We start from the raw sequence: 111,458 nt of genomic DNA on the forward strand, positions 1-111,458 counted from the left end.
TCCGCCGAACGCACCGCCCAGATCGCGCTGTCCCTGGTCCAGCTGGCCCCGCGGCTCGGCCTGAAGGCCGGAAGCGACGCCACCTGGTCCGTGACCGCGGTCCTGGAGGCGCTGCGGCGCGGAGAGCCCTACGACAACTGGCTGCTGGTCTTCGACAACGCCGACAGCCCCGAGGCCGTACGCCCCTACTTCCCTTCCGGAGGGCCGGGCAACATTCTCGTCACCTCGCGCAATCCGCAGTGGGCGAGCGTCGCCAAGCCGCTGGAGGTGGACGTCTTCCGGCGGGAGGAGAGCGTGGACCTGCTGCGCCGGCGCGGCCCCGACATCAGCGACGACGAGGCCGACCGCCTGGCCCAGGCCCTGGGCGACCTGCCGCTGGCCATCGAACAGGCCGCCGCCTGGCGGGCCGAGACCGGTATGCCGGCGGACGAATACCTGCGGCTGCTGGACGAGAAACAGATCGACCTGCTCGGTCTCGCCGCCCCCCTCGACTACCAACTCCCCGTCATCGCCGCCTGGAACGTCTCCCTGGACCAGCTGGAGACGAAGAACCCGGCGGCCATGCAGCTGTTGCAGCTGTGCGCCTTCTGCGCGCCCGAGTCCATTTCCCGCAACCTGTTCGCCGGACGCCGGGGCGCCACGATCACCCCGCAACTCGACGCGGTCCTGCAGGACCCGATCCGCCTCGGCCAGGCCATCCGGGAGATCGGCCGGTACTCGCTGGCCCGGTTCGACTTCCGCACCACCTCACTCCAGATGCACCGGCTGGTCCAGGCGGCGCTGATCTCCCGGATGACGGACGCCGAACAGCAGCGCATGCGGCACGGCACCCATCTGCTGCTCGCGGCCCACGACCCGACCGACCCGCACGACGTGAGCCACTGGCCGCGCTACAGCGAGCTGTACCCGCACCTGATCGTCTCCGAGGCCGTCCGGTCCACCGACCGGTGGGTGCGCACCCTGATCGTCAACGAGGTGCGGTACCTGTGCCGTTCGGGGAACTACGACGCCGCGCTGCAACTGGCCCGGTCCGCCTACGACTCTTGGCGGCAGGACGGCGGGGAGGACGACTCGCAGACCCTGGAGGTGTCCCGGTGGCTGGGCGTCGTGCTGTTCAGCATGGGCCGGTACGCCGAGACGGCAGCCGTCAACGACCGGGTGCTGGACGCCTACCGGCGCACGGTCGGCGAGGACCACGAGGACACCCTCGCCGCGCTGGGCAACGTGGCGATAGACCGGCGGGTCAAGGGGAACTTCACGTCCGCCCTGGAACTGTCGGAGGCGGTGCACCAGCGCTATGTGCGGCTGCTCGGCCCCGAGGACCCCGAGACCCTGCGGGCCGCCCACAACAGGGGCGTCAGTCTCCGTCTCACCGGGGACTTCGCGGGCGCGCGCGAGCTCGATGCCGCGACCTGGGACAGCAAGCAGCGCCTCTACGGCCAGGACCACGTGGTGAGCCTCGTGACGTGGCTGAGCCTCATCCTCGACATCCGTGAGCTGGGCGACTACCACACCGCGCTCGCCTATCAGCGGGAGCTGACCGAGCGGGCCCTGCGTCTGCTCGGTCCCGACAACCCGTTCACCCTGTCCAGCCACCGGCACCTGGCGGTGGCGCTGCGCAAGGCCGGCCTGCACGAGGAGGCGCGGGAGACGGCCGAGCGCGCCCAGTCCGCCCTGGTCCGCCGGTACGGCGAGAACAACCCGGGTTCCATGGCGTCGACGCTGGAACTGTCGATCGACCTGCGGCACTCGGGCGAGCTCACCACGGCGCGCGACCTCGGTGTGCGGATCCACCGGCAGTACGCCGAGGCCTACGGGCCCGCACATCCGCACACGTTGTCGGCCGAGGTCGACCTCGCCATCACGCACCGGATGCTCGGTGACGCCGACGCCGCGCGTGCCACCGACGAGCGGGTGCTGGCGAAGTTCCGCCAGGCCCTCGGGGAACGTCATCCGTCGTCCGTGGTGTGCGCGACCGATCTGGCCGGCGACCTGTACGCCCTGGGCGAGTACCCGGCGGCCCGGGAGCTGGACGGCGAGGCCCTCGCTCTGTCCACCGAGGTACTCGGAGCGGCCCACCCCTCCACTCTGGCCTGTGCCGCCAACCTCGCGCTGGACCTGGAGGCGTTGGGCGAGCGGGAGGAGGCGGAGCGACTGCACCGTGCGACGGCCGAGCGGCTCAGGCAGTCGCTCGGGGCGGATCACCCCGTCGTACGTCGGGCCGTGGCCGGGGAACACCGGGTGGACTGCGACATGGATCCGCTGCCGCTCTGAGCGCCGGGCGGGTTGGCGGCGCCGTCCCAGGCGCGGGCCAGCCAGTCGGCCAGCTCGACCGGCGGTACGGTCCTTCCGGACCGCCGGGCGATCGCACCGGAGACGGCGCGCAGCAGTTCCGGCCGTTCCCCCAGGGCCCGGTGCCCCACGCCCGCCGCGCGGTGGGAGCGGCCGGCGAGGAGCAGTGCGAGTCCGCCCCAGGAGACGGGCCGCACGGCGGTGGACGCCTCCCTGGCGTACAGGGCCTCGGCCTCCGCCAGATCGCCGCCCACGTAGGCCAGGTCGGCCGGGGTGGCGCCATGGAGGTGGGCTCCGGTCGGCGGGGCTCCGTCGCGGGCGGCGGCGAACGCGGAAGGATCTGCGATCTTCAGGCGGAGCAGATGCGCGACGACGTCCAGTCGGCGGCCCTCGGGGTCGGTGCGGACGGTTCCGCCGGCGTCCGTGGCGACGGCGCCCGGCGGTTCGGCGCCCCTCGTCCAGGAGTCCGCGGCCGCCCGCACCGTCTCCTCGTCCGGTACCACGTGGTGGGCGCGCCAGGCGGCCCGTTGGTGGGCGGCGGCCCGGTCCGCCATCCGGACGGCCGACTCGGGCAGCGCCTCGTCGTCCCAGGACCGGACGTCGGCCAGCAGGCCGCGCACGAGAGCCCGGCCGGTCGCGTTCAGGGCGGGAAGGGCGTCGAGCGCCTCCAGCACGGCACGGGACTGGCTCCGCGCCAGGGCGAACTCGAACCGGGCACGCCGGCCCGCGCTTCCCGTGTCGCGGGCGCAGCGCGTGCGCCAGAACGCGGCCACGCCGGAGAAGGCGAACGCCCCGTGCAGGACACCGATCAGCGGCCTCGGGTCGTCCCGCCAGGGCGCGTGGTAGAGGTCCGAGCAGTCATCGGTGAGCGGTGTCAGGTGCATCAGCCCGTTGAGCAGGGTGTGCCGGAACTCATGGACGAGGGTCACCGCGCACTCCACGGTGTCCTCGTGGCCGGGGCCGTCGGTCCCCGGCTCGGAGAGCATCACGCACCCGAACGCTTCCGACGCCGAGGCACTGTGGGTCCGGAACCGCTCGCCCGGCGGCATCGGCACCAGAGAGAGCAGGCCGGCGGAGAGCGCCCGCGCACGCTCGCGGTGGTCCTCGACCAGCAGCGCCCAGGCCCGGTCGAGCGCCTGCTGCCAGCGCCGCACCGCCGCCTCGTCCAGCCGGGCCGGCCTCGCCGTACCGGCGACGACGGGGTACAGGGCCAGGTCGTCGACGGTGAGAGCGAGAGCGAGGCCCCGGTGGCTGGTGGACAGTCGGCGCATGCCCCACCAGCCCGCGCCGTCCCTGGTGGCATCGGCCGGCACGTCCACCACGGGCCCACCGTCCAGCCGGACTCGCGCCGCACCGCCGTGCGCGCTGACCTCGGCCACACCCCACGGGTCGGGGGTGGCGAACCGCGCCTGGCCCAGGCAGGGCAGAAGTACGGCTCCCTCCCGGGCGGGTACCGGCATCCGGAAGTCGAGCCCGGCGAGGACGGCGCCGGCCGCGGCCAGGGCGTGCAGCTGCCCGATGTCGGACCACAGCGGGGCGTCGTCGGCCACCGAACCGCGCAGCCTGCGCAGCACATGCGCCGCCCAGAGCCCGGTCTGTGGGTCCATCAGCAGGCGACGTACCGCGTCCGGGTTGCGGCGTTGGGCCCGCGCGAGCAGCTCCCACGCCTCCCGTGCCGGCGCCAGCGCACCGACCGCCGCCGGCCGGGCGGCGACCTCGTCCACCAACAGGCGCAGCATCAGCAGGCGTCGGCTGTACTCGGCGTCGAGGAGGGCGTACGTCACCTGGTGGCGTTCACCGGTGGAACAGAGCAGCCGGAGCAGGTCGTCGTCGAGGCGGTGACGGCTCAGATGACTGCTCGTGGATTCGTGGTCCCGGACCGGACTGCGGTCAGCCTCCCTCACTGCCGCCCCGGGTGCTGAACTGCCGGTCGACGCTGTCGAGCAGCACGTCCATCGCGGGCCGCAGCGCCGCGTGGCTGACCTGGGGAAGGTCCTCCAGCGTCAGATGGGACAGACGGGGCAACCAGGAGTCGACGCTCGCGGACTCCGCCGCTTCACGGGGCTCGTACATGGGGCCCGATGCTACGTGGCCGACCGCCGGTATGTATAAGCGGCGTGACCGCGCATCAGGCCCCATGCCGGTCGCGCGGTCCGGCCGTCTCGACGATCAGCCGGTGCACCCGCTCGGCCTCGGGCCCCCCTCCCGCGCACAGGAGCACGGCCTCCGCCAACTCCCCGAGCGCTCCGAGCCGGCGCGCGCAGACGCGCAGGATGCTGATCGTGTCCAGGCGCGGTCGGCTGTGCCGTGGGATGGCCGCCCGGACGCCGATCCTGAGCAGCCCGAGGATCTCCTCCCGTCCCTGGGGTTCCACGAACTCCTCGACCGCCAGCAGGGCGTCCGTCAGGATGCGCAGGCGGTCCGGGGTGAGGTCGGTGAGCTGCTCGGGGCCGCCTGCGTCGGGGTGCCCGAGGGACAGGAGTTGGCCCTCGTCGCCGTCCCAGGTGCGTGACCACACGTAGGTGGGAGTCTGCTGCGGCAGGCCCGCGGCACGCAGGTGGGTGAAGCGGTCGCGCAGGCGGTCCATCACCGCGCCGGGGTCCGGTGGCCAGCCGGCGCTGTCGGTGAGTACGGCCAGTGCCTCACGGCTGAACAGGCCGGTGCGGGACGGGGTGAGGTTCGCGGCGGCCTCGCCGGGCCGTACGGCGAAGAGTACGGCCTGGTCGCGCGCGGTCAGCGGGCTCGCGGGGCCGTAGTCCTCGTGCGGGAGCAGGCGCCGCGTCCGCCACGGATCGCGCAGGCTCTGGCAGGCGTCGACGAGCCAGATCTGGCGGGGATGGCCCGGCGCGGAGCGGTAGTACGTCAGGAGTGCGTCGAAGTCCAGGTTGAGCGGGTCGTGCACGGTGGCGTCCGCGTAGAGGAGCCGGCGTCGCCCCTCGGCGTCCACCACACCATGGCCGCCCCACACGACCCACAGCAGATCGCTCGGCGCCGCCGTGACGGTTCGCAGCAGGGTGCGGTGCACGGTGGCGCGGTCGGCGTCAAGGACGGTGTACGGCAGGTCGTCCGCCTCGGGAGCGTTTTCTGGCAGCGCGGACAGCAGTGCGGTGATCCGCTCGGGCGGCACACCCCGGGCCATGAACCACCGCGCGAACCGCAGCGCGTCGGCGACGGGCCCGTCGAGATCCCATCCCGCTCCCGCCTCGTAGCGGTCGATGCCCACGACGACGACGGTCGTGCGGCGCGGGTCGGCCCGCGGAGCCGGCGAGTTCATACCCTCAGTGTGCCGCCCGAGCGGCTTCAGCGCGTCACCCTTGGCCCGCCACGAAGGACGCCATCCGGGTCAGGGCCGAGTTCCAGTTGATGGTGTGCTCGTTGGTCGACCAGGACTGGATGTCGTCGATGTAGCAGAACTGGCCGACGCAGCCCTGGAGTTTGCTCTGTGCGTAAGGGTCCTGGATGCTCGAGTTGGGGCCGCCGGCGAGCGTGCCGGCCGGCGGGTTCGGCTGGCTGGGGTCGAGCTGGTGGGCGTACCAACGGGCGTGCTGATTACGGGAGTTGACCTCGCCGTAGCCGGTCACGTACGAGATGTTCAGCGCGTTGCGGCCCAGCAGGTAGTCCATGCTCTGCAGCGCGCCGTCCCGGTACTTCGAGGCGCCCGTGATGTCGTACGCGGTGGCGATCACGACGGCGTTGTGCAGGATCTGGTGATTGGAGCCCCAGTCGTAGAGGTTGCCGGTCGGGGCGTAGGGCATGCCGTACGGCTGTGACTTCAGGGTGGCCAGATAGCCGTCCGCGCCCTTGATCACGGACTGGCGCACCTTGTCCCGGCCGGGCAGCCGGCTCGGCACGGTCGCCAGGTCCAGGCGGGCCGCCGCCGCCGTCCTGGCCCAGTCGTAGCCGAGGGCGCCGAAGATGTCCGCCGTGTGGACGGGCGAGTTGAGGACGTGGTCCGCGAACTCCTTCTCCCCCGTGCTGAGATACATCTCCGCCGCGGCCCAGTAGAACTCGTCGGTGACGTTGCTGTCGGCGTACGTGCCGCCGCCGACGCCGTCGCTCTCGGAGGCGTACCGGTCGGGGTGCGCGAGGGCCGCGGTCCAGGCTTTACGGGCGGCGGCCAGGGTCTTCGCCGCGAACTCCTTGTCGTACGGCTGGTACAGGCGCGCCGCCTGCGCGGCCGTCGCGGCCAGGTTGAGGGTCGCCGCGGTGGACGGCGGGTGCAGTTCGCGCTTTTGCGGGTCGTCGTGCGGCATCAGCGGCAGGCCGGTCCACTGCTCGTCGTGGATCTTGTGGTGTGCCATGCCGGCCAGCGGCTGCCCCGCGGGCACCTGCATCTTCAGCAGGAACTCCAGCTCCCAGCGGACCTCGTCCAGGATGTCCGGCACCTTGTTGCCGCTCTCCGGGATGGCGAGCGTGCCGTCGCCCAGCTTCTCCGGCTCGCCGGTACGGGCGAGCCGTTCGCGTTCGTACGTGCTCAGCAGCTCCCACACGGAGATGCCGCCGTTGACGACGTATTTGCCGTGGTCGCCGGCGTCGTACCAGCCCCCGGTGACATCAAGGGTGTAGTCGCACACGCCCGGCTGACAGGGCACGTTGCCGTCGCCCCGGTTGGGCGCGACGTCGACGTGTCCGGCGGGGCGGGCGTAGCCCGGGCGCAGATCGTCGCGGATCGCGATGCCGCTGCGCTGGGTGTAGTAGTACTTCACGGCGTCGAGCCGCAGCCGCTCGTAGGCGGCCGTGCCGATGTCGAACGGGCGGCTCGCCTCTCCGTCGACGACCAGCGTGAAGTCCTTGCCCTGCTTGCGGTAGGCGCCGAAATCCAGGGAGTGGACGTTCTGCGCGGAGGAGGTGTCGATGCCGCGCGGCACGGTCCAGCCCTGGGCGACGACGGCGCCGGAGGCGTTCTTCAGCTGCCAGGGCAGCTTCGCGGTGGCGTCGGTGACGAGGGTGGCGTTCTTCGGCCCGGCGGGCAGATAGGCGACCTGGTTGACCCGCACCCGGGGCCCGGTGTCGGGCTCGTACACCTCGGGCGGGACGCCGCCCAGGAGCGAGGCGTCGTCCATGCAGAAGCGCCACGCCTCCGCGCTGCCGCCGAGCTGGAAGGCGACCTGGCCCTGCGGGGTGTCGACGGGCGAGGTGAAGGTGTACGCGTAGGCGTTCCCGGAGACGCTCAGCTCGGGCGTCACCTCGAAGTAGGTGTCGTACGGCGCCGCCGACAGCCCGACGATCGCCCGTACGACGTGCCCCTCGGGCGAGCCGTTCGCGGTGAAGGAGAACCGGTACGACTCCCCCTTCACCAGGGCGATGTCGTTCTGGCCGACGGCGGCGTCCCAGGTGTTGGTGGTGCCGCCCGGGACGTTCGCGCAGAGCTGCCCGTCGGACAGGCCGGCGGTGACGTTACTGGTCGTCCACCACGGCTCGGTGGTGGTGTCGAAGGTGCCGTTCTTGAGCTGCTCGACCTCTTCGGCGCCGGCCGGTACAGCGGCCAGGCCTGTGGCCAGCAGGGCCGTCAGGGTCAGCAGGGCGGTTCTGCGTCGTTTCACGTCTGGGCTCCTCGGGGGGAGGTACGGGTGACGCTCGTGATGGGAGCGCTCCCAGATGCGGACGCAGCCATGCTTGTGGGCGACATGACGCTACGTCAACGGTCCGGACGGGCGGCTTTCGGCTGAGCCCGGCGTCCGGACCGTGACGTGGCTCAGGTGGCCGGTGCCTCCAGCTTGCTGATGCGTATGGCTCCTCGGGACTCCCCCGGGTGGGCGCTGGTCAACGTCAGTCGCAACCGGGAGCCGCGTACCGCGTCGAAGGTGATGACGGTCGGCGCGTCCGAGGCGGTGGCCCAGTCGACGGCCGCCCCCTCCACCGGCACATGGCGCCGGCCGTCCCACACCTCGGCCTCGACCGACACCGGCAGCGTGTGCGTCGCGTCCACCGTGAAGGAGACCTCCACCCGGTCGAAGGTCCGCGTCCGTCCGAAGTCCACGCAGACCCAGTCCTCGGGCCGGGCTCCGTCGAAGGCGGGCAGCAGGGCCGTGGCCGCTTTGAGGAAGCCGTTGGACCAGCCGGTGGCCGGGTCGCCGTCGAGCATGGCGGCCGGGAGGGTGTTCGGGCGGCCGGAGTAACTTGCGTCCGCGTGAGGGTGGTTGACGGGCGCCGGGTGGTCCGGCTCGAACGCCGTGGCCGGGGTGAGCGCGGCCGAACGGGCGGGAGTCGTGCGCACGGTGACGTTGCCGGCCCGCAGGCCTTCGGCCCGTGCGGTCACCTTCAAGGAGCCCGCCTTAGTACCGGACCGCACGATCGCCAGCGCCTTGCCGCGGAAGGCCGTCCGCGTACTGGCCTGGTAGCGCTCGGCGCTCTCCTCCCGGCCGTTGTCGAGCCCGGCGAGCGAGCCGCCCGTCACCTCGAAGGCGATCAGGTCCTCGGCGTCGGGCACCACCACACCCCGGGCGTCGACGACCTCGGCGGTCACGAAGAGAAGCGAACGGCCGTCGGCGGCGAGGGACTTGCGGTCGGCGGTGAGCCGTAGGGCCTTCGGCGCACCGGCCGTGCGCAGCACATCGGTGGCGACCGCCTTGCCGTCCCTGCGCGCCACCGCTTTCAACTCGCCCGGCCTGTACGGCACTTTCCAGGTCAGGTGGAGCTTGCCCGCGCTGCCGTTCGGGCTGGTGTAGCTGCCGGGGTAGGGGCCGTCCGTGAAGGTCTTGTCGTCGCCGGTCGCCTCGGTCGTCTCCAGGTAGGGCCGGCCGTCGACGGTCTTCTTGGTGTCGAACGTCCGTGTGCCGAGGGACTTTCCGTCGAGGAAGAGCTCGACGGTGTCGACGTTGGAGTACGCCCACACCTCGACCGTGTCGCCCTCCCGGTGGTTCCAGGTCATCGGCAGCAGGTGGACCATCGGCTCGTCGACCCACTGGCTGCGGAACAGGTGGTACATGTCCTTCGGGAAGCCGGCCGTGTCGACCGCGCCGAAGAAGGACGCCTTCACCGGGAAGACGTCGTACGGCGTGGGCTCGCCGATGTAGTCGATGCCGGACCACAGGAACTGCCCGGCGAACCACTTGCGGTCCCGGTCCTTCTTGTGCCCGTACTCGCCGCTCATGGTCCAGGAGGCGAGGTTGTTGTCGTACGACGAGGTCGCCCGCTTGCCCGGCGTGTGGTTCTCGCCGGTGTTGAGGCGCTCGGGCTCCTGGTAGACGCCGCGCGTGGACGTCTCGGAGGACGACTCGGACTCGAAGAGGAACAGGTGGGGATAGCGGGCGTGCAACGCGTCCACCGACTTGGCGGTGTTGTAGTTGAGGCCGAGGCCGTCGAGCTTGGCCAGGATCAGATCGCCCGGCGAGCCCGGGGCGGGCACGCTGCGGTGGCGGTGGGAGCCGATGACGACGGGGCGGGTGTCGTCGCAGGCCTTGATCGCGGCGATGAGCCGGTCGGCCATGGCGAGGCCGGAGGCCGAGGTGAACTCGGAGACCTCGTTGCCGATCGACCACACGAGGACGGCGGGCGAGTTGCGGGCCGCGAGCACCATCTCGGTGACGTCCTTGTCGGCCCACTCGTCGAAGAAGCGGCCGTAGTCGTAGCGCGTCTTGGGTGAACGCCAGCAGTCGAAGGCCTCCACCAGCATCACGATGCCCATCTCCTCGCAGACCTGGATCATCTCCGGCGAGGGCGGGTTGTGGGAGGTGCGGAAGGCGTTGACGCCCATCGACTTCATGATGGTCATCTGCCTGCGGATGGCGTCGATGCTGACGGCGGCGCCGAGGGCGCCCAGGTCGTGGTGGAGGTCGACGCCCTTGATCTTGGTGTAGGCGCCGTTGAGGTGGAAGCCCTCGTCCGGGTCGAATCGGAAGGTGCGGAAGCCGAACGTGGTGCGGTAGGTGTCGGTGACCTTGCCGCCGACGCGCAGTTCGGTCCTGAGGGTGTAGCGGTGGTGCGGGGTGTCGAAGTCCCACGACTGCGGTTCGGAAACGGTGAGTTCGTGGGTCTCGGTCGCCTTGTCGGTGACGGCGACGGTGGAGGACGTACGGGCCACGGTACGGCCCCCCGGATCGACGATCCGTGAGACGACCTCGATGTCCGCGCCGGTGCCGGAGGCGTTCACCACCGAGGTCCGCACCCGTACGACGCCCCGCTCGGCGGTGATCTCCGGTGTCGTGACGTCCGTGCCCCAGCGCTCCACGTGCACCGGCTCGGTGACCACGAGGCGGGCCTCGCGGTAGATGCCGCTGCCGGAGTACCAGCGGCTGCTGGGCAGGCGGTTCTGCACCTTGACCGCGAGCACGTTCTCGGTGCTGCCGTCGGTGTGCACGAGGTCGGTGAGGTCGAAGGCGAATCCGGTGTAGCCGTAGGGGTGGCGGCCGACCTCCTTGCCGTTGCAGTAGACGTACGAGTCCATGTAGACGCCGTCGAACTCCACCGATATCCGCTTGCCCGCGAGGCCGGGCGGCAGGGTGAAGGCGAGGCGGTACCAGCCGAGGCCGCCGGGGAAGAAGCCGGTGCCGCTGGTGGTGCCGTGCTCGGTGGTCGGGGCGAACTCGATGGACCAGTCGTGCGGCACCGCGACCTCGCGCCAGCCCGAGTCGTCGTGGCCGGGCTCGGCGGCGCCCGCGTACGCGCCGGTCGGGTCGGTGATCCCGCCGGGGTTCACCAGGGCGAAGCGCCAGCCGTCGCGCAGCGCGACCGTACGGCGGCCGGATCCGGCGCCGGCGGATGCGACGGCCTCGGCGGCCCGGGCCGTTGGGGTGGTCAGCAGCGCTCCGGCCACCGGGGCGGCGCCGGAGGCGAGGAGTAACGATCTTCGAGTGACTGCCATGGCGGCTCTCCCTCATCAGGGCGCAGAAGTACTCACAACTGATCGCGAACAAACAGATTCTGACGGGGTGGCACGCCGTACCGTCAAGGGTGCGCGCGGGACTGCCGGGGTGAGGGCTGACTGGACGCACTAGCCTGGAACGATGAACCCGGAGTATCCGTTCGACGACGCCGCGACAGCCCGCGCCGTCATCGACGACGACGGCACCCTCGTCGAGTGGAACGCCGGGGCCGAGCGACTGCTGGGCCACCGGGCAGCCGAGGTCGTGGGCCGCCCCGCCGTGGAGCTGCTGGCCGCTGCCGGGGAAGACGGATCCGCGGCGCCGGAGGGCGACCGCTGGGAGGGCACCGTCAGTCTGCGCCGGCGCGACGGCGGCGCGGTGTCCGTGTGGCTGCTCGCCCACCGAGTCCGGCCGAGGGACGACGGCCCCGCCCGCTGGCTCGTGGTCACGCCGCTCGAAGGGGAGGGCCCGCGTTCGCCCGACGATCCGCTGGACCGTCTCGGTCTCCTCGAGTCCCCCTGTGCCATCGCGATCTACGACGAGCGGCTTCGGCTGCGGCGAATCAACACCGTCATGTCGGAGATCCTCGGGCTCTCCGAGGATCAGGTACGCGGGCTGCGGGCGCCCGAACTGTCCGGCGGCCCGCAGAACACCGACGTCGAGCAGCACCTCCTGCGGGTGCTCACCACGGGCCGGAGCACCGACGTGCGGACATACGTGCCGGTCGGGGGCGACAGAACGAGCGTCTGGCTGGCCCGGATGGCCCCGGTCACCGACGGCGAGGGGCAGGTGCTCGGCGTGTCGGTCGCCGCGCACGACTTCACCGAGCAGTACCAGGCGCAGGAGCGGCTGCAGCTGGTGAACGAGGCCAGCGTCCGTATCGGCACCACTCTGGACGTCACCAGGACCGCCCAGGAGCTGGCGGACGTCTGTGTCCCCGCGCTCGCGGACTTCGTGAGCGTCGACCTGCTGGACCCGCCGGAGCACGGCGGCGACTCGCCCACAGGCCGGCTGACCGCCCCGATCGGCCTGCGCCGGACCGCCCACCGATCCGTCAATCCGGGCAACCCCGAAGCCGTGGCCGAGCTGGGACGTGTGGAGATGTATCCCACCCCCTCGCCCCAGGCCGACGCGTTGCTGGCGGCCCGCACCCTCGTGGCCTCGATGTCGGCCGGTGACCTCGCGAAGTGGCTCTCCTGGGACCCGGTACGCGCGGAGCGGATCAAGGAGCACGGCATCCACACGACGATGGCCGTGCCGATCCGGGCCCGCGGCACCACCCTCGGCGTCGCCGTGCTCACCCGGTTCGAGAACGCCGACCCCTTCACCCCCGACGACGTGCTGCTGGCCGAGGAGATCACGGCACGCGCGGCCGTCTGCATCGACAACGCCCGCCGCTACTCCCGCGAACGCGAGACCGCCCTCGCCCTGCAGCGCAGCCTGCTGCCCCGCTCCCTGCCGCGCACCGCGGCGCTCGAAGCGGCCTCCCGCTATCTGCCGGCGGCACGCTCGGGGGTGGGCGGCGACTGGTTCGATGTGATCCCGCTGTCCGGGATGCGGGTGGCGATGGTCGTCGGGGACGTCGTCGGCCATGGCGTCCAGGCGTCGGCCACCATGGGCCGGCTGCGCACCGCCGTGCGCACGCTGGCCGACATCGACCTCGCGCCCGACGAGCTGCTCACCCACCTCGACGACCTGGTCGTACGCCTCTCCGAGGAGGCGGGCACCGACGGCAGCCCCGGCGAGGTCGGCGCCACCTGTCTGTACTCGGTGTACGACCCGATCTCCCGGCGCTGCACGCTGGCCCGGGCCGGGCACCCCTCGCCCGTCATGGTGCCGCCGGACGGCGCGCCGGAGGAGATCGAGCTGCCCGCCGGGCCGCCGCTCGGGCTGGGCGGGCTGCCGTTCGAGTCCGCCGAGCTCGAACTGCGCGAGGGCACCGTGCTGTCCCTCTACACCGACGGGCTGATCGAGAGCCGCGAGCGAGACGTCGACGCCGGCCATGGCCTGCTCCGCGAGGCGCTGTCGGCCGCCTCCGGCTCGCTGGACGAGACCTGCGACCACGTCCTGCACGCCCTGCTCCCGCCGGGCGGCGCGGCCGACGACGTGGCCCTGCTGCTGGCCCGCACCCAGGGACTGCCCTCCTCCCAGGTCGCGACCTGGCACATCCCGGCCGACCCGGCGCTCGTCGCGCCGATCCGCAAGCAGGTCATGGAGCAGCTCGACCACTGGAATCTCAGCGAGGTGTCGTTCACGGCCGAGCTGGTGGTGAGCGAGCTGGTGACGAACGCCATCCGCTACGGCACCCCCGGCATCCGGCTGCGGCTGATCCACGACGCGGCCACGCTGATCTGCGAGGTGTCCGACACCAGCCACACGGCACCGCATCTGCGCCGCGCCAAGATCTTCGACGAGGGCGGCCGCGGGCTGCTGCTGGTCGCTCAGCTGACCCAGCGCTGGGGCAGCCGGCACACGACCGACGGCAAGACGATCTGGGCGGAGATCGGGCTCCTCGACGAGGAGTGAGTACCCGGCGCGAAAACGTTGAGTACTCGGCGGCAAAACGGGGATTCGTCACCAACATGGGACGTGCACGCGCATTCCACGCCTTACATCGAGCAACCCCTCTGGTGAGCGCCGTCACGCTGGTGGCGTTGCTGGCCGCCTGCGACAACGGCGCGGACTCATCGGGCGATGTCCGGACACCGGTCGGCACGAGCAGCCGTACGACCGAACCACCCGGCACGCCGGGTACCGGGAGCCCTCGGACCGAGCCGAGCCCGGCCGACTCCGGAAGCACCGCGACCGGGCCGGCCGCCTCCACCACCCGGTGCCACACCTCCGAGCTGCGCGCCGCCATCGGCCGCCCCAGCCCGGGGGCCGGACAGCGGAACTTCCCGATCGTGCTGACCAACACGGCCGACCGCACCTGCACGCTCCGTGGTTATCCGGGTGCCGCCTTCGTCGACGCGTCCGGCAAGCAGCTCGGCCCGGATCCGAAGCGCTCCCCCGACACGCCCACGACCATCACACTGGCCCCCGGCCGCAGCGCCTGGGCCGGGCTGTCCTTCGCCAGCCCCGAGATCAGCGGGGCCCGTACGGCCACGCCCGAAGGGCTGCTCGTGACGCCGCCGGACGAGCGGGACTCGCTCGAGGTGGCGTGGACGGCCGGTGAGGTGCCAGTGGCCGGAAACGAGTCCTCGGTCTTCCTGACCGTGGTCCAGCCCGGCACCGGCGGCTGATCCGTCCCGGCCGGGGTGCTCACAGGACTCTTACCGCAGCCTGTTTTCATGTGCGGGCACGTTTTCGATCACGTCTTGAAGGACCCGCTCTGAACGCCCCGCTCGCCGAAGTACTGTCCGTTGCCCTGCTCGTCGCCGTACTGCTCGGGGCCGTGGTGCGCCCCTTCGGCCTTCCGGAGGCCGCGGTCGCGGTACCTGCCGCGGGGGTGGCGATCACGACCGGGGTGATCTCTCCGGCGCATGCGTGGGCGGAGGTGGAGCGGCTCGGGCCGGTGGTCGGTTTCCTTGCCGCGGTGCTGGTCCTCGCCCACTTCTGCGATGTCGAAGGGCTCTTCCGGGCGTGCGGGGCATGGATGGCCCGCTGGTCGGCGGGGTCTCCCGGACGGCTGCTGACCGCGGTGTTCGCGCTCGGCTCGGCGATCACGGCCGTGCTCAGCCTGGACGCCACGGTGGTGCTGCTGACGCCGGTCGTGCTGGCCACCGCCGCTCGGGCGGGCGTCCGCGCCGCACCCCACGTCTACGCCTGCGCGCACCTGTCGAACACGGCCTCGCTGCTGCTGCCGGTGTCCAACCTGACGAACCTGCTGGCGTTCGAGGCGAGCGGGCTGAGCTTCACCCGGTTCGCGGCGTTGATGACGCTGCCCTGGCTGGCCGCGATCGGCGCCGAGTACCTGGTCTTCCGGCGCTGGTTCGCCGACGAGCTGAAGGCGCCGATCCATGCGCCCGACACCGGCAATGCGCCCGAGCTGCCGCTGTTCGCGCTGGTCACCGTGGGCTGCACGCTGGCCGGGTTCGTCGTTGCCTCGGCGGTGGGCGTCGAGCCGGCGTGGGTGGCGTTCGCGGGGGCGCTGGTGCTGGCCGGGCGGGCGATCGTACGGCGCCGGGCCTCCCCGCTGACGGTGGTGCGGGCCGCCTCACCGGCGTTCCTCGCGTTCGTGCTCGCGCTGGGCGTCGTCGTGCGCGCCGTGGTCGACCACGGGCTCGCCGACGCGCTGCGGCAGGTGCTGCCGGAGGGCTCGGGGCTGGCCGCGCTGCTCGGGATCGCGGCGCTGGCCGCCGTACTGGCGAACCTGATCAACAACCTGCCCGCCGTGCTGGTCCTGCTGCCGTTGACCGCCCCGGCCGGGCCCGGCGCGGTGCTCGCAGTGCTGCTCGGGGTGAACATCGGCCCGAACCTGACGTACGCCGGCTCGCTGGCCACGCTGCTGTGGCGGCGCATCGCGCAGCGGCACGGGCACGAGGTCGCCGTCGGTGAGTTCACCCGGCTCGGACTGCTCGCGGTGCCGGCCGCCCTTGTCCCGGCCGTGGTGGCGCTGTGGGCGTCGCTCCAGGTCGTCGGAGGCTGAGTGGCAGGAGACCGGCCGACCGGGCCGGGCGCCGCTCAGCGGCGGCCGCCACCGCCCTGGCCGTAACCTCCGTATCCGCCGTACCCCCCGCCGTATCCGCCGTATCCGCTCCCACCGGACCCGCCGTACTGGCCGTCCGACGAGCAGTAGGAGGGGTAGTAGGAGCAGTACGGGTCGGTCGGGTACGCGCTCGTGGGGGTCGGCTGCGCGGTCGACGGGGTCGCGGACGGCGTCGGGGTGGGCGTCGGGGCCTTCGACTGCTTGGGGGTGGGTGTCGGTGCGGGCTCGGGGCGCGTCGGCTGCGGAGTCCCTACGTCCTGACCCCAGTTGACCGCCTCCATCTGGAGCTCGGTCTTCGAGGTGTCGATCACCCAGTGCTGGGCGTCGCCCTCGTCGTCACGGGTCTTGAGGACCAGGGCTCCCGAGCCGTCCGTGGCGGCGGGACTGAGGGCCAGTTCCTGGTTGAAGCGCGGCACCAGGGTGCCCTGGAGGGTGAAGTCGTAGCGGACGTTCTTGGTTTCGGAATCAGAGGCCCCCGCGCACGGGGCCAGCCGGACCGAGTAGCCGAGGTGGGAGTCGAGGCAGAGGTCGGGGTTCGCGCCGCTGCGCAGCAGGCCGTCGGTCTCGTACGACCACTCCTGGCCCGGCTCCGAGGAGCAGGTGGCGAGCTCGGTCTCCGCGTTCTTGACGGCCTTCCCGCCCACGATGCCGACGCAGAGCCCGGATCCGATGTTGTAGAGCCGGCCCCGCAGATCGCCCTTCGCGGCCTCGGCGGCGCCCGCCCAGGACGGGTTGCCGGTGGCGGAGCCCGCGTTCGAGCCGGGCGCCTCGGAGGGGCGGTCGTCCGCGGTCGGAGTGGAGCCCTCGCCGGAACCGACGACGGACCAGACGACGAGCGGGAGGACCACCAGGGCACTGACGGTGGCGACGGCCGCGGTGAGGTTGCGGCGCCGGGCGGCACGGCGGGCGGCCTTGAGGGCCGCGCGGCCGGAGCAGCCGCGGGTACCGGGGGCGGTGGTGGCGCCGGTGGGTGGGGCGGTGCGGCGCGTGGCCCGGCGCGCCCGTCGGGGGCCCGTCTGCGCCGATGAGGCGGCCGCCTCGGCAGCGGAGGAGGGGCGGCCCGTGGGGGCGGGCGGCGCCCCTGGTGCGGGCGTGGGAGCCTCGGTCCCCGAGGCGAAGCTCTCTGCCGAGGGCGCGAGGCCCGCGTCCGCGGAGACAGCTGCGGCAGGGGCGAAGGCGCCGTCCTCGGAGAAGAAGGACTCGCCGGCGATCGCCGCCGTCGGCGCGGGCTGGGCCTCCGCCGGATTCTCGGCCCGGCTCGCTCTCGCTTCCAGATAGGCTCTCGCGCCCCAGCCGAGCACCGCCTCGGCCAGTGCGACGCCGAGCCCGGCGTTGAAGAAGTGCAGCTGGCCCGCGGTGTCGCTGCAGTGTCCGCAGCGGTCCAGGTGCTCGCGCAGGTCGGGGTCGACGTCGACGCCGCCGCGCCGGTAGGTCACGTCCAGCATCCGCAGGTAGCGTCGGCACTCCTGTTCCGGGGCGAGTTCGCGGTGGACCTGGAGGCACTCCTCGCGCAGCCGCTCGTGGGCCCGGCCGAGTTCGACACGGGCGTCCTCCTCGTCGAGGCCGAGCAGTCCGGCGGGTATCGCCAGCGGTTCGGCCTCGACCTCGCTGTGCCACAGCAGGCAGCGGGCGGACTGGGGCAGCCGCTGGAACGCCCCGGACAGCAGCCGGCGGTCGGCCGGGGGCAGCAGCCGGGCGGAGACGCGCTCCCCGCTGCCGGGCTCGGTGCGCAGCTCGGGGTGGAGCAGCTCGCGTCGGCGGTCGTCGTCCCATTCCGCCGCGACACGGCGCACGGTGACGAGCAGTTGGGGACGCCAGGCCGCCGTCGGCCCGGTCTGGCGCAGTATCTCGCCGAAGAGCCGGGTGAAGGCCGCGGTGGTGAGCATGCCGGCGGACCGGGCGTCCGCGGTGCACAGCCGTGCGTAGGCGAATCCTGCTTCCCAGTGCCGGTCGAGGAGTTCACCGACGGGGTGGAGGGCCGGTGTCGCCCCCGTCCACTTCTTCAGTTCGGCGCTCAGCTGAGCGTCGGTCACTTCGAAGAGGCGGGCGTCTTGAGGGGAATTCGACAGGCCTGCGTCATGCACGGCGGCATTCCTCCGGAGGGCATGCGGCTTTAAAGGTTCATACCAACGGGTATGCTCCGGGCGCGGCTCTTGTGAAGCATGGGGCGTGTGGGAGCGAGGCACACCTTTGCACAGGTCAACGACAGGGAACAAGTGATTCCAGTTTTTTGTGCATTGCGTACGCGGGGATCGGGATTTGACGATCGGTCAACACTCGATCGCGGCCATTACGGCCCATCAAGCGGGGCAATCGGAAATGGTATTCACTCAGCGATCTTCGGGAACCCGCGAAAACCATTGAACGGCCACGCACAGACGTTTTTGCCTGGTCATACGGACGTACGCGCCTTCACTCGGCCTTCACAAGTCATCCGCCAACCATTGGGCCCCTCGTCCGGTACGCGCCGGGCGGCAGCCCGTACCGTTCGCGGAACACCCGGTTGAAGTGAAACGGGCTCGCGAACCCGGAGGCGGCTGCCACGCGCTCCACGGACAGGCCGGTGCTCTCCAGCAGCCGGGCGGCGTGCCGCAGACGTGCCTCGCGCAGGGCACGCATCGGTGACTGTCCGAGTTGCCGGGTGAAGAGGTGGGCGAACCGGGAGGGCGACAGCGCGACCTGCTCGGCGAGCGAGCGCACCGTGTGCGGGGCACCCGGATCGGCGGCGATCAGCGCCTCGGCCCGGCGTACCCGGGCGTCGACGCCGGGGTGGGACGGGGACGTCCGCGCGGTGCCGGCGGTGAGCAGGACGACCTCTTCCAGTGAGCACAGGGCGAGTTCGCGGGCCGCGGTGCCGTGCGCCACCGCGACCGGCTCCTCCCCCGGCGCCAGGGCGGGCGGCGCGCCCGTCCCCGTCCAGCGGGCGTCGGCGAGCATCCGGCGGAAGGCCGCCTCGACGCGGCCGCGCACCGCGTCCGGCGTCGGCGTGACGACGTACATCCCCTCGCCGGTGTCGTACGGGCGCAGCCAGGACCGCCAGGAGGTGCGGGCCTGGCAGTGCACCCACCAGAACTCCCAGTGCTCGACGCCCGGTTCGACCCCGTAGCCGTGCGGAACGCCCGGCGCGAGCACCACCAGGTCCCCCGCCCCGGCCCGCGCCTCGACGCTCCCGTGCCGCAGTCGACCCCGTCCGCCGCCCGTCCAGGTGAACAGCCAGCTGTCCGCGCCGCTCGGCCGGTCGACGCCGTACCCCGGCGGCTGGTCGAAGTGCCCGACCACCACCAGGCCCGGCGGCGGGGCGGGATCGCCCACCGCAGCAGTCTCGGGCAATCCGTCAGCGCTCATGGTCATCCTCCTGGGGCGGGTATCGGCCTAGCGTGGCGGGGCGAGGACACCTGACCGAGGAGTGGAAGCATGACAGCCACGGACATCGGCGCCGACGGCGCATCCATCCTGCCCGAGACCGGGCTCCGCCAGTTCCACGACGACGGCTTCACGGTCGTACGCGGGCTGTTCGGGCACGACGAGATCGACCGGCTCTGCGACCGGTTCGCGGCGCTGCACGCGGCCGGGCCGGTGCCCGGGCACTTCGAGCCGCGCCCGTCGGACGGTGACCCGTTGCGCGTGTATCCGAGGGTGATGCAGCCGCACGAGATCGACGAGTCGTCGCTGCGGGTGCTCCTCGATGCTCGGCTGCGCGGTGTGCTGGAGGTGCTGCTCGGGGAGGAGGTGCTGGCCGCGCAGAGCATGTTCTACTTCAAGCCGCCGGGGGCCCGGGGTCAGGCGCTGCACCAGGACAACTTCTATCTGCGCGTCGAGCCGGGTACGTGTGTGGCGGCGTGGATCGCCTGCGATGTGATCGACCGGGACAACGGCAGCCTCGAAGTCGTCCCCGGCACCCACGCCATGGACCTGTTCTGCCCGGAGACGGCGGACGCCGACGTGTCCTTCGCGCGTGAGTACGTCCCGCCGCCGCCCGGTCTGGAGCCCGTACCCGTCGACATGGAGCCGGGAGACGTCCTCTTCTTCAACGGCAGCCTGGTGCACGGCTCGCAGCCCAACCGTACGGAGGATCGCTTTCGCCGGTCGTTCATCGGGCACTACGTGGGGCGTTCGGCCGAGCGGATCGGCGAGTACTACCGCACGCTGACGATGAGCGGCGACCGCGTCGCGCTGCCGCACAGCGAGGGCGCGGGGCCGTGCGGCACGGAGTTCACACCGCACGGGCCGCACTGAACACGACCGTCAGGATCAGTGGCCGATGATCGGATGCGGAGCATACGGCTGCTGGAGCTCCGCCAACTCCTTTTCGCTGAGCCGGAGTTCGACCGCGGCCGTCGCGTCCTCGATGTGGGACGGCTTGGCGGCGCCGATGATCGGGGCCGCCACCGTGTCCTGGTGCAGCAGCCAGGCGAGGGCGATCCGGGCTCGTGGGACGCCGCGTTCGTTCGCGACGCGGGTGACGGCCTCGGCCACGACCCGGTCGCTGTCGACGTACAGACGGCTGCCGAAGTTGTCCTTGGCGCTGCGCTCGGTGACCGTGCCCCAGTCACGGGTGAGCCGGCCGCGCGCGAGCGGACTCCAGGGGAGGACGCCGACGCCCTGGTCCGCGCAGAGCGGCAGCATCTCGCGCTCCTCCTCGCGGTAGAGGAGGTTGTAGTGGTTCTGCATCGAGACGAACTTGGTCCAGCCGTGCCGCTCGGCCGTGTACTGCATCTTGGAGAACTGCCACGCGTACATCGAACTCGCCCCGATGTAGCGGACCTTGCCGGCCTTCACCAGGTCGTGCAGGGCCTCCATCGTCTCCTCGACCGGGGTGTGCGGGTCGAAGCGGTGGATCTGGTACAGGTCGACGTAGTCGGTGCCGAGGCGGGCGAGGCTGTGGTCGATCTCGGTCATGACGGCCTTGCGGGAGAGGCCGGCGCCGTTGGGTCCGGGCCGCATCCGGCCGTTCACCTTCGTCGCGAGCACGATCTCGTCGCGGCGGGCGAAGTCGCGCAGCGCCTTGCCGACGATCTCCTCGCTGGTGCCGTCGGAATAGACGTTGGCGGTGTCGAAGAAGTTGATCCCGGCGTCCAGCGCCTGCCGGATCAGTGGTCGTGAGGCCTCCTCGTCGAGGGTCCACTCGTGCACGCCGCGGCCGGGGAGCCCATAGGTCATGCAGCCCAGACAGATCCGCGACACGTCCAGGCCCGTCGAACCGAGCTTCACGTACTGCATCGTTGCTGCTCCTGCCTTCGGGATGGGGTACGAGGGGAGCGTACGTCGGGAGGTGCGGGCGAGGCCGGGGCCGTCACCGGTCCAGGAGGTCCAGCGCGCGCTCCCACCCGAACTCCGGCCGCCCGCCGTCCTCCACCTCGCCGGAGTACGGCTCCCCGAAGCGCACGCCCATCCCCCGCAGCCGTATCAGGCTGTCCTGGTAGGCGGGATGGGCGGCCAGCGCGTCGGCCACGCAGGGCAGGGCGGCGACGGGGACACCGAGGCCGTACGCCTCGCACAGGGTGCCCAGGGCGAGGGTGTCGGCGATGCCGGCGGCCCATTTGTTGATGGTGTTGAAGGTGGCAGGGGCGACGACGACCGCGTCCGGTTCCGGGAAGGGCCGCGGTTCGCCGGGGCGACGCCAGGCGGAACGGATCGGGCGGCCGGTCTGGGTCTCGACGGCGGCGGTGTCGAAGAAGCCGTTCATGGCGAGCGGCGTCGCGATGACCCCGACGTGCCACTGGCGCTCCTGCGCGGCGGTGATCAGCTTGCCGACGTCGGCCGCGATACCGGCGGCGCACACCACGACGTAGAGAAAGGGCGGTCGCAGGTCCTGTTCGGTCATCCGCGCACCCTACTCAAGTCGCCCGAGACGGGGGCTACTCGAGCGGGAAGGACAGGCCGCGTTCGGCCTCGGGGCGCGGGCCGTGGATCCGGCGGTCCTTCTCCTCGATGGGGATGTCGTTGATGCTCGCCTCGCGCCGGGTCATCAGTCCGTGCTCGTCGAACTCCCACAGCTCGTTGCCGTACGACCGCCACCACCGGCCGTCGAGGTCCCGGCACTCGTACTGGAAGCGGACCGCGATGCGGTTGCCGTCGAAGGCCCACAGGTCCTTGCGCAGCGCGTACTCGTGCTCCCGCGCCCACTTGGCGGTGAGGAACTCGACGATCTCGCCGCGGCCGGTGACGAAGGTGTCGCGGTTGCGCCACACCGAGTCCGCCGAGTAGGCGAGGGCCACCTTGTGCGGGTCACGGGTGTTCCAGGCGTCCTCGGCGGCCCGCACCTTCTGTGCGGCGCTCTCGCGGGTGAACGGCGGCAGGGGCGGGCGGTCGGTCATGAGGTCCTCCGGCTGGGATGGCGGCGCGAGCCACGGAGAACGTGCGTTCTCCACTGGGCTGCTACCGTAGGAGAACGCTCGTTCTCACGTCAAGGAGTGGTCGTACATGGACAGCGCAACCGCCCGGGAGCAGGCGCTGGACGCCGCGGAGAAGCTGTTCTACGGGCGCGGCATCCAGTCCGTCGGCATGGACGACATCCGGGGCGCGTCCGGGGTCTCGCTCAAGCGGCTCTACCAGCTCTTCCCGGCGAAGGAGCAGCTGGTGGTGGCGTATCTGGAGCGGCGTGACGTGCGCTGGCGCGGGCGGCTCGCCGCCTATGTGGAGCGACAGGCCGACCCCGAGCCGCGGATCCTCGCCGTCTTCGACTGGCTTCAGGAGTGGTTCGGCGAGGCGGACTTCCGGGGGTGCGCGTGGATCAACTCGTACGGCGAGCTGGGCGCCCGGTCGGAGCGGGTGGCGGACCAGGTCCGGGCGCACAAGCGGGCGTTTCGCGACTACCTCGGCTCGCTGGTGGCGGGGGCGGGGCTGCCCGACGCGCTGACCGGGCCGCTGTTCCTGCTGGCCGAGGGCGCCATGGTCACGGCGGGCATCACGGGCGGTACGCGGCCGGCGGCGGAGGCCCGGGAGGCGGCACGGTCGCTGCTGGCCGCGTGCTGAGGTCAGACGGCGGCGAGCTCCGTGACGGCCGCGCGGGCACGACTGAGGGAGTCGTCCGCGAGGTGCTCCAGACCGGCCAGTCGGGGCAGGACGTCGATGCGGGTCAGTTCGGCCGCGACGAGGTGGAGGTGGTCCGGCGCCACGCCGAGCCGACCGAAGTAGGCCCGCAGATACGGCGTCTGGAAGTCGCGGTGCTCCATCGGGGTGCCGGGGCCGTATCCGCCGCCGCGGGCCATGACCACGACGACACGGGTGCCGCGCAGCAGGCTCTCGCCACTGTCCGGGGCCGAGAACGCGCCGGGGAAACTCACCCGGTCGATCCAGGCCTTCAGGGACGCGGGCACGGAGAGGTTGTACATCGGGACGCCGAGCAACACCGTGTCCGCGGACCGCAGTTCGGCGAGGAGGGGCAGGGTGAGCTGCCACTCCCTTTCCTCGGCGGCGTTCTCGATCAGCGCCGGCACCTTGTCCGGCGGGACGAAGCCCTCGCGTTCCACCCGGCGGCCGAGGGTGGTGTACGCCGGGGTCAGCGGGGGCACCGGGTCGGCGGACAGGTCGCGGTGGCGGTGGGTCCCGTCGGGGTGTGCGGCGCGCCATGTCGTCGCGTAGAGGCCGGTCAGCCGCCTGGTCACGGAGTCGGCGGTCAGGTCGGCGCTGGAGTCGATGTGCAGCAGATCCATGAATCGGTCACCTCGGTCGGGTCGGGTTCGTCGTAGGGGTGACGGAGCACGACGGAGAAAGGTGACCGATGGACGGCGCGGACGAGCTGGCACGGCGGTTCGATGCCCAGCGGGGGCAGCTGCGGGCGGTGGCGTACCGCATGGTGGGCTCGCTCGACGAGGCCGAGGACGCCGTCCAGGAGGCCTGGTTTCGCCTCAGCCGTACGGGTGGCGACGGCATCGGCCATCTGGCGGGCTGGCTGACGACGGTCGTCTCCCGCATCTGCCTGGACATGCTGCGGTCCCGCGCCGCGCGGCGCGAGGAGCCGTACGGGGACGAGGTGCCGGAGCGTGGCGGCGGGGCCGCGCCCGAGGACGAGGCCGTGCTGACCGACTCGGTGGGCCTCGCCCTGCTCGTCGTCCTCGACCGGCTGGGTCCGGCGGAGCGGGTCGCGTTCGTGCTGCACGACCTGTTCGGTGTGCCCTTCGATGAGGTGGCCCGCGTCGTGGACAGGTCCTTGCCGGCGGCGAAGAAGCTCGCCAGTCGGGCCCGGCACAAGGTGCGGGGCACGCCCGCGGTGCCGGGGGCCGAGCTCGACCGGCATCGGCAGGTCGTCGAGGCGTTCCTCGCCGCCGCGCGGGGCGGTGACCTGGGCGCACTGCTCGGCCTGCTGGCCCCCGACGTGGTCCGCCGGGCGGACCCCGCGGCCCTGCCGCCGGGCGTGGCGACGGAGCTGCGGGGTGCCCGGGCGGTCGCGGAGGGCACGGTGCTCATGCGCGAGCGGGCGCGCTTCGCGGTGCCGGCGCTGGTGGGCGGCGACGTGGGCCTGGTCGTCGCCCCGCGCGGACGGCTGCTGTACGTCGTCACGGCCACCGTGCGGGGCGGGCGGATCAGCTCCTACGAGGTGATCGCCGACCCCGCCCGGCTGCGCGCGCTCGACCTGGCCGTGCTCGACGCGCCCGGCGTCAACTCCCCGTTTCCGACACGGTGATGGCGCTGACCGGGCAGGCCCGGGCGGCCTCCCGCACCATCGGGTCGCCGCCGCCGTCCTCCCGGCCGGGCAGCAGGGTGCTGAAGCCGTCGTCGTCCTGGGTGAAGACGGACGGGGCGGCGAGGGCGCACTGGCCGGCGCCGACGCAGAGGTCGTGGTCGATGTCGATGTGCATTTCGTGCGATTCGCGCGTTTTGTTTTCCATGACCGGAGCCTCTTACCAGGTCACGGGGAGTTCCAGCATCCCCTGGATCGTGTCGCCGGGTTTGAACGGGATTTCCTCCGCGGGGACGGCCAGGCGCAGGGTCGGCAGCCGGTCGAAGAGGGTGCGCAGGGCTATCTCCATCTCGGCGCGGGCCAGGTTCTGGCCGAGGCACTGGTGGATGCCGAAGCCGAACGCGACGTGGTGGCGGGTGGGGCGGTGCCAGTCCAGGGTGTCGGGGTCGGGGTAGACGGCCTCGTCGCGGTTGATGACCGAGGTCGAGAAGACGACGCCGTCGCCCGCCCGGATCGTCCCGCCGTCCGTCTCGATGTCCTCGACCGCGACCCGCAGCATGCCGTCGGCGATCGAGAGCATCCGCATGAGCTCCTCGACCGCGTCGGGCAGCAGCGCCGGGTCGGCCCGCAACTCGGCCAGGCGGTCGGGGTGCTGGAGCAGGGTGTAGGTACCCAGGGAGATCATGTTGGCGGTCGTCTCGTGGCCGGCGACGAGCAGGATGGTCGCCAGGGCGATGAGCTCTTCGTGGTCCAGCTCGCCGTCGCGCAGCTGCTGGTGGACGAGTTCGTCCAGGACGCCGTCACCGGGCTCCGGCTGTTTCCGTTTCCGGTCGATCAAGTCGGCGAAGTACGCCTCCATCCGGTCGCGGGCGTCCATGGTGTCGGCGGCCGTGGGCCCGCGCAGCAGTCGCCGGGACTGCTCCTCGAAGAAGTCGTGGTCGGCGTAGGGGACGCCCAGCAGGGCGCAGATGACCATCGAGGGGACGGGCAGGGCGAAGGCACCCACCAGCTCGGCGGGGGCTCCCCGGTCGATCATCGCGTCGAGCCGTTCGTCCACGATCCGCTGGATCTCCGGGCGCAGCTCCGCGGCGCGCCTGAGCGTGAAGCTGGGGACCATCATCCGCCGCTGGACCCGGTGTTGGGGGTCGTCGACGCCCAGCAGCGCGGTCTTCCGGTCGCGGACCGCCGCGAACCGCGCGTTGGGCGCGGGGAAGCCGGGCCGGGTGCGGTCGGAGGACAGCCGGGGATCGGCGAGCAGGGTGCGGGCGAGGGCATGTCCGGTGACCAGCCAGACCGGGCGGCCGTCGTAGAGGGTGATGCGGGCCAGCGGGCGGGCGTCGCGCAGGGGGTCGTAGGCCGTGGGCGGGTGGTACGGACAGGTGCGGTTCTGGGGGAAGGCGACGGCGGGCGATCCCGTCACGCCTGCCACGTCTGCCATGTTCGCGGCATCCGACATGCTCGCGGCATCCGTCATGTTCCTCGCGTTCGTCGCGTCCGTCATGTTCGTCGTGTCCGTCGTGTCCGTCATGGAAGACCTCGCAGACGAAGAGTGCGTCGTGCCGATCTTCATTAGATGCCCGGGGCATCTAATGGGGCGACGTCAAGTTCGGCCAGATCAGGCGTCCGGGCAATCTGGCCGGAGATCGTCGTACTGAGCTTCGACCACGGGGAGGTCGGTCCGGTCCTCCGGCCGAATTCGCTTGTGGACGGGCCTCCGTCACCCGCAGAATCCAGCCATGTCTACGACCACCGCCTTTCTGCCGCTGACCGTCGCCGTCCGTCCGGTGCGGTTCCAGCAGCAGCCCGGCCGTCCATGGAGGCCCGCGCTTCCCACGTCGTGACCGCGGCGCTCGTCGCGGGGCTGATCGCGGGCTACGGCATCGCCGTCCCGGTCGGCGCGGTCGCGACCTACCTCGTCTCCCTCACCGCCCGTACGTCCCTGCGGACCGGGGTCTGCGCCGCGCTCGGCGTCGCGACCGCCGACGGACTCTACGCCCTCGCGGCCACCCTCGGCGGCTCCGCACTGGCCGCCGCGCTGCGTCCGGTACTGGTGCCGCTGCGGTGGGCATCCGCCCTGGTCCTCGCGATCCTCGCGGTACGGGGCGCCGTCATCGCCGTACGCCGGCACCACGGCCGGCGGCCCGCCACCGCCGGGCACTCCACGCCCCCTCCCCCGACCCCTGCCCGCGCCTACCTGGCACTGCTCGGCATCACCTTGCTCAACCCGACCACGGTGATCTACTTCGCGGCTCTCGTGCTCGGGATCCGCGCCGTGGCTGCCGTACCGCCCCTGGAACAGGGCGTGTTCGTGCTGGCCGCGTTCGCCGCGTCGGCGAGCTGGCAGTTGCTGCTCGCCGGGGGCGGGGCGCTGCTGGGGCGGGTCCTGACGGGCCGGCGGGGCCGCCTGGTGACGGCGCTGGTGTCGAGCGGCGTGATCCTGGCGCTGGCCGTGCGGATGCTCGTGTAGTCGCGGCAGGATGAATCACGCGTGGGCCGTTGTTGAAGCGGGACGTAAGTCAGTACCAGCACACGACGATGGGACCGAGGCCATGCCTCTTGACGGTGAGTACGAGCCGAGCCCGACCAAGTGGGTACGCGACCAGGTGGAGTTGTACGAGAGCTCCGGCGGCACCGAGGGCACGACCCTCATGAACACGGGGATGCCGGTGATCCTGCTCACCACCCGGGGCGTCAAGAGCGGCAAGCTCCGCAAGACGCCGCTGATGCGCGTCGAGCACGAGGGGCGTTATGCCGCGGTGGCCTCGCTGGGCGGGGCGCCCCAGCACCCGGTCTGGTACCACAACGTCAAGGCCGAGCCCCACGTGGAGCTCCAGGACGGGCCGGTGAAGCGGGACATGCGGGCCCGCGAGGTCACCGGCGCGGAGAAGGCCGAGTGGTGGGAGCGTGCGGTGGCGGCGTATCCGCCGTACGCCGAGTACCAGGAGAAGACGGAACGGCTGATCCCGGTCTTCGTGTTGGAGCCGGCCGACGGGGAGTGACGGGGCGGCCGGCTTCGGACTGGGCTTCCGCGGGGGCATGGCTCGGGCATCCGCCGGGCTTCGGCTGAGGCTTCGGCTCGGCGTTCGGGTCGGGCCTCCGCCGGGACTTCGGCTCGGCTTCCCCCCTCGCTTCGGGTCGGACCTTCGCTCGGGGTTCGGCTGAGGCTTCGGCTCGGGCATCCGCCGGCCGCCGACTCGGCTTCCACTCGGGCATCCGCCGGGCCTTTCGGCTCGGCTTCCACTCCCGCTTCGGGTCAGGCTTCCGCTCGCCCTTGGGCTGAAACCCCGGCTCGGGCATCCGCTGAGGCATTGACTCGGCAGCCGCTCAAGCTTCGGCTGAGGCTTGCGCTCGTGCTTCGGCCGTCGACTCACCCGGCGATCTGGAGGGCATCGACGATTGGCCGTCTTCACCGGCGGCTCCCTGCTCATCGGCACCGTCGGGCGGCCCGACCTGGTCGAGCCGTGGCTGACGGGGCGGCCGGCGCGGGCGCAGTACGACTCCGCGACCTCGCGGAGCTACGGATTCTGCTGAGGCTTCTACTCGACTCTGCTCCGGCATCGCGACTCAGCTTCAGCTCAGGTACCCGCTGAGGCTTCCGCTCGCGCTTCGGTGAAGCTTCGACTCGGTTTCCGCTGGGGCACCCGCTGAGAGCCCCCGCTCAGGCATCGACTCGACATCCGCTTCGGCTCCGGCTCCGGCTTCCACTCGGGCACGCGCTGCACCTTCGACTCGGACTTCCGCTCGCGCTTCGGCCGAGGCTTCAGCCGGGGCTGATCGGCTCCGAAATTTTTTCTCGCCCAAGACGCATGAACCCATGTTCGCCGGGCACACGTGCGTCAGGCCCCGCCGCGCTCCCCCGTCGCGGCGGGGCTTCCCTGTGCCTCGTGGGCGGAGCGTTCGGTCACGTCGAGGAAGATCTGGTCGGCCTCGGCGACGGTGTGGCCGATGGAGCGCTTGATACGGACGGCGACCTCCTCGACCCGTTCGCTGTCGAGGCCGGGCACCAGATCGACCCGGGCCGCCACCAGGGCCGTTTCCAGGCCCGTCTGCATCGTGAACAGGGCCTCCACGCTGTCGATCTCCGGCTGCGCCTCCAGCAGGGCGCGGATCCTGGCGTCGGCCTCGGGAGCGGCGGCCTGCCCGATCAGCTGGTCGCGGGCGTCGCGTCCGAGCCGGTAGGCGACGTACACGAGGAGCGCGCCGATCGCGAGTGAGGCGGACGCCTCCCACACGACCTGCCCGGTGATCATGTGCAGCGCCATGCCGGTGAGGGCGAGGGTCACGCCCAGCACCGCCGTGGCGTCCTCGGCTACGACCGTACGCAGGGCGGGGTCGCGCAGGCCGTCCGTCACGCCGCCCTGCCGGCCCACCTGGTACAGCGCCCGCACCAACGACAGACCCTCGGCCACGAAGGCGACGCCGAGCACGATCATGCCCGCCACATAGCCGCCGAACTTCTCCTCGGCGCCGCCGCGCAAAGCCTCGACGCCCTGGAAGAAGGAGAAGCAGCCGCCCATCACGAAGATGCCGACGGCCGCGAGCAGCGACCAGAAGAAGCGCTCCTTGCCGTAGCCGAAGGGATGGCGGGCGTCGGCGGGGCGGCGGCTGCGGCGCAGCGCGGCCAGCAGGAAGACCTCGTTCATGCTGTCCGCCACGGAATGCGCGGCCTCCGACAGCAGCGCGGGCGAGTGGGCGACGAGGCCTCCGACGGCCTTGGCGACCGCGATGGCGAGGTTGGCTGCGAGGGCGATCAAAACCGTGACTCGGGTCCTGCGATCCGTCTTCGGTGCCTTGGGCGTCCTGCTCATTTTCCACCGACTCCCCCGGTCGATGCGGCTCACACCGTGCCGTCGGCGGAAATCGGGGGACTCGGTGAGACCGAAGGAACCACAGGACTCGTGAGATCGGGAATGAGAGGAGCGCGGTCATGAGCGGCGGGGGCAACACCGCCTACGGGAGGAAGTCGTTCCAGCGGTCGAAGGCCCACTTCACGGACCGCATCACCGCGGACGGCCAGGACGGCTGGCCCGTGGAGGCGAGCCGCTATCGTCTGGTGGTCAGCCGTGCCTGTCCGTGGGCGAGCCGGGCGGTGATCTCCCGACGGCTGCTCGGCCTGGAGGACGCCCTGTCCCTGGCGATCGCCGACCCGATCCAGGACGACCGCAGCTGGCGCTTCACCCTGGACCCCGACGACCGCGACCCGGTGCTCGGCATCCGCTTCCTCCACGAGGCGTTCGACAGGCGGGAGCGCGACTACCCGGGCGGCGTCAGCGTCCCGGCGATCGTGGACGTGCCCAGCGGCCGGCTCGTCACCAACGACTATCAGCGGATCACGCTGGACCTCGCCACCGAGTGGGCGGCCCTCCACCGTGACGGGGCGCCCGAACTGTACCCCCGGGCGCGCCGGGACGAGATCGACGCCGTGATGGCGGACGTCTACGAGGACGTCAACAACGGTGTGTACCGGGCGGGCTTCGCCACCGGCCAGGACGAGTACGAGGGGGCGTGCACACGTCTCTTCCGGCGGCTGGAGCTGCTCGCCGAACGCCTGGCCGGGCAGCGCTATCTGGTCGGCGACACGATCACCGAGGCGGACATCCGGCTGTTCACCACGCTGGTCCGCTTCGACGCCGTCTATCACGGCCACTTCAAGTGCAACTGGTGGAAGTTGACGGAGAATCAGGTCCTGTGGGCCTACGCCCGCGACCTCTACCAGACGCTCGGATTCGGTGACACGGTCGACTTCGACCACATCAAGCGGCACTACTACCAGGTACACACCGGCATCAACCCGACCGGCATCGTGCCCCTCGGACCGGATCTGTCGGGTTGGCTGACGCCGCACCACCGTGCGGAGCTGGGCGGCAGGCCGTTCGGAGACGGGACGCCACCCGGGCCGGTTCCCGAGCCCGAGCAGGTACCGGCGCGGGGACGGCCCTGACCGACGAGGACGAGGGAACACATAGGAGGAGCAGGCGCACATGGCCAAGAAGAACAAGCCGAAGAAGATGACCCTTCCTCTTGCCTACAAGCCCCTGGGGTTCGCGCTCGGCTGGGCGAGCGGCGCGCTGGCGGGGCTCGCCTTCCGCAAGACATGGATGGCGATACGACATGAGGAGGACGCCCCCGACGCGCTGGACCGGGACCGCGGCTGGGGCGAGATCCTGCTGGCGGCCGCGGTGCAGGGCGCCCTCTTCGCGATGGCGCGCAGCTTGGCGGACCGCACCGGCGCGAAGGCGATCGAACGCTCGACGGGTGTGTGGCCGGTCAGTGAGAAGGGCGGGCGGGACTGAGATCACTTACGGGAGTCCGGCCGGGACCGGCCCTCCGGAAGGTCGACTGGATCCGGCCCTCCGGAAGGCCGGGCGGAACCGGCCCTCCGGAAAGTCGGGCGGAACCGAGCTCCCGCAAGCCCTGTCAGGGCCGGGCCGGGGCTCAGCCCTGCTTCGGCGCCGTAGGAGCGACGCGGCGCAGGGTGAAGGAGTGGCCGGCCGGGTCGGCGTAGCCACGCTCCTCGTACGGCCCCGCCGCGTCCTTCGCCTCCAGGGGGCGGCCGCCGAGCCCGACGATCCTGCGCTCCGTCTCGTCCAGGTCCCCCACCACGAAGTCCAGGTGGGCCTGGAGGGAGTTCTCGGGGCGCGGCCAGCTCGGCGGCGTCGCGTTCATGTCGCGGCGGAACGCCAGCCGGGTGCCGTCGGCGCCCCTGATCTCCACGCGGTTGGCGGTCGCCTCCGTCTGCTCACCGTCCAGCAGTTCCCTGTAGAACAAGGCGAGTTTCTCCGGCTCGGCACAGTCGAGCACCACGAAGCCCGCTTTCACCAGTGGCATGAGTCCTCCGAAAGGTCCGGGGCGCGGGACGTGCCTGTCCCGCCGCCCTGTGCCTCTCGGGTGTCCCCACCGGGTCGTTTCAGTCCGCGACCAGCCACTCTCCGTCTCGCATGAGCTCGCGCCCGTCCAGTTCGTCGGCCTCGCGCCAGGCCTGCACCCGCTGCGGCCGGACACGGAAGTACAGGTAGGGCGTGGCGAGTTGCCGCGGATCGAAGCCGGTCCTGGCCGCGAACCGGTCGGCCGCCTCCTCGGGCAGCTGAGCGGGAGCGATCGTGTCGACCGCGCCCTCGATCATGACGACGTCCCGGGTCGGCCCGATGCCGAGGCGCGCTCTGCCGGTCGTCCTCAGGTTCCGGCCCGTCGGGCTGTTGGCCGGCGTGGCCAGCAGCAGGGTCGAGCCGTCCCAGAGGTAGGACAGCGGGACGAGATACGGCACGCCGCCGTCGACCTCGGCCGTGGCGACCCACACGTCCTCGTCGTGCTCCAGTCGGTTCAGGGTGTCCTGCTTGCGCTGCTTGGCGGGGCGTGCGGGCGGGCGGGTCATCGGGGGACGGCCTCCTGAGGGGACATGACGGAACAACTGTCGACGGACGTTTCCAGTGTGACCGTCAGCCTTCCGGCCGGCCCCGGATTTCCGTCAGCCGCACCTGCGCCGCGCTCAACAACAGGTCCAGGGCCGCCGGATAGGAGCTGTGCCGCATGTCCGCCACGAGGTGGCGGGCGGTCGCGGCGATGTGCGGGTGGGTGTCGGCGGGCAGCCGGGCGTACGTCGCCCGCCACACGCGCGTCTCCGTCTCCCGGGAGGCCTTGGGCAGCGCCGCGGCGGCCGCGTCGAGGGCCCCGAACGACAGGGCCTGGTCGACGAAGACGTGGTAGATCCGCACTGCCTCCGCGTCGGGGAAACCGGCGCCTCGCAGGACGCCGAGGATGGTCTCGACGGCCTGGATCTCGTACACCCGCCCGGTCACCCGGTACGAGCTCAGCACCGCCGCGCGGGGATGGGCGAGGGCTCCCGCGTGCATGCGCAGGCCGAGGTCGCGCAGGTCGGCGCGCCAGTCACCGGTGGGACGCCAGATGCGCAGCGTCCGGCCGATGAGCTCGTCGGCGATGGCGAGCATCAGGTCGTCGGTGTGCCGGAAGTACCGGTACAGCGAGCTGGGGTCGGCGCCGAGGGCGCGGCCGAGGCGGCGTACCGAGAGGGCGTCCGCGCCGTGCTCCTCGATGAGCCTCAGGGCCGTCTCGACGATCAGTGCCTCGGACAGGACGACGCCCTGCTTGGTGGGTCGGCGGCGCTGCCGTGCGGTGGGCGGGACGACGCGGTCGGTCATGGGCGCCTCCGTGGGCCGGGAAGCCGGTATCGATGGGCGAGACCTTATGACAACACCGTTGACCTGTTAACCCCCCGGACAGTTTCATGTCCGCTCATCGGGGCCGCCCAGGCCCCCGGTGCGAGCGGAGACCGGCCATGCCCGACCAGCCCCACAGCGTCGACCCAGCCGCGCGGCCCGCGCTGCGCAAGTCCCTCGGCGTCCTCGACGGCATCGCCATCGCCGCGTCCAGCACCGCCGCGACCACCAGCATCGGCATCGGCCTGGGGGTCACGGCCGGGGTGGTCGGCCTGCATCTGCCGGCGATCATGCTGCTGGCGTTCCTGCCGATCCTCGGCATCGCGGGCGCCTACTCCCGCCTCAACCGCGTCGAGCCGAACGCGGGCAACGGCTATGTGTGGGTGGGCCGTTCACTCACTCCGTGGCTCGGCTTCATGGTCGGCTGGGTGAACATCGTGGCCGTGGTGGCGTTCCTGGCGTACACCACCGCGGTCACCGGCTCGGCCCTGCTCCAGCTCGCGGGGGACGCCGGGCTGCACCGGGTGGGCACTGTGGCGCTGGACCCGGGTTCGACCGCGCAGACGACCGCGGTCGGCATCCTCGTCCTGGTGGCGGTCACGCTGACCGCCGTGACCGGCATCCGCACCGCCGCGCGACTGCAGGCCGGACTGCTGGTCTTCGAGTACGTCGTCCTGCTCGGCTTCTGCGGCTACGGCATCGTCACCGGCCCGCACGACTTCAGCCTGAGCTGGTTCGACCCGTTCGCGATCCCGTCGGCGACGGCACTCGCGCAGGGGATGCTGCTGTCGGTGTTCTGCTACTGGGGCTTCGAGTCGGCCTTCAGCGTCAACGAGGAGGTGCGCGACCCGCGCGACGCGTCCCGGGCCGGGATCACCACCCTGTTCACCATGCTGGCGCTGTTCCTGCTCGGCTCGATCGCCTTCCAACGCGTCCTGTCCGAGGCGGAGTTGGTCGGTCACGGCGCCGAGGGCCTGGCCTTCTTCGGCGAACGGCTGGCGTCCCAGCCCTGGGCGGCGCTCCCCCTCGTCGCCCTGATGTTCTCGGCCGTCGCCTCCCTGCAGGCCGGCGTGATCCCCACGGCCCGGGCGATGTTCGCGATGAGCCGGGACCGTACGCTCGGGCCGGTGTGGTCCAAGGTCAGTCCCCGGTACGGCACTCCGGCCGCCGGGACGCTGCTCATCGGCGCGCTCGCGGCGGTGGTCGCGGCGCTCGCGCTGGTCATCCCGCGGCTGGCCGACATGATCATGGCCACGGTGAGTGCCGTGGGCATCGTGGTGGCCCTGTCGTACGCCCTGACGGCCGTCGCGGCCGCCGTGCGCTTCCGTTCGCTGCTGCGTGAGGACTGGCGGCAAGGCGTACGGGCGGTGGTGTTGCCCGCGCTGAGCGCGGCGGTCCTGCTCGGCCTCGGCGGCTACCTCGGCTGGTCCTTCTACACCTCCGCCGACCACTTCGAAGTCAGCGCCGACAACGGCTGGTTCCTGTTGTGCACTCCCCTGGCGATGATCGCGTCGGGCTTCGTGGCCGCCGCGTGGGCCAAGTGGGTGCGCAGGTCGCCGTACTTCCGCACCGGCAAGGGCACCGACGCGGACGCGCCCCGCCTTCTCGCCACGTCCCGCTGACCGATCAGGAAACGGACCATGTACGCAGATCTGCTCTTCACCGGCGGCCCCGTCCTCACCCCCGAGGGCCGCACCGCGACCGCCGTGGCCGTCACCGGCGACCGCATCACGGCCGTAGGACATCAGGAGGTGCACGATCTCGCCGGGCCGCGGACCGAGGTGGTGGACCTCGCCGGGCGGCTGCTGCTGCCGGGGTTCCAGGACGCGCATGTGCATCCGGTGCCGGCGGGGCTGGAGCTCACCCAGTGCGACCTGACCGGGGCGAGGACGGCGGACGGCACCCTCGCCGCGGTGCGCGCGTACGCCGACGCGCACCCGGAGCGGGAGTGGATCACCGGCGGCGGCTGGTCGATGGAGGCCTTCGAGGGCGGTACGCCGACGAAGGAGCTGCTGGACGCGGTGGTGACCGACCGGCCGGTCTACCTCCCCAACCGGGATCATCACGGCGCGTGGGTCAACAGCCGTGCCCTCGCGCTCGCGGGCATCACACGCGACACGCCCGACCCGGCCGACGGGCGCATCGACCGGGACGCCTCGGGTGAGCCGAGCGGGACGTTGCAGGAGGGGGCGATGCAGCTCGTCGGGCGGCTCACTCCGCCCGCCACCGCGGCCGACCGGCTGGCAGCCCTGCTGCACGCCCAGCGGCATCTGCACGCGCTCGGCATCACGGCCTGGCAGGACGCGCTGGTCGGGGAGTTCCTGGGCATGGACGACCCGTCCGACGCGTACCTCGCGGCGGCCCGGGACGGCCTGCTCACCGCGCGTGTCGTCGGGGCGCTGTGGTGGGACCGCGAGCGCGGTGCCGAGCAGATCCCGGAGCTGGTGGAGCGGCGCGCCGCCTCGGGCCACGGCCGGTTCCGCGCGAGCAGCGTCAAGCTGATGCTGGACGGTGTCGCCGAGACCGGGACCGCCGCCCTGCTGGACCCGTACCTCGACAAGTGCGGCTGCGCCACCGCCAACCGCGGCACGAGCTTCATCGACGCCGGTCGACTACCCCAGTACGTGCGTGAGTTGGACGCGCTCGGCTTCCAGTGCCACTTCCATGCCCTCGGCGACCGTGCCGTACGCGACGCGCTGGACGCCATCGAGGCGGCGCGGGCCGCGAACGGACCGAGCGACACGCGGCCCCACCTGGCGCACCTTCAGGTCGTCCACCCCGATGACGTGCCGCGTTTCGGCCGGCTCGGCGCCATCGCGAACATCCAGCCGCTCTGGGCGGCCCACGAACCGCAGATGGACGAACTGACCATCCCCTTCCTCGGGTCCGAACGGGCCGCGTGGCAGTACCCGTTCGGGGCGCTGCTGCGCTCCGGCGCGCGGCTCGCGGCGGGCAGCGACTGGCCCGTGAGCAGCCCCGATCCGCTCCAGGGAATCCATGTCGCGGTCAACCGCGTGGCGCCCGACGGCGGCGACACGCCGGTGTTCCTTCCCGCCGAACGCATCGGACTCGCCGAGGCGTTGACGGCGTACACGGCGGGCTCGGCACATGTGAACCACCTCGACGACACGGGCGCGGTGCGGCCGGGAGCGCTCGCGGATCTCGTGGTCCTGGACCGCGATCCGTTCGAGGGGCCGGCCGAGGCGATCGCTCAGACGCGTGTGTGTTCCACTTATGTCGGGGGCGCGCGAGTATACGCAGCTCAAGAGGTGTGAGCAGTAACGGAGATCACGGTCCGGTCACGCGTAGATCATTTACGCTCTGGGCAGTCTCGTACCGCTTTTAGGTTCAACTTTCGGCCATAGAAGCTGAGTTCGAGTGCACGGGTGGCCAATTCGGCCACCTGTGGGCAGGGCCGGGGGGGCTCTGTATCGCCGTCTCCCGGAAGGAAGCGCATGCCTCAGGAATACCAGCCATGGGATCTGCCGCAGACCACCGCCCGCACCTACCCCTACGCCTCGGCCGACGACATGGCCGTCCAGATGAATCGGTTCTCCCTGGCCTTACTCCTCGACGACCCGTTGGACGCCAACCAGCCGGACGGGACAGCCGAGGCGGCGCGTGAGCTCATCGTCGTCCCTGGCGTCGGACGCTGAGGCGCCGACAGAGGTGCCGTTCCTCGGCTGCCGACGCAGCAGTCGTGCCCTTCACGGTCGTTCGCGGCAGGAACCCGAGCCGGTCGCGTGAGTCCGGCCGTTCGGCGAGGCCGTCGCGGCAAGTACCGAAGGTTCCCGGGCACGGCCGGCCGACAGCCACGGTCGTTCGATTCCGTTGCCAGACCACAGTTTTAATGGGAGACCGGTGTGAAATCTCGTGTTATAGGCACTGTTCCGAAGGCGTCCGCCGACAGCCTGCTCCCGGCGCAGCCAGGCGCCCAACTCCCGCCCACGGAGGCGGCGAACAGCCTGGCCCGCTTCTTGGCGAAACACGTCAAGAGGAGCACGGAGCAGTACCGAAGGTCCCATAACGCCGCTCTGCAGCGGCTGAACGCCCTCGGATCCCCTCACCCCGGTACCACGCTGCATGTGGAGGGAGCCCTCCATCTGGCGCGGCCCGCGTTCCTCCCGCCCGACGAGGAGGGCTACGCCAGGCTGAGGCGCCTCGACGCCGGCCTGCGCGTGATCGAGGCAGCCTTCCCCCAAGTCAGCACCGACATCGAGCTCTGCCGACTGACCTGCACGATGCTGGAAGGGGCGTGGAGGAGCCGGGCCCTCACCCCGCCGCGCGAGGAGGAGCAGACGACCGCCTGCACCTGCCCTCTGTGCCGTCGGCTGCCCACACCCCCCGCACGCACACTGGACGACTACCGTTGGCGGCAGAGCGCCGGTCGTCCCCTCACCGTCAAGACCTGGCCGAACCGCCGGGAACTCGACAGCGTCCTGACCGGTGGATGGTCCTGGACCCGGCAGATGAACGACCTTGAGCGAGACCTGGGCCACCGCTACCGCTTCGAGGACGACATCCTCGTCTTCCACGAATACAAGCGCGTGATCGACACCATCGACACAACGCGCCTCACCCAACACGTCGAAGGCCGCCTGGCCGAGAATTTCAGCACCAACAGCGCACGGGCCCTGGTCTCCGGGCTCTTCGCGGCCCACAAGCGATCCGTCGACGAGTACTGGCTCCAGCAGCACGACGCGGGCAACGTCACGCTCCCCCAGTCCAACCCGCTCAACCAGAGCACCTACTCGATCCTGCAGATGCTGGACTGCCTGTTCTGGCACGTCGCCCCCGACACCGAACTCTGGCAGGAGGAGAACCTCGCCTCCCTGCTGCTGTGCCGTGCCATCGACGACATGGCCGATGTCCGAGCCGACGCCCTCACCGGCGAGATCAGCAACTTCTGGCTCGCCGACATGCCCACCCACACCAAGGCGCTCTACGCCGCCTGCGCCATAGCCATCGTCAAGTACGGCTGCATGCCCGAGGCGCACAGCCCGATGTGGAACACCTGGCTGATGACCACCACCATCGTCTGGATGGGGCTCACGGGCCGCCACGCCCTGTGGTTCGACGGCATCACTCAAGGCCTCCCCCCGGCCGACGAGTGCCCGCTGTGCGACCTGCAGCCCAACCCGTGCACCGGCATCCTCACCCACGGCGCCACCCTCACCATCGCCCCGCGGCCCACCGCACCGGCACTGAGCCCCCGGACCGCCGAGCTGTCCGCGCGCTGCCGGGCCCAACACCCCCAGGCATGGCCGCTCTTCGACGCCGAGCTCCATGCCTTCGAAGCACTGCACGGGCCCTGGTACGGCAACACCGACAGCGCGTGGGAGATCTTGCGCCGCACCTACATCGCCGCTGTGGAGGCATCCAGCGCCGACCCGTCCCCGGAGCGCGCTCGTCAGATCCAACAGGACGCCGGCGTAGTCGGATCCGAGAGGTTTCACACCCTGCACGACCCTCGGACCGGGAGGGAGGACACCGCGCTGCTCGCCTACATGTTCGGCGGCGCCCACCCGCACTTCCTCTGGAACGCCACGGGATACCGTCCCACGGGCGTCGCAGGCGACTGGCTCGACGGCTGACGCCTCAGTCCTTTTCCGGATGCCGGCCGGGTGAGGAGACGACGCTGCCCGGCCGGGGATCCGGCCGGGCAGCGGTGGTGTCGGAGCGGTGGTGTCAGACGGAGAACTCGACCGGCAGGCTGTCGAGCCGGGACTCCCAGGTGGAGGCGGTCGAGGAGAGCTCCTCCGACGGCACGGCCAGGCGCAGGCCCGGCAGCCGGTGCAGCAGGACGTCCACGCCGATCTCGATGATGGACTGGCCGATGTTCTGCCCCGGACACTCGTGCGGTCCGGAGCTGAACGCCAGGTGCGACTGGTTGCCCTGGACGGCGACGGCCGAGTCGGGCCGTACCTCCGGGTCGAGGTTGCCGGCGGCCAGGCCCAGGATGAGCAGTTCGCCCTCCTGGATGTGATGGCCTCCGAGCTCCAGGTCGGCGGTCGCGAACCGGCCCGGCAGCACGGCCAGCGGCGGGGTGTCCCACATGACCTCCTCCACCACCGAGGAGATGTTCAGCTGCCCGCTGACCAGACCGGACAGCCGGCCGGCGTCGGTGAGGACCAGTTGCAGGACCCGGGCCAGCAGGTTGCTGGTGGTGGTGTGCGCGGCGATCAGCACCAGGCGCAGATGGCTGACGACCTCGTCGTCGTCGAGGCCGGCCGGGTGCTGCAGCAGGGCCGTGGCGAAGTCGGAGCCCGGCTCGACCCGCTTGCGCTCGGCGAGTTCCGCGAGGATCTGCATGATCCGCTCGTTGTGTTCGAGGGCGCCCTCGCCGCCCTTGAAGACCTGGGCGCACGACTCGACCAGGCGTAGCCCGTCCGCCGTGGGAAGGCCCAGGATCCGGGTGAGCACGAGCATCGGCAGGTGCTCGGCGTAGTCGGCCACCAGGTCGGCGCGCCCGGCGTCGGCGAACGCGTCGATCTGTTTGTTCGCGAAGTACGTGGCGTGTCGCCGTACGCCGCGGCTGGACGCCGCGAGCAGCCCGTCGGTGACCGCGCCGCGCAACCGGCGGTGCGGTTCGCCGTCCTGGGAGACGCAGTCGGGCCGCCAGCCGACCATCGGGATCAGCGGTGACGTCTCGGAAACACGCCCCTCCCGCCAGTCCCGCCAGATCCGCGCGTCCCGGCTGAACTGGCGGGGGTTGTCGAGCACCCGCCGGTTGTCGCGGTAGCCGAGGACCAGCCAGGCGGGGACGTCGCCCTCCAGCAGCACCGGCGCCACGGACCCGTGCTCCTTGCGCAGCCGCTCGTAGATGCCGTAGGGGTCGGTCGACGCCTCCGGCCCGTACAGCCGGGTGAGGTCGGCCCCGTGGGCGACCGGGCAGCCGCTCGGGGCGTCGGGATCGTTTAAGGGCTGGGCGTTCATCGGGACTCCAGTGCGACGGCGGAGCGAGCCTTCAAGTGACGTATCAGCGCGACGAGCACGTCACGGCTGGAGGCCCGGTCGCGGGCGTCGCAGGCCACGACCGGGATGTGTTCGGGGATGTCGAGGGCGTCGCGGATCTCCTCGACCGGGTAGCCCTTGGAGTCGGGGAAGACGTTCAGCGCGACGACGAACGGGACGTTCTGCCGCTCCATCTCCTCGATGGCCCGGAAGCTGGAGGCGAGGCGCCGGGTGTCGACCAGGACGACGGCGCCGAGCGCGCCCTTGAACAGGCCGTTCCACAGGAACCAGAACCGCTCCTGGCCGGGCGTGCCGAACAGGTACAGCATCAGGCTCTCGTTGAGGCTGATCTTGCCGAAGTCCAGGCTGACGGTGGTCTCCGTCTTGTCGGCGACCCCGATGAGGTGGTCGACGTCGGCGCTGGCCTGGGTGAGCGTCTCCTCGGTGGTCAGCGGCTTGATGTCGCTGACCGAGCGGACCAAGGTGGTCTTTCCGGTGCCGAAGCCGCCGGCGATCATCACCTTCACCGAGCGGGGGCCGGACCCACCGGGCCGCCCCGGATCGTCAAAGCCTTTCAAGTCCACTGAGTACCTCCTCAAGGAGCGCGAGGTCGGGCCCGCGACCGACGCCGTGCGCCGGGATGGGGTCACGGGCTTCGACGCGGCCTGCCTCGAGCAGATCCGTGAGCAGCACCGCGAGAATGTTGAAGGGCAATCCGAGATGGGCGCCGAGTTCGGCCACCGACAGCGGATCGCGGCAGCGCCGGAGGATGTCCTCGTGCTCGTGCTGCATGCCCGGTACGGGGGCGGTCAGGGAGACGATGAGGGTCGCAACGTCGAGACTCGACGCCGAACCGCCCGGTCCGCTGCGCCCCCCGGTGAGGACGTAGTAGCGCTCGAGACCGGACGGGTCCGTGGACCGGCGGGGAGCACTCATCCAGAGTGCTCCTCCAGGCGCGGAGTGGTGCCGAGGAGCTCGCCCATCCTCCGGGCCAGATCCCTCATCTGGTGTCCGAGCAGCCCCTGGTCGAGGCCTTCCCGGGCAAGCACACCGAGATACGTCTCCACACCGGCCCGTACGACGAAGAGGTGCCCGCCGTCGACCTCGATCATCGCCAGCCTGAGCTGCCCCGCGTACTTGGGGAACTGCTCGGCGACCGGCTGGGCCAGGGCCTGCAGTCCGGCCACCACGGCCGCGAACCGGTCCACGTCGTCGGGGTCTTCGGCACCAAAGGAGGTGATGGCCTTGCCGTCACTGGAGGCCACGAGGGCGAAGCGGATCTCCGGGATGGACTCCACCAGATCGCGGAGCGCCCAGCTCACGTCGGTTCCCTGTTGCGTCATGTGGACTAGTCGCTCTCTTCAGTGTGGTGCTCGGTGGATCCGCGCCCGGCAGGTGCGGTTTCCTCCTCGGTGGACTCCTCGCCGGCCTCCCGGCCGGCCGTGGCGAAGGCGGCCAGGCCGGCGAACGAGGCGTCCGGCGGGACCGCGGAGACGGCTGTCTCCTCGGTCCGCTCCCGGCGCTCGGCCGGCTGGGGCGCGGCCGCCTCGTTGCGTTTGCTGCGGCGCCGGGGCAGTCCGCCGGGCGTGGTGTCCACGGCCTCGCCGGGTTCGGCCACCCATTCGGCGGCGGCCGCCGTGCGCACCGGGGCGGCCTCGGCCGGCTGGGCCGCCGGGGTCGCGGCGGCGGCCGGGGCTGCGGCGGGCAGCGGGCTGAAGTACTTGTGCGGAACCACCACCACCACCGAAGTGCCGAGCCAGGGCGAGTCCGCGAAGGTCACGCGGATGCCGTAGCGACGGGCGAGTGCACCGACGACGCGCAGGCCGATGCTGGCGTCCTCGGAGATGCCGCCGATGCCCGGTCCGGCCGCGGTGCCGGTCAGGGCGTCCTCGGCCTCGCGCTTCTTCTCGTCGCTCAGGCCCTTGCCGGAGTCCTGGATCTCGATGCCGACGCCGTTGGGCACCTCCTTGCCGGAGACCAGCACGGGTTCGCTGGGCGGCGAGTAGCGGGCCGCGTTGTCCAGCAGGTGCGCGAAGATCAGCGTGAGGTGGTCCACCAGGCCGCCGTCCACGCCGAGTTCGGGCAGGTGGCGGATCTCGACGCGGTGGAAGTCCTTGATCCGCCCGACGCCGCCGCGCACCACGCTGAGCAGGCGCTGCGGCTCCTGCCACTGCCGTCCCGGCCGGTCCGAGCCGCCGAGCACGCCGATGCTCGCGGCGAGCGAGTCGGCGGGGCCGAGCTCCTGGTCCAGCTGCATCAGACCGCGGGCCACGGCGGGCAGCCGCCCGTGCTCGCCCTGCATCTCGTGCAGGCGGCCGCGGAGCTTGCTGGTCAGCACGTGGATACGGTTGCCGATGCTGATGACGGCCTGTTCGGCGGAGGTCGAGCGGTTGAACTCCTCCTCCACGCCGATCAGGGCGGTACGCAGCACCTTGCGCAGTTCGGCCTGCAGGTCGGCGCTGACCTTGGCGCACTGGTTGGCCGCGGGCAGCAGGTCGTCGATGGCCTCGCCGGCGCGCAGCTGCTTCAGGGCCTCGGGCAGCTGCTCGTCGGCGAGCCGGGCGACCGCGGCCTGCTGGTGCGCGAGCTGCTCCTGCCAGACCTCGGCCTGGTCGGTGAGCTGGGACTCGTACGACGTCACCTGGGCGGCGAGGCGCTCCTCGAACGCGCGTGCCTGCTCGGCCAGTTGAGCCTCGTACGTCGAGCGCTGCTCCGCGAGCTGTGCCTCGTACGCGCCGGACTGATCCGTGAGCTGGCCCTCCAGGGAGGCGCGCTCGGCGGTGAACTTCCGCTCCAGGCCCGCCACATGCTGCTGCCACTGCTGCGAGTGCTCGGCCTGCGTGGCGCGGAAGGAACCCTCGGAGCTCCTCAGCTGGTTGCGGGTGCGGATCAGCAGCCGTACGCAGACGGCGCTCGCGGCCGTCGCCGCGACACCCGCGACACCGGCGGTTATTCGCTCGGAGCTCATGAACGTGGCGGCAACCGTCCCGCCTCCTAAAGCCAGCGGCATCAACCACCAGCTGTACCAGGCGACAGGGGCCCGCGCCGCCGGCGGCGGAGTGGCGAGTTCCATCTGCATCCTTACAAGCAACACGATCGAACAGGGGGGGTGTGCAAGGGGGAAGCGCACTGATGCATACGCACCACGAGGTGACCGATCGCGACCGAGTCAACTCGCAGCGCCGAACGGGAGCTTATCGGGTTTGAACGCGAAAGGATCAACCTGACCGCTTGGCGGAAGTGAGGATTCCATCACTCTCCGCCAAGCGCACAAACATCGACAAATACCTTTACTGACCTGCACAGTTGGAGAAAACGACGCCTGGGTTCACGCGCGGTTCACCTGCAGCCGGCGCCGTCCTTCACCCGGGGCCAGGCCTCGACACCGTCGGGGGTGCGGACGTACGCCGTCGACATGTCGTCGGTCAGCCACAGCCGCCGGTCGCCGAGCCGGTATCCGGTGTCGTGCGCGTCGTCGGGCATGGGTACGTCGCCGTCGTACGCGGCGTTCAGCATGCCGGGGGCGAGCACGCCGTCGGGATCGCGGGCGTACAGCTTGCGGTCCCGGTACGTGCCGAGTCCCAGGAAGTGCGCCTGCTGCCAGTCGCAGTGGGCCGATCCGGCGGAACTGCTGATCTCGGTGATCGGCACGCGGCGGCCGTCCTCGTCGGTCCAGATCTCGTACTCCTGGGTGGCGGTGAAGCTCTCGGGGAGTTCGGCGGGGTCACAGGAGGCGCTGGTCTCCGGGCCCCAACCGGGGCGGTCCTCACCGTCCTCGGCGACGACGACCGCGACCTTCGTCCGCCCGTCGACGTCGTAGGAGAAAAGGACCCGGCCGTTCTCCTCCCGCTCCACGCGGTAGCCGGACCGCGGCACATCGGGCTGCTCGATGTCGAAGTACGCCGTCAGGCCCTCCTCGGGCGTGGATCCGCCGTCCCCCTCGCTCCAGGTTTCGCCGCCCCCGCCGGAGTAGATCTCCCCGTCGCACTCCAGTGCCCGGCCCGCGGCGCCCGACTCGACGCGTGTCGCCCGCGGGCCGTCCTCGTCGAGATTGCGGACGGGGACGTAGAGCGGTCCGTCGTACGGCGTGGGCGGCGGCGTGCCCTGGACGATCACGCCCTCCTCGCCGGCCCCGCATCCCACGGCCGCCGACGCCACCAGGACCGCCACCGCCACAAGCCCTCTGCGCATTCCTGCCCCCTGTGCCCCTGCCGTCTTGGTCCTTCGACGCGCCGGCGGGCCGGAACGTTCGTGTCTACCTGGCGGCAGCCGCCTGGAACGTGCGCCGGTACGCCTGCGGCGACACCCCGATCGCGGCATGCAGGTGTTGGCGCAGGGAGGCTCCCGTGGCGAAGCCGACCTGGCCGGCGATCTGGTCCACGGGCAGATCGCTGGCTTCCAGCAGATGCCGGGCGCGGGCGACGCGCTGCTGGATCAGCCAGCGGCCGGGGCTGAGGCCGACCTCGTCGTTGAAGCGGCGGGCGAAGGTGCGCCGGCTCATCCGGGCGTGGGCGGCGAGGTCGGCCAGGGTGAGGGGTTCGTCGAGGCGCTCCAGGGCCCAGGCGCGGGTGGGGGCGGTGCTCGCCGCCGCGCTCTCCGGGACCGGCTGCTCGATGTACTGGGCCTGGCCGCCGTCCCGGAAGGGGGGCACGACGCAGCGCCGGGCCACCGCGTTGGCGAGTTCATGGCCGTGGTCGGTGCGGACGATGTGCAGGCAGACGTCGACGCCGGAGGCGGCGCCGGCCGAGGTGAGGATGCGTCCGTCGTGCACGAAGAGGACGTCCGGGTCCAGGTCGACGTGCGGGTACCGGCGCCGGAACGGTTCGGTCACCTGCCAGTGCGTGGTGGCCCTGCGGCCGTCCAGGAGACCCGCCGCGGCGAGGACGAAGGCGGCGGTGCAGATCGACACGATGCGGGCGTCCGGGCGGATCAGCGCGAGCGCGTCGGCGACCTCGGCGGGCAGCTCCGCGGGGATGTACGGGACCGCCATGGACGCGACCACCACGGTGTCGGCCGTGGCGAGGACCTCCGGGCCGTACCGCACGCCGATCGTGAAGTCCGCGTTGCTGCGCACCGGGCGGCCGTCCACGCTGCAGGTCAGCACCTCGTACCGGCCGTCGGCCGCGCCGAAGATCCGGCTGGGGATGCCCAGCTCGAAGGGGTAGACGCCGTCCAGGGCCAGCACCACGACCCGTTCCACCTGTCGCTCACCGCTTCGCTCTCCACTCATGGCACGATCCTATCGAAGGTTGGCAATCGTGCCATTTTCCTGTGCGGCGGCTCCCGGCAGGCTGTTTCCCCATGAGCACTGTGAACACGATGCGAGCCATCAGCCAGGACGTCCTCGGCGGTCCCGAGGTCCTCAAGGAAGTGGAAATCGAGCGCCCGACGCCGCGCCCGAACGAGGTGCTGGTCCGCGTCCGCGCCGCCGGCCTCAACCCGACCGACTGGAAGCACCGCGCGAACGGCGGTTTCCTGGGCGAGCCGCCCTTCGTCCTGGGCTGGGACGTCTCCGGAGTGGTCGAGGCGGTCGGTATCGGCGTCGCCCGCTTCGCGCCCGGCGACGAGGTCTTCGGCATGCTGTCCTACCCGTTCGGCCACGGCTCGCACGCCGAGTACGTCTCCGCGCCGGCGCGCACCTTCGCGCACAAGCCGGCCTCGATCGACCACACGCAGGCGGGCGCGCTGCCGCTGGTCTCCCTCACCGCCTGGCAGGCGCTGGTCGAGTACGCCGACCTCAAGCCGGGGCAGCGGGTCCTGATCCACGCGGCCGCGGGCGGGGTCGGACACGTGGCCGTGCAGATCGCCAAGGCGCGGGGCGCGTATGTGATCGGCACGGCGAGCGCGGGCAAGCACGACTTCCTGCGGAGCCTCGGCGCGGACGAGCTGATCGACTACCGGGAGACGGACTTCGCCGAGGCCGTGAAGGACGTGGACGTCGTACTGGACACCCTGGGCGGCGAGACGTCCGTGCGCTCGCTGAGGGTGCTGCGCCCCGGTGGGGTCGTCGTCTCGATCCTGCCGGTCGGGTCGGACGAGTTCCACGAGGAGGCCGAGCGGCTCGGCGTTCGGGGCGTGCGGATGCTCGTGGACGCCGACCGCGCCGATCTGCGGGCGATCGTGGAACTCGTGGAGAAGGGCGAGCTGCGCGCCGAGATCGCCGGGACGTTCCCGCTGGCCGATGCCGCCGAGGCACATGCGCTCGGCGACACCGGCCGGACGACGGGCAAGCTGGTGCTGCTCGTCAGCTGAGTCAGAACGTCAGCACGGGCTTGATCGCCTTCCCCGCCCCCATGTCCCGTACCGCCTGGTCGATCTCCGCGAACGGATAGGTGCTGATCAGGCGGTGCAGCGGGAGCCGCCCCTCCTTCACGAGGCGGACCAGGGCGGGGATGAAGGTCCGCGTCTCGGCGTCGCCGAGGGTGAGGCCGACGACCTGCTTGCCGCCGAGCAGCCCGTTGACGTCCAGGGCGACCTCGGTGCCGAAGGGTGGGGCGCCGACGACGACCAGGGTGCCGCGGGCGGCGAGCGCGTCGACGCCCTGGCGCAGGACGCCGACGTTGCCCGTGGTCTCCACGACGCCGTCGGCGCCCTGGCCGCCGGTGATCCGGCCGAGCGCCTCGGCGAGGTCGGCCTCGGCGGCGTTGACGGTGTGGGTGGCGCCCAACTCCTTTGCCAGTGAGAGGCGTTCGCCGACCCGGTCGACGGCGACGATGTTGGTGGCGGGGGTGAGGGCGGCGGCCATGACGGCGGACAGGCCGACCGCGCCGGCGCCGAGGACGACGACCGTGCTGCCGGTGACCGGCTTCAGTACGTTCCAGACGGCGCCGACTCCGGTCTGCACACCGCAGCCCAGCGGGGCGATCGAGGCGAGCGGCACGTCCGGGTCGACCTTCACCAGGCTGGCCTCGTCCACCAGCGCCCGCTCGGCGAAGGAGGACTGCCCGAAGAAGTGACCGCCCAGCGCCTCGCCACCCCGGCTGATCGTGCTGCTGCCGTCGGCCCGGCGCCCGCCGATCAGGTTCAACGGCAGCCAGGTCGCGCAGTAGGCGGGGTGGCCACCCCGGCAGTTGCGGCAGTCGCCGCAGGAGGTGAAGGACAGCACCACGTGGTCGCCGGGCGCGACGCCGGTCACGGACGGGCCGACGGCCTCGACGACGCCCGCGCCCTCATGACCGAGGACGCCGGGGAGGGGGAAGGGCAGTCCGCCGCTCGCCACGCCGAGGTCCGTGTGGCACAGGCCGGTCGCCACCATGCGGACGACGGCCTCGTGCGGTCCGGGCTCGTCGAGCTCGACGTCGGAGAGGGTGAAGGGTGCTCCGCCGGACTCGACGACGGCGGCACGGGTGGGGATGGACATCGTACGAACTCCTTGGCGGGGGCGCTCAGTCGAGCGACACGACGACGGACTTGGTGGTGGTGTAGGCGTCGAGCGCCTCGGGCCCGTACTCGCGGCCGAAGCCGGAGTCCTTGACGCCGCCGAAGGGGACGGCGGGGTCGAGCATCGCCCAGTCGTTGACCCAGACGATGCCGGCCTGGAGCCGGTCGGCGACGCGGTGGGCACGGGCCAGGTTGCCGGTCTGGATGCCGGAGGCCAGGCCGTACGGCGTGGAGTTGGCGAGCTCGACGGCCTCGTCCTCGGAGTCGAAGGGCTGCACGGTGAGGACCGGGCCGAAGATCTCCTCCTGGATCACCCGGGAGTCGTTCGGCAGGTCGGCGATCACGGTCGGCTTGTAGTAGTAGCCGCCGTCGAGGTCGAGCCGCTCACCGCCGCAGACGATGCGGCCGCCTTCCTTGCGGGCCAGGTCGACGTACTCCTCGACCTTGCGCAGGTGCCGCTCCCCCGCCATCGGGCCGACGACGGTCTCGGGCTTGCGCGGGTCGCCGAGCGGTACGCCGGGCACGGCGTCGGCGAGGATGCCGAGCAGCGTGCTGTAGACGGGACGCGCCACCAGCAGCCGCGGTCCGCCCATGCAGAACTGGCCGGTGTTGAAGACGAAGCCCTTGATGACCGCGCCGACGGCCTTCTCCAGGTCGGCGTCCTCGAAGACGAGGTGGGCCGCGTTGCCGCCGAGCTCCATGGTGACGGGCTTGAGTGCCTCCCCGGCGATGCCCGCCACCTTCCGGCCGACGGTGGTCGAGCCGGTGAAGGCGACCTTGTCCACGCCGGAGTGGCGCAGCAGCGCCTCGCCGGCCGCGGGACCGCCGGTGACGACGTTGAGCACGCCGTCCGGGAGACCGGCCTTCTTGAAGAGCTCCGCCATGTACAGCGCGCTGAGGGGGGTCTCCTCGGCCGGCTTGTGCACCACCGTGTTCCCGGCCGCCAGCGCCGGGCCGATCTTCGAGCCGGCCAGGATCAGCGGGAAGTTGTACGGGGTGATCGCCGCGACCACGCCGAGCGGCCGGCGCCGGACATAGGCGAGGGCGTTCATGGGCGTGTCCCGGACGGAGCCGTCCAGGGCGTGGGCGAGGGCGGCGAAGTGCTCGTAGTCGTTGGCCGCGTTGGTCACGTCGACGGCGTGGGCGAGCGTGATCGGCTTGCCGACGTCGCGGCTCTCCAGCTCGGCGACGGTGTCCGCGTTCTCCCGGATCAGCTCGGCGACGCGGTGCAGCACTCTGCCGCGCTCGCGGCCGCTCAGCCCGGACCAGGCACCGTCGTCGAAGGCGTCCCGCGCGGCGCGCACGGCCGCGTCCACGTCGGCGGCACCGGCGTCCGCGACGGTCGTGACGACCGCGCCGCGGGACGGGTCGACCACCTCGGTGCGCGCTCCGTCGGCGGCCTCACGCCACTGGCCCCCGATGAACAACCGACCGGGTTCGATCTCGAAGGTGGTCATCACCACTCCTCAGCCTCATCGCCAAGATTTCAACCAACAGGATTCCTGTTTGTCCGCAGTCTCATTACAGACAGGTTTCCTGTCAATGCTCTAGGCTGAACTCATGCTCGACACCCAGGCAACCAAGGCACCTCCGTCGCTTCTCTACATGGTGAAGCAGGTGGAGCTCGTCGTGCGCTCCCACCTGGACGAGCTGGTCAAGCCGTCCGGGATCACCGCGCTGCAGTACACCGCGCTCACCGTGCTGCAGCGGCACGACGGACTGTCGGCGGCCCAGCTGGCGCGCGACTCGTTCGTCACGGCGCAGTCGATCGCCGATCTGGTCCGCAGCCTGGAGAACCGCGGACTGGTCCGCCGGGAGCGCAACCCGCGCAATCGCCGGGAGCTGCTGATCCTGCTCACCGATGCGGGGCGCGAGCTGCTCGCACGGCACGAGGGCGCCGTGCGGGAGCTGGAGGAGCGGATGGTGCGGGACCTCACGGCCCATCAGACCGAGCAGCTGCGCCAGGCACTCTCCAAGGCCTGGCACGCGCTGTCGTAAGTCCCGTCCGCGGCCGGACGGTGCTGCCGCAGCGGCCCCTGGGCTAGGATCGCGCCCGCTGATGATCGTCGAGGTCGCTGTCCTACCGAAGAGGGAGCCATGGGGCGAACACTGGCCAGGGCGGTGGCCGCTCTGCTCGTACTGTTCGTCGGCAGCCTCGCCTTCAACGCGGCGTCCGGGCAGAGCCGCTGGCCGGGGCCGCTCGACTTCGTACGCGTGCACCCGTGGTTGGTACTCGTCCTCCTGATACCTCTGTCGCTGATCGGGCTGTGGCAGGCACCGCCCCGCAGCCGTACGCAGGGCCCTCCGGTGCCCACGACCTACGGACTGCCTCCACGAAACACCGACTTCACCGGTCGCGACGCCACCCTGCGGGAGATGCGGCAGCGCCTCACCTCGGCGAACGACGTGGCGATGCTGGTCGTCCACGGGATGGGGGGCGTCGGCAAGACCCAGCTCGCCGTCGAGTACGCCTACCGCCACCTGTCGAAGTACCGGTTCGTCGCGTTCGTGAACGCCGAGCACCCCGATCTGGTGGCGTCGCAGTTCGTCTCGCTGGCCGGAGAGCTGGGGCTGACCGAGGTGAACTCCGACCAGGCCGCCCCACGGGTGTACGGCATGTTGCGGGACCGCAGGCCCTGGCTGATCATCTTCGACAACGGCGAGAAACCGGGCACGCTCACGCACGCGCTGCCGTCGGGCGACCTGGCGAGCAACGGGCATGTCATCGTCACGACCAGGGTGAGTGGCTGGCCGGGCAGCGCCGGGGTCATCGACCTGGACGTGTTCACCAGGCGGGAGTCGGTGGAGCTGCTGGTCCGGCGGGTGCCCGGCATGACCGCGGCGGTGGCGGACCGGATCGCCGAGCAACTGGGGGACCTTCCGCTGGCGTTGGAGCAGGCGGCCGGGTACATGGGCTACAACCACACGGCGCCCGAGGAGTACCTGACGCTGCTGACGTCGCAGCTGGAGGACGTGATCGCCCGGGGCGAGCCGACCGACCGGCCCACGGTGGTCGCGTCCCTGTGGCAGCTCAGCGTGCGAAGGCTGGAGTCGCAACAGCCGCAGGCGGTGCGGCTGCTGGAGCTGTGTGCCCTGCTGGCGCCGGAACCGATCCCGCTGGACCTGTTCACCGGCAACCCCGACGTGCTGGACGTGGCGGCCCCCGACCCGCTGACGTGGGACACGACGGTCGGCGCCCTGGCCGGTCTGAGTCTCGCGAGGCGCGGGAACGCGTCCCTGGTGGTGCACCGGCTGGTACAGGCCGCCGTCCGGGCCGCGATGCCGGACGAGGTCCACACCGGCACTCGGGCCCGGCTGTGTCGTGCGCTGCTCGCGGCCGTGCCGCACGACATCCACGGCGACCCGGATGCACGGCCGCGGTGGCAGCAACTGCTCCCCCACGTCATCGCGGTGACCAAGGGCGACCCGCCGGCCGAATGCGCGGCGGAAACGGCGGTGCTGCTGAGGCTGGCCGCGGAATTCCTCCTCCAGCTCGGGGACTACTCGGTGGCACTGCCCCTGTGTGAACGCGCTCTCGCGATCGACGAGTCGCTCGACGGCCGGGAGGCGGAGGTCGGCTTCGATCTGATCACCCTGGCGCAGATCCACCGGGACCTCGACGCCCCGGAGACGGCACGCCGGCTGACGGAACGCGCGCTGCGGCTGCACGAGTCCTGCCTGCCGGCGGACAGTCCCGTCATCGCTACGGACCTGGCCACGCTCGCACGGACCCTGTGCCTTCTCGGTGAGCACACAGCGGCGCTGCCACTGGCCGAGCGGGCGCTGCGGATCGACGAGGCGGCACACGGGCCGGACGACCCGTACGTGAGCTTCGACCTGGTGGCACTGGCGACCATCCACTTCGACCTCGGCGACTACGCCACGGCCGTACCGCTGATCTCGCGGGCGCTGCGGATCCGCGAGGCCAGATACGCACCCGACCACCTGTACATCGGGTACGCCCTGATCTTCAAGGCTCGCGCCCTGCACGCCTTGAACGACCCGACCGCAGCGGAACTGGCGCAGCGGGGCGCACAGATACTGCACACCCGACTGGGCAGGACACACCCCAAGACCGAGGATGCGCTCGCTCTCGTCGACCGTCTGCGTTGACGACGCCCGATCCTGGCCATCCTCTGTCGCAATTCAAAGACATATGTCAATCGAACATGCTCAGATTCGATCGATCGAGGGTAACTTGCAGTGCGGGGGCTGGATTTGGGCAGCCCGCCGCAAGTGAGCAGGTTGGAGGCGATGTCGTCGTGCAGCAGGAACCTGCGCCGTTCAGCCGGCATCTGCGCGTCCACCGGCACCGGGGCCACACGGTGCTGGAGTTCCGCGGCGAGATCGACATCTCGGCGGCGGTGGAGATAGCCCCGTACCTGGACCGGGTAACAACCCGCCCCGGCGCTCGGATCGTGATCGATCTCAGGAGCGTCGAGTTCTTCGACTGCTCGGGGCTGCGGCTGCTGTACCGGGCCCGCGCCCGGGTGCTCGATCACGGCGGGCAGCTGCACCTGGTCTGCACCCACCCGCTCACCCTGCGCATGCTCAGGATCACCGGGCTGTCCCGGCTGCTGCCCCCGCATCCGACGCCGGACGCGGCCCTGGGCCGGCCCGAGGCCACGTCCGGCACGTTATGACGCCGTCAACCGCCTTGTAAGGGCGGCTACTTGAGGATCCTGGTGACCTGCCCGGCCCCCACCGTCCGGCCGCCCTCACGGATGGCGAACTTCAGCCCCTCCTCCATGGCGATCGGCTGGATCAGCTGGACGTGCATGCCGGTGTTGTCGCCCGGCATGACCATCTCGGTGCCCTCCGGCAGGGTGACCACGCCCGTCACGTCCGTCGTGCGGAAGTAGAACTGAGGCCGGTAGTTCTGGAAGAACGGCGTGTGCCGGCCGCCCTCGTCCTTCGACAGGATGTACGCCTGCGCCTCGAACTCCGTGTGCGGGGTGACCGATCCGGGCTTGATGACGACCTGCCCGCGCTCGACGTCCTCCCGCTTGACGCCCCGCAGCAGCAGCCCGACGTTCTCGCCGGCCCGGCCCTCGTCGAGGAGCTTGCGGAACATCTCGATGCCGGTGACCGTGGTCTTCGTCCTCCGGTCGTGGATGCCGATGATCTCGACCTCGCTGTTCACCAGCAGCCTGCCGCGCTCGATCCGCCCGGTGACGACCGTGCCGCGCCCGGTGATCGTGAACACGTCCTCGATCGGCATCAGGAACGGCCGGTCGACATCACGCTCCGGTTCCGGCACGGCCGTGTCGACGGCCTCCAGCAGGTCGAGCACCGACCGCGCCCACTGCGGGTCCCCTTCCAGGGCCTTGAGCGCGGAGACCTGGACGACCGGGACGTCGTCGCCCGGGAACTCGTACTCCGTGAGCAGCTCGCGCACCTCCAGCTCGACGAGCTCCAGGATCTCCTCGTCGTCCACCATGTCGGTCTTGTTGAGCGCGACGACGATGTACGGCACGCCCACCTGCCGGGCGAGCAGCACGTGCTCCTTGGTCTGCGGCATCGGCCCGTCGGTCGCGGCGACGACCAGGATCGCGCCGTCCATCTGGGCCGCGCCGGTGATCATGTTCTTGATGTAGTCGGCGTGCCCCGGGCAGTCGACGTGCGCGTAGTGCCGGCGCTCCGTCTGGTACTCGACGTGCGCGATGGAGATGGTGATGCCGCGCTGCCGCTCCTCAGGAGCCTTGTCGATCATGTCGAACGGCGTGAACGGATTCAGGTCGGGATACCTGTCGTGCAGCACCTTCGTGATGGCCGCCGTGAGGGTGGTCTTCCCGTGGTCGATGTGACCGATGGTCCCGATGTTCACATGCGGCTTGGTCCGTTCGAACTTCGCCTTCGCCATGGCGAGCCCTCCTGAGCATCCGGTGATGCCGAGCCGTGCGTCCGGGTGATGCGGAGCATCGCTTCGCTCCTTCCTGTCTATTCGGTTCCCGGCGCGTCGAACAGGGCGCTGACGGACTCCCCGTTGTGAATACGGCGCACGGCCTCGGCGAGCGCGGGGGCGATGGAGAGGATCCGCAGCTTCTCGGTGCGCTCCTGAGCCGGGACCGGCACGGTGTTGGTGCAGACGATCTCCAGTACGTCGGGCTGCTCGCCGATCCGCTTCAGCGCGCCGGACGCGAACAGGCCGTGCGTACAGGCGACCCGGATCGAGCGGGGCCCCAACTCCCGCAGCCGGTCGAGGAGTTCGAGGACGGTGCTGCCCTTGGCGATCTCGTCGTCCAGGACGATGACGTCCCGCCCCGTCACCTCGCCGATGACGGAGTTGATGCTGACCCGGTCGTCCGCGAACCGCTGCTTGGCGCCGGCGGCCACCTGGGCGCCGATCATCCGCGCGAACGCGGCGGCCTCCTTGGCGTTGCCGAGGTCCGGGGAGACGACGGTCGTGCGGGAGAGGTCGTACTGGCGGAAGTGCGCGGCGAGTTCGCGCAGCGCGTGCAGGTGGTCGACCGGCACCGTGAAGAAGCCGTGCACCTGGGGCGCGTGCAGGGTCATGGCGAGGACGCGGCTCGCACCGGCCGCCACCATCAGGTCGGCGACGAGCCGGCCCCCGAGGGAGATGCGGGGCGCGTCCTTCTTGTCGGAGCGGGCGTAGGAGTAGTGCGGCATGACGACGGTGATCCGGCGCGCGGAGGCCCCGCGCGCGGCGTCGCACATGAGCAGCAGCTCGACCAGGTGCTCCTGGACCGGCCGGACCAGCGGCTGGATCAGGAAGACGTCCCGTTCGCGGCAGTTCGCCTGGAGCTGCACCTCCAGGCAGTCGTTGGCGAACCGGCTGACCCGGCTGGGGCTGAGCGGCACCCCCAGATGAGCGCAGACCTCCGCCGCCAGTTCGGGGTGGGCACTACCGCTGAACACGGCGATCTCTCGCACGATCCGCTCCTCGAATGATCATTCCGGGTGGCGGACTCATGCTACTGACCTCGGCAGAAACGTTGCGGCTCACGCCGGGGCGGGGACGTGTGGCGATCGCCTCACCACGACACGGGCAACCGGAGCGGGCTTCGCGTCATCTGGCCCTCCCGCCACTCGATGGTCTCGGGCGTGAACTCGGCGCGCAGGCGCGGGAAGCGGGCGGCGAGGCGGTGCAGGGCGAGTTCGAGTTCCAGGCGGGCGAGCCAGGCGCCCAGGCAGTGGTGGGGTCCGGCGCCGAAGGCGATGCCGGGTGAGGGCAGGGGTGCGAAGAGGTCGGGTTCGCCGGGCGGGAAGACGTCCGGGTCGCGCCCTGCGGAGTTGGTCTGGACGGCGACCACGCTGCCCGCCGGGATCAGCACGCCTCCCACCTCGGTGTCCTCGACGGCGCGCCGGATCAGTCCGGGCAGGACCCGGCCCTCGCTGAGCGGGACGGTGCGCAGCAGTTGTTCGGCCGCGGTGGCCGCCGCCGCCGTGTCCTTGGCGAGGCCCGGCCAGGCGGCCTGCCCGTCGGTGAGGAGGTGGACGACGGCGTTGCCGAGCGCCGTCATCGTGGTCTCGTGCCCGGCGACGACCAGTCCGCAGACCAGAGTGACCAGGCGCCGCTCGTCGATGCCGAACTCGTCGCCCGCCGCGACCAGCCCGCTCACCAGGTCGTCGCCGGGTGACGTCCGCCGCGTCGCCACCAACTCACCGGCGAACCGCCCGAACTCCCTCATCGCCAGGGCGACTTCCTCTGCCGTGTGCGCCCCGCCGGACAGGGCGTGGTCGGCCCAGTGCCGGATGCGTTCGCCGTCCACGTGCTCCAGCCCCATCAGCCGGCAGATCACCGCGACGGGCAGCGGCCGCGTGAACCCCTCGACGATGTCGGCGGGCCGGTCCTGCTCGGCGAGGTCGTCGAGGAGCGCCTCGACGACCGAGGCCACCCAGGGCCGCCGGCGCGCGATCGCCCGGGGCGTGAAGGCACGCTGCACGGTGCCGCGCAGCGCCTGGTGGGCGGCACCGTCCTGGTTGAGGAGCCCGTCGGGGGCGTCGAGGAGGTTCGGTACGACGAGGAGGGGCGGGGCGTCCGCCGCGTACAGCGAACTCCTGTTGAACCGGGGGTCCATGAGCACCTGCCGCACCTCGGCGTACCGGGTCACGAGCCACACCGGGGTGCCCGTCGCGAGGGTGCCGAGCCGGGGCGGTCCGGGCTCGGGGAGGCTGATGCGGTGCATGGGAGGAAGCGGCCGGGAGGTGCTGTCTGCGCTCATCCGGGTCTCCAGACGCGCCGGTACGGACGGTTCCCCACGTTAGTGCGCCGTCCCGCACCGGTCAGGGGCGGCAATCGGCCAACGGACAGGTCGGGCAAGGAATTTGGGGGTACTTCGTTGAATAGGGAAGGAGGGCCGTCGCCATGACGACTCCCATCAAGCGCATCGACAAGCGCATGCCCGGCTGGGCGAAGGCGGTGAGCGCCCTGATCCTGGTGCTCGTCGTCTTCTTCGCCGGGATCCGGCTGAGCGTGATCCCCGGTCTCAAGGACCTGTTCGGCACGGAGACCAACGACCGTTCGGGTCCCGCACTGCTCCAGTCCATCCAGGACATGAGCCGCTACGACGCCGCCTCCGGCAACTTCCAGATCGTCGTGGATCTGGAGAAGGACGCCAAGTTCCTGCCCGACGCGATCCGCGGCACCCGCACGCTGTACGTCGGCGCGGGCACCGTGGACGCCTATGTCGACCTCGGAAAGGTCGGTGAGGACGACGTCACGGTCAACGACGACCGTACGTCCGCCACACTCCGTCTCCCGCACGCGGCCCTCGGCAAACCGGCCCTGGACCCCGACCGCTCCTACGCCGTCTCCAAGGAGCGCGGTCTCCTCGACCGCCTCGGCGACCTCTTCTCGGACAACCCGAACAGCGAACAGGCCGTGCAGAAGCTGGCGGTCAAGCACATCGGCGACGCGGCCAAGGAGAGCGAGCTGACCGCGCGTGCCGAGACCAACACCACCGGCATGCTGGAAGGCCTGCTCCACTCCCTCGGCTTCAAGGAGGTGAAGGTGACGTACGGGGACTGAGTCCCTGGGGCTCAGCGGCCCCGGCCTCCGCGACTCCCCCTACGACAGCAGGCCCGGCAGGGCCAGCGCTGCGAGCACGGTGGCGCCGACCAGCACCCAGGCCACGTAGTCCCCGACGTGCCCGGACTGCAGGCGCCGCAGCGGCCGGGCCCGGTCCGGGGCGGTGAGCAGCCCCGGCCGGGTGACGGCCAGGGCCGCGAGGCCCAGGGCCAGCACGGTCGAGGCGAGGTCGAGCAGCACACCGGCCGGACTCCAGTGCGGTGCGGGCACCACGGCACCGCCGGAACCGGCCTCGTCGACGGCGTGCGCCACGGCCTCGCCGAAGCCGGGGGCCACCCCGACGGCGAGCGAGCCGGCGAGCAGCAGGGCGGGGACCGCGGTCATGGAGTCGGGGATCCGGCTGAGCCGGTGCCGGGTCTCGGGCCGCTCGCCGGCGCCGGTCGTCTCGTACTCGGTGTCCTTCTCGGGCGGGCGGCCGAGCCCGAGGAACACCCGGGCCGCGACCCGCAGTACCGCTGCGGCGGTCACCGCGGTCGCGGCGACGTACAGCACGGTGACCGGACCGCCCACGGACTCCTCCGTGACGGCCTTCCCGAACGACGTCCCGAACGGCGGGAGTCCGGCGAGCGCGAGCCCCGCCAGCGCGAACAGCACGGCGACACCGCGCAGCTCCCGGGCCCGGCCGTGCAGCGCGTGTTCGTCGACGGTGCCGTACCGGTCGAGGAGGATGCCCGTGCAGGCGAACAGCGCGGCCTTCACTCCGGCGTGGCCCAGGACGTACAGGGCGACCCCGTCGTCGGCCTCGGGCGTCAGCACCCCGATGCCGATCAGGAACAGCCCGGTGTGCGCGACCGTCGAACACGCCAGCAGCCGCTTGATGTGCCGCTGGTACCAGCACATCACCGCGCCGATCACCGCCGTCACGCAACCGAGCACGACGAGCACCCGCTCCAGGTCGGCCGCCGGGATCCCGCCGGGGCCGGCGAAGACGGTGCCGTACACGCGCCAGACGCCGTACACGCCGAGTTCGACCATGACGCCCGACAGCAGCATGCACACGGGGGTGGGTGCGACGGCGTGGGCGTCCGGGAGCCAGAAGTGGAAGGGGACGGCGGCCGCCTTGACCAGCAGGCCGGTCAGGACCAGGACGAACGCGGCGAGGACCAGCGCGTCCGGCGGCCCGTGCGCGTCGAGCCCGCGACCGATCTGCGCCATGGCGAGCTCGCCGGTGCGGGCGTAGAGCAGGCCGATGCCCATCAGCATGGCGTACGCGCCGAGCGAGGTGATCACCCCGAAGCTCAGCGCGCCCTGCACGGCCTTGGCCTCCTCGACGCGGTGCCCGGTCAGCGCGTAGGCGACGACGCTCATCAGCTCGAACCAGACGAACGCGTTGAACAGGTCGCCCGCGACCGCGAACCCGCACATGCCCGCCTGGAAGAGCAGCATCAGCGCGGGGAACGAGCCGGCGTGCCGCCGCGGGGGTTCCTCGAAGTAGTGCCAGGAGTACGCCAGGGCCGCGAGGGTCAGCAGGGAGGCGAGGGCCGCCATGCCGAGCCCCGCGCCGTCCCCGACCAGGACGATGCCGACGCTGCGGCCCTCGACGGGCGTCCAGCCGCCGACCCATTCGGTCATCGGCGGCGAGGAGTTCAGCAGCAGCACGATCGCGAGAACGGCCGTGCCCGCGGAGACCGCGCAGCCCACCGACTCGGCGAGGACACGGGGCAGGCGGCGTCCACCGGCGACCAGGAGGGCGGCGCCGAGGAGGGGGACGGCGACGAGCAGCGGCAGCAGGTCGTTCATCAGCCGCGCAGCTCGGTCAGTTCGTCGGGGTCGACCGTGCCGTGCCGCTTGGAGACCTGGACGACGAGCGCCAGCAGCAGGGCGGTGACGGTGGCGCCGACGACGACGTCGGTCAGGGCGAGGGCCTGGACGACCGGGTCGACGACGGGGCGGGATCCGGGCTCGATGTCGGAGAAGACGGGGGCGGTGGCGTCGTCGCGGTAGCCGACGGCCAGCAGCAGGACGTACGTCGCGGACTGGCACACGGACAGGCAGCCGACGGCGTGGATGAGGTTGCGGCTGGTGGCGAGGCCGTAGCAGCCGGCCAGGAAGATCCATACGGCGACGAGGTACGGCAGGACATCCATCACGGCGCGCTCACTTCCCGCTCTCCTCCTCGATCTCGACGGCCTGGTCCAGGAAGCGGGCCAGCAGCACGACCACCGCGCAGGCGACCTCCATGCCGATGGCCGCGTTCAGCAGCGGCACGGTCCCGCCGGAGGACAGCGTGTTGAACGTGCCGTACGGCAGCAGGGTGTTGGCGAGGAACGCGGTACCGCCGATGAGGCCCGCGAGGCCGGTGACGAGGTAGGCGGAGGCCGAGACGGCGTCGCCGACCTCGTACAGGCCGACCGGGCGGATGCGTTCCAGGGCGCGGTAGTCGGCGCCGAGGTAGAGCAGGTGCAGGGCGGTCGCGGCGACGACGCCGCCCTGGAAGCCGCCGCCGGGGCTGAGCTGGCCGTGCGCGATGACGTACAGGCCGGTGACCAGGGCGACCGGCAGGACGAGCAGGGCGTACCGGCGTACGGGCGGGGCCACGTCGGCGGGTTCGGGCCGGGCGCGGTGCTCGTCGCGGGTCTGCCGCAGCAGGACGACACAGCCGACGACGGCCGCGAACAGGATGGTCATCTCGCCGAGGGTGTCGAAGGCACGCTGGTCGAAGTTGACGGAGGCGATGGAGTTGGCGGTGCGGCGGGCGAGGGACACGTGCACGGCGCGGTCGCCGTACGGGTGACTGTCGCCGCCGAAGTCCGGCAGCCGCAGGCAGGCGGCGACGAGGAGCACGGCGAGCCCGGCGCCGCCGACGAGGACGAGCCACCGCCGGGTGCGCGGGGTCATCGCTCACGCCCCTTGCGCCGCTTGACCTTGCGGACCGACAGGAGCAGCAGCAGGGGCGCCAGGGCGCCGCCGACCGCCAGCTGCGACAGGGCGACGTCGGGCGCCTGCACCGCGGTGAACAGCACGGCGAGCACGACGCCGAGGACGGCCAGCACGAGGGCCTGCCGCACGGGGTCACGGACGGCCACCGCCACGGTCGCACAGACGGCGACGAGTACCAGCGCCGCGACGATCACCGCGTCAGCCACCGCGCACCCCCGCGAAACCGCCGGACAGCGCATGGGAGGCGACGATGTTCCCGCCGATCAGGAGCGCGCCCGTGAGCAGGAGCTTCACCATGGCCCGGCTCGGCCCGACCGCCACGCACAGCGCCAGGACCACTACCGCGACGAGACCGGCGGCCGCCCAGGTCAGGCCCCAGGCGCGCGGCGGGTCGGCGGCGAGTTCGTCGGTGAGCAGGCGGGCGAACACGAGGGTGCCGACGGGGCCCAGCAGGGCGAGGACCAGGGCGACATCGACGTACGAGGGGCGCTCGTACCCCTGGGCGAGCAGGAGCAGTCCGGGGCAGGCCAGGGCGGTGGACAGGTTCTGGGCCACGACCCGGCGCCGCAGTGGTCCGGTGGCGATGCCCCAGAGGGCGGCGCCCACTCCCCCGCCGAGTACGACGGTCGCCGCGAGGAGCCAGCCGTTCATCGTCCGGTCACCGCCCGGCGTGCGGCGACGGCCGCGAGCGCTGCCACACCGGCGACGCCCGCGCCGACCGCGAGCTCCAGGGTGTCCACGGCGCTGATGAGGACCAGCCACAGCAGGGCCAGCCCGGCCCACCAGGCCAGGAACTCGGCCGCGGCGAGCAGCGTCGTACGCCGGTCCATACGCCACCTCCGCGGGCCGGATGTCCAGATATCCGCAGCTTGCGCTACTTCGGTTACTTCGGTTCCGCGTCATCCAAACACCACCCTGGGCGACAGCGGCGGCGGACGCGCGGGTCTCCGGCCGGAGTGCCCCGACAGCATGAAGGGAAACCGCGGGCGGCCGTGCCCGGGAGCGGCCGGGGCGGCATCTCATCGGGGTACCGGGGTAATCCCCTTATTACGAAGGGAAGTTGAAGACTGGAGGACCGCATGGCCCGTGGAACCTCACGTTCGCGCGCCGCGATACGCCCCGGCACTTCCAAGACCCCAGGCGCCGCCAAGTCGGCGGGCGGCACCAAGTCCTCGGGCGGCGCGAAGCCCGCAGGCGGGGCCAAGTCCAAGCGCGCCGCCAAGTCCGAGCGCGGCGCCAAGCCCCCTCACTCCCCGCGCCCCAGGCAAGACCCCCTGCGCTTCCTCGCCCGTCTCCTCGCGATGGTGTGCGCCTTCGCGTTCATGGTCGCCTTCGCCGTCATCCTGGCGAAGCTCACCCTGCAGCCCTCTCCCGCCTCGGAGGCCCTGACCCACACCAACCTGCGTCCGGGCCGCTCCCTGCGGGCTTATCTGGACCAGCCCGAACTGCGCGACGCCGTCCGGCAGATCGGCGGGAACCTGCTGCTGGGCGTTCCGTTCGGCATCCTGGTCCCCGTGCTCGCCCCACGGGCGCGCGGGGTCCTGCGCGTCCTGCTGCTGACGGCGACCGTCATGCTTCTCGTCGAGTTCGCGCAGGGCGCGCTGGTGACGGGGCGCGCCTTCGACATCGACGACGTCATCCTCAACACCACCGGCGCCCTGATCGGCTACCTCCTGCTGGGCCGGCGACTGAGCCGCGCGGTGCACGCCCGGCGGCCTCGCTCCGGCAAGGACTAGGGGGCTTCTGCTGGATCTCCGTGGGAGAAGGAACGGCGTTCGGTGCGTGCCGGGCGTTGCGACGCCGCGGAGATCCAGCAGAAGCCCCCTAGCGCAGCACCAACTGGACGATGGCCACCGTGCCGACCACCACGATGAGCGCGCGCAGCACGGAAGGAGGCAGACGGCGGCCTGTTCTGGCGCCGAGATGGCCACCGACCGCGGATCCGATCGCGAGGAGGGCGACGGCCGTCCAGTCGAAGTCCGCGACGACGAGGAAGAACAGCGCGGCGACGGAGTTGACCACGGCGACGAGCACGTTCTTGACGGCGGTGAGGCGTTGCAGGCCGTCGTCGAGGAGCATGCCCATCAGGGCGACGTAGATGATGCCCTGGGCAGCGGAGAAGTAGCCGCCGTAGACGCTGGCCAGGGTCAGTCCGACGAGCAGCAGCGGGCCGCCGTCGGGGCGTGCGGATCGCCCCTTGCGTGCCCGGCGGTCGCGCAGCTTTCTGCTGATCAGCGGTTGGAGGACGACCAGCAGGAGCGCGAGCCCCACCAGGACCGGCACGATGCGTTCGAACGCCGAGGCGGGCAGGGCGAGCAGCAGCGCGGCGCCGGTGACCCCGCCGAGCAAGGCGCCGGCGCTCCACTTCAGGATGCGGCGGCGCTGCCCGCGCAGTTCCCCGCGATATCCGACGGCTCCGCTGATCGAGCCGGGGATCAGGCCCAGCGCGTTGGAGACCGTGGCGGTGACGGGCGGCAGGCCGGTCGCGAGCAGGACCGGAAAGGTGATCAGCGTCCCCGAGCCGACGGCGGCGTTGACGGCACCGGCCGCGATGCCCGCGCCCAGGACGGCGAGGAGTTCGCCGAGGTGTGCGGCGTTCATGGAGAGCAGCGTAGAAACCGAACGCTTCGGCGGCGGACGAACCATGCCGGGCGGTGAGGACCGCGGGCTCGAACTCTGGTCTGTACCAAGGTATTGACGACCCCTTATCTCACTCCTTAAATCAAGTGGCGAGACCTTTACCCCACGCCTTCCCCCTTCATCCCCCACCTCGTTCGGCGCGCCCGCCCACCGGGCCGTCGTACGGAAGGGAGCACGATGGCCACCCCACGTTCGCTCCGCACATGTCTCCTCGCCGCTCTGTCGGCCGTCCTGGTCGCGTCCGCCGCGATCGGACCCGCCCAGGCGGAACCACCGGCCGTCACGGCCGCCGCGGTGACGTTCTCCGACGGCTTCGACGGGCCCGCCGGTGCCGCGGCCGACTCCTCGAAGTGGCAGATCGAGACCGGCGACAACGTCAACAACCACGAGCGGCAGTACTACACCTCGGGCAACAAGAACGCGGCCCTGGACGGCCAGGGCCACCTGGTGATCACGGCAAGGCGCGAGAATCCCGCCAACTACCAGTGCTGGTAGGGAACTTGCCAGTACACCTCGGCCCGGCTGAACACCGCGGGCAAGTTCACCGCCCAGTACGGGCATGTCGAGGCGCGGCTGAAGGTGCCGCGCGGGCAGGGCATGTGGCCCGCGTTCTGGATGCTCGGCACACCGGTGAACTGGCCGGACTCCGGCGAGATCGACGTCATGGAGAACGTCGGCTTCGAACCCTCCACCGTGCACGGCACGATCCACGGCCCCGGCTACTCGGGGTCGGGCGGTATAGGGGCCGCGTACTCGCTCCCGAACGGGCAGGCCTTCGCCGACGCCTTCCACACCTTCGCCATCGACTGGGCGCCCGACTCGATCACCTGGTCCGTGGACGGGAACGTCTACCAGCGGCGCACCCCCGCCGACCTGGGCGGGCGGAGCTGGGTGTTCAACAAGCCGTTCTTCCTGATCCTGAACCTCGCGGTCGGCGGCTACTGGCCCGGCGACCCGGACGGATCCACGGTCTTCCCGCAGCGGCTGATCGTGGACCACGTCTCGGTGACGACCGGCGACTCGGCCTTCGGCGTCCCGATCAGGGGCCTGGCCGGCAAGTGCGTGGACGTGGCCGGTGCGAACCCCGCCAACGGCACGCCCGTGCAGCTCTACGGCTGCAACGGCTCCGCGGCCCAGCAGTGGACCGCCGGCGCGGACGGCACGCTCCGCGCGCTCGGCAAGTGCCTGGACGTGACGGGCAACGGCACCGCGGACGGCTCGACCGTCCAGCTGTGGGACTGCACCGGCGGCCCGAACCAGAAATGGGCCGTCTCCACGGCGCGCGACATCGTCAATCCGCAGTCCGACAAGTGCCTGGACGCTACCGGCAACGACTCGGCCAACGGCACCCGGCTGCAGATCTGGACCTGCACGGGCGGCACCAACCAGAAGTGGACGGTCGGCTGACGCGGCCGACTAGTGGTGGTGCCAGGTGAACTTGTCTCCGCCGACCCAGCGGACCACGTCCGGGTCGTCCAGGTCATGGACCGTGATGCCGAAGGCGGCGGCAGCCTCCAGGACATCGGTGACGGTCTTCGCCTGACCGACGACCTCGCCGTCGATCTCCAGGATGCGGAACGGAGGCGTGCCCGGCTGAACCCCGAGCACCATGATCCGCGGGTGTGAAATGTGCGGGCTCGCGCTTTCGGTCATGAATAGAGCGTAGAGCGCAATCCGGGTCGGCGAATCCTCCGGGTCACCCACACGTTCCGTCACGCCGTCGTGCGGGGGCGGCGGCGCCGGGGAACCCTGGAGGAGGAGGTGGCGATGGATCCCGTCGAGGCGCTGAACCGGATCGCGTTCCTGCTGGAGCGGTCCCTGGCACCGACGTATCGCGTACGCGCCTTCCGTACGGCGGCCCGGGTCCTGGCCGAGCTGTCCGAGGACGAGGTGCGCGAGCGGGCGGAGGCCGGGTCGCTGGAGTCGCTCAGGGGCGTCGGTCCGAAGACGGCGCAGGTGGTGCGGGAGGCACTGGCCGGTGGGACGCCGGGCTATCTGGAGAAGCTGGAGGGCGAGGCCGAGGAGTCCGCCGGGCCTGAAGGCCGGGCCGGCGGGCGGCTGCGGGCGCTGCTGCGCGGGGACTGCCATCTGCACTCCGACTGGTCCGACGGCGGCAGCCCGATCGAGGAGATGGGCAGGGCCGCGGCGCAGCTCGGCCACGAGTGGGCGGCGCTCACCGACCACTCGCCACGGCTGACCGTGGCCCGCGGGCTGTCTCCCGAGCGGCTGCGCCGGCAGCTGGACGTGGTGGCGGAGCTGAACGAGACCTGGGCGCCGTTTCGGCTGCTCACCGGCATCGAGTGCGACATCCTCGAGGACGGCTCGCTCGACCAGGAACCCGAGCTGCTGGAGCGGCTCGACGTCGTGGTGGTGTCCGTGCACTCCAAGCTGCGCATGGAGTCCGGCGCGATGACGCGGCGCATGGTGGCCGCCGTACGCGATCCGCACGCGGACGTTCTGGGGCACTGCACGGGCAGGCTGGTGACCGGGCGGGGGCGGCCCGAGTCGGAGTTCGACGCGGACGAGGTGTTCGCCGCGTGTGCCGAGTCGGGTACGGCGGTGGAGATCAACAGCCGTCCGGAACGGCTGGACCCGCCGCGCAGGCTGCTGCGCCGGGCCGCCGACGCGGGGGTGCTGTTCTCGATCGACACCGACGCGCACGCGCCCGGCCAGCTGGACTGGCAGATCCTCGGCTGCGCCCGCGCGGAGGAGTGCGGGGTGCCGGCCGAGCGGGTGGTGACCACCTGGGACCTGGAGGAACTGCTGGCCTGGACCCGCGAGGGCCGGACACCGTCCCGAGTGGCGGGCGCCTGACGTGGTACTCGTGCGGCTCGTGAGGAACGGCGCGTGAGGAAGGGACAGCACATGGAACGGGCGGCCGTGTTCGACGTCGACGGAACCCTCGTCGACACCAATCACCTGCATGTCACGACCTGGTGGGAAGCCTTCCGGCAGGCCGGACACCAGGTGCCGATGCACGCCGTCCACCGGGCCATCGGTCTCGGCTCGACCGACCTGATCGCCCACCTCCTCGGCGACGACCGGGACAAGGACCAGGACGCCGCGCTGAGCGCCGCCCACAAGGCCCTGTACGGGCAGTACTTCGACCGGCTGCCCCCGCTGCGGGACGCGGCCCGGCTGCTGCGGCGCCTCGACCGCACCGGCTGGCGAGTCGTCCTCGCGACCTCGGCGGGCGGCGCCGAGCTGTCCGCGCTGCGTCGGGCGATCTCGGCGGACGACGCGATCACCGCCACCGCGAGCGCCGACGACGTCGAGGAGGGCAAGCCCGCGCCGGAGCCCGTCGAGCACGCCCTGGAACTGGCCGGGGTGCCCGCCGAACGCGCCGTGTTCGTCGGCGACACCGTGTGGGACATGCGGGCCGGCGCCCTGGCCGGAGTGCGCTGTGTGGGCGTGCTGTGCGGCGGCATCCCGCGCGCCGACCTGCTGGACGCGGGCGCGCAGGCGGTCTATGCGGATCCGGCCCACCTGCTGGCGTCCCTGGCGGACAGTCCCTTGGCCGACGTGACGGGCGGCGCGGACCCGGACCGCGGATGACGCGAGTCACGGATGCGGCGCCCCGGCCCACGCGCCGGGGCGCCCGGACGCTGGAATCGATACGGCAGCGGGCGCTCGGGCATGCGCGCGTGACCGACGCGCTACGGCGGGAGGCGCATGCCGTCGGCAGGGCCGCCCGCGCCGCCCGGCACGGGCCGGGCCGGGAGCGGGACCTGGTGGTGCAGTCGCTCAAGGCGGCGGCCGCGGCGCTGCTCGCCTGGCTCGTGGGGAGCGTGTGGCTGGGTGATCCGATGGCCCTGATGGCGTCCTGGGTCGCGCTGATCCTGGTGCAGGCCACCGTGTACAGCTCACTGGTGCAGGCCGCACAGCAGTTCGGGGCGATCTGTGCCGGGACCGTGCTGGCGTCGGCCGCGCTGGCGGTCACCGGGAGCACCGTGGGCGCGCTGGCCCTGTCGATCCCCCTGCTGATGCTGCTGGCCAACTGGCGGCGCTTCGGTGACCAGGGTGTCTTCGGCGCGACCACGGCGCTGTTCACCCTCGCGACGGGCGCCGCCGGAGCGTCCGCGGTCGGGCACCGGGTCGGGCAGGCCGCTCTCGGCGCGGTGATCGGGGTCGCCGTCAACGCGCTGATCCTGCCGCCGATCCATCTGCGGGACGTACGGGAGAACCTCGCGGCGCTGGCCCGGGAGGCGGGAGACCTCCTGCACGCCGTGGCCGCGGATCTGCGGGAGACCGAATGCAACGCGCAGAGCGCGGCGGGGTGGTCGAGTGCCTCGGCGCGCCTGGAGCGCCGGCTGGAGGCGCTGCGGTCCGCGCGTGGCTGGAGCCGGGAGAGCCTGCGCCTGACCGCAGGACCGCTGCGGGGCCTTCGACGCCCTCCCGCGCCGGCACCGCCGGAGGAGGAGGACGAACGCTGGAGCCGGGTCACCGGGCACATCAGGGCGCTCACCCGGACCCTGGCCGTCGCGGCCGACGAGGACCGCACGCCCCTGCCGCCCGACGGGCCCGCGCTGCGTGCGTACGCCAGGCTGCTGGAGCTGATCGGCGACGTCTGCCACACGGAGAGCCGCCGGCTGCTCGGGGCCGGCGGTGACACCTGTCCGGGCGTGCGGACCGAGGCCGCGATGCTCGGGCTGCACCAGGAGCTGCAGGACTTGCTGCGGGATCACGCCGGGCAGGGCGCCGCCCGGGCGACGGTTCTCGGGACCCTGCTGCTGCAGGCCGAGAACGTGTGGAGCGAGACCGTTCCGGCAGAGCGGCGGAGGTGACGCGGATCACCTCAAATCGCCCCTTGCGCCGGAACACCGCAGGGTCGTTGCCCGTTGAACCACGCGTGGGTGCGGATGGGACAGTGTCCCCGGGCCTCACCTTTTGCCCACAGGGACGATCGTTCGGCTGAAGCCCTGTGGAGCCTTTCGCCGAGAGGCGACCGCCATCCGCACCCACCCCTGACCGCCCCGACCGGCATTCCCCCGTCCGGTCGGGGCTTTCTTCTCGGCTCGGACGGGGTACTCGGACGCTCCCGCCCCCACTCCCGTGAGGAGCCGCAGGTGAGCAGCGAACCGGCCCGCAGGATCGTGGTCACCGGCGCCACGGGCAATGTCGGTACGAGCGTGGTACGGCTCCTCTCGGAGGATCCGGAGGTCGGCTCCGTGCTGGGGCTGGCCCGCAGGACCCCCGAGTGGTCGCCGCCGAAGACGGACTGGGCGGCGGTCGACCTGGCGTCCGAGCAGAGCGACCTGGTGACCATGTTCGAGGGTGCCGATGCCGTCATCCACCTGGCGTGGGCGTTCCAGCCCACGCACGATCCGGCCGTGACCTGGCGGACGAACGTACTGGGCAGCATCCGGGTCTTCGACGCGGTGGCCGCGGCACGGGTCCCGACGCTGGTGCACGCGTCGTCGGTCGGCGCGTACTCGCCGGGGCCGAAGGACGACGCGGTGGACGAGTCGTGGCCGACCCACGGCTGGCCCGACGCCGCGTACTGCCGGGAGAAGGCCTACCTGGAGCGGACGCTGGACACCTTCGACCGGGCCCACCCCAGGACGCGGGTGGTGCGGATGCGGCCGGCGTTCCTGTTCAAGCGGGAGTCGGCGAGCGAGCAGCGCCGTATCTTCGGCGGCCGCTTCCTGCCGGGGCCACTGGCGCGCCCGGAGCTGCTGCCGTTCCTGCCCGACATTCCGGGACTGCGGGTGCAGGCCCTGCACACGGACGACGCGGCCGAGGCGTATCGGCTCGCCGTGAGGTCCGACGTCCGTGGCGCGTTCAACCTCGCGGCCGAGCCCCCCGTCGACGCGGCCCTGCTGGGCGAGATGCTCGGCGCCCGCCCCGTCCGGCTCCCGCCCACGGCGGCCCGCTCGGCGATCGCCGCGGCGTGGGGGCTGCACCTGCTGCCCGCCTCCCCGCACCTCTTCGACGCGGTGCTCAGGCTGCCGCTGATGGACTGCACACGCGCCCGCACGGAACTGGGCTGGCGCCCGGGACGCACGGCGCCCGAGGTGCTGGAGGAGTTCCTGCACGGCATGCAGCGCGGCGAGGGGGCGCCGACCGAGCCGATGCGGGGCCGCAAGGTGGGCTGACCAGCGCCCGCCCAGGGCTGGGCGTCTCAGCCGGACGGCTCCTCAGGAACCGGATGTTCCGCAGGAACCGGATGTTCCGGGTGGGCCGTGCCCGACCGTGCCGCGCCCTGCCGGCCCGTGCCCGCCTCGTCCGTGTCGGGGACGTCGTCCCCTTCGGTGCTGTCGTCCGCGGGCTCGACGGACACCTCCCACGGGTCCTCCTCCGGGTTCGCCTGCTGGTCCGGCAGATCCCGCGGCACGGGCTCACCGGTCTTGTCCTGCGTCGCGCGACGTTCGTCGGTCATGGTGCACCTCCCTCGCATCGTCCAAGGTCGTCGTGAGCCCCGCGAGTACCGTTCCCACCAGCGGCGAAACCTCAGGGCGCCGCCCGCTCCGCCAAGGCCGTGCGCCGGGCGGGCGACGGCCCCTCGGGCACGGGCTCGGCGCGTCGCCCGCCGCGGGCGAAGAAGTCGGCGAGCGGCAGGATCGCGGCACCTACGGTGACCGCCTCCGGGCCGAGCCTGCCCAGGTCGACGGTGACCTTCCGGGCCGGATGCCGCAGGGCGTAGGACGCCGCGTGCCGGCGTACGGCGGGCAGGAGGTGGGCGCCGAGCCGGAGACCCGCCCAGCCGCCGATCAGGATGCGCTCGGGCTGGAAGAGGTTGATCAGGTCGGACAGGCCCGCGCCCACGTACTCGGCCGTCTCCTCCAGCACGGCGAGCGCCACCGGGTCGGCCGCACCGCCCTCGGGCGGATGGGCGCCGGCCAGCATCGCCGTCAGCGCGGTCTCCTCGTCGACGCCCTCCGGCACGCTCCCGCCCTCCTCGCGCCAGCGTTCCAGCAGCGCCTCGGCGCCCGCGTACGCCTCCAGGCAGCCGAGCGCACCGCACCGGCAGCGGCGCCCCCTGACCCGCACCGTCAGATGCCCCCACTCCACCGCCCGCCCGCGCTCCGCCTCCGGGGTGACCAGACAGGCGCCGACGCCGGAGCCGAAGAGCACGACGACCGCGCTGCGGGCGCCGCGTCCGCCGCCGAACCACATCTCCGCCTGACCGAGGGTCCTGGCGCCGTTGTCGATGAAGTACGGGACGCTGTCCGGGAGTTCGGAACCGTCACGCAGGAGCCGCTCCAGCGGTACCGCGTCCCAGCCGATCGTCTGCCCGTGCACCACGGCACCTTGCCGCGGCGTGTGTTCGACGATGCCGGGGACGCCGATCCCGACGCCGAGGAGCCGTTCGGGCCCGATGGCGGCGCCCGCGAGCACCTCGGCGATGCCGTCGCGCACATGGCCGACGATGCCTTCGACCCCGTAGCACTGCCCTATCACAGGCCGTTCGGCGCGGGCGAGTTCGGTGAGGGTGAGGTCGAACAGCCCGATCCGCACCCGGGTCTCGCCGACGTCGACGCCGATCATGTGGCCGCTGCGGGGCGCCACGCGCAGGAGGATGCGGGGGCGGCCGCCGTCGGAGTCGACACTGCCGGCCTCCTCGACCAGGCCGTCGGCGATCAGCTCGGCGACGACATTGCTGACGGAGCCGGAGCTGAGTCCGGTCGCCGGGCCGAGTTCGAAGCGGCTGAGGGGGCCGTCGAAGTAGAGGCGCTGCAGTACGGCCGTACGGTTGCCCCGTCTGAGGTCGCGTACCGTGCGCCCGTTCCGCCCCGCCATGCGGCTCCCTCCCGAGTCCTCAAGATCTATGCAGTCTGGGCGAGTCGCTCGATCTCGTCCAGCGCTGCCACGAGTTCCGGCGCGACCACCGCCTGGACCCAGCGTTCCTTCTCGACGTCGACCGCTCGCGGGACCGTCTCGGTGAGCATGATCAGGTAGAGGTAGGCGCGGTAGAGGGCCAGCCGCAGACGGGTCGGGACGTCGAACTCGGCCCGGCCGCCCGCCTCCCGGTAGCCCGCGAGGAACGCCTCGTCCTTCCTGATGTCCCCGAGCAGCGCCAGGGAGACGAAGTCGGCGAGGGGGTCGCCCCAGAACATCCGCTCGCCGTCGATGAGCCCGCCGATGCGGGGCTCCTGCTCCGCCGTGCGGTCCAGCAGGATGTTCCCCTCCCACAGGTCGAAGTGGACCAGTGCGGGGACCGTGACCTCGTCGAGCGCGGGGTAGGCGGGCCGGAGCATGCGGGCCACCTGGTCGGCGGAGCGGGGCAGCCGGGCGTCGTAGTCCCGGGCGTCGTCCAGGACGGCCTCGGTCATGGCGGTGAACGCGGTCCGCCAGTCGGGCGCGAGCGGGCCGAGGGCGCCGGACGGGTAGCCGAAGCCGGGCCCGGTCACCGTGTGCAGACGGGCCACCTGGCGGCCCAGCTCCCGGCGCAGCGGGGCCCTTTCGGCTTCGGGGAGCGAGCCGTTCCAGGGCTCACCGGGGCAGGCCGTCATCAGCAGATACGGTACGGCGGCCTTCTCGTCGACGACCACGACGTGCGGCGCCTGGACATCTGCCCCGGCGGCCCCGCGGTAGAACTCCGCCTCGGAGGTCAGCAGGCCGCGCTCGTGGCGCAGGCCCGGGACGGTGGACGCGGGCGGGACCTTGAGGATGTAGCGACTGCCGTCGATGAGGAGGAGTTCCTCGACGGTGTTGTACGTGCCGCCGCTCAGGGGCCGGACCCCCACGAGCAGGCCGGGGTCGATGCGTGCGCTCTTCAGTACGCGCCGAGCCCAGTTCCAGGAGTCCGTCAACGCCCCGCCCCATTCTCGCGTGTCAGCCCGCGGCGTACACGTCCTCCACGTAACGCCCGTCCCGCACCAGCCCGTCGAGCCACTGCTCCGCGGCCGCCTCACCGGCGCCCGGCGTGCGGTCCCGGAACAGGGTACGGAACGCTTCCCGCACCCCGGGTGCCATTTTCGAACCGTCGCCGCAGACATACACCCGGGCGCCCGCTTCGAGGAGGTCCCAGACCTCGTCCGCCTCGGCGGCGACGCGGTGCTGCACGAACGTCCCGGCGGTGCTGAAGGCCGGGCGCAGCGACACGGCACCGGCGGTCTCGGCGGCACGCAACTCCTCGGCGTACAGGAAGTCGGCATCGGGGGCATCGCAGCCGAAGTAGCAGAGCGCGGGCGGGAGTTGGGTGCCTTCGGCCAGGGCTACGGCCCGGTCGGCGACGGCGCCGCGGAACGGGGCGAGGCCGGTGCCCGCCGCGATCAACAGGACCGGGGCGCGGTGGTCGACCCGGAAGGCCTCCCGGCACGGCTGGATGCGGGCGTACACGGTGTCGCCGGGCTGGACCGTGGTGAGGTGTCCCGATCCGGTGCCTCGGTAGGTGCCCTTGCCCGAGCGGGCGGGGGCCTGGAGCAGGGAGACCATCAGGTCCGCGTGGCGTGGGTCGACGGCGGGCGAGGAGGAGATGGAGTAGTGGCGGGGGCGCAGCGGGGTGAGGAGACCGAGCAGCGTCGGCCAGTCCAGGGCGCCTCGCAGGGCCGGGAAGTCCTCGATGACCTCGACGAGGGTGCGCGCGTCGTCGGTCAGGTCCGCCAGCGCCATGCGCTCCGGCGGGCACGGGTTGGCGGCGGCGAGCGCGGACAGCTGGGCGGCGTTCGGGCGCTCCTGCAACTCGACGTGGTGGGCGAGGAGTTGACGTACGGTCAGGGGCCGGTCGATGGCGAGGCCGTCCCGGCGGGGGCGGGTGGCCCGGATGTCCAGGACCGTGTCGAGGTCGACACCGAGCGCGGCGGCGGCTCGCTCGACCAGCGCCGGTGCGTTGACGGGCAGCACGGTGAGGTGGTCGGCGGTGCGGTAGGTGACGCCGTCCGGCAGGGCGAGGCGGACGAAGCGCTTGCGGCGGGGGTGTCCGGGGGCGGTGAGGTCGTGGGCCTCGGTGACCGTCATCGGGACGAGGCCGTGGCGTTCGGCGAGGGCGTCCAGGGGGCCGCCGGTCACGGTGCGGACCTCGTACGCCGCCCTGGGCTCGTCGTCGGCCGGGGCGGTGGCGGCGTCCGGGTCGCCGTACCGCTCCAGCAGAGCCGTGCGCAGCCTGGCCGTGAAGTCCCGTACCGCGCCGGTCAGATCGCCGGAGGCGTCGGCGGCGGCGCGGTCGATCAGACGGGTGGCGCCGAGTTCGGCGAGGCGGTCGTCGAAGCGGGTCGGGACGTGCTGGTAGGTGGCGGCCCAGTTGCGGTCGCCGACGCCGAGGACGGCGTAGGTGACGTCCGTCGCGTCGGCGGCGTCCTCCAGCCAGGCGGCGAAGGCGGTGGCGTCGTCGGTGGGACGGCCGTTGTAGGAGGCGGCGGTGATCACGACCGGGCGGTCGGCGGGCAGGGCGCCCGCGTAGTCGTCGAGGGGCGCGATCCGCGTCTCGCATCCGATCGCGGCGGCCTCGTCGGCGAGCCGGGCGGCGAAGTCGCGGCAGGTGCCGTAGTTGCTGCCGTGCAGGAACAGGGCGCTGGTGCCGGGGCGGACGCGGGCGGGGAGGGCGGCCGTGTCGGACACGGCTTCCGTGGTCGCTGGGGCGGCGCCCGGCAGGGGTGCGTGCACGCGGTCGGCGGGCGTGCGCGGGGTCAGGGTGAGGGTGAAGCCGTCGGGCTTGAGGGTGAGGGTCTCCTTGACGGTGAGGCGGTAGTCGGCGTGGTCGTGCAGCCGGTAGCGGTGGACCAGCATCGCCAGCAGCATGGTCGCCTCGTGCAGGGCGAACTGCCGCCCGATGCAGGCGCGTTCACCGGTGCCGAACGGCTTGAAGGCGTGCACGGAGCGGCCCGCCTCGGCCTCGGGTGTGAAGCGTGAGGGGTCGAAGAGCTCGGGGTTGTCGCCCCAGACCGGCTGCCGGTGCAGCATCGGCGCGAGCACGGTCACGGCCTGCCCGGCGCGCAGCGGGACACGGCCGCCGAGCATCGTGTCCTCCAGGGCGTGGCGGCTGAAGGCGGCGGCCGTGGGCCACAGCCGCAGCGCCTCGTTGAGGACCTGGCGGGTGTAGGTCAGCTTCCCGACCTCGTCGTACGTCGGCTCGGGGTCGGCCCGGTCGCCCCACAGCTCGTCGACCTCGCGCTGCACGAGCTGGAGCGCCGCCGGGTGCTTGGCGAGGTGGTACAGCGCGAAGGACATCGCGCCGGAGGTCGTCTCGTGGCCGGCGATCAGGAAGGTGATGACCTGGTTGCGGATGTTGGCGGCGTCGAGGGTGGTGCCGTCCTGCGGGTGCTCGGCGGTGAGCATGAGACCGAGCAGGTCCTCGGCGTCGCGCTGGTCGGTGCCGGCGCGGGAGGCGATGACGTCGTCGACGACCTGGGCGAGGTAGGCGGAGTCGTCACGGAAGGCGGCGTCGGCGGCCTCGTAGTCCCCGCCCGGGACGCGGGCGAGCCGGTTCATGCTCCACTCCAGGCAGCGGACCATCGACTCGACGAAGGGGTGCGGCTGGGTCCGCTCGAAGGACCCGAAGTCGTAGCCGAAGCCGGCGAGCCCGATGGTGTCGAGGGTCATCCGGGTCATGTCCTCGGGCACGTCGACCGGCTGCCCGGCCCGGGCGTCACGGTCCCAGGACGCGATGAGCCGCTGGGCCACCTTCAGCATCACGGGGTGGTAGGTACGCATCGAGCCGAGCGCGAAGGCGGGCATGAGGATGTCGTGCGCCCTGGCCCAGTTCGGTTCGTCGTTGTACGCGGTGAACAGGCCGTCGGCGGCGAACTCCCGGACGTTCTCCAGGGCGGGCCCCACATGCTTGGCGAACCGCTTCTCGTCCGCGAGGTCGGCCACCAGGTCCAGATCGGCGGTGAACAGGGTGTCCCGCCCGTGCAGCCGCCGCACGAGCACCGGCCCGTGCTCCCGCATCAGGTCCATGACCTGCTGGATCGGGGTGCGGCCGGGTCCGACGGCGGTGATGTCGACGACGGGGACGCCGGGGAGGGTGTCGAGGGTCTGCGGGTGCAACGCGGTGGGGGGCATGGCGCGACAACTGCCTTTCGCGGTACGGGACTACTGCGGTCCAGCGTGATCGACGGCCCCCGGCCGCCCGCACCCCCGCACTACATGATTGTGTAGTCCACGCAGGGGCGTCGCTCTTGCGCCGAGGGACCGGAGGTGCTGATGGACTGGGCTCACCCGGAGGCCGTGGTGTGGCGCAACCGCGCCCTGATGGTCTTCGACCGGGTCTCGGTGCCGATCGCGGTCTGCGATGTGTACGGCGCGGTCCTGCTGGCCAATCCGGCGATGGCGGCCGAGTGCGGTACGACGCCGGGGCGGCTGCGCGGCCGGGACGTACTGGAGCTGTTCCGGCCGCAGGAGGCGACGCAGGTGGAGCGCATCGCCGAGGCGCTGCGGCTGCGGCACCGGTCGCGGTACCAGGTCTCGGTGCGCTGGCAGGCGCCCGGCGGTGCCGAGCGGTACGGGGAACTGACGGCGGACCCGGTGAGCGACACCGTCGAGGAGACGCCGGCGCTGCTGGTGATGCTGCGCGTCCTGGGCGAACGCGAGCCACACCGACGCACGCCGCCGAAGGTGACGCCGATGGAGGCCCACATCCTGACCCTGCTCGCCGGCGGCGCCACCACCGCCCAGGCCGCCCGCGAGACCGGCCTCACCGTGGACGGCGTCAACTACCACCTACGACGCCTGTCGACCCGCTGGCACGCGACGAACCGGACGGAACTGGTGGCTCGCGCCTATGCGCTGGGGGTGCTGGCTGCCGGGGTGTGGCCGCCGACGGTTCGGAACGCGGAGTAGGAGGCGGTACCCGCACCCGCCGGCATGCCGAGCCGTGGGGCCCTGTGAGCGGCGCCCCCGATGACGCGCGGGTCGCCATGGCCGCCCTCTGCGTCCGGCGGTGCCACGCCGAGCCCGGCCGGGCGGCGTGCGCCGCGGTTCGGCAGCGCCCCGAAGGGGCGCGGGGAACTGCGCGACCAGCCACGATGGCGCCGCTGACGAACGACGGCACAGCGCGGCACTTCCAGCGGAGCGCCTGGTTCATCGGCCTCGGCGAGCGCGAGGAGGTGCATGCCCGCGGCGACGCCGAAGTCGGTCGGTTCGGCGGCGCTGTCGGGATAGCAGAAGGTGGCGCGGGCGAGTGCCGCACCGTTCAGCCTGAAGTGCGAGGAACCGAACCGCGGGGCGGCGCCCACCGCTTGGCGGCGGAAGTTCAGCGCGCCGTACACGGGCCGCTCGTGTGCGGCCGCGTCGTCGTACACCCCGCCGAAGATCCGGCTCCCCCAGCGCCAGCGGTCGCCGCCGGGGTGGGCGGTGAGCCCGCCGTTGCTGGTGCCGGTGACGAACTGCGAGTGGTAGGTGCCGTCCAGGGCCAGCGCGCGCAGGATCGGCACGCCCCGCGCCAGCCGGTCGGGGTGGAAGTCGAGGGTGTGCGCACGTCGGGGTCGAGGGCAGGCCCCGCGGAAGTGACCGCGACATGCCGTAGGGCCGCCCATGCCCGAGGTGACCCGACAGGGCCGAAATTCACTGGCTCCCCCTCATCAAGCTGCCTACCCTAGATATAAACCTAGACCCCCTAGGTTTTCCGGTCCGAGGCCCACACCCCAGGAGACCCCGTGAAGCCCCTCACCGAGCAGGACATCCGCAACTCTTTCATCAACTGCTCCAAAGGCGAGGCCAAGCGCCTCTCCCTCCCCCGCGATCTCGATGAACGCCCTTGGGACGATCTCGACTTCCTCGGCTGGCGGGATCCGGGAGCACCCGATCGCAGCTATCTGGTCACCGAGCGGGAGGGGCGGCCGACGGGCGTCACCCTTCGCTTCCCGTCCTCGCAGCGCGGTTTCCTGCACCGCAGCATGTGCTCCCTCTGCCTGACGACGCATCCGGGCGGCGGCGTCTCTCTGATGACGGCCCGCAAGGCGGGTACGGCGGGCCGCGAGGGCAACTCGGTCGGTCTGTACATGTGCACTGACCTCGCCTGTTCGCTGTACATCCGCGGCAAGAAGAACCTGGCGTCCGGGAGCCGCTTCGAGGAGAGCCTGACGACCGCGGAGCAGATCGCCCGGACCACGGGCAATCTGACCGCCTTCCTCAACAAGCTGTACGTCTGACGGGCACGTGGCGGCGGCTACCGATCGCGTAGCCGCGCCGCCTCCACCCGGTGCAGATGGATCAGGACGTCGTAGCTGCGCGCGAGCGCGATGTCGTGCGGCCCGTCCGGGTAGGCGGTGCCGATGCCGCGCGTCGGGCGCGCCTGCCGCAGCCAGTCACGGGCCGGAGCTGCGGCGGTCCGCAGGTCGAGTACGTAGTCGCGGTGCCGCACCTGGTCGAGGGTCCGCTCGTTGCTGCCCGGGCCCGCCGGGCCGAGCGTCCAGCGGCGGACAGTCTCGTCGTCCCGGCCGGTGGCGTTGAACGAGCCGTGGTCGAAGGTCAGGCCCACGCTCACATAGCCCCCGCCGAGGAGGTCGCGCAGGAACGCGCCCTGTACTTTCGGGTTCTCGGCGGGTTCCTCCGGGACATAGCCGACGTGGTTGTTGTGCGCCGACAGCAGCACCTTGGTGCCGGTGTGCCGCTGCCACCACACCACGTTGGCGGCCATCGCCCCGTCGCGGTAGCGCATGGCCTCGGCGATCTGTGCGGGGTCCTCGAAGTCGAAGTCGTACTGCCGGGCGGTCCGGTCGATGACCGTCGCGTGCTGGATCGCCCGGTCATACGCCGCGCGGTCGGCACCCGGGGCCAACTGCTCGACCAGCCGCAGCGCCTCGCCCGTGCGCGCCGCCCGCTTGCTGCGTTCTGCGTACGGCAGACCGAGGTACTGCTCGATGTACGCCCCGGTCGGCACGGTGGGCCGCAGTCCGCGGTAGAGCTCGGCCAGGCGGGCACTCTGCTCGGGATCGGCGTCGGCCACGTAGTCCTCGACGGCGTCGTACAGCTCGGGTCCGGTCCAGGCGATGTCGTCGCCCATGAAGCGGACGGGGTCCCCTGGGTGCCGGACGTTGTAGGCGCGCATCCACTCCACGAGCCGCAGGTAGTCGGTGTTGTTCCACCACAGGTAGTCCCGCTGGAACTCCTCACGCATGATGCGCCGCGGATCGCCCTTGCCGTACAGCACATAGTCGTTGAGGCGCAGGCCGGTGCTCCAGGGGGCCTCCACGGCGAAGGTGCGGAAGCCCCGTTCCTCGACGAGGTGGCGGAAGACGCGGTCCTTGAGGGCCAGGAAGTCGTGCGAGCTGTGCGTGGCCTCGCCCAGGCCGACGACCCGCGCGTCGCCGATCATCCGGCTCCGGGGGCGCAGGTCACCGGTGTCGCCGGCCGGTTCGACGGTCCGCAGCGGGTGGGCGGCGCGGTCGAGCGCCCCGACGACCGTGGTGGAGGTCGGTGCCGCTGCGGCCGGGATGCCGGTCGTCAGGGCGGCGAGGATGATGAAGAGGGTCAGTGCCGGTCCGGTCGGATGCCGTTTCATGATCCCAGACTTGCGTCCCGGCCGGGCGGGGACCATCCGGCGGTCCTGCGTCCCCGGGTGCGGACAGCCAGGGGGTGACGGCGGGGGTTCTCCTCAGTCCCGGACCCGGTCGGCCGCCCGGCCTCGCGTCTCGCGCGGGTGTCGATGATCACCAGCCCAGCCCCTTGCCGCACCACGACCGCTGCGATCAGTCTGGGGTTCCTTGCGGACGGTTACGTTCCGCAAGCAGGGTGTGGGAAGCGTCTGTGGAAAGGGAACAGCCCGAGGATGCGAGAGGCACGTGAGCGGACGGCGTTGCGGGAGCGGCTGGAAAAGCTGCGCCGGGACCCGGTGGTGGTCCAGACGCTGCGGTCGGCGGCCGCGGCGACGATCGCGTACGTCATCGCGCTGCGCCTGAGCCCCGAGCAGGCGCCCCTGACGGCGCCCCTGACGGCGCTGCTGGTCGTCCAGGTCACGCTGTACGCCACGCTCACCAACGGCATCCGCCGGGTGAACTCCGTGGTGGCCGGCGTCGTCGTCGCCATCGCGTTCAGCCTCCTGGTCGGCCTGACCTGGTGGAGTCTGGCGCTGCTGATCGTGGCCTCGCTGGTGGTCGGACATCTGGTGCGGGTCGACGAGTACGTGCCCGAAGTGGCGATCAGCGCGATGCTGGTCCTCGGGGTCACCACCGTCGGGGACACGGCCTGGGCACGGATTCTGGAGACACTGATCGGCGCGGTGGTCGGGCTCGGCTTCAATCTGCTCCTCGCGCCACCGGTCTGGGTGGAGGAGGCCGGCGAGTCACTGGAGGGACTGGCCCGTCGGCTGCGGCAGTTGATGCTGCGCATCGGCGAGGAGGCCGCCGGCCGCACACCGTTCGAGCAGGCCGCCGCCCGGCTGCACGAGGCGCGCCGGCTCGACCACGACATCGTCGAGGTGGACGCGGCGCTGAAGCAGGCCGAGGACAGCCTGCGGCTGAACCCGCGAGTGCGCGACAGCCTGCTGCACCGGGTGGTGCTGCGCACCGGACTGGACACGCTGGAGATCTGCACGGTGGTCCTGCGGGTGCTCGCGCGCACCCTCACCGACCTGGCGAAGGAGCGGGAGCCCGAGCCGCTGTTCGCGAAGGAGACCGGCGCCGTCGTGGAGCAGCTGCTGTCGGAGATCGCCGACGCGGTGGTCAGCTTCTCGGTGCTGGTCACCACCCACGTCAGCAGCAACGCCGACGCGGCGGAGTCCCGGCTCGCCGCCGAGTTGCGCACGGCGGCGGGCACCCGCGACAAGCTGGCCCTGCTGCTGCGCGAGGAGGCCGAGCGCGAGGACCGGCACTGGCAGTTGCTCGGCGCCGTGCTCACCGAGGTGAACCGCATCCTGGACGAGCTGGACACCGAGCACCGCTCGCAGCGGCTGCTGGAGGAACTGGACCGCGTGTCGCAGGAACAGCGCGCCCGGATGCCGCGCCTGACCCGGCTGCGTGAGCGCATGGGCGTTCAGGAGCAGCTGTGGCGGAACCGCACGGGGTTCGGCGGGCGTTCTTCGTGAGTGAGTGAGTGAGCGCCGGGGCGGAGTCGGCGCCGGATGACAGGACCTGGGGGGCGGGCCGATGACAGACACCACCGTGCGGATCGACGGAAACACGCTGCGGTTGCCGGGCGGGGTGGCGGTGCGGTTCATCCGTACGCTGCGGTTGCCCGAGTCGGGCACGCACCCGCTGCCGCCGGGGCTCGGCGAGTTCCCGGTACGGCGGGTGGCGGACCACGCGGACCGTGTTCCCGAGGCATGGCGGCAGCGTGGCGGTGTGATGCTGCCGGTGTATCTGCGCGAGGCGATGTGGCTGAGTTTCGGGGGCACGACGGAGCCGGCCGCGTTGCAGGTCGGGGTGGGCAAGGTGTGCGCGGTCTCGGGGAAGCCGTGGAGCGACCGGCTCTCCCGCAAGCCGCAGAACTACGTCGTGCTCCCCCGCCAGCCCTGGCTGGACGGCATCAACTCCGGGAAGGGCACGGTCCGCCAGTTCGTGGCCGTACCGCTGGGGCTGGGTGCGACCGTCGAGGGGCAGGTCACCGGCGAGGAGGTCTGGGGCGGCGTACAGCTGCAGTCCTTCGCGCTGAAGGAGCCGCAGCTGGCCAGGTGGCGTGAGGAGGAGCGGCGCCGGGCGGAGCAGGCGCGGGTGACGCCCCCGTACGGCTACGGCGGCTACGGTGCCGCCATGCCCATGGCGGCACCCGCCCCGCAGGGCGGCGTTCCGGCGCCCGCGGCCGCGCCTGCCGGTCGTGCGGGACGGCCCGCCGCGGCGATGGGCCTGGGCGTCGGCGGTTCGATGCGCCAGGAGGTCTACGATGACGACCGGCCACTGTCGGACTGGTCCGAGGGCCCCGCGGGCCGGGTCTTCGTCCATCTGGTGACGCCCCCGGAGTGGCGTCGCATCACCGGCGAGGCTCCCCCGCCGTCGCCGGTGGACCGGGCGGCGTACACGCGCGCGGGGCTGCCGTGGTTCGACTACTACGATCAGGACGCCGAGGATCTCGCCCCTACGGACACGCTGGGGTCGGTGAAGCCGGTCGGCGACTGGCTCGGCGACGACCACGAGCCCTGGCATGCGCCCTCGCCGGGCCAGGTGACGCCGCTCAAGGACGCCCGGGGCAAGCCGGTGCAGGACGGCGACTGGTAGCGCCCCCTGAGCCGCCGACCCCCGCGGACGGCACACTCCCCTTCATTGCACCCTGCGCAACGCTCGTTGCTCTTCTTGCGCTCGACGGGTGATCCACGCCAAGGTGGCTGTCGCGACCACGACGACCGACGACCTGAGGTGTGGACATGGGCAGTGGTGGGCTGAGCAGGCGCCGATTCGTCGGAACCCTCGCGGGATCGGCCGCCGGCGTGACCCTCCCGGCGGCCACGGCGTGCGACGACGCGCCCGCCCCGGCGGACACGGCCGGCACGGCGGCCCCCGAGGCGACCACCCCCGGGACCCGTCCGAGCGCCCAGAACGAGAGCCGCGAGCCGTCCGGCCCGCGCCCCCTCTACCTCGGCGCCTACACCTCCGTCGAGAGCGGCAGCACGGGCATCGGCCTCGCCACGTACGACCCGGCGACGGGCCGTGTCACGGGCACCGGAACGATCACCGGGATCGGCGACCCGTCGTACCTGGCAGCGCACCCGAACGGCCGGACGCTGTACGCGGTCAACGAGCGCGAGGACGGTGCCGTGACCGCCGTCCGTCTCGCCGACCGCAAGGTTCTGGGGAGCCGTAGCACCGGCGGGGCCGCCCCGTGCCATCTGTCGGTGCATCCGAGCGGCCGCTGGCTGCTGAGCGCCAACTACGGCACGGGCAGCGTCGCCGTGCACCCGATCGACGCCTCGGGGGCGCTCGGCGAGCGCACCGAGCTGGTCACGCACTCCAGCCCCTCCCCCGGTCCGGGGCAGGAGGGCCCGCACGCCCACCAGTTCATCACGAGCCCCGACGGCGGCCATGTGCTCGCCGTCGACCTCGGCACGGACACCGTGTACACCTATCGCCTCGACCGGAAGGCGGGCACGCTCACCGAGGTGGCGCGGGCGCAGACCGAGCCGGGCGCGGGCCCACGCCATCTCACCTTCCACCCGGGCGGCCGGTACGCGTATCTGGCCAACGAGGTCGACAACACCGTCGCGGTGTGCGCGTACGACCCCGGCACGGGCCGGCTGACCGTCGGCGAGGAGCAGTCCACGGGCACGGGCTCGGGCACGAGCTACCCGGCGCAGCTCGTGGTGACGCCGAACGGCCGCTACGCCTATCTCGCCAACCGGGGCCACAACAGCCTCGCGCGCTACGCGGTGGAGGCGGACGGCGCCCGGCTCAGGCTGCTCGACACGGTGCCGGTGTCCGGGGACTTCCCGCGGCAGATCGCCCTCTCGCCGGACGGCTCGCTGCTGTTCGCGGCGAACCAGCGGTCGAGCACCGTCAGTGTCTTCCACGTCGACGAGGACAGCGGTGCACTGCGGCTCGCCGGCGAGCCGTTCGCGTCACCCGTCGCCGTCTGTGCGCTGCCGCTGTAGGGCGCGCGGGCAGGAGGCGGCACTGGCCTGGGACAGCAGGATGTGCATGCGTTCGGTGAGCTGCGCGACGTCGTCGGCGGGCCGGTGGAAGGGCAGCCGTACGTCGGCCTGGGCGCGGGCGCGTTCGATGCGCAGCGTCAGTCCGTGCCGGTCGACGGCGAGGGGCTGGACGCGGACGGCGCCGTGCAGGCTGTCGGAGTCGACAAGGCGGGTGAGCCGCTCGACGGCGTCCGGGTGGCAGTCGGCGAGGTGGGTGAGGAGCCGGGCCTCGGCGGTGGCCAGCGGGTCGGGCGTGGCGGCGGCGAACTCGTCGAGGTCGACGACCACGGCTCCGGACGGCTGCCGCAGCACCACCCGCGTCGGCTGGAACGCCAGTTGGCCCTCCTCGGGGGTGAACCAGCCGGACAGCCAGAGCCGCGCGCGAATTCGTTTGCGCACGGGGACGGGGGCGACGTCGGCGAACTCCAGGACGGCGGCGGGCTCTCCGCGGGGGGCGCAGATCGCCGCCGCGACGAGCACGCTGTCCTCCGGCACGTCCAGCAGGACGCGGCCGTCCTCGGCCACGGTGTGCGCGCCGACGAGTTCCTCGCGACTGCCCTCCGCGGTCACCGCGCAGGACCACGCGGCGGCGAGCACCGACCGGGCACGCTCCGCCGCGGAAGGCGCGGCCGTCCACGCTTGGCTGTCACCCATCCCAGACCTCCTTAGGTAAGCCTTGCCTAACCTACAGAAGATCGGGCCGCACGCCAACCGGCCCCGCCGATCCTGTGCGATCTCTTTGCCGGTGTACGTGACCCTCAGGGGGTGATGACGCCCAGCAGGGCCCGGGCGCACAGGTCGCGCACCTGCTCCCGGGAGAGGTCCGAGCCCCTGAGCCACTCCAGGCAGACGGCGGTGGTGAACGCCAGCCAGCCCCGCACGGCGAGCCCGACATCGGGCCGCTCCTCGAAGACCGGGCCGAACTCGGGGTCCGCCGCCATCGCCGCGAGGATCTGCTTCTCCTGCGCGGCCAGGGCCTGTTGGTAGACCTTGCGCACGGCCTGGTCACCGGCCGCGTCGGCGCGATGGAAGGCGCGGAATCCGTGCGCGTGCGCTTCGACGTATTCCAGATAGGTGTCGAGGCCCGCAGTGAGCTGCTCACGTACCGGGACTCCGGGCACGGCGGCCGTCATCCGCAGCATGCGCTCGCTCTCCCGCTCGACGACCGCCGCGAAGAAGTCCCGCTTGTTCGGGAAGTAGTGGTAGAGCAGCCCGCGCGAGACTCCGGCGATCTCGGCGACCTGCTCGATCCACACGTCGTCGTACGGACTCTCCGAGAACAGCCGCGCCCCGACCGCGAGGAGCTGCTCGCGGCGTTCTCCGGTGCTGAGGCGGCGGCGGGTGCGCTCGCCCTGGTTCGCGGCCATGACCGCACTTTACTTGACGTGGATTCAACAGCGGGACCAGACTGAACGCGTTATTGAACCCACGTACAACGAGCTCAACCTGCCGCTGCCTCAAGGGAGATCGCGTCATGGCGGAGACAACGACCGGGACTGGACTGCCGAAGGGATTCCGCAGCGCCGAGCAGGGCTGGCCGGAGCTGTCCCGCATCCCGCATCCCCCGCACCGGCTCCCCCTGCTCGGCGACGTGCTCGGCGCCAGCCGGCGTACGCCGCTGCAGGACTCCCTGCGCTACGCGCGGGAGTTGGGGCCGATCTTCCGGCGCAGGGCGTTCAACCGGGAGTTCGTGTTCGTCTGGGGCGCCGGACTCGTGGCCGACATGGCGGACGAGTCGCGCTTCGCCAAGCATGTGGGACTCGGCATAGCCAATCTGCGCCCGGTCGTCGGAGACGGTCTGTTCACGGCGTACAACCACGAGCCGAACTGGCAGCTCGCGCACGACGTCCTGGCGCCCGGGTTCAGCCGGGAGGCCATGGCGGGCTACCACCCGATGATGCTGGCCGTGGCCGACCGGCTCATGGACCACTGGGACCGCGCGACGGCCGCGGGCCGGGCGGTGGACGTGCCCGGCGACATGACCAAGCTCACCCTGGAGACCATCGCGCGCACCGGGTTCGGGCACGACTTCGGCTCCTTCGAACGGACCCGTCCGCACCCCTTCGTGACAGCGATGGTCGGCACCCTCACCTACGCCCAGCGCCTCAACTCCGTACCGGCGCCGTTCCTGCTACGGGGTGCCGCGCGCCGCAACCAGGCCGACATCGCCTACCTCAATCGCACGGTCGACGACCTGGTCCGCGCCCGTACGGCGAGCGGGCCCGGGGACGGGGACCTGCTGGACCGGATGCTGGAGACGGCCCACCCGGAGACGGGCGAACGGCTCTCCGCACTCAACGTCCGCCGCCAGGTGATCACCTTCCTGGTGGCCGGCCACGAGACCACCTCGGGCGCGCTGTCCTTCGCCCTGCACTACCTCTCGCGCCACCCCGACGTCGCGGCCCGGGCCCGTGCCGAGGTGGACCGCGTCTGGGGCGACACGACGGTGCCCGGCTACGACCAGGTGGCGAGGCTGCGGTATGTGCGCCGGGTGCTCGACGAGTCGCTGCGGCTGTGGCCGACGGCGCCGGCCTTCGCCCGGGAGGCCCGCGAGGACACGGTGCTCGGCGGCGTGCATCCGATGCGGCGCGGTGCGTGGGCTCTGGTGCTCACGGCGATGCTGCACCGCGATCCCGAGGTCTGGGGCGCGAACGCCGAGCGGTTCGATCCGGATCGCTTCGACCCGAAGGCCGTACGGACGCGTCCGCCGCACACCTTCAAGCCGTTCGGGACGGGCGCGCGGGCCTGTATCGGGCGCCAGTTCGCGCTGCACGAGGCCACGCTGGTGCTGGGGCTGCTGCTGCGCCGGTACGAGTTCAGGAGCGACCCGGCCTATCGGCTGCGGGTGACGGAGCGGCTGACGTTGATGCCGGAGGGGTTGCGGCTGCGCCTGGAGCGGCGGGCGGCCGGCACGCCGGTCACGGCACCCGCCTCGTCCGGGGCCGTCGAGGACGCACCCTCAGAGCTGCGCTGTCCAGTGCGCCGGGCGGCTGACTGAGGCGGGCAGCCGGGTGCCCGCGCTGCCCCGGGCCGCGTTCAGCTGGGGCTGGGTCAGGAAGAACGCGCCGGTCAGATCGGCGTCCGTGAGGTCGGTGTCGCGCAGGTCGGCACCGATGAGGTCCGCGCCGCGCAGGTCGGCGCCGGTGAGGTCGGCGGCTATGAGGTAGGCGCCGCGCAGATTCGCGCCACGCAGGTCGGCGCCCTTGAGACGGGCGCCCATCAGATCCGCGCCCCGGCGGTCCTTCTTGCGGCCGCGGACGCCCGCTCGCGCCAGCTCACTGGTCTTCAGCAGGAGCACGTTGACCTCCTGCCGATGAGCGGCCACGTCCAGCGCGGCCAGCTCCTCCGGGGTCCGGCGCGTGAGCTGCTCGGTCGCCTCCAGCAGCTCGCGCAGCTCGGCGTGGAGGGGGCGGGCGGCGGGCAGGGTGAGGGCCTCGGTCAGGTACCAGAGCAGTTCGTGGAGCTGGCGGACGACCGGGAAGACGTCGAACATCCGCCGGGCGTGCTCGCGGGAGGCCGCACGCCAGTCCTTCCCGGCGAAGGTGACCTGCGAGACCTTCTGACCGGCGCCGAAGCAGTCGTAGACCGTGCAGCCGGTGAAGCCCTTGTGCCGGAGCCGGGCGTGGATACCACAGCGGTGGTCGTCCTGAAGGTTCCGGCAAGGTGTCCCCGCCGCCTTTTCGACCGCGAAGTCGGCGGAGGCGGCGAAGGGCAGGGCGACGCAGCACAGTCCGAAGCAGTTCGCGCAGTCTCCGCGCAGGTCGATGAGGTCGCCGAGGTGATCTTGCATGCCTCCAAGCCTAATGTCCGGCCCGGGCCGAAACCTCACCGATGCCTGTCGGGCGCTGTGGGGGTCCTCTCATACAACGGAAAACAAGCTCGGCTACTACAGAGATACAAACCGACGGAAGCAGGAGCAGCACCGCGACGAGGAAACCGAGGAGAGCCGTCATGTGCAGCCACCAGCCCGCGTGCCCCACCGCCGACAGCCCGGACCACCCCTGCGAAGTGATCGTGTCGGCCCACCCCGAACAGGGCTGGAGCCTGCTGTGCAACGGCACCATCGTCTTCGACGACACCGGTGAACTCCTTCCGGACGGGCGGGTGGTGAGCCCGCACCGTACGGTCGGCGTGCCGGCTGTCGCCGCCTGAGCGTCAGTCCTCCAGACCGGTGAGGTCCAGGCGCCCGAGGCGCTCGGGGTCGGCCAGGATGTACATCTCCGTGATACGACCGTCGGCGATGGTGACCCCCATGACCGACTGAGGCTTCCCCTCGGGGGCGTTGAGGACCCCGAGCATGCCGTTGACGAGCACCAGCGCGAGCTGTGTGTGCTGCGCGAACTGCCGGAACAGCAGCGCCTGTTCGGCCACCGACTTCGCGCCGCGCACCACCTTCGACGCCGCGACACCGCGGACCAGCGGCCCGGAGTCGGCGCGCAGCACCACGTCGGGGTCGAGGACGGCGAGCAGCGCCTCGAAGTCCCCCGCGCGCGAGGCCGCCATGAAGGCGTCGAGGACCTGCCGCTGTCTGCCGAGGTCCGGCTCGGTCGACGGTGTGGCGCCCTTCACCCGGCGCCGGGCGCGGCTGGCCAGCTGGCGGGTCGCGGCCGAGGTGCGTTCCACGATCGGGGCGATGTCGTCGAAGGGCACGGCGAACATGTCGTGCAGTACGAACGCGATCCGCTCGGCCGGGTCCAGCGTCTCCAGCACGACCAGCAGGGCCAGGCCCACCGAGTCGGCCTGGAGCACCTCCTGTTCCGGGTCGATCGTCGACAGCGGTCTGATCACGGGGTCCGGGACGTAGGTGTCGTCCAGGGGCTCCTCGTGGCGCCGCGTACGCGAGCGCAGCATGTCCAGGCAGACCCGGCCGACCACCGTGGTCAGCCAGCCGCCGAGGTTGTCGATGTCGTCCGCGTCGCTGCGGCTCAGCTTCAGCCAGGCCTCCTGGACGGCGTCCTCCGCCTCGGCCGTCGAGCCGAGCATGCGGTAGGCGACCGCCCTGAGATGGCCCCGGTGCTCCTCGAAGCGGCGCGCCAGCAGATCCGTGTCGTTCACATTCCCCCCGTTTCGTCTTTCGATCGAGCAGGTCTACCGGCTGAACAGCTCGAAGGCCACGGCCGGCTTCCCGCCGAACCGCTCCCCCGTCGCCTCGGCGTGCGAGGTGAGGAAGCCGCGGGCGTACGTCTCCGGGTCCTGCGTCGTCAACGCCTCGATGTAGGCGCGGTGTTCGAGCAGCGAGCGCACCGCACGCTCCAGGCCGGCCGAGGCGTCCACCGCGTGTGTGGGCGTGCTGGAGCCCGCGACGGCGACCCAGCGCACGCCGTTCCAGGGCTCGAGGCCCTGCTCGACGAGTTCCGGAAAGATCCACCGGTTTCCGGCGTCGCCGGCCGCGTCCAGGGTGGCGCGGCCGACCGCCACATGGTCCGGGGTGTTCCAGGCGACTCCGCCCCAGGTGTCCCTGTGGTTGAGCGTGATCACCAGCTCGGGCCGGTGCCGGCGGATCGCGGCGGCGATGTCGCGGCGCAGGGCGGTGCCGTACTCGATCACGCCGTCCTTGTGGTCGAGGAACTCCACCGCCGACACGCCCACCACCGCCGCGCTGGCCCGCTGCTCGCGTTCCCGCAGCGGGCCGCACTTCGCGGGTTCCAGGGTGTCGATGCCGGCCTCGCCGCGGGTCGCGAGGACGTACGCCACCTCGCGGCCGCCGTCCGTCCAGGCGGCGATCGCCGCCGAGCAGCCGTACTCGAGGTCGTCCGGGTGCGCGACGACGGCGAGCGCGCGCTGCCAGTCGTCGGGCATGGGCTTCAGCTGAGTGATCGTCGGCTCGGTCATGCCCGCACACTAACCCGTCACACCGACATCACGCTTCGTCACGGGTGAGCGCGAGCAGCCGGTCCAGGACGCGGGGGCCGCCGGCCCGTACGCCGTCGTGCTCGAACTCGTCGGTGACCCAGGTGCGCAGGCCGCGGATCGCGCGGGCGGTGGCGAGGGAGTGGGCGGTGTCGACGTACATGTCGTCGTGGTAGACGGCCGCCGCGACCGGTACCTCGTTGGCGGCGAGGCGCGTGGAGTCGTACAGGGGCGTCCAGTCGGTGCGGGCGGCGAGGAGTTCGGCGGTCTCGCGCAGCGGGCGCAGGGCCGGGTCGCAGTCGAACATCCAGGGGTGGATCGTCTCGCCGGTGAACAGCAGCGGCCCGTCGCCCGCGAGGGTCTTGGCCGCGTCGAACTGCGGGAACTCGGCACGCACGCGTTCGGCGGACCAGGCGGTGGGGCGCGCGTCCTGGCCGTAGATCACCTCGTGGACGAGGGCGTACAGCGGGTGGCTCGCGTACGACAGCAGGCCCTGGACCTCCTCCTGGAAGGCGTCCGAGAGGGCCGGGCCGTCCGGGGTGCGCACGAAGGCCTCTTCGAGGAGGTAGTGCAGGCGGTGGCTGCCCTCGCTGCCGCCGAGGACGATGCCGAGGGACTGGAAGGCCTCGGCGGTCAGGCGGTAGCCGTTCGGCAGGACCACGTCGCCTGCGAGGAGGTGGTCGGCGATACGGCGGGCGCGCTCGACGTCCTGCGGGTAGCGGGCGTAGTGCGCGGCGACCTTGCGCTCGATGCGCGGGTAGGCCGCGCGGTAGACGTCGTCGGCGTGCGCGTCGAGGGAGGGCAGGCCGCCGGTGATGACGGCGGCGGTGAGGCCCTCGGGGGCGGTGGAGAGGTAGTTGACCGTGCAGAAGCCGCCGAAGCTCTGGCCGAGTACGGTCCAGGGGGCGCCGCCGGTCACCTCGCGGCGGATCGCCTCGCAGTCGCGGACGATCGTGTCGGCGCGGAAGTGCGTGAGGTAGTCGGCCTGCTGGGCGGGGCCGCCGCGCAGCGGGAGCGTCTGGCGGTTGGCGGGCGTGGAGTGGCCGGTGCCGCGCTGGTCGAGGAGCAGGACGCGGTACTCCTTGAGCGCGCGGCCCAGCCAGGCGCCCTTGCCGACGAAGCGGTTGGCGCCGAAGCCGGGGCCGCCCTGGAGGTAGAGCAGCCAGGGCAGGTCCTGGTGCGCCTTGTCGCCGGCGACGACCTCACGGGCGTAGAGCTCGATCGTCTCGCCCTTCGGGGCGTCGTGGTCGAGGGGCACGGTGAAGTGGCGGTCGGTGAGGACGACGCCGGGCTGACGGTAGCTGACGGTCAACAGGGCTCCCGGGACGGAGGGTTTTCGGGCCGCGTCCCAGTTCAGCACATGTTCGTCCGCCGACCGAGCCCCGGGATCATGAAATCGTACTGAACGGCGGATCAGCGGGCCGAGAGGCTGGACCGCCGGACCACCAGCTCCGGCTGCAGGACGACCCGCCGGTGCTCGTGCTTCTTCGTGGCGGTCTCCTCCTCCGTCTCCTCCAGCAGCATCTCCGCCGCGAGAGTGCCCATGGTGACGGCGGGCTGCCGAACGGAGGTGAGGGGAACGGCCGCGGCGGCCGCGAACTCGATGTCGTCGTAGCCGACGATCGCGAGGTCGTCGGGGACCTTTATGCCGGCCGCGTACATGGCCTGCAGGACGCCGAGGGCGAGCAGGTCGTTGGCGCAGAAGACGGCGGTCGGGCGGTCGGCGAGGCCGAGCAGGCGGGCGCCGGCGTCGCGGCCCGCGGCGACGTCGAGCCGCTCGGTGGGCAGCTCGCGCAGGTGCTCGGGGCCGAGGCCGGCCTCCTGAAGCGCGTGCAGGGCGCCGGTGCGGCGGTCGCGGACCTGGTTGAGGCCGGGCGGGCCGCTGACGTAGGCGATGGAGCGGTGCCCGGCGTCGACGAGGTGCCGTACGGCGAGGGCGCCGCCGGCGACGTCGTCGACGGAGACCGAGCACTCGGTGGTGCCCTCGGCGACCCGGTCCACGAGGACGAAGGGGATGTTGTGCCGCCGGAACGCCTCGATGTTGCGGCCGGTGGCGTCGGCGGGGGTCAGCAGGACGCCGCGCACCCGCTGTTCGGCGAAGAGTGACAGGTAGTCGGCCTCCTCGCTCGGGCTCTGCGCGCTGTTGCAGACCATCACGCCGAGCCCGGCCTCGCGCGCGGCCCGCTCGGCGCCGCGCGCCACGTCGACGAAGAAGGGGTTGCCCATGTCGAGGACGAGCAGCCCCATGATCCGGCTGCGGCCCGCGCGCAGCTGGCGCGCGGACTCACTGCGGACATAGCCCAGCCGGTCTATCGCGGACTGCACCCGCGCCCGCGTCTCGGTCGCGACCGTGTCCGGACGGTTGATGACGTTCGAGACCGTGCCGACGGATACTCCGGCGGCGCGGGCGACGTCCTTGATACCCACCGACTGGGCCATCGGGCAGGGACCTCCAGTGAGACGCGAGAAGACGTGGGGCGGCGGGAACGCACATTACCGTCAAGCCGCCCACAACGGCTGTGGTCAGGCAGGCAGGCGGAAGTTCAGGTTGCGCAGCGCCGAGGGCGTCGTACCGCTGGACTTCTCCTGGTACATGATCGACAGGAAGTTGTCCTGCGCGATCCGCGTCTCGTCGATGACGACCTCACCGAAGGCGTTCAGCCCGGCCGTGACCCCGTCGTACAGCACCGACCAGTCCGTGTAACCGGACGCCTTGGAGGCCCCGGCGATCCGGCAGAACGGGAAGATCGCGTACGCGTTGTCGTACTTGTCCAGGATCAGCTTGGTGCGCTGGCTGGAGTTCAGCGGGACCGGGATCTCGGTCTTCTGCCAGGTGCCGGAGGAGTTCTTGCGGACGTGGAACGCGCGGCCGTTGGCGGTGCGGTCGGTGACGTAGTTCGTCGTGCACTGGCCGAAGCGGCCGGGGACGTAGGAGATGATCGCGTGCGGCAGGCCCGCGGAGTCGGTGAACTGGCTCTCCTGGTTCATCAGGGAGTGGTCCGGGTTGAGCGCGTCGATCACCAGGCCGCTGTCGGTGACGGCGACCTTGTCGGAGCCGCCGGTGGTGCCGACGACGGCGCCGGCGTTGTTGCGCCAGGTGCGACCGCGGTCGTCGGAGTAGACGTAGCCGGTGTCGTGGTTGGTGATGCCGCCACTGGCGCACATCACGGCGCCGTTCTGCTCACGCCAGGTGAAGAAGGAGTGCAGGCGGCCGTTCTTGTCGTAGTCGATGCCGTGCAGGTACATGTTGCGGGCCGTCGAGGAGCCGTGCTCGCTGGTGTACGTGCCGGTGGAGCTGGACCACTCGCCGAGGTTGGTCCAGGTCGAACCGTCGTACTCGGCGAGGGCGTTGCGGCCGTTGCCGGAGATCGCCACCCGGTAGCTGAGCTGCAGCTTGCCCTCGGGGGTGGAGATGAACTGCGGGTAGGTGAACTGCGAGGTGAGGGCCAGGCCGTCCAGGGTGGACTGGGGGGCACCGAAACGGCTCGCGGTCCAGCTCAGTCCCGCCGGGTTGTCCATCAGGCCGGCCACCGACTTGACGTAGGTGAAGCCGTCGCTGTGGGAGTCCATGTTGAGGTGGAGGCGGCCGTCGATCTTGGAGACGCCCATGGAGATGACGTTGTGGGAGTCGTTGTAGCGCAGGGTGTGGCCGACCTTGACCGTGGACCAGGTGCTGGAGCCGAGCACGCGGCGGCCGACGACGGCGTTGCGGTCGGCGGTGTACCAGACGGCGTACTGGTAGCCCTTGTAGGTCAGCAGGCCGTTCTTCTGGAAGGAGTTGTTGTTGACCAGGCCGTCGTACGACACGAAGAAGATGGCCTGCGTGTCGAGGGTGGTGGTGCCGGTCAGGGTGAGGGACGGGCCGGGGTCGGCGGCACGGGCGGTTCCGGACGCGAGGGCGGGGGTCATGACGGCTCCGGCGAGGGCGGCGCCCAGCAGCGTACGTCTCTTCATCTCGGGGGACTCCATTGTCGGCGAGGTGCGGGGGAAGGGAGACATTCAGGGGTCAGGCCAGGTGGAACACTTCCGTGAGCGGTTTCATGGCCTCGTCGGGCCGGGCGCCGTCCAACGACTCGAAGAACGGCGCCATCTCCGCCTGCCAGCGGGCGTTGACATCGGTGGCTTCCATACCGGCCACGGCGGCCGCGAAGTCCTCGGTCTCCAGGTAGCCGACGAGCAGGCCGTCCTCGCGCAGGAAGAGCGAGTAGTTGTGCCAGCCGGTGGCCGAGAGCGCTTCGAGCATCTCGGGCCACACGGCGGCGTGCCGCTCACGGTACTCGTCGAGGCGGTCCGCCCTGACCTTCAGCAGGAAGCACACGCGCTGCATCAACAACCCTCCGGGTATCAGAAGTTGAACTGGTCGATGTTCTTGGCGTTGAAGACGGTGGGCTTGCCGAGGCTGATCACGCCGTCCTTGCCGATGGTGTACGTGGTGCCGCCGGCCTTGAAGGTCTCGCCCTCCTTGCCGGTGATCTGGCCGGAGACCAGGGCGACGGCGGTACGGGCGGCCAGGTCGCCGAGCTTCGCCGGGTCCCACAGCTCGAACGCCTCGACGGTGCCGTTCTTCACGTACTTGCGCATGTCGTTCGGGGTGCCGAGGCCGGTCAGCTTGACCTTGCCCTTGTACTTGGAGCCCGACAGGTACTGGGCGGCGGCCTTGATGCCGACGGTGGTCGGGGAGATGATCCCCTTCAGGTTCGGGTACTCCTGGAGCAGGCCCTGGGTCTGCTGGAAGGACTTCTGGGCGTCGTCGTCACCGTAGGCGACCTTGACGAGCTTGATGTCCTTGTACTTGGGGTCCTTCAGCTCGTCCTTCATGAAGTCGATCCAGATGTTCTGGTTCGTCGCGGTCTGCGCGGCGGACAGGATCGCGATCTCGCCCTTGTAGTCGATCTGTTCGGCGAGCAGCTGCACCTCGGTGCGGCCGAGGTCCTCGGCGGAGGCCTGCGAGACGAAGGCGTTGCGGCAGTCGGCGGTGGTGTCGGAGTCGTAGGTGACGACCTTGATGCCGTTCTTCATGGCCTGCTTGAGCGCGGTGCACAGGGCGCCCGGGTCCTGCGCGGAGACGGCCATCGCGTCGACCTGCTGCTGGGTGAGCGTGTTGACGTAGGAGACCTGCCCGGCGGTGTCGGTGGCGCTGGACGGGCCGACCTCCTTGTAGCTGGAGCCCAGCTCCTTCAGGGCCGCCTCGCCGCCCTTGTCGGCGGAGGTGAAGTAGGGGTTGTTGACCTGCTTGGGCAGGAAGCCGACGGTCAGGCCCTTCTTCAGCTCGGCGTTCGGGTCGGCCTTGCCGGCGGAGGCGGCGGAGGCGCCCTCGCTCTTGACGTCCTCCTTGGTGGTGCCGCCGCAGGCGGTGGCCGCCAGGGCGAGGGACGTGACGGCGGCGAGGGCCGCGCAGGTACGGCGGATGGATGCCTTGCGCATGCTGGGTTCCTTTTTACGAGGTGAGGTGGAGCGCCCCTGGAAGGGGCGCGGGGCTGTTTCGATAGCCACATACGGCCGGAAGATCGAAGACAGCCTTGCTAGTGCAGCGCTTGCGCTCTGCGGCCCGCTCTCGCCACGGCGATTTGACGGGCGACCCGAGGGCCAAGGACGGACAGGACGAGCAGGACGCCGGTGACGACGATCTGCGACTGGGCGGAGACGTCCTGGAGGCTCATCACGTTCTGCAGGGCCCCCAGCAGGAACACCCCGGCGATGGCGCCGCCCAGCGTGCCCTTGCCGCCGTCGAAGTCGATGCCGCCGAGCAACACCGCGGCGACGACGGAGAGTTCGAGGCCGGTGGCGTTGTCGTAACGGGCACTGGCGTAGTGCAGCGCCCAGAAGATCCCGGTGAGGGAGGCCATCAGGCCGGTCACCGTGAACAGGATCAGCTTCTGCCGCTTGACCCGGATACCGGCGAACCTCGCGGCCTCCTCGCTCGCGCCGGTCGCGAAGACCGACCGTCCGAACGGGGTGGCGTGCAGAACGATCACGGCGATCGCGAGGAGCACCAGGAAGGGCAGGAAGGCGTACGGGATGAAGGTGTCCCCGATACGTCCGGCGGCGAAGTCGAGGTACTGGGTGGGGAAGTCGGTCACCGCGTCGGAGCCGAGGATGATCTGGGCGATGCCGCGGTAGGCGGCGAGAGTACCGATGGTGACGGCGAGCGACGGCAGACCCAGCTTGGTCACCAGCAGGCCGTTGATCAGTCCGCACACCACACCGAGCAGCAGACAGATCGGGATGATCGTTTCGATCGTCATGCCCTGGTTCCACAGGGCGCCCATCACGGCGCCGGAGAGACCGGCGGTGGAGGCGACCGAGAGATCGATCTCGCCCGAGACGACCAAGAGCGTCATCGGCAGGGCGATCAAAGCGATCGGAAGAGTGTTCCCGATCAGGAACGACAGGTTGAGAGCGTTTCCGAAACCGTCGACCGTTCCGAAGGACAGCAGGAGCACGACGATCAGAAGCGCACCGACGACCGTGTCCCAGCGGATCGCTCGGCTCAGGGAGAAGTCAGCCATGGCGGGCGTTCCTCTTCTTCAGGGCGGAGGCCACGCGCAGCGCGACGATCCGGTCGACCGCGATGGCGAGCAGGAGCAGGATGCCGTTGATGGCGAGCACCCAGACGGAGCTGACACCGAGGGCGGGCAGCACGCTGTTGATGGAGGTCAGCAGCAGGGCGCCGAGCGCCGCGCCGTAGACGCTGCCGGAGCCGCCGGTGAAGACGACGCCGCCGACGACGACCGCGCTGACGACGGTGAGTTCGTAGCCGTTGCCGGTGCCGGAGTCGACGTTGCCGAAGCGGGCCAGGTACATGGCGCCCGCGAGGCCGGCCAGCGCACCGCAGAAGGTGTACGCGGCCAGGATCCGCTTGCGCACCGGAATGCCGGCGAGGCGGGCGGCCTCCGGGTTGGAGCCGAGGGCGTACAGCTCGCGGCCGCTGCCGAAGTGCTTGAGGTAGTACGCGGTCGCCACCAGGACGGCGATCGCGATCAGCGCCAGCCACGGCACCGCGGAGATGCCGCCGGAGCCGAAGTCGACGAAGCCGTCCGGGAGGTCGGCCGCCGTGATCTGCCGGGAGCCGACCCAGATGGAGTCGATGCCGCGGATGATGTAGAGCGTGCCCAGGGTGACGACGAGGGCCGGTACCTGACCGAGGCTGACGAGAAGGCCGTTCAGCAGGCCGAAGGCGATGCCCATCAGGACCGCCAGCAGCACGGCGACGACGGGGTTCCCGCCGCCCTGCAGATACATGCCGGCGGCGAAGGCGCTGATGCCGAGGGTCGAGCCGACCGACAGGTCCACGTTCCTCGTGATGACCACCAGGGACTGGCCGGTGGCGACCAGGACGAGGATCGTCGCGTTCAGGAGCAGGTCCTTGATGCCCTGCTCGGTGAGGAACTCGCTGTTGCCGAGCTGGGTGACGACGATCATCACCACGAAGACGACCAGGATGGCGAGTTCGCGCATCTTGAAGACGCGGTCGACCAGGCGGGTGCCGCTGGACTTCGGTACGTCGGTGACAGGGGCCTGCTTGGGAGTGATCACCGTCATGCGGCGGCCCTCCCGGTTGCTGCGGCCATCACGGTTTCCTCGGTGGCGTCGGAGCGCGGGATCTCGGCGGTCAGGCGGCCCTCGTGCATCACGAGCACGCGGTCGGCCATGCCGAGGATCTCGGGCAGGTCGGAGGAGATCATCAGGACGGCGACGCCGTCGGCGGCGAGTTCGCTGAGCAGCCGGTGCACCTCGGCCTTGGTGCCGACGTCGATCCCTCGGGTGGGTTCGTCGACGATCAGCACCTTGGGGCCGGTGGCGAGCCACTTGGCGAGGACGACCTTCTGCTGGTTGCCGCCCGACAGGGTGGAGACGGCGTCGGCGATCCGGGCGTACTTGACCTGGAGCTTGACGGCCCAGTCGAGGGAGCGGCTGCGTTCGGCGCCGCGGTCCATCAGGCCCGCCTTGACGGTCGTACGAAGGCCCGTGAGGCCGATGTTGCGCTCGATGGACATGTCCATCACCAGGCCCTGGGCGCGCCGGTCCTCGGGGACGAGGGCCAGGCCGGAGGCCATGGCGGTGGACGGGGCGCCGTTGGTCAGGGCCTTGCCGTCGACGGTGACCTCGCCGGCGTCCCAGCGGTCGATGCCGAACACGGCCCGCGCGACTTCGGTACGGCCCGCTCCCACGAGCCCGGCGAGGCCGACGATCTCACCGCGCCGTACGTCGAAGGAGACGTCGGTGAAGACGCCCTCGCGGGTCAGCCGGCGCACGCTCAGGGCGACCTCGCCCGGCCTCACGTCCTGCTTGGGGTACAGCTCTTCGAGGTCACGGCCCACCATCCGGCGGACGAGGTCCTCCTCGGTCATGCCGTCGAGGAGCTCGCTGGCGATCCAGGCACCGTCGCGCAGGGTGGTCACCCGCCGGCAGATCTGGAAGATCTCCTCCAGCCGGTGGGAGATGAAGAGGACGGCGGCGCCCTGTTCGCGCAAGGTGCGGACGACTCCGAAGAGCCGGGCGACCTCGCTGCCGGTGAGGGCGGCGGTCGGCTCGTCCATGATCAGGACGCGGGCGTCGAAGGAGAGCGCCTTGGCGATCTCGACGATCTGCTGGTCCGCGATGGACAGGCCGCGCGCGGGGCGGTCGGGGTCGAGCTCGACGCCGAGGCGCTGCATCAGGGCCAGGGTCGCGGCGTGCGTGGCCTTGTGGTCGATCCGGCCGAGCGCGCGCCGCGGCTGGCGGCCCATGAAGATGTTCTCGGCGATCGACAGGTCCGGGAAGAGAGTCGGCTCCTGGTAGATCACGGCGATGCCGGCGTCGCGGGCGTCACCGGGGCCGTGGAAGACGACGGGCGCACCGTCGAGCAGCACCTGGCCCGCGTCGGGGCGGTGCACTCCGGCGAGTGTCTTGATGAGGGTCGACTTGCCCGCGCCGTTCTCTCCGGCGAGGGCGTGCACCTCCCCGGGAAACAGCTCCAGGGAGACGTCCCGCAGGGCACGGACCGCGCCGAAGGACTTCGAGATGTCCCTGAGCGCCAGAACCGGGGCCGGACCCGTTTTGGACGGGTGGGTCATGGGGGCTCCTCGACGACGCCGGCGGGACGGCCCTCTCGGCGTCGTGAAAGGTTTCAACTTGGTTGCCGGGACGTTAGGCATGGAGCGCATGTCACGTCAATGGGTCCGTGTCGAAAAAATTTCGATGAAACAAGGTCACGGGGGAGTCACGGGAAAGAGTCGTGGCCACAGGGCTTGACACTCCACCGGACGGCTCATACGTTCCCGTCTTGAATCGTTTCACAGCGAAGCCGTTCAGATGTCTACCGTCCGACTTCCGTCCCGATGTCACAGGAGCCCTCAGTGACCGAGCTCGCCGCGGTGAAGGCCGCACTCAAGACCCAGGCAGTCGAAACGCCGTCGTGGGCGTACGGGAACTCGGGGACGCGGTTCAAGGTCTTCGCCCAGCAGGGCGTTCCGCGTACGCCGCGCGAGAAGCTTGAGGACGCGGCTCAGGTGCACGCCTTCACCGGTGTGGCCCCGACCGTCGCGCTGCACATTCCGTGGGACAAGGTCGAGGACTACGGCGCGCTGGCCAAATTCGCCGAGGAGCGCGGCGTGAAGCTGGGCGCGATCAACTCCAACACGTTCCAGGACGACGACTACAAGCTGGGCAGCATCTGCCACCCGGACGCGGTGGTGCGGCGCAAGGCCGTCGACCATCTGCTGGAGTGCGTCGACATCATGGACGCGACCGGGTCGCGGGATCTGAAGCTGTGGTTCGCGGACGGCACGAATTACCCGGGGCAGGACGACATCCGGGCGCGGCAGGACCGGCTGGCCGAGGGCCTGGCCGAGGTGTACGAGCGGCTGGGCGAGGGGCAGCGGATGCTGCTGGAGTACAAGTTCTTCGAGCCGGCCTTCTACACGACCGATGTGCCGGACTGGGGGACGGCGTACGCGCACTGCCTGAAGCTCGGCGAGAAGGCGCAGGTCGTGGTCGACACCGGGCACCACGCTCCCGGGACCAACATCGAGTTCATCGTCGCGACGCTGCTGCGGGAGGGGAAGCTCGGGGGGTTCGACTTCAACTCCCGGTTCTACGCGGACGACGACCTGATGGTCGGGGCCGCGGATCCGTTCCAGCTGTTCCGGATCATGTACGAGGTCGTGCGTGGGGGCGGGTTCTCGCCCGAGGTCGCGTTCATGCTCGACCAGTGCCACAACATCGAGGCGAAGATCCCGGCGATCATCCGGTCCGTGATGAACGTGCAGGAGGCCACGGCGAAGGCGCTGCTGGTCGACCGCGTCGCTCTGGCCGAGGCGCAGGCTGCCGGTGACGTGCTTGAGGCCAACGCTGTGCTGATGGACGCGTACAACACGGATGTGCGGCCGCTGCTGGGTGAGGTGCGGGAAGAGATGGGTCTCGACGCCAATCCGATCGCCGCGTACCGCCGGTCCGGGTGGGCCGAGAAGATCGTGGCCGAGCGGGTTGGTGGGGAGCAGGCCGGGTGGGGGGCGTAAGCGTCTGCCGAGATCTGTTGTCTTCGGGCTGCGGGCCGTATGTGGCTGGTCGCGCCCGCGCGGCGGTAGCCGCACATTCAACACAGCCCCGCGCCCCTGAAGGGGCGCTATCCCTCGCCCTCGTCAAGAAGGACTGAACAGACATGGCAACCCATCCCGAAGCCGCCGCCCTCCTCGCCCGTTCCCATCGGCTCGGCTCCGACCCCCGTAACACCAACTACGCCGGCGGAAACGCGTCCGCCAAGGGCACCGACACCGACCCCGTCACCGGTGGTGACGTGGAGCTGATGTGGGTCAAGGGGTCCGGTGGGGACCTCGGGACGCTCACCGAGGCGGGGCTCGCGGTGTTGCGGCTGGACCGGATGCGGGCGCTCGTCGACGTGTATCCGGGCGTCGAGCGCGAGGACGAGATGGTCGCCGCCTTCGACTACTGCCTGCATGGGAAGGGTGGGGCGGCTCCGTCCATCGACACCGCCATGCACGGGCTCGTCGAGGCCGCGCACGTGGACCATCTGCACCCCGACTCCGGCATCGCGCTGGCCTGTGCCGCCGACGGCGAGAAGCTGACCGCGGAGTGCTTCGGTGACACCGTGGTGTGGGTGCCGTGGCGGCGGCCCGGGTTCCAGCTCGGGCTCGACATCGCCGCCGTGAAGGCCGCCAACCCGCAGGCCATCGGGTGCATTCTCGGGGGCCACGGCATCACCGCCTGGGGTGACACCTCCGAGGAGTGCGAGCGGAACTCGCTGCACATCATCCGCACCGCCGAGGCGTTTCTCGCCGAGCGCGGGAAGCCGGAGCCCTTCGGGCCGGTGATCGAGGGGTACGCGGCGCTCGGCGCCGTCGAGCGGCGGGAGCGGGCCGCGGCGCTGGCGCCGGTCGTCCGTGCCATCGCTTCCCAGGACCGGCCGCAGGTCGGTCACTTCACCGACTCCGAGGTCGTTCTCGACTTCCTCGCGAGCGCCGAGCACCCGCGGCTCGCGGCCCTGGGCACCTCGTGCCCGGACCACTTCCTGCGGACCAAGGTGCGGCCGCTCGTCCTCGACCTGCCGCCCACCGCGCCCCTCGACGAGGCCGTCGCCCGGCTGGGGGAGCTGCACGCCGAGTACCGCGAGGAGTACGCCGCCTACTACCGGCGGCACGCACTGCCCGACTCCCCCGCCATGCGCGGCGCCGACCCGGCGATCGTGCTGATCCCCGGGGTCGGCATGTTCAGCTTCGGCAAGGACAAGCAGACCGCACGAGTGGCCGGCGAGTTCTATGTCAACGCCATCAATGTGATGCGGGGGGCGGAGGCCGTCTCCACCTACGCGCCCATCGAGGAGTCCGAGAAGTTCCGTATCGAGTACTGGGCCCTGGAGGAGGCCAAGCTTCAGCGGATGCCGAAGCCCAAGCCGCTCGCGACCCGGGTCGCGCTGGTGACGGGCGCGGGCAGCGGGATCGGGAAGGCCATCGCGCAGCGGCTCGTCGCCGAGGGCGCCTGTGTGGTCGTCGCCGATCTGAACGCCGAGAACGCCCAGGCCGTCGCCGAGGAGCTGGGCGGGCCGGACAAGGCCGTCGCGGTGACCGTCGACGTCACGTCCGAGGAGCAGATCGCGGAGGCCTTCAAGGCGGCCGTGCTGGCCTTCGGCGGGGTCGATCTGGTGGTCAACAACGCCGGTATCTCCATCTCCAAGCCGCTGCTGGAGACCTCGGCCAAGGACTGGGACCTCCAGCACGACATCATGGCGCGCGGTTCCTTCCTGGTGTCGCGGGAGGCGGCGCGTGTGATGATCGCTCAGGAGCTGGGCGGTGACATCGTCTACATCGCCTCGAAGAACGCCGTCTTCGCCGGACCCAACAACATCGCCTACTCCGCCACCAAGGCCGACCAGGCTCATCAAGTACGGCTGCTGGCCGCCGAGCTGGGCGAGCACGGCATCCGCGTCAACGGGATCAACCCGGACGGCGTGGTGCGTGGGTCCGGGATCTTCGCCGGTGGCTGGGGGGCCAAGCGGGCCGCGGTGTACGGGGTCGAGGAGGAGAAGCTGGGCGAGTTCTACGCCCAGCGGACCATCCTCAAGCGCGAGGTGCTGCCCGACCATGTCGCGAACGCCGTCTTCGCGCTGACCGGCGGGGACCTGACGCACACCACGGGACTGCACATCCCGGTCGACGCCGGCGTCGCGGCCGCCTTCCTGCGGTGAGCGCGTCCGTGAAGTCGTACGCCGCGGTCGACCTGGGCGCCTCCAGCGGGCGGGTCATGGTCGGCCGCGTCGGCCCGGACTCGCTGGAGCTGAGCGAGGCCCACCGCTTTCCCAACCGGCCCGTTCGGGTGCCCGAAGGGCTGCGCTGGGACGTGCTCGCGCTGTACGCGGGTGTCCTGGCGGGGCTGAAGGCCGCGGGGCAGGTCGACTCCGTCGGCATCGACAGCTGGGCCGTGGACTACGGCCTGCTGGACGCCGACGGGGCGCTGCTCGGCAATCCCGTGCACTACCGGGACTCCCGCACCGAGGGCGTCGCGGAGAAGGTGTGGGCGACCGTACCGGCCGCCGAACTGTACGCGGCGACGGGCCTGCAGTACGCCCCCTTCAACACCCTGTACCAGCTGACGGCGGCGCGTGAGACCCAGCAACTGGCCCGTGCCCGGCGACTGTTGCTCATCCCCGATCTGCTGACGTACTGGCTCACCGGCGAGCAGGGCACCGAGCTCACCAACGCCTCCACCACCCAGCTGATCGATCCCCGCACGCGCGCGTGGTCGTACGACATCGCCTCCCGGCTCGGCATCGACCTGGGCCTGTTCGCGCCGCTCAGGCAACCCGGCGACCCCGCGGGGCTGCTGCGCGGCGAGGTGCTGGAGGAGACCGGGCTGGCCGGTCCCGTGCCGGTGACGGCGGTCGGGTCGCACGACACCGCGTCCGCGGTGGCCGCCGTCCCGGCCGACGGCGAGCGGTTCGCGTACATCTGCACCGGCACCTGGTCGCTGGCGGGACTCGAGCTGGACGCCCCCGTGCTCACCGAGGAGAGCCGGGCCGCCAACTTCACCAATGAGCTGGGGCTGGACGGCACGGTCCGGTATCTGCGGAACATCATGGGGTTGTGGCTGCTCCAGGAGTGCGTACGGGCGTGGGGCGACCCCGGTCTGGGCGGACTGCTGCTGGAGGCGTCCAAGGTGCCGGCGCTGCGGTCGGTCGTGGACGCGGGCGACGCGGCGTTCCTGGCGCCGGGGCGGATGCCGGAGCGGATCGCCGAGGCGTGCCGTGCCTCGGGGCAGCCGGTGCCCGCCTCGCCCGCCGAGATCACGCGCTGCATCCTCGACTCGCTCGCCCTCGCCCACCGCCGGGCGATCGCCGACGCCCAGCGGCTGGCCGGCCATCCGGTCGACGTCGTGCACGTCGTCGGGGGTGGCACGCGCAACGCCCTGCTGTGCCAGCTGACCGCCGACGCCTGCGGGCTGCCGGTGGTGGCCGGTCCGACCGAGGCCGCCGCCCTCGGGAACGTCCTGGTCCAGGCCCGGGCCCATGGGCTGGTCGGCGACCTCGCCGACGGGCGGCGACTGCTCACTCGTACGCAGCCGTTGACCCGGTACGAGCCGCGAGGGGACGCGGCGCGCTGGAGCGAGGCGGAGGCCCGGCTCACCCGAGGGTGAAACTCACCCGGCGGTGAGCGGGGTCTCCCCCGGGCCGCATGCCCGCACTACCCTGCACTCATCCGATGATCGATCACAAGGAGCCGCGATGCGTGTCGCCCTGTTCCTGACCTGCGTCAACGACACGCTCTATCCGGACACCGGGCGCGCCGTGGTGAAACTGCTGACCAGGCTGGGCGTCGAGGTCGACTTCCCGATGGCCCAGACCTGTTGCGGACAGGCGCACTACAACACCGGATACCGTCATGAGGCCGAGCCGCTGGCCCGGCATTTCTCCGATGTCTTCGGTGAGTACGACGCGATCGTCACCCCGTCCGGCTCGTGCGGGGCGATGGTGCGGGAACTGTATCCGCGGATGGGTGAGCGGGCCCGGGCCGAGGGGCGCGGGGACACCCTCGCCGCGACGCTGGCGCCGGTGGTGCCGAAGACGTACGAGCTGACGGAGTTCCTGGTGGACGTGCTGGGGGTGACGGACGTCGGGGCTTACTACCCGCACAAGGTGACCTACCACCCGACCTGCCATGGGCTGCGCGGGCTCGGGCTCGGCGAGCGGCCCCGGCGGCTGCTCCAGGCCGTCAAGGGGCTGGAGCTGGCCGAGTTGCCGGGCGCCGACGAGTGCTGTGGGTTCGGCGGCACGTTCGCGCTGAAGAACTCCGACGTCTCGGCGGCGATGGGCGCGGACAAGGTACGCAACGCAGAGTCGACGGGGGCCGAGGTGCTGTGCGCGGCCGACAACTCCTGTCTGATGCACATCGGCGGGACCATGGCCCGGCTGCGGACGGGCATGCGGCCCGTGCACATCGCGGAGATCCTGGCGAGCACGGAGGAGGAGCCGGCCGTATGAGCGGGACGTTCGTAGGGATGCCGGCCTTTCCGAAGGCCGCGCACGAGGCGGTGCACGACCAGACCCTGCGCGGCAATCTGCGCCATGCCACGCACACCATCCGAGCCAAGCGGGCGAACGCCGTCGCGGAGGTGTCCGACTGGGCGGCGCTGCGGGAGGCCGGGAAGCGGATCAAGGACCATACGCTGCGTCATCTCGACCGCTACCTCGTGCAGTTGGAGGTGTCGGTCACGGCGGCGGGCGGCACGGTTCACTGGGCCGCCGACGCCGACGAGGCCAACCGGATCGTGGCGGACCTCGTCAAGGCGACCGGTGAGCCGGAGGTCGTCAAGGTCAAGTCGATGGCCACGCAGGAGATCGGACTGAACGAGGCGCTGGAGGCGGAGGGCATCCGCGCCTACGAGACCGATCTCGCCGAGCTGATCGTGCAGTTGGGCAAGGACCGGCCCTCGCACATCCTCGTCCCTGCGATCCACCGCAACCGGGGTGAGATCCGGGACATCTTCGAACGCGAGATGAGCGAGTGGGGCCGCCCGGCCCCCGAGGGCCTCACGGACACGCCCGCCGAACTCGCCGAGGCGGCCCGCCTGCACCTTCGTGAGAAGTTCCTGCGCGCCAAGGTCGGCGTCTCCGGCGCCAACTTCATGGTCGCCGAGACCGGCACGCTGGTGGTCGTGGAGTCCGAGGGCAACGGGCGGATGTGCCTGACGCTGCCCGAGACGCTGATCTCGGTCGTCGGCATCGAGAAGATCGTGCCGACGTGGCGGGATCTGGAGGTGTTCCTGCAGACGCTGCCCCGTTCCTCGACGGCCGAGCGCATGAATCCGTACACGTCGACGTGGACCGGTACGACGGACGGCGACGGGCCGGAGAACTTCCACCTGGTCCTGCTCGACAACGGCCGCACCGACACCCTGGCCGACGAGGTCGGCCGCCAGGCCCTGCGCTGTATCCGCTGCTCGGCGTGCCTGAACGTGTGCCCGGTGTACGAGCGGGCCGGCGGGCACGCGTACGGCTCGGTCTACCCGGGTCCGATCGGCGCCATCCTCAGCCCCCAACTGCGGGGCGTGGCAAGCGAGATCGACGCCTCGCTGCCGTACGCCTCGTCGCTGTGCGGTGCCTGCTACGAGGTGTGTCCGGTCGCCATCGACATCCCCGAGGTGCTGGTGCATCTGCGGGAGCGGGTCGTCCAGGGCGGTGAGGTCACCTCGCGGGGCAACAAGGTGGTGCTGAAGCCCGCGAAGGGGCATGCCGCCGAGCGGGCCGCGATGCGGGCGGCGCGCTGGGCCTTCCGCCACCCGGGGGTCCTGCGCACCGGTCAGCGGCTCGCCTCGCGGACCCGGAGTCTGCATCCGCGGTCACTGCCGGGGCCGGGCAAGGCGTGGAGCGGCAGCCGGGATCTGCCGGCGGTGCCCGCGGAGCCCTTCCGGGACTGGTGGCAGCGTACGCGGGGCGCGAAGGACGGTGCGAAGTGAGCAGCAGGGAACGGATCCTGGGCCGGGTGCGGCGCGCGCTGGCGGACGTACGACAGGACGACTCGCCGTACGAGCAGGCGGTTTTGCGCGACTATCTGCGTGAGCACGGGGAGCGGACTGTCGCGCAGACGGTGGATCTGCTGGCCGAGAACCTGGCCGACTACCGGGCCGTCGTGCACCGCTGCACGGCCGCCGATCTCCCGGCGACGATCGCCGGGATGCTCGCCGCGCGTGGGGCGAAGACGGTCCTCATGCCGCCGGGGCTGGACCCCGAGTGGCTCTCGGCGACCGACGCGGAGCCGGTCCCGGACCGGGCGGAGAGCACCCCGCACGAGCTGGACCGCATCGACAGTGTGGTCACGGCGTGCGCGGTGGCCGTCGCCGAGACCGGCACCATCGTCCTGGACGGCTCCCCCGACCAGGGCCGACGCCGCATCACCCTCGTCCCCGACCACCACATCTGTGTCGTACGGGTCCCCGAGCAGGTCGTGTCGTCCGTACCGCAGGCGCTCGAACGTCTCGATCCCGCCCGCCCGTTGACGTGGATCTCGGGTCCCTCGGCGACCAGTGACATCGAGCTGGACCGGGTCGAGGGAGTGCACGGTCCGCGCACCCTGGAGGTCGTCCTGGTCGGCTGAGGCCGTGCCCCCGGGCCTCAGATGTCCCGCGGCTCCAGGGGCCGCACCGCCGGGCCCTGCACCACATGGCCGTCCGGATCGAAGCGGGAGCCGTGGCACGGGCACTCCCAGGCCCGTTCGGCGCGGTTGAACGCCACGATGCAGCCCAGGTGCGTGCACTTCGCGGAGACGGCGTGCACCTTGCCGTCGTCGTCGCGGTGGACCGCGCAGCGTTTCCCGGAGACGTGGACGACCGCGCCGTCGCCGGGGGCGATCTCGTCCACCGACGTGGCCGAGGGGCCCGGCAGGTGCTGGAGCCGGTCGCCGACGAAGTGGCGTGCCACGTCGGCCTGGTGCTTGAGGAAGTCCTTCCCCTCGCGCAGCACGGACGTCACCCGGCGCGGATCGTACAGATCGCTCCACGCGTTCTCGCGGCCGGTGATCAGATCGCACAGGAGGCGGCCCGCCATGATCCCGCTCGCCAGTCCCCAGCCGCCGAAGCCGGTGGCCACGTAGGTGTGCCGGCTCGCGGGGTGCAGCGGGCCGACGAGGGGCACGGAGTCGGTGGGGTCGTTGTCCTGGGTGGCCCACCGGTGCGTGAAGTCGAGGTCTCCGAAGCGCTCCACCGCCCACGCGGACAGGGCCTCGAACCGCGCCTCGACATCGCCGCCGGTCCCCGGGGTGAAGTGCTCTCCGGTGACGATGAGCAGGCGTTTTCCGTCCTCGTAGGGTGCCGTGCGGACGGAGCGGGTGTTCTGCTCGGGGGTGATGTACATGCCGATCGGAGCGGCGGTCGTGTCGAGGGGAGCGGTGACCACGAGTTCGCGGCGGGGCGAGAGCCGGGTGAACAGCAGGGCCCGGTCGAAGATCGGATAGTGAGTGGCGACGACGACGGAGCGCGCGGTCACCTTCACCCCGTCCTCGGTCGTGAGGACACACCGGTCGCCCTCGGAGAGCCCGACCACACGCGTGTGCTCGTGCACGCGGCCACCCAGGCGGCGCAGGTCCTCGGTCAGTGCCAGCAGGTACTTGCGGGGGTGGAACTGTGCCTGCTCCTCGACCCGCACCGCGCCCGCGACCGGGAACGGCAGGTCGGTGTCGGTCACGTACTCGGCGGGCAGCCCCGCCTCCCGGGCCGCGGTGGCCTCGGCCCGCAGCTCATCGGTGCGGTCGGCGTCCTCGGCGAAGGTGTACGCCGCCGTGCCCTCCCAGTCGCAGTCCACGCCGAGCGCGTCCGCGGTCTCGGCGGCGTGCCGGATCGCGTCCATCTGCGAGGCCGCGAACAGGCGCGCCCCCTCCTTGCCACGGGTGCGGCGCAGCCGGTCGTAGATCAAGGTGTGCTGGGCGCTCAGCTTGGCCGTCGTGTGCCCGGTGACGCCGGTGGCGACGCGGTCCGCCTCCAATACGGCGACCTCGTGGCCACGGCGGGCGAGCTCCCAGGCCGTGCTGAGCCCGGCGATGCCCGCGCCCACCACCGCGACCTCCACGGTGAGGTCACCGTCCGGTGGCGGCGCGAGGTCGCCGGGCGGTGCCGTCTCGATCCAGTACGAGGTGTGGGTGCGGCCCTGATCGTCCATGGCGCCCGGGTTCCCCGGACCGGCTGGTTCAAGAGTGGCATGAGGGGCTCTTCCCTGATCCGCCGGAGGGCCGCGCCGGCGGCTGACCCCCGGTCCGAGGTGTCGCTGAGTACACCCCGCAACACGGGTTCTGCGCCCAATGTGGTCACGTCGCCGCCTCCGTAGCTTCTTCGGCAGGGCACAGGGAGTGCCGGACGGAGAGTGATGACGATGTTTCGCTCAGGCTCGCGAACGACGCACGACCAGGGACCCGCCGCCGAGGCGCTCCGGCTCGTCAAGGTCACCAAGACCTACGGTGCGCACGACAGTGCCGTGACCGCTCTGGACGGGGTCACCCTCGGTCTGGGGCGGGGCACCTTCACGGCGGTGATGGGGCCGTCGGGGTCCGGCAAGACCACGCTCCTGCACTGCGCGGCCGGGCTCGACCGGCCCGACAGCGGCATCGTGCGGGTGGACGGCACCGAGCTGACCGGGGGCGGCGAGGCCGAGTTGACGAAGTTCCGGCGTGGGCGGATCGGGTTCGTGTTCCAGCAGTACAACCTGCTGGAGACGCTGACCGTCGCGCAGAACACGGTGTTGCCGCTCAAGCTCGCCGGGCAGCGCGTGGATCGCGAGCGGGCCAAGGAGGTCCTGGCCTCCGTGGGTCTCGGCGACCGGCTGGGACACCGCCCCGACCAGTTGTCGGGCGGGCAGCGGCAGCGTGTGGCGATCGCCCGTGCGCTGGTGACCAAGCCCCGGGTGATCTTCGCGGACGAGCCGACGGGCGCCCTGGACACGCGCAGCGCACGCGACGTGCTGCGGTTGCTCCAGCAGGCGGTGCGGGTGCACGGCCGGACCGTGGTGATGGTGACCCATGACCCGGTCGCCGCCTCGTACGCGGACTCGGTGCTGTTCCTGGCGGACGGCCGGCTGGCGGGCCGGGTGGACGCCCCGACGGCCGACGCGGTGGCCGAACGCCTCGCGCACCTCGGCGACAACGTGGCGACGGGGGTGTGAGCGATGTTCCTGCTGGCCATGCGGTCGATACGGCACCGCCCCGGGCGGTTCCTCGCCACCCTGCTGGCCGCGTTCCTCGGCGCGGCGATCATCATGACGTTCAACTCGATGCACGACACGGCGGCGCAGGACGGCGTCGACCCGACCAGCGCGGAGACCCTGTCCACCGCGGCGGGCGTGGTCGGCGGCTACGGCACCCTGCTGGTGTTCTTCGCCGTCGCCTCCACCCTGACGGTCAACGTCCGTCAGCGCGCCGCCGAGTTGGCGCTGCTGCGCTGCTCGGGGGCGACTCCGGCGCAGCTGGGGCGGATGGTGGTCGGCGAGGCGGTGGTCGTGGCGGTGGTGGGCGCGGCGCTGGCGATCGGCCCGGCGATGCTGGCCGGTCGGGCGCTGCTGGACGTGTTCCAGGACAGCGGCCAGGTCGCCGGATCCGTCGAGCACTCCTTCGGCCCGATCGCCCTGATGACGGGCATCGACATCACGCTGCTCGCGTCGGCCGGCGCCGCCTTCCTCGCCGTACGGCGGGCGACGCGTGGAAAGGAACGGCGGGGCGGGGCAAGGAAGTTCCTCGCCTACGCCGCGCTGCTCACCGGTGCGGCTTCGGCCTCCTCCACCTTCGTGTTCTCGGCGACGGACGCGGCCCTGATGGCGCCGCCCGCCTACGGGGCGATCCTGCTGTCGGTGGGCTTCGCGCTGATGGCGCCGCGACTGCTGCGGGGCGTGCTGGACCGGCTGTCGCTGAGCGGGGCGAGCGGCTGGCTGGCCGTACGGAATCTGCGGGAGCGGGCGGGTCAACTGGCCGGGATCCTGGTGTCGTTGATCCTGTTCACGGCGGTGGCCACGGCCACGCTCACCATGCAGGCGGTGGAGAGCGACGCCGTCGAGGCCTCGGGTCTGACGAAGTCGGTCGACGCCAAGAACCTCGAGACGCTCAACTTCACGGTGGTCGGCATCATCGTGGTCTTCGTCTGCGTGATGCTGGTCAACTCGCTGTACGCGGCGACGAGTTACCGCGTCCGGGAGTTCGGTCAGCAGCGCCTGGCGGGCGCGACCCCGCATCAGGTGCTTGGGACGGTCGGCGCCGAGACGCTGATCCTGACCGTCACCGGGGTCCTCTTCGGCATGGTGGCCGCGCTGGCCGGGATCGTCCCGTTCACCGTGGTCCGCACCGACGGGGTGCTGCCGGGCGAGGTCTACGGCATCGGTGCCGCGGTGGTCGCGGTCGCGGCGGTGGTGACGCTGGGGACGAGCCTGGTCACGGCCCGGCGGATGCTGCGGACCGCGGCGGTGGGGGCGGTCGCGGTGGCCTCATGAGAGAGCGACCACGGGGGACGGCCGCTTCGGCGGCCGTCTCTTCATTTCATGTCGGCCGCGTGCAGGAGCGCCGTCACGGTTGCCGTGGTCAAGCCGTCCAGCGTCTCGATCCCGGCGCCCGCGCGCACTGGCGCCGTCGAAGACCAGCATCAGCCGGCGCGCCAGCAGCTCCGGATCCCGCGCCCCGCCCTCCTCCGCCTGCGTACGGAGGAAGCCCTTCAGCCGCTCCTTCGCCCCACGGGCGACCACACTCGCCGGATGTCCGGGATCCTTCAACTCGACCAGCGCGGCGAGACAGGGGCAGCCCTGGTAGGTGGGCTCGGTGGACGCCGTCTCCAGCCGTTCGAAGACCTGGAGGACCCGCTCGCGTGGCGTTGCCGTGTCCTCGGAACCGGACGCAAGCTGGGCCTCGTACGCCGGAAGCCGTCGCTCCAGGCTCGCCGCGAGGACCTCGCCCTTGCCCCGAGAAGAGCTGGTACATGGACCGTTTCGAGACGCCGGCGGTCCGGCACAGCGCCTCGACGCCGATGGACACACCGTCGCGGTAGAAGAGCTCGGCCGCTGCGTCGAGCAAACGGTCCCTGGTCGCGGTCATGGAGCGAGGTTACCGCGCACCCGGCCCACCGGAAACCGATCGGTATACCGGGTGACACAGGCGGTGAACAAGCGCTTAGATAGGCGGAGCACGCTCAGCACCGACCTGGAGGCCCCGTTGTTCACATCCGTCGACGACGTCTCCGCGCGTCTGGCCGAGACCGGCTATCTCGCCTCGCCCGCGGTCGCCACGACCGTCTTCCTCGCCGACCGCCTCGGCAAGCCGCTCCTGGTGGAGGGCCCGGCCGGGGTCGGCAAGACGGAGCTGGCCAAGGCCGTCGCCGAGGTCGCCGGGGCGCGGCTCGTGCGTCTGCAGTGCTACGAGGGGGTCGACGAGTCCCGGGCGCTGTACGAGTGGAACCACGCCAAGCAGTTGCTGCGCATCAGCGCGGGCCGCGACGAGACGTGGGACGAGACGCGCACCGACATCTTCAGCGAGGAGTTCCTGCTCACCCGGCCGCTGCTGACCGCCATCCGGGGCGAGGACCCCAAGGTGCTGCTGATCGACGAGACCGACAAGGCGGACGTCGAGGTGGAGGGCCTGCTCCTGGAGGTGCTCAGCGACTTCCAGGTGACCGTCCCCGAGCTGGGCACCATCACCGCGACGCGCCGCCCGTTCGTCGTCCTCACCTCCAACGCGAGCCGGGAACTGTCCGAGGCGCTGCGCCGCCGCTGCCTCTTCCTGCACATCGGCTTCCCGGACGAGGAGCTGGAGCGCCGGATCGTACGGCTGAAGGTGCCGGGCCTCGACGAGGCGCTGGCCCGCTCGGTCGTACGGGTCGTGGGCGCGCTGCGGGCGATGGACCTGCGCAAGGTGCCGTCGGTCGCCGAGACCATCGACTGGGCGCGCACGCTGCTCGCGCTCGGCGCCGACACGCTGGACGAGACGGTCGTGCAGGCCAGCCTCGGCGTACTCCTCAAGCACCAGGACGACGTCCTCAAGGCGTCCACCAAGCTGGACCTGGACGCCCTGGACGCGCCGTGACCACGCCCGCGGGTGTCGCCGAGCGGCTGACGTCCCTCGTCGGGGCGCTGCGCGCGCACGGCGTGCGGATCGGTACCGGCGAGACGGTGGACGCGGCACAGGCGGTGGAGGCGCTCGGCCTCGCGGACCGGGAGCTGCTGCGCGAGGGGCTGGCGGCGACGCTGCTGCACGGCACCGGCCAGCGGCAGGTGTTCGACCCGGTCTTCGACCTGTACTTCCCGCGCGGTGTCGGCGGGCCGGAGCAGAAGGCCGCGGGACGGGACGACCTGCGCGACCGGCTGGCGGCCGCGCTCACCGCCGACGACCGGTCGATGATGGGCCGGTTGGCGGTCGAGGCGGTCGACGGTTTCGGGGGCTACGGCTCCGCGCCGGAGTCGGACGGCTGGTCGTCGTACCAGGCGCTGGAACGGCTGCGCCCGCAGACCCTGCTCGCCCGCGTCCGTGACGACATCCGGGCGCAGGGCGGCAGTTCGGGGTTCGCCGACCGGCTGCTGGAGGACGAGATCCGGCGGCGCATCGAGGCGTTCCGGGCGCTGGTGGCCGCGGAGGCGCGCCGCCGGGTCGCCGAGCGGCGGGGCCGGGACGAGATCGCCCGGCGGGCGGTGACGCCGACCGCGGACCGGGTGGACTTCCTGTTCGCGGGGAAGGCTCAACTGGCCGAGCTGCGCCGGGCGGTTCAGCCGCTCGCCCGCAAGCTCGCGACCCGGCTCGCGGCCCGTCGCCGCCGTGCCTCCCGGGGCTCGATCGATCTGCGGCGGACCCTGCGCGGGTCGCTGTCGACGGGCGGGGTGCCGATGAAGCCGGTGCTGCGCCGACGCCGTCCCGTGCGCCCCGAACTGGTGCTGCTGTGCGATGTGTCGGGCTCGGTGTCCGGGTTCTCGGACTTCACGATGCTGCTGGTGCAGGCGCTGCACGACCAGTTCAGCAAGGTGCGCGTGTTCGCCTTCGTCAACCGGATCGACGAGGTGACCGGGCTGCTCCAACGCGGCACCGCCGACCCGGAAGGGCTCAGCGCGCGCATCGAGGCGGAGGCCACGCTCACCGGCTATCACGGCAGCAGCGACTACGGCATGGCACTGGGCGAGTTCGCGGAGCGGTACGGCGACGCGGTGGGCCCGCGCACGACCGTGTTCGTCCTCGGCGACGCCCGCACCAACATGAGCGACCCGAACCTGCCGGCCGTCCGGCAGATCGCCGAACGGGCGCGCCGCGTCCACTGGTTGAACCCCGAGCAGCGTTCCCGCTGGGGCACCGGCGACTCCGCCGCGCCCGACTACGCCGAACTGGTCGAGATGCACGAGTGCCGCACCGCCCGGCAGCTCAGCGCGCTGGTGGCGCGCCTGCTGCCGGTGTGATCAGGGCGGTCGGGGGTCGTCAGGCGGCGGCGAGCTGCGGGTAGAGGGCGACCGGATCGGCCGCCAGGCCGGCCTTGACCTGCCGTGAGATGTCATCGGCCAGGACCTCGTAGGCGCCGGACGCGATCCCGTCGAGGGCCTGGGCCGCGACGCTCTCGGCCGTGGACTTGGGCGCGTCGATGCCGGAGCTCAGGTCGGTGTCGACGTATCCGACGTGCAGGCCGGTGACGTCGATGCCGCGCGGCTTCAGGTCGAGTCGCAGCGAGTTGGTCTGTGACCAGAAGGCGGCCTTGGACGCGCTGTAGGAGCCGGCGAGGCCGAGCCACGACAGCACGGAGTGGACGTTGAGGATGTGGCCGCCGCCGTTGCGCTCGATGACGGGGACGAAGGCCCGGGTGACCAGCAGCGGCCCGTAGAAGTTGGTCTCGAATTCGCGCCGGACGTCGTCGACGGGCGAGTCGAGGAAGTTCGCGTTCACCGAGGCTCCCGCGTTGTTGATCAGCAGGGTGACGCCCTGCGCCCGCTCGGCGGCCGCGGCGACGGACGCGGGGTCGGTCACCTCCAGTGCGAGCGGTACGGCGTCGGGGTGCGTGACGGTGCGCGGGTCGCGGGCGGTGGCGTACACCCTCTTCGCGCCGGCGGCAGCCGCGGCATCGGCCGCGCCCTAGTCAGGGTAAACCGATCGGTTTTCTCAGGGCAAGGCCGGGTCGGCTCCGGAGAAAATCAGGGTTCATCCCCGATATCCGGTTCTGCGGGACTTCCGTACTGTCGCCAGAAACAGAGGGGGATCCCATGAAAGCTGTGGTTCAGGACCGGTACGGATCGGCGGACACGCTGGAGTT

At 71.6% G+C, this 111,458-nt stretch carries 101 protein-coding genes and 3 pseudogenes (2 of these 104 running past the window's edge); 45 read left to right on the top strand and 59 right to left on the bottom strand.

Going from position 1 to position 111,458, the window contains the following annotated elements; all coding sequences use genetic code 11:
• Positions 1–2,274, top strand: the 3' portion of a protein-coding gene (gene fxsT, locus ACIREI_RS09945) for an FxSxx-COOH system tetratricopeptide repeat protein (protein WP_403329738.1). It extends 1,626 nt beyond the left edge of the window; only the last 2,274 of its 3,900 coding nucleotides appear in the window; the start codon falls outside the window, past its left edge; it ends in the stop codon at positions 2,272–2,274.
• On the opposite strand, the gene ACIREI_RS09950 is transcribed toward fxsT (ACIREI_RS09945), so the two are convergent.
• From ACIREI_RS09950 to ACIREI_RS09970, 5 genes are all read right to left on the bottom strand, one after another.
• Positions 2,202–4,196, bottom strand: a complete 1,995-nt coding sequence (locus tag ACIREI_RS09950) for an HEXXH motif domain-containing protein (RefSeq protein WP_403329741.1) — start codon at positions 4,194–4,196, stop codon at positions 2,202–2,204. The two genes, fxsT (ACIREI_RS09945) and ACIREI_RS09950, sit on opposite strands and share 73 nt — an antisense overlap.
• A complete protein-coding gene (locus ACIREI_RS09955) occupies positions 4,183–4,365 on the bottom strand; it encodes a hypothetical protein (protein ID WP_403329744.1) in 183 nt (60 codons plus the stop codon). The genes ACIREI_RS09950 and ACIREI_RS09955 overlap by 14 nt, the downstream gene beginning before the upstream one ends.
• Positions 4,366–4,420: 55 nt before the next feature.
• Positions 4,421–5,566, bottom strand: coding sequence for a hypothetical protein (locus tag ACIREI_RS09960; RefSeq protein ID WP_403329745.1), 1,146 nt, complete (start codon positions 5,564–5,566; stop codon positions 4,421–4,423).
• Between the two features lie 34 nt (positions 5,567–5,600).
• Positions 5,601–7,835, bottom strand: a complete 2,235-nt coding sequence (locus ACIREI_RS09965) for a glycoside hydrolase family 9 protein (RefSeq protein WP_403329748.1) — start codon at positions 7,833–7,835, stop codon at positions 5,601–5,603.
• A 152-nt stretch (positions 7,836–7,987) separates the two neighbouring features.
• Positions 7,988–11,095 carry a glycoside hydrolase family 2 TIM barrel-domain containing protein gene (locus ACIREI_RS09970; protein WP_403329751.1) on the bottom strand — a complete coding sequence of 1,036 codons (3,108 nt, stop codon included), beginning with the start codon at positions 11,093–11,095 and terminating at the stop codon, positions 7,988–7,990.
• A gap of 142 nt (positions 11,096–11,237) precedes the next feature.
• Between ACIREI_RS09970 and ACIREI_RS09975 the strand changes: the two genes are divergently transcribed.
• The 3 genes from ACIREI_RS09975 (at position 11,238) to ACIREI_RS09985 (ending at position 15,684) form a co-directional block, all read left to right on the top strand.
• A complete protein-coding gene (locus tag ACIREI_RS09975; RefSeq protein WP_403329754.1) occupies positions 11,238–13,622 on the top strand; it encodes a SpoIIE family protein phosphatase in 2,385 nt (794 codons plus the stop codon).
• A 56-nt stretch (positions 13,623–13,678) separates the two neighbouring features.
• Positions 13,679–14,338: a DUF4232 domain-containing protein gene (locus tag ACIREI_RS09980; RefSeq protein ID WP_403330866.1), complete on the top strand. Its 660-nt coding sequence runs from the start codon at positions 13,679–13,681 to the stop codon at positions 14,336–14,338.
• 89 nt (positions 14,339–14,427) lie between these two features.
• Positions 14,428–15,684, top strand: a complete 1,257-nt coding sequence (locus tag ACIREI_RS09985) for an arsenic transporter (protein WP_403330869.1) — start codon at positions 14,428–14,430, stop codon at positions 15,682–15,684.
• A gap of 35 nt (positions 15,685–15,719) precedes the next feature.
• On the opposite strand, the gene ACIREI_RS09990 is transcribed toward ACIREI_RS09985, so the two are convergent.
• Positions 15,720–17,828, bottom strand: coding sequence for a ricin-type beta-trefoil lectin domain protein (locus tag ACIREI_RS09990; RefSeq protein WP_403329756.1), 2,109 nt, complete (start codon positions 17,826–17,828; stop codon positions 15,720–15,722).
• Positions 17,829–18,174: 346 nt separating this feature from the next.
• Positions 18,175–19,089, bottom strand: a complete 915-nt coding sequence (locus ACIREI_RS09995) for a helix-turn-helix domain-containing protein (protein ID WP_403329759.1) — start codon at positions 19,087–19,089, stop codon at positions 18,175–18,177.
• A gap of 69 nt (positions 19,090–19,158) precedes the next feature.
• On the opposite strand from ACIREI_RS09995, the gene ACIREI_RS10000 reads away from it, so the two are divergent.
• A complete protein-coding gene (locus ACIREI_RS10000; RefSeq protein ID WP_403329762.1) occupies positions 19,159–19,980 on the top strand; it encodes a phytanoyl-CoA dioxygenase family protein in 822 nt (273 codons plus the stop codon).
• Between the two features lie 15 nt (positions 19,981–19,995).
• On the opposite strand, the gene ACIREI_RS10005 is transcribed toward ACIREI_RS10000, so the two are convergent.
• The 3 genes from ACIREI_RS10005 to ACIREI_RS10015 form a co-directional block, all read right to left on the bottom strand.
• Positions 19,996–20,964 carry an aldo/keto reductase gene (locus ACIREI_RS10005; protein ID WP_403329765.1) on the bottom strand — a complete coding sequence of 323 codons (969 nt, stop codon included), beginning with the start codon at positions 20,962–20,964 and terminating at the stop codon, positions 19,996–19,998.
• Positions 20,965–21,037: 73 nt separating this feature from the next.
• On the bottom strand, positions 21,038–21,568 hold the full coding sequence (locus ACIREI_RS10010) for a flavoprotein (RefSeq protein ID WP_403329768.1): 531 nt from the start codon (positions 21,566–21,568) through the stop codon (positions 21,038–21,040).
• A gap of 34 nt (positions 21,569–21,602) precedes the next feature.
• The gene (locus ACIREI_RS10015) at positions 21,603–22,061 is read right to left on the bottom strand and encodes a DUF1348 family protein (protein ID WP_403329771.1); all 459 of its coding nucleotides are present in this window, start codon (positions 22,059–22,061) and stop codon (positions 21,603–21,605) included.
• Between the two features lie 106 nt (positions 22,062–22,167).
• On the opposite strand from ACIREI_RS10015, the gene ACIREI_RS10020 reads away from it, so the two are divergent.
• Complete coding sequence (locus ACIREI_RS10020) at positions 22,168–22,719, top strand: TetR/AcrR family transcriptional regulator (protein WP_403329774.1); 552 nt, start codon at positions 22,168–22,170, stop codon at positions 22,717–22,719.
• 2 nt (positions 22,720–22,721) lie between these two features.
• Here ACIREI_RS10020 and ACIREI_RS10025 read toward each other — a convergent pair whose 3' ends face one another.
• Positions 22,722–23,399: an FMN-dependent NADH-azoreductase gene (locus ACIREI_RS10025; protein ID WP_403329777.1), complete on the bottom strand. Its 678-nt coding sequence runs from the start codon at positions 23,397–23,399 to the stop codon at positions 22,722–22,724.
• Positions 23,400–23,467: 68 nt separating this feature from the next.
• On the opposite strand from ACIREI_RS10025, the gene ACIREI_RS10030 reads away from it, so the two are divergent.
• A complete protein-coding gene (locus tag ACIREI_RS10030; protein WP_403329780.1) occupies positions 23,468–24,370 on the top strand; it encodes a sigma-70 family RNA polymerase sigma factor in 903 nt (300 codons plus the stop codon).
• Here the strand turns inward: ACIREI_RS10030 and ACIREI_RS10035 are convergent.
• Positions 24,345–24,545 carry a ferredoxin gene (locus tag ACIREI_RS10035; RefSeq protein ID WP_403330872.1) on the bottom strand — a complete coding sequence of 67 codons (201 nt, stop codon included), beginning with the start codon at positions 24,543–24,545 and terminating at the stop codon, positions 24,345–24,347. The genes ACIREI_RS10030 and ACIREI_RS10035 overlap by 26 nt on opposite strands.
• A gap of 42 nt (positions 24,546–24,587) precedes the next feature.
• A complete protein-coding gene (locus ACIREI_RS10040; protein ID WP_403330874.1) occupies positions 24,588–25,823 on the bottom strand; it encodes a cytochrome P450 in 1,236 nt (411 codons plus the stop codon).
• A gap of 357 nt (positions 25,824–26,180) precedes the next feature.
• Between ACIREI_RS10040 and ACIREI_RS10045 the strand changes: the two genes are divergently transcribed.
• The 3 genes from ACIREI_RS10045 to ACIREI_RS10055 all read left to right on the top strand — a co-directional run bounded on the left by ACIREI_RS10045 (position 26,181) and on the right by ACIREI_RS10055 (position 27,898).
• A complete protein-coding gene (locus ACIREI_RS10045; protein WP_403329783.1) occupies positions 26,181–26,834 on the top strand; it encodes a LysE family transporter in 654 nt (217 codons plus the stop codon).
• Positions 26,835–26,916: 82 nt separating this feature from the next.
• Positions 26,917–27,366 (top strand): nitroreductase family deazaflavin-dependent oxidoreductase, encoded by a 450-nt coding sequence (locus tag ACIREI_RS10050; RefSeq protein ID WP_403329785.1) that lies wholly within the window; start codon positions 26,917–26,919, stop codon positions 27,364–27,366.
• A 397-nt stretch (positions 27,367–27,763) separates the two neighbouring features.
• Positions 27,764–27,898 (top strand): hypothetical protein, encoded by a 135-nt coding sequence (locus tag ACIREI_RS10055; protein WP_403330926.1) that lies wholly within the window; start codon positions 27,764–27,766, stop codon positions 27,896–27,898.
• 305 nt (positions 27,899–28,203) lie between these two features.
• On the opposite strand, the gene ACIREI_RS10060 is transcribed toward ACIREI_RS10055, so the two are convergent.
• Positions 28,204–29,175 carry a cation diffusion facilitator family transporter gene (locus tag ACIREI_RS10060; protein WP_403329788.1) on the bottom strand — a complete coding sequence of 324 codons (972 nt, stop codon included), beginning with the start codon at positions 29,173–29,175 and terminating at the stop codon, positions 28,204–28,206.
• A gap of 119 nt (positions 29,176–29,294) precedes the next feature.
• Between ACIREI_RS10060 and ACIREI_RS10065 the strand changes: the two genes are divergently transcribed.
• Together ACIREI_RS10065 and ACIREI_RS10070 are read left to right on the top strand one after the other, a co-directional pair.
• Complete coding sequence (locus tag ACIREI_RS10065; RefSeq protein WP_403329791.1) at positions 29,295–30,308, top strand: glutathione S-transferase family protein; 1,014 nt, start codon at positions 29,295–29,297, stop codon at positions 30,306–30,308.
• A 40-nt stretch (positions 30,309–30,348) separates the two neighbouring features.
• A complete protein-coding gene (locus ACIREI_RS10070; protein WP_403329794.1) occupies positions 30,349–30,660 on the top strand; it encodes a DUF4235 domain-containing protein in 312 nt (103 codons plus the stop codon).
• A gap of 142 nt (positions 30,661–30,802) precedes the next feature.
• Here ACIREI_RS10070 and ACIREI_RS10075 read toward each other — a convergent pair whose 3' ends face one another.
• From ACIREI_RS10075 to ACIREI_RS10085, 3 genes are all read right to left on the bottom strand, one after another.
• The gene (locus ACIREI_RS10075) at positions 30,803–31,195 is read right to left on the bottom strand and encodes a VOC family protein (RefSeq protein ID WP_403329797.1); all 393 of its coding nucleotides are present in this window, start codon (positions 31,193–31,195) and stop codon (positions 30,803–30,805) included.
• Between the two features lie 79 nt (positions 31,196–31,274).
• On the bottom strand, positions 31,275–31,739 hold the full coding sequence (locus ACIREI_RS10080; protein ID WP_403329800.1) for a pyridoxamine 5'-phosphate oxidase family protein: 465 nt from the start codon (positions 31,737–31,739) through the stop codon (positions 31,275–31,277).
• A 64-nt stretch (positions 31,740–31,803) separates the two neighbouring features.
• The gene (locus tag ACIREI_RS10085; RefSeq protein WP_403329802.1) at positions 31,804–32,523 is read right to left on the bottom strand and encodes a TetR/AcrR family transcriptional regulator; all 720 of its coding nucleotides are present in this window, start codon (positions 32,521–32,523) and stop codon (positions 31,804–31,806) included.
• A 137-nt stretch (positions 32,524–32,660) separates the two neighbouring features.
• Here ACIREI_RS10085 and ACIREI_RS10090 point away from each other — a divergent pair, with 137 nt between their 5' ends.
• The 4 genes from ACIREI_RS10090 to ACIREI_RS10105 all read left to right on the top strand — a co-directional run bounded on the left by ACIREI_RS10090 (position 32,661) and on the right by ACIREI_RS10105 (position 38,135).
• Positions 32,661–34,163, top strand: coding sequence for an APC family permease (locus ACIREI_RS10090; protein WP_403329805.1), 1,503 nt, complete (start codon positions 32,661–32,663; stop codon positions 34,161–34,163).
• An 18-nt stretch (positions 34,164–34,181) separates the two neighbouring features.
• Positions 34,182–35,816 carry an amidohydrolase gene (locus tag ACIREI_RS10095; protein WP_403329807.1) on the top strand — a complete coding sequence of 545 codons (1,635 nt, stop codon included), beginning with the start codon at positions 34,182–34,184 and terminating at the stop codon, positions 35,814–35,816.
• 180 nt (positions 35,817–35,996) lie between these two features.
• On the top strand, positions 35,997–36,197 hold the full coding sequence (locus tag ACIREI_RS10100; protein WP_403329810.1) for a hypothetical protein: 201 nt from the start codon (positions 35,997–35,999) through the stop codon (positions 36,195–36,197).
• A 429-nt stretch (positions 36,198–36,626) separates the two neighbouring features.
• A complete protein-coding gene (locus ACIREI_RS10105) occupies positions 36,627–38,135 on the top strand; it encodes a hypothetical protein (RefSeq protein WP_403329813.1) in 1,509 nt (502 codons plus the stop codon).
• Positions 38,136–38,229: 94 nt separating this feature from the next.
• On the opposite strand, the gene ACIREI_RS10110 is transcribed toward ACIREI_RS10105, so the two are convergent.
• From ACIREI_RS10110 to ACIREI_RS10140, 7 genes are all read right to left on the bottom strand, one after another.
• Entirely contained in the window at positions 38,230–39,477 is a 1,248-nt protein-coding gene (locus ACIREI_RS10110; RefSeq protein WP_403329816.1) for a cytochrome P450, read from the bottom strand.
• Positions 39,474–40,079 carry a GTP-binding protein gene (locus ACIREI_RS10115; RefSeq protein ID WP_403329818.1) on the bottom strand — a complete coding sequence of 202 codons (606 nt, stop codon included), beginning with the start codon at positions 40,077–40,079 and terminating at the stop codon, positions 39,474–39,476. The genes ACIREI_RS10110 and ACIREI_RS10115 overlap by 4 nt, the downstream gene beginning before the upstream one ends.
• Positions 40,060–40,431 carry a DUF742 domain-containing protein gene (locus ACIREI_RS10120; protein WP_403329821.1) on the bottom strand — a complete coding sequence of 124 codons (372 nt, stop codon included), beginning with the start codon at positions 40,429–40,431 and terminating at the stop codon, positions 40,060–40,062. Before ACIREI_RS10120 ends, ACIREI_RS10115 begins: the two co-directional genes overlap by 20 nt.
• Positions 40,428–40,838 (bottom strand): roadblock/LC7 domain-containing protein, encoded by a 411-nt coding sequence (locus ACIREI_RS10125; RefSeq protein WP_030043913.1) that lies wholly within the window; start codon positions 40,836–40,838, stop codon positions 40,428–40,430. The genes ACIREI_RS10120 and ACIREI_RS10125 overlap by 4 nt, the downstream gene beginning before the upstream one ends.
• Positions 40,839–40,843: 5 nt before the next feature.
• Positions 40,844–42,568 carry an ATP-binding protein gene (locus ACIREI_RS10130; RefSeq protein ID WP_403329824.1) on the bottom strand — a complete coding sequence of 575 codons (1,725 nt, stop codon included), beginning with the start codon at positions 42,566–42,568 and terminating at the stop codon, positions 40,844–40,846.
• A gap of 266 nt (positions 42,569–42,834) precedes the next feature.
• Positions 42,835–43,686, bottom strand: a complete 852-nt coding sequence (locus ACIREI_RS10135) for a hypothetical protein (RefSeq protein ID WP_403329827.1) — start codon at positions 43,684–43,686, stop codon at positions 42,835–42,837.
• A 64-nt stretch (positions 43,687–43,750) separates the two neighbouring features.
• Positions 43,751–44,725 (bottom strand): GlxA family transcriptional regulator, encoded by a 975-nt coding sequence (locus ACIREI_RS10140; RefSeq protein ID WP_403329830.1) that lies wholly within the window; start codon positions 44,723–44,725, stop codon positions 43,751–43,753.
• A gap of 71 nt (positions 44,726–44,796) precedes the next feature.
• Between ACIREI_RS10140 and ACIREI_RS10145 the strand changes: the two genes are divergently transcribed.
• Positions 44,797–45,747 carry an NADP-dependent oxidoreductase gene (locus ACIREI_RS10145; protein WP_403329833.1) on the top strand — a complete coding sequence of 317 codons (951 nt, stop codon included), beginning with the start codon at positions 44,797–44,799 and terminating at the stop codon, positions 45,745–45,747.
• A 1-nt stretch (position 45,748) separates the two neighbouring features.
• On the opposite strand, the gene ACIREI_RS10150 is transcribed toward ACIREI_RS10145, so the two are convergent.
• Both ACIREI_RS10150 and ACIREI_RS10155 read right to left on the bottom strand, forming a co-directional pair.
• Positions 45,749–46,855: an NAD(P)-dependent alcohol dehydrogenase gene (locus ACIREI_RS10150; protein WP_403329836.1), complete on the bottom strand. Its 1,107-nt coding sequence runs from the start codon at positions 46,853–46,855 to the stop codon at positions 45,749–45,751.
• Between the two features lie 25 nt (positions 46,856–46,880).
• Positions 46,881–48,332: an aldehyde dehydrogenase family protein gene (locus ACIREI_RS10155; protein WP_403329839.1), complete on the bottom strand. Its 1,452-nt coding sequence runs from the start codon at positions 48,330–48,332 to the stop codon at positions 46,881–46,883.
• A 103-nt stretch (positions 48,333–48,435) separates the two neighbouring features.
• Between ACIREI_RS10155 and ACIREI_RS10160 the strand changes: the two genes are divergently transcribed.
• The 3 genes from ACIREI_RS10160 to ACIREI_RS10170 all read left to right on the top strand — a co-directional run bounded on the left by ACIREI_RS10160 (position 48,436) and on the right by ACIREI_RS10170 (position 51,518).
• Positions 48,436–48,873 (top strand): MarR family winged helix-turn-helix transcriptional regulator, encoded by a 438-nt coding sequence (locus ACIREI_RS10160; protein WP_403329842.1) that lies wholly within the window; start codon positions 48,436–48,438, stop codon positions 48,871–48,873.
• A 99-nt stretch (positions 48,874–48,972) separates the two neighbouring features.
• Positions 48,973–50,988: an FxSxx-COOH system tetratricopeptide repeat protein gene (gene fxsT / locus ACIREI_RS10165; protein ID WP_403329845.1), complete on the top strand. Its 2,016-nt coding sequence runs from the start codon at positions 48,973–48,975 to the stop codon at positions 50,986–50,988.
• A 149-nt stretch (positions 50,989–51,137) separates the two neighbouring features.
• Positions 51,138–51,518, top strand: coding sequence for an anti-sigma factor antagonist (locus tag ACIREI_RS10170; protein ID WP_403329848.1), 381 nt, complete (start codon positions 51,138–51,140; stop codon positions 51,516–51,518).
• A gap of 26 nt (positions 51,519–51,544) precedes the next feature.
• On the opposite strand, the gene tuf is transcribed toward ACIREI_RS10170, so the two are convergent.
• The 3 genes from tuf to ACIREI_RS10185 all read right to left on the bottom strand — a co-directional run bounded on the left by tuf (position 51,545) and on the right by ACIREI_RS10185 (position 55,061).
• Positions 51,545–52,738: an elongation factor Tu gene (gene tuf / locus ACIREI_RS10175; RefSeq protein ID WP_403329851.1), complete on the bottom strand. Its 1,194-nt coding sequence runs from the start codon at positions 52,736–52,738 to the stop codon at positions 51,545–51,547.
• A 77-nt stretch (positions 52,739–52,815) separates the two neighbouring features.
• A complete protein-coding gene (locus ACIREI_RS10180; protein WP_403329854.1) occupies positions 52,816–53,769 on the bottom strand; it encodes a ribose-phosphate diphosphokinase in 954 nt (317 codons plus the stop codon).
• A gap of 101 nt (positions 53,770–53,870) precedes the next feature.
• On the bottom strand, positions 53,871–55,061 hold the full coding sequence (locus ACIREI_RS10185; RefSeq protein ID WP_403329857.1) for a cytochrome P450: 1,191 nt from the start codon (positions 55,059–55,061) through the stop codon (positions 53,871–53,873).
• Between the two features lie 143 nt (positions 55,062–55,204).
• Here ACIREI_RS10185 and ACIREI_RS10190 point away from each other — a divergent pair, with 143 nt between their 5' ends.
• On the top strand, positions 55,205–55,867 hold the full coding sequence (locus tag ACIREI_RS10190; RefSeq protein ID WP_403329860.1) for a DUF4230 domain-containing protein: 663 nt from the start codon (positions 55,205–55,207) through the stop codon (positions 55,865–55,867).
• Between the two features lie 39 nt (positions 55,868–55,906).
• On the opposite strand, the gene ACIREI_RS10195 is transcribed toward ACIREI_RS10190, so the two are convergent.
• From ACIREI_RS10195 to ACIREI_RS10220, 6 genes are read right to left on the bottom strand one after another with little or no spacing between them, the layout of a single operon-like run.
• Positions 55,907–57,667, bottom strand: coding sequence for a complex I subunit 5 family protein (locus ACIREI_RS10195; RefSeq protein WP_403329863.1), 1,761 nt, complete (start codon positions 57,665–57,667; stop codon positions 55,907–55,909).
• Positions 57,667–58,014 carry a sodium:proton antiporter gene (locus tag ACIREI_RS10200; RefSeq protein WP_403329866.1) on the bottom strand — a complete coding sequence of 116 codons (348 nt, stop codon included), beginning with the start codon at positions 58,012–58,014 and terminating at the stop codon, positions 57,667–57,669. Before ACIREI_RS10200 ends, ACIREI_RS10195 begins: the two co-directional genes overlap by 1 nt.
• A gap of 10 nt (positions 58,015–58,024) precedes the next feature.
• Positions 58,025–58,765: an MnhB domain-containing protein gene (locus ACIREI_RS10205; RefSeq protein WP_403329869.1), complete on the bottom strand. Its 741-nt coding sequence runs from the start codon at positions 58,763–58,765 to the stop codon at positions 58,025–58,027.
• Positions 58,762–59,013 (bottom strand): hydrogenase subunit MbhD domain-containing protein, encoded by a 252-nt coding sequence (locus tag ACIREI_RS10210; protein ID WP_403329872.1) that lies wholly within the window; start codon positions 59,011–59,013, stop codon positions 58,762–58,764. The genes ACIREI_RS10205 and ACIREI_RS10210 overlap by 4 nt, the downstream gene beginning before the upstream one ends.
• On the bottom strand, positions 59,006–59,458 hold the full coding sequence (locus ACIREI_RS10215) for a monovalent cation/H+ antiporter complex subunit F (RefSeq protein ID WP_403329874.1): 453 nt from the start codon (positions 59,456–59,458) through the stop codon (positions 59,006–59,008). Before ACIREI_RS10215 ends, ACIREI_RS10210 begins: the two co-directional genes overlap by 8 nt.
• On the bottom strand, positions 59,455–59,637 hold the full coding sequence (locus tag ACIREI_RS10220) for a hypothetical protein (RefSeq protein ID WP_403329877.1): 183 nt from the start codon (positions 59,635–59,637) through the stop codon (positions 59,455–59,457). The genes ACIREI_RS10215 and ACIREI_RS10220 overlap by 4 nt, the downstream gene beginning before the upstream one ends.
• A gap of 249 nt (positions 59,638–59,886) precedes the next feature.
• Here ACIREI_RS10220 and ACIREI_RS10225 point away from each other — a divergent pair, with 249 nt between their 5' ends.
• Positions 59,887–60,543 (top strand): VanZ family protein, encoded by a 657-nt coding sequence (locus ACIREI_RS10225; RefSeq protein WP_403329880.1) that lies wholly within the window; start codon positions 59,887–59,889, stop codon positions 60,541–60,543.
• Positions 60,544–60,631: 88 nt separating this feature from the next.
• Here ACIREI_RS10225 and ACIREI_RS10230 read toward each other — a convergent pair whose 3' ends face one another.
• The gene (locus ACIREI_RS10230) at positions 60,632–61,408 is read right to left on the bottom strand and encodes a sulfite exporter TauE/SafE family protein (protein WP_403329883.1); all 777 of its coding nucleotides are present in this window, start codon (positions 61,406–61,408) and stop codon (positions 60,632–60,634) included.
• Positions 61,409–61,624: 216 nt separating this feature from the next.
• Here ACIREI_RS10230 and ACIREI_RS10235 point away from each other — a divergent pair.
• A pseudogene (locus ACIREI_RS10235) lies at positions 61,625–62,854 on the top strand (ricin-type beta-trefoil lectin domain protein).
• A 9-nt stretch (positions 62,855–62,863) separates the two neighbouring features.
• Here ACIREI_RS10235 and ACIREI_RS10240 read toward each other — a convergent pair.
• The gene (locus tag ACIREI_RS10240) at positions 62,864–63,100 is read right to left on the bottom strand and encodes a hypothetical protein (protein WP_301994816.1); all 237 of its coding nucleotides are present in this window, start codon (positions 63,098–63,100) and stop codon (positions 62,864–62,866) included.
• Between the two features lie 114 nt (positions 63,101–63,214).
• On the opposite strand from ACIREI_RS10240, the gene ACIREI_RS10245 reads away from it, so the two are divergent.
• From ACIREI_RS10245 to ACIREI_RS10260, 4 genes are all read left to right on the top strand, one after another.
• On the top strand, positions 63,215–64,261 hold the full coding sequence (locus ACIREI_RS10245) for a PHP domain-containing protein (protein WP_403329886.1): 1,047 nt from the start codon (positions 63,215–63,217) through the stop codon (positions 64,259–64,261).
• A 51-nt stretch (positions 64,262–64,312) separates the two neighbouring features.
• A complete protein-coding gene (locus tag ACIREI_RS10250) occupies positions 64,313–65,002 on the top strand; it encodes an HAD family hydrolase (RefSeq protein WP_403330877.1) in 690 nt (229 codons plus the stop codon).
• Positions 64,999–66,231, top strand: a complete 1,233-nt coding sequence (locus ACIREI_RS10255) for an aromatic acid exporter family protein (protein WP_403329889.1) — start codon at positions 64,999–65,001, stop codon at positions 66,229–66,231. The genes ACIREI_RS10250 and ACIREI_RS10255 overlap by 4 nt, the downstream gene beginning before the upstream one ends.
• 282 nt (positions 66,232–66,513) lie before the next feature.
• Positions 66,514–67,542: an SDR family oxidoreductase gene (locus ACIREI_RS10260; protein WP_403329892.1), complete on the top strand. Its 1,029-nt coding sequence runs from the start codon at positions 66,514–66,516 to the stop codon at positions 67,540–67,542.
• A 26-nt stretch (positions 67,543–67,568) separates the two neighbouring features.
• On the opposite strand, the gene ACIREI_RS10265 is transcribed toward ACIREI_RS10260, so the two are convergent.
• From ACIREI_RS10265 to ACIREI_RS10280, 4 genes are all read right to left on the bottom strand, one after another.
• Entirely contained in the window at positions 67,569–67,826 is a 258-nt protein-coding gene (locus ACIREI_RS10265) for a hypothetical protein (protein WP_403329895.1), read from the bottom strand.
• 71 nt (positions 67,827–67,897) lie between these two features.
• Positions 67,898–69,187 (bottom strand): ROK family protein, encoded by a 1,290-nt coding sequence (locus tag ACIREI_RS10270; protein ID WP_403329898.1) that lies wholly within the window; start codon positions 69,185–69,187, stop codon positions 67,898–67,900.
• A gap of 26 nt (positions 69,188–69,213) precedes the next feature.
• Positions 69,214–70,200, bottom strand: a complete 987-nt coding sequence (locus tag ACIREI_RS10275; protein WP_403329901.1) for a phosphotransferase family protein — start codon at positions 70,198–70,200, stop codon at positions 69,214–69,216.
• A gap of 22 nt (positions 70,201–70,222) precedes the next feature.
• A complete protein-coding gene (locus tag ACIREI_RS10280; RefSeq protein WP_403329904.1) occupies positions 70,223–73,390 on the bottom strand; it encodes a cytochrome P450 in 3,168 nt (1,055 codons plus the stop codon).
• Positions 73,391–73,531: 141 nt separating this feature from the next.
• Between ACIREI_RS10280 and ACIREI_RS10285 the strand changes: the two genes are divergently transcribed.
• Positions 73,532–74,167 (top strand): PAS domain S-box protein, encoded by a 636-nt coding sequence (locus ACIREI_RS10285; RefSeq protein WP_403329907.1) that lies wholly within the window; start codon positions 73,532–73,534, stop codon positions 74,165–74,167.
• Here the strand turns inward: ACIREI_RS10285 and ACIREI_RS10290 are convergent.
• Positions 74,107–74,760 (bottom strand): DUF3626 domain-containing protein, encoded by a 654-nt coding sequence (locus tag ACIREI_RS10290; protein WP_403329910.1) that lies wholly within the window; start codon positions 74,758–74,760, stop codon positions 74,107–74,109. The two genes, ACIREI_RS10285 and ACIREI_RS10290, sit on opposite strands and share 61 nt — an antisense overlap.
• Positions 74,761–74,982: 222 nt before the next feature.
• Here ACIREI_RS10290 and ACIREI_RS10295 point away from each other — a divergent pair, with 222 nt between their 5' ends.
• Positions 74,983–75,477, top strand: a complete 495-nt coding sequence (locus tag ACIREI_RS10295) for an FBP domain-containing protein (RefSeq protein ID WP_403329913.1) — start codon at positions 74,983–74,985, stop codon at positions 75,475–75,477.
• Positions 75,478–75,494: 17 nt separating this feature from the next.
• On the opposite strand, the gene ACIREI_RS10300 is transcribed toward ACIREI_RS10295, so the two are convergent.
• Complete coding sequence (locus tag ACIREI_RS10300; protein WP_403329916.1) at positions 75,495–76,829, bottom strand: erythromycin esterase family protein; 1,335 nt, start codon at positions 76,827–76,829, stop codon at positions 75,495–75,497.
• A 267-nt stretch (positions 76,830–77,096) separates the two neighbouring features.
• Here ACIREI_RS10300 and ACIREI_RS10305 point away from each other — a divergent pair, with 267 nt between their 5' ends.
• The 3 genes from ACIREI_RS10305 to ACIREI_RS10315 all read left to right on the top strand — a co-directional run bounded on the left by ACIREI_RS10305 (position 77,097) and on the right by ACIREI_RS10315 (position 80,843).
• Positions 77,097–78,350: an FUSC family protein gene (locus tag ACIREI_RS10305; protein ID WP_403329919.1), complete on the top strand. Its 1,254-nt coding sequence runs from the start codon at positions 77,097–77,099 to the stop codon at positions 78,348–78,350.
• Positions 78,351–78,411: 61 nt separating this feature from the next.
• Complete coding sequence (locus ACIREI_RS10310; protein ID WP_403329922.1) at positions 78,412–79,476, top strand: hypothetical protein; 1,065 nt, start codon at positions 78,412–78,414, stop codon at positions 79,474–79,476.
• A 146-nt stretch (positions 79,477–79,622) separates the two neighbouring features.
• Positions 79,623–80,843 (top strand): beta-propeller fold lactonase family protein, encoded by a 1,221-nt coding sequence (locus ACIREI_RS10315; protein WP_403329925.1) that lies wholly within the window; start codon positions 79,623–79,625, stop codon positions 80,841–80,843.
• Here ACIREI_RS10315 and ACIREI_RS10320 read toward each other — a convergent pair.
• Both ACIREI_RS10320 and ACIREI_RS10325 read right to left on the bottom strand, forming a co-directional pair.
• Positions 80,811–81,536, bottom strand: a complete 726-nt coding sequence (locus tag ACIREI_RS10320; RefSeq protein WP_403329928.1) for a DUF2470 domain-containing protein — start codon at positions 81,534–81,536, stop codon at positions 80,811–80,813. The two genes, ACIREI_RS10315 and ACIREI_RS10320, sit on opposite strands and share 33 nt — an antisense overlap.
• Positions 81,537–81,640: 104 nt before the next feature.
• Positions 81,641–82,249, bottom strand: a complete 609-nt coding sequence (locus tag ACIREI_RS10325) for a TetR/AcrR family transcriptional regulator (RefSeq protein ID WP_403329931.1) — start codon at positions 82,247–82,249, stop codon at positions 81,641–81,643.
• 107 nt (positions 82,250–82,356) lie between these two features.
• On the opposite strand from ACIREI_RS10325, the gene ACIREI_RS10330 reads away from it, so the two are divergent.
• Positions 82,357–83,880, top strand: coding sequence for a cytochrome P450 (locus ACIREI_RS10330; protein ID WP_403329934.1), 1,524 nt, complete (start codon positions 82,357–82,359; stop codon positions 83,878–83,880).
• On the opposite strand, the gene ACIREI_RS10335 is transcribed toward ACIREI_RS10330, so the two are convergent.
• Entirely contained in the window at positions 83,842–84,672 is an 831-nt protein-coding gene (locus tag ACIREI_RS10335; protein ID WP_403329937.1) for a pentapeptide repeat-containing protein, read from the bottom strand. The two genes, ACIREI_RS10330 and ACIREI_RS10335, sit on opposite strands and share 39 nt — an antisense overlap.
• 161 nt (positions 84,673–84,833) lie before the next feature.
• Between ACIREI_RS10335 and ACIREI_RS10340 the strand changes: the two genes are divergently transcribed.
• Entirely contained in the window at positions 84,834–85,034 is a 201-nt protein-coding gene (locus tag ACIREI_RS10340; RefSeq protein ID WP_403329940.1) for a DUF5999 family protein, read from the top strand.
• A gap of 3 nt (positions 85,035–85,037) precedes the next feature.
• Here ACIREI_RS10340 and sigJ read toward each other — a convergent pair whose 3' ends face one another.
• The 10 genes from sigJ to ACIREI_RS10390 form a co-directional block, all read right to left on the bottom strand.
• Complete coding sequence (sigJ, locus tag ACIREI_RS10345) at positions 85,038–85,937, bottom strand: RNA polymerase sigma factor SigJ (RefSeq protein WP_403329943.1); 900 nt, start codon at positions 85,935–85,937, stop codon at positions 85,038–85,040.
• A gap of 33 nt (positions 85,938–85,970) precedes the next feature.
• Complete coding sequence (locus ACIREI_RS10350; protein WP_403329946.1) at positions 85,971–86,714, bottom strand: PIG-L deacetylase family protein; 744 nt, start codon at positions 86,712–86,714, stop codon at positions 85,971–85,973.
• Between the two features lie 28 nt (positions 86,715–86,742).
• The gene (locus tag ACIREI_RS10355; RefSeq protein WP_403329949.1) at positions 86,743–88,044 is read right to left on the bottom strand and encodes an alpha/beta fold hydrolase; all 1,302 of its coding nucleotides are present in this window, start codon (positions 88,042–88,044) and stop codon (positions 86,743–86,745) included.
• Positions 88,045–88,145: 101 nt separating this feature from the next.
• Positions 88,146–89,171: a LacI family DNA-binding transcriptional regulator gene (locus ACIREI_RS10360; protein WP_403329952.1), complete on the bottom strand. Its 1,026-nt coding sequence runs from the start codon at positions 89,169–89,171 to the stop codon at positions 88,146–88,148.
• 84 nt (positions 89,172–89,255) lie between these two features.
• Positions 89,256–90,686, bottom strand: coding sequence for a BNR repeat-containing protein (locus tag ACIREI_RS10365; RefSeq protein ID WP_403329955.1), 1,431 nt, complete (start codon positions 90,684–90,686; stop codon positions 89,256–89,258).
• Between the two features lie 52 nt (positions 90,687–90,738).
• A complete protein-coding gene (locus ACIREI_RS10370; RefSeq protein WP_301994841.1) occupies positions 90,739–91,059 on the bottom strand; it encodes an L-rhamnose mutarotase in 321 nt (106 codons plus the stop codon).
• Between the two features lie 17 nt (positions 91,060–91,076).
• The gene (rhaS, locus tag ACIREI_RS10375) at positions 91,077–92,156 is read right to left on the bottom strand and encodes a rhamnose ABC transporter substrate-binding protein (protein ID WP_403329958.1); all 1,080 of its coding nucleotides are present in this window, start codon (positions 92,154–92,156) and stop codon (positions 91,077–91,079) included.
• A gap of 98 nt (positions 92,157–92,254) precedes the next feature.
• Positions 92,255–93,241 carry an ABC transporter permease gene (locus ACIREI_RS10380; RefSeq protein WP_403329961.1) on the bottom strand — a complete coding sequence of 329 codons (987 nt, stop codon included), beginning with the start codon at positions 93,239–93,241 and terminating at the stop codon, positions 92,255–92,257.
• Positions 93,234–94,274, bottom strand: a complete 1,041-nt coding sequence (locus ACIREI_RS10385; RefSeq protein WP_403329964.1) for an ABC transporter permease — start codon at positions 94,272–94,274, stop codon at positions 93,234–93,236. Before ACIREI_RS10385 ends, ACIREI_RS10380 begins: the two co-directional genes overlap by 8 nt.
• On the bottom strand, positions 94,271–95,788 hold the full coding sequence (locus ACIREI_RS10390; RefSeq protein WP_403329967.1) for a sugar ABC transporter ATP-binding protein: 1,518 nt from the start codon (positions 95,786–95,788) through the stop codon (positions 94,271–94,273). The genes ACIREI_RS10385 and ACIREI_RS10390 overlap by 4 nt, the downstream gene beginning before the upstream one ends.
• 282 nt (positions 95,789–96,070) lie before the next feature.
• On the opposite strand from ACIREI_RS10390, the gene rhaI reads away from it, so the two are divergent.
• The 6 genes from rhaI to ACIREI_RS10420 all read left to right on the top strand — a co-directional run bounded on the left by rhaI (position 96,071) and on the right by ACIREI_RS10420 (position 103,816).
• On the top strand, positions 96,071–97,231 hold the full coding sequence (rhaI, locus tag ACIREI_RS10395) for an L-rhamnose isomerase (protein ID WP_403329970.1): 1,161 nt from the start codon (positions 96,071–96,073) through the stop codon (positions 97,229–97,231).
• Between the two features lie 143 nt (positions 97,232–97,374).
• Positions 97,375–99,414 carry a bifunctional aldolase/short-chain dehydrogenase gene (locus tag ACIREI_RS10400; protein ID WP_403329973.1) on the top strand — a complete coding sequence of 680 codons (2,040 nt, stop codon included), beginning with the start codon at positions 97,375–97,377 and terminating at the stop codon, positions 99,412–99,414.
• Complete coding sequence (locus ACIREI_RS10405) at positions 99,411–100,859, top strand: rhamnulokinase family protein (RefSeq protein ID WP_403329976.1); 1,449 nt, start codon at positions 99,411–99,413, stop codon at positions 100,857–100,859. Before ACIREI_RS10400 ends, ACIREI_RS10405 begins: the two co-directional genes overlap by 4 nt.
• A gap of 88 nt (positions 100,860–100,947) precedes the next feature.
• Positions 100,948–101,703: a (Fe-S)-binding protein gene (locus ACIREI_RS10410; protein ID WP_403329979.1), complete on the top strand. Its 756-nt coding sequence runs from the start codon at positions 100,948–100,950 to the stop codon at positions 101,701–101,703.
• Entirely contained in the window at positions 101,700–103,178 is a 1,479-nt protein-coding gene (locus ACIREI_RS10415) for a LutB/LldF family L-lactate oxidation iron-sulfur protein (protein ID WP_403329982.1), read from the top strand. The genes ACIREI_RS10410 and ACIREI_RS10415 overlap by 4 nt, the downstream gene beginning before the upstream one ends.
• A complete protein-coding gene (locus ACIREI_RS10420) occupies positions 103,175–103,816 on the top strand; it encodes a lactate utilization protein C (protein WP_403329985.1) in 642 nt (213 codons plus the stop codon). Before ACIREI_RS10415 ends, ACIREI_RS10420 begins: the two co-directional genes overlap by 4 nt.
• Positions 103,817–103,833: 17 nt before the next feature.
• Here ACIREI_RS10420 and ACIREI_RS10425 read toward each other — a convergent pair whose 3' ends face one another.
• The gene (locus ACIREI_RS10425; RefSeq protein WP_403329988.1) at positions 103,834–105,372 is read right to left on the bottom strand and encodes an FAD-dependent oxidoreductase; all 1,539 of its coding nucleotides are present in this window, start codon (positions 105,370–105,372) and stop codon (positions 103,834–103,836) included.
• Between the two features lie 204 nt (positions 105,373–105,576).
• On the opposite strand from ACIREI_RS10425, the gene ACIREI_RS10430 reads away from it, so the two are divergent.
• On the top strand, positions 105,577–106,368 hold the full coding sequence (locus tag ACIREI_RS10430; protein ID WP_403329991.1) for an ABC transporter ATP-binding protein: 792 nt from the start codon (positions 105,577–105,579) through the stop codon (positions 106,366–106,368).
• A 3-nt stretch (positions 106,369–106,371) separates the two neighbouring features.
• A complete protein-coding gene (locus ACIREI_RS10435) occupies positions 106,372–107,682 on the top strand; it encodes an FtsX-like permease family protein (protein WP_403329994.1) in 1,311 nt (436 codons plus the stop codon).
• 41 nt (positions 107,683–107,723) lie between these two features.
• Here ACIREI_RS10435 and ACIREI_RS10440 read toward each other — a convergent pair.
• A pseudogene (locus ACIREI_RS10440) lies at positions 107,724–108,277 on the bottom strand (TetR/AcrR family transcriptional regulator).
• A gap of 117 nt (positions 108,278–108,394) precedes the next feature.
• Here ACIREI_RS10440 and ACIREI_RS10445 point away from each other — a divergent pair.
• Together ACIREI_RS10445 and ACIREI_RS10450 are read left to right on the top strand one after the other, a co-directional pair.
• The gene (locus ACIREI_RS10445) at positions 108,395–109,261 is read left to right on the top strand and encodes an AAA family ATPase (RefSeq protein ID WP_403329997.1); all 867 of its coding nucleotides are present in this window, start codon (positions 108,395–108,397) and stop codon (positions 109,259–109,261) included.
• Positions 109,258–110,616 (top strand): VWA domain-containing protein, encoded by a 1,359-nt coding sequence (locus tag ACIREI_RS10450; protein ID WP_403330000.1) that lies wholly within the window; start codon positions 109,258–109,260, stop codon positions 110,614–110,616. The genes ACIREI_RS10445 and ACIREI_RS10450 overlap by 4 nt, the downstream gene beginning before the upstream one ends.
• 19 nt (positions 110,617–110,635) lie before the next feature.
• Here the strand turns inward: ACIREI_RS10450 and ACIREI_RS10455 are convergent.
• Positions 110,636–111,265, bottom strand: a pseudogene (locus ACIREI_RS10455) (SDR family oxidoreductase); the annotation flags it as partial.
• Between the two features lie 143 nt (positions 111,266–111,408).
• On the opposite strand from ACIREI_RS10455, the gene ACIREI_RS10460 reads away from it, so the two are divergent.
• Positions 111,409–111,458, top strand: partial view of an NAD(P)-dependent alcohol dehydrogenase gene (locus ACIREI_RS10460; protein WP_403330003.1) — the 5' portion only. Its footprint extends 925 nt past the window's final position; 50 of the gene's 975 nt are visible here — the first part of the coding sequence; it begins with the start codon at positions 111,409–111,411; its stop codon lies beyond the right edge, outside the window.

It is taken from the genome of Streptomyces sp. NPDC093591, assembly GCF_044764885.1.
Taxonomy (GTDB): Bacteria; Actinomycetota; Actinomycetes; order Streptomycetales; family Streptomycetaceae; genus Streptomyces.

What these genes read in the sequence shown, in the direction of transcription:
- ACIREI_RS10225 (WP_403329880.1), top strand. Translation starts at nt 59,887, where the DNA reads ATGGCCCGTGGAACCTCACGTTCGCGCGCCGCGATACGCCCCGGCACT.
- ACIREI_RS10135 (WP_403329827.1), bottom strand. Translation starts at nt 43,686, where the DNA reads ATGCGCAGAGGGCTTGTGGCGGTGGCGGTCCTGGTGGCGTCGGCGGCC.
- ACIREI_RS10195 (WP_403329863.1), bottom strand. Translation starts at nt 57,667, where the DNA reads ATGAACGACCTGCTGCCGCTGCTCGTCGCCGTCCCCCTCCTCGGCGCC.
- ACIREI_RS10230 (WP_403329883.1), bottom strand. Translation starts at nt 61,408, where the DNA reads ATGAACGCCGCACACCTCGGCGAACTCCTCGCCGTCCTGGGCGCGGGC.
- ACIREI_RS10400 (WP_403329973.1), top strand. Translation starts at nt 97,375, where the DNA reads ATGGCAACCCATCCCGAAGCCGCCGCCCTCCTCGCCCGTTCCCATCGG.
- ACIREI_RS10255 (WP_403329889.1), top strand. Translation starts at nt 64,999, where the DNA reads ATGACGCGAGTCACGGATGCGGCGCCCCGGCCCACGCGCCGGGGCGCC.
- ACIREI_RS09955 (WP_403329744.1), bottom strand. Translation starts at nt 4,365, where the DNA reads ATGTACGAGCCCCGTGAAGCGGCGGAGTCCGCGAGCGTCGACTCCTGG.
- ACIREI_RS10130 (WP_403329824.1), bottom strand. Translation starts at nt 42,568, where the DNA reads ATGGAACTCGCCACTCCGCCGCCGGCGGCGCGGGCCCCTGTCGCCTGG.
- tuf (WP_403329851.1), bottom strand. Translation starts at nt 52,738, where the DNA reads ATGGCGAAGGCGAAGTTCGAACGGACCAAGCCGCATGTGAACATCGGG.
- ACIREI_RS10100 (WP_403329810.1), top strand. Translation starts at nt 35,997, where the DNA reads ATGCCTCAGGAATACCAGCCATGGGATCTGCCGCAGACCACCGCCCGC.
- ACIREI_RS10040 (WP_403330874.1), bottom strand. Translation starts at nt 25,823, where the DNA reads ATGTCGGATGCCGCGAACATGGCAGACGTGGCAGGCGTGACGGGATCG.
- ACIREI_RS10185 (WP_403329857.1), bottom strand. Translation starts at nt 55,061, where the DNA reads ATGAGCGCAGACAGCACCTCCCGGCCGCTTCCTCCCATGCACCGCATC.
- ACIREI_RS09995 (WP_403329759.1), bottom strand. Translation starts at nt 19,089, where the DNA reads ATGAGCGCTGACGGATTGCCCGAGACTGCTGCGGTGGGCGATCCCGCC.
- ACIREI_RS10160 (WP_403329842.1), top strand. Translation starts at nt 48,436, where the DNA reads ATGCTCGACACCCAGGCAACCAAGGCACCTCCGTCGCTTCTCTACATG.
- ACIREI_RS10205 (WP_403329869.1), bottom strand. Translation starts at nt 58,765, where the DNA reads ATGACCCCGCGCACCCGGCGGTGGCTCGTCCTCGTCGGCGGCGCCGGG.
- ACIREI_RS10245 (WP_403329886.1), top strand. Translation starts at nt 63,215, where the DNA reads ATGGATCCCGTCGAGGCGCTGAACCGGATCGCGTTCCTGCTGGAGCGG.
- ACIREI_RS10080 (WP_403329800.1), bottom strand. Translation starts at nt 31,739, where the DNA reads ATGACCCGCCCGCCCGCACGCCCCGCCAAGCAGCGCAAGCAGGACACC.
- ACIREI_RS10325 (WP_403329931.1), bottom strand. Translation starts at nt 82,249, where the DNA reads ATGGCCGCGAACCAGGGCGAGCGCACCCGCCGCCGCCTCAGCACCGGA.
- ACIREI_RS10415 (WP_403329982.1), top strand. Translation starts at nt 101,700, where the DNA reads ATGAGCGGGACGTTCGTAGGGATGCCGGCCTTTCCGAAGGCCGCGCAC.
- ACIREI_RS10330 (WP_403329934.1), top strand. Translation starts at nt 82,357, where the DNA reads ATGGCGGAGACAACGACCGGGACTGGACTGCCGAAGGGATTCCGCAGC.
- ACIREI_RS10285 (WP_403329907.1), top strand. Translation starts at nt 73,532, where the DNA reads ATGGACTGGGCTCACCCGGAGGCCGTGGTGTGGCGCAACCGCGCCCTG.
- ACIREI_RS09975 (WP_403329754.1), top strand. Translation starts at nt 11,238, where the DNA reads ATGAACCCGGAGTATCCGTTCGACGACGCCGCGACAGCCCGCGCCGTC.
- ACIREI_RS10140 (WP_403329830.1), bottom strand. Translation starts at nt 44,725, where the DNA reads ATGAGTGGAGAGCGAAGCGGTGAGCGACAGGTGGAACGGGTCGTGGTG.
- ACIREI_RS10050 (WP_403329785.1), top strand. Translation starts at nt 26,917, where the DNA reads ATGCCTCTTGACGGTGAGTACGAGCCGAGCCCGACCAAGTGGGTACGC.
- ACIREI_RS10155 (WP_403329839.1), bottom strand. Translation starts at nt 48,332, where the DNA reads ATGACCACCTTCGAGATCGAACCCGGTCGGTTGTTCATCGGGGGCCAG.
- ACIREI_RS10025 (WP_403329777.1), bottom strand. Translation starts at nt 23,399, where the DNA reads ATGGATCTGCTGCACATCGACTCCAGCGCCGACCTGACCGCCGACTCC.
- ACIREI_RS10300 (WP_403329916.1), bottom strand. Translation starts at nt 76,829, where the DNA reads ATGAAACGGCATCCGACCGGACCGGCACTGACCCTCTTCATCATCCTC.
- ACIREI_RS10120 (WP_403329821.1), bottom strand. Translation starts at nt 40,431, where the DNA reads ATGAGTGCTCCCCGCCGGTCCACGGACCCGTCCGGTCTCGAGCGCTAC.
- ACIREI_RS10430 (WP_403329991.1), top strand. Translation starts at nt 105,577, where the DNA reads ATGACGATGTTTCGCTCAGGCTCGCGAACGACGCACGACCAGGGACCC.
- ACIREI_RS10000 (WP_403329762.1), top strand. Translation starts at nt 19,159, where the DNA reads ATGACAGCCACGGACATCGGCGCCGACGGCGCATCCATCCTGCCCGAG.
- ACIREI_RS10335 (WP_403329937.1), bottom strand. Translation starts at nt 84,672, where the DNA reads ATGCAAGATCACCTCGGCGACCTCATCGACCTGCGCGGAGACTGCGCG.
- ACIREI_RS10340 (WP_403329940.1), top strand. Translation starts at nt 84,834, where the DNA reads ATGTGCAGCCACCAGCCCGCGTGCCCCACCGCCGACAGCCCGGACCAC.
- ACIREI_RS09980 (WP_403330866.1), top strand. Translation starts at nt 13,679, where the DNA reads ATGGGACGTGCACGCGCATTCCACGCCTTACATCGAGCAACCCCTCTG.
- ACIREI_RS10410 (WP_403329979.1), top strand. Translation starts at nt 100,948, where the DNA reads ATGCGTGTCGCCCTGTTCCTGACCTGCGTCAACGACACGCTCTATCCG.
- ACIREI_RS10370 (WP_301994841.1), bottom strand. Translation starts at nt 91,059, where the DNA reads ATGCAGCGCGTGTGCTTCCTGCTGAAGGTCAGGGCGGACCGCCTCGAC.
- ACIREI_RS10280 (WP_403329904.1), bottom strand. Translation starts at nt 73,390, where the DNA reads ATGCCCCCCACCGCGTTGCACCCGCAGACCCTCGACACCCTCCCCGGC.
- ACIREI_RS10085 (WP_403329802.1), bottom strand. Translation starts at nt 32,523, where the DNA reads ATGACCGACCGCGTCGTCCCGCCCACCGCACGGCAGCGCCGCCGACCC.
- ACIREI_RS10320 (WP_403329928.1), bottom strand. Translation starts at nt 81,536, where the DNA reads ATGGGTGACAGCCAAGCGTGGACGGCCGCGCCTTCCGCGGCGGAGCGT.
- ACIREI_RS10010 (WP_403329768.1), bottom strand. Translation starts at nt 21,568, where the DNA reads ATGACCGAACAGGACCTGCGACCGCCCTTTCTCTACGTCGTGGTGTGC.
- ACIREI_RS10110 (WP_403329816.1), bottom strand. Translation starts at nt 39,477, where the DNA reads ATGAACGCCCAGCCCTTAAACGATCCCGACGCCCCGAGCGGCTGCCCG.
- ACIREI_RS10060 (WP_403329788.1), bottom strand. Translation starts at nt 29,175, where the DNA reads ATGAGCAGGACGCCCAAGGCACCGAAGACGGATCGCAGGACCCGAGTC.
- ACIREI_RS10090 (WP_403329805.1), top strand. Translation starts at nt 32,661, where the DNA reads ATGCCCGACCAGCCCCACAGCGTCGACCCAGCCGCGCGGCCCGCGCTG.
- ACIREI_RS10015 (WP_403329771.1), bottom strand. Translation starts at nt 22,061, where the DNA reads ATGACCGACCGCCCGCCCCTGCCGCCGTTCACCCGCGAGAGCGCCGCA.
- ACIREI_RS10265 (WP_403329895.1), bottom strand. Translation starts at nt 67,826, where the DNA reads ATGACCGACGAACGTCGCGCGACGCAGGACAAGACCGGTGAGCCCGTG.
- ACIREI_RS09970 (WP_403329751.1), bottom strand. Translation starts at nt 11,095, where the DNA reads ATGGCAGTCACTCGAAGATCGTTACTCCTCGCCTCCGGCGCCGCCCCG.
- ACIREI_RS10045 (WP_403329783.1), top strand. Translation starts at nt 26,181, where the DNA reads ATGGAGGCCCGCGCTTCCCACGTCGTGACCGCGGCGCTCGTCGCGGGG.
- ACIREI_RS10150 (WP_403329836.1), bottom strand. Translation starts at nt 46,855, where the DNA reads ATGTCCATCCCCACCCGTGCCGCCGTCGTCGAGTCCGGCGGAGCACCC.
- fxsT (WP_403329845.1), top strand. Translation starts at nt 48,973, where the DNA reads ATGGGGCGAACACTGGCCAGGGCGGTGGCCGCTCTGCTCGTACTGTTC.
- ACIREI_RS10240 (WP_301994816.1), bottom strand. Translation starts at nt 63,100, where the DNA reads ATGACCGAAAGCGCGAGCCCGCACATTTCACACCCGCGGATCATGGTG.
- ACIREI_RS10125 (WP_030043913.1), bottom strand. Translation starts at nt 40,838, where the DNA reads ATGACGCAACAGGGAACCGACGTGAGCTGGGCGCTCCGCGATCTGGTG.
- ACIREI_RS10020 (WP_403329774.1), top strand. Translation starts at nt 22,168, where the DNA reads ATGGACAGCGCAACCGCCCGGGAGCAGGCGCTGGACGCCGCGGAGAAG.
- ACIREI_RS10425 (WP_403329988.1), bottom strand. Translation starts at nt 105,372, where the DNA reads ATGGACGATCAGGGCCGCACCCACACCTCGTACTGGATCGAGACGGCA.
- ACIREI_RS10390 (WP_403329967.1), bottom strand. Translation starts at nt 95,788, where the DNA reads ATGACCCACCCGTCCAAAACGGGTCCGGCCCCGGTTCTGGCGCTCAGG.
- ACIREI_RS10065 (WP_403329791.1), top strand. Translation starts at nt 29,295, where the DNA reads ATGAGCGGCGGGGGCAACACCGCCTACGGGAGGAAGTCGTTCCAGCGG.
- ACIREI_RS10350 (WP_403329946.1), bottom strand. Translation starts at nt 86,714, where the DNA reads ATGACCGAGCCGACGATCACTCAGCTGAAGCCCATGCCCGACGACTGG.
- ACIREI_RS10145 (WP_403329833.1), top strand. Translation starts at nt 44,797, where the DNA reads ATGAGCACTGTGAACACGATGCGAGCCATCAGCCAGGACGTCCTCGGC.
- ACIREI_RS10070 (WP_403329794.1), top strand. Translation starts at nt 30,349, where the DNA reads ATGGCCAAGAAGAACAAGCCGAAGAAGATGACCCTTCCTCTTGCCTAC.
- ACIREI_RS10365 (WP_403329955.1), bottom strand. Translation starts at nt 90,686, where the DNA reads ATGAAGAGACGTACGCTGCTGGGCGCCGCCCTCGCCGGAGCCGTCATG.
- ACIREI_RS10030 (WP_403329780.1), top strand. Translation starts at nt 23,468, where the DNA reads ATGGACGGCGCGGACGAGCTGGCACGGCGGTTCGATGCCCAGCGGGGG.
- ACIREI_RS10380 (WP_403329961.1), bottom strand. Translation starts at nt 93,241, where the DNA reads ATGGCTGACTTCTCCCTGAGCCGAGCGATCCGCTGGGACACGGTCGTC.
- rhaS (WP_403329958.1), bottom strand. Translation starts at nt 92,156, where the DNA reads ATGCGCAAGGCATCCATCCGCCGTACCTGCGCGGCCCTCGCCGCCGTC.
- ACIREI_RS10250 (WP_403330877.1), top strand. Translation starts at nt 64,313, where the DNA reads ATGGAACGGGCGGCCGTGTTCGACGTCGACGGAACCCTCGTCGACACC.
- ACIREI_RS10200 (WP_403329866.1), bottom strand. Translation starts at nt 58,014, where the DNA reads ATGGATGTCCTGCCGTACCTCGTCGCCGTATGGATCTTCCTGGCCGGC.
- ACIREI_RS10270 (WP_403329898.1), bottom strand. Translation starts at nt 69,187, where the DNA reads ATGGCGGGGCGGAACGGGCGCACGGTACGCGACCTCAGACGGGGCAAC.
- ACIREI_RS10190 (WP_403329860.1), top strand. Translation starts at nt 55,205, where the DNA reads ATGACGACTCCCATCAAGCGCATCGACAAGCGCATGCCCGGCTGGGCG.
- ACIREI_RS10435 (WP_403329994.1), top strand. Translation starts at nt 106,372, where the DNA reads ATGTTCCTGCTGGCCATGCGGTCGATACGGCACCGCCCCGGGCGGTTC.
- ACIREI_RS10095 (WP_403329807.1), top strand. Translation starts at nt 34,182, where the DNA reads ATGTACGCAGATCTGCTCTTCACCGGCGGCCCCGTCCTCACCCCCGAG.
- ACIREI_RS10305 (WP_403329919.1), top strand. Translation starts at nt 77,097, where the DNA reads ATGCGAGAGGCACGTGAGCGGACGGCGTTGCGGGAGCGGCTGGAAAAG.
- ACIREI_RS10385 (WP_403329964.1), bottom strand. Translation starts at nt 94,274, where the DNA reads ATGACGGTGATCACTCCCAAGCAGGCCCCTGTCACCGACGTACCGAAG.
- ACIREI_RS10315 (WP_403329925.1), top strand. Translation starts at nt 79,623, where the DNA reads ATGGGCAGTGGTGGGCTGAGCAGGCGCCGATTCGTCGGAACCCTCGCG.
- ACIREI_RS10220 (WP_403329877.1), bottom strand. Translation starts at nt 59,637, where the DNA reads ATGGACCGGCGTACGACGCTGCTCGCCGCGGCCGAGTTCCTGGCCTGG.
- ACIREI_RS10035 (WP_403330872.1), bottom strand. Translation starts at nt 24,545, where the DNA reads ATGCACATCGACATCGACCACGACCTCTGCGTCGGCGCCGGCCAGTGC.
- ACIREI_RS10005 (WP_403329765.1), bottom strand. Translation starts at nt 20,964, where the DNA reads ATGCAGTACGTGAAGCTCGGTTCGACGGGCCTGGACGTGTCGCGGATC.
- ACIREI_RS10215 (WP_403329874.1), bottom strand. Translation starts at nt 59,458, where the DNA reads ATGAACGGCTGGCTCCTCGCGGCGACCGTCGTACTCGGCGGGGGAGTG.
- ACIREI_RS10360 (WP_403329952.1), bottom strand. Translation starts at nt 89,171, where the DNA reads ATGGCCCAGTCGGTGGGTATCAAGGACGTCGCCCGCGCCGCCGGAGTA.
- ACIREI_RS10310 (WP_403329922.1), top strand. Translation starts at nt 78,412, where the DNA reads ATGACAGACACCACCGTGCGGATCGACGGAAACACGCTGCGGTTGCCG.
- ACIREI_RS10075 (WP_403329797.1), bottom strand. Translation starts at nt 31,195, where the DNA reads ATGCCACTGGTGAAAGCGGGCTTCGTGGTGCTCGACTGTGCCGAGCCG.
- ACIREI_RS09960 (WP_403329745.1), bottom strand. Translation starts at nt 5,566, where the DNA reads ATGAACTCGCCGGCTCCGCGGGCCGACCCGCGCCGCACGACCGTCGTC.